106 protein-coding genes and 3 pseudogenes (2 of these 109 running past the window's edge) are annotated in these 115,343 nt (G+C 54.3%); 73 read left to right on the top strand and 36 right to left on the bottom strand.

Features of this window, described 5'->3' with window-relative positions; genetic code table 11:
* The 4 genes in view from EQV24_RS03490 to EQV24_RS03475 are tightly spaced (at most 27 nt apart) and all read left to right on the top strand, a layout consistent with a single transcriptional unit that may run on beyond the window.
* Positions 1-1,199, top strand: partial view of a type I secretion system permease/ATPase gene (locus EQV24_RS03490; protein ID WP_279388620.1) — the 3' portion only. Its footprint begins 526 nt before the window's first position; only the last 1,199 of its 1,725 coding nucleotides appear in the window; the start codon falls outside the window, past its left edge; its stop codon occupies positions 1,197-1,199.
* Positions 1,192-2,505 carry an HlyD family type I secretion periplasmic adaptor subunit gene (locus EQV24_RS03485; RefSeq protein ID WP_013096399.1) on the top strand — a complete coding sequence of 438 codons (1,314 nt, stop codon included), beginning with the start codon at positions 1,192-1,194 and terminating at the stop codon, positions 2,503-2,505. Before EQV24_RS03490 ends, EQV24_RS03485 begins: the two co-directional genes overlap by 8 nt.
* Positions 2,506-2,507: 2 nt before the next feature.
* Complete coding sequence (locus tag EQV24_RS03480; RefSeq protein ID WP_130626191.1) at positions 2,508-3,866, top strand: TolC family outer membrane protein; 1,359 nt, start codon at positions 2,508-2,510, stop codon at positions 3,864-3,866.
* Positions 3,867-3,893: 27 nt separating this feature from the next.
* Positions 3,894-5,627 (top strand): lipase, encoded by a 1,734-nt coding sequence (locus tag EQV24_RS03475; RefSeq protein WP_023622385.1) that lies wholly within the window; start codon positions 3,894-3,896, stop codon positions 5,625-5,627.
* A gap of 56 nt (positions 5,628-5,683) precedes the next feature.
* Here the strand turns inward: EQV24_RS03475 and pspF are convergent, their stop codons facing one another.
* Positions 5,684-6,661 (bottom strand): phage shock protein operon transcriptional activator, encoded by a 978-nt coding sequence (gene pspF, locus EQV24_RS03470; RefSeq protein ID WP_130626190.1) that lies wholly within the window; start codon positions 6,659-6,661, stop codon positions 5,684-5,686.
* Between the two features lie 166 nt (positions 6,662-6,827).
* Here pspF and pspA point away from each other — a divergent pair, with 166 nt between their 5' ends.
* From pspA to EQV24_RS03395, 15 genes are all read left to right on the top strand, one after another.
* Positions 6,828-7,496: a phage shock protein PspA gene (gene pspA / locus EQV24_RS03465; RefSeq protein ID WP_013096403.1), complete on the top strand. Its 669-nt coding sequence runs from the start codon at positions 6,828-6,830 to the stop codon at positions 7,494-7,496.
* A gap of 54 nt (positions 7,497-7,550) precedes the next feature.
* Positions 7,551-7,775 carry an envelope stress response membrane protein PspB gene (gene pspB / locus EQV24_RS03460; RefSeq protein WP_013096404.1) on the top strand — a complete coding sequence of 75 codons (225 nt, stop codon included), beginning with the start codon at positions 7,551-7,553 and terminating at the stop codon, positions 7,773-7,775.
* Positions 7,775-8,134, top strand: coding sequence for an envelope stress response membrane protein PspC (gene pspC, locus EQV24_RS03455; protein ID WP_013096405.1), 360 nt, complete (start codon positions 7,775-7,777; stop codon positions 8,132-8,134). The genes pspB and pspC overlap by 1 nt, the downstream gene beginning before the upstream one ends.
* A 12-nt stretch (positions 8,135-8,146) precedes the next feature.
* Positions 8,147-8,368 carry a phage shock protein PspD gene (gene pspD, locus EQV24_RS03450; RefSeq protein WP_013096406.1) on the top strand — a complete coding sequence of 74 codons (222 nt, stop codon included), beginning with the start codon at positions 8,147-8,149 and terminating at the stop codon, positions 8,366-8,368.
* A 209-nt stretch (positions 8,369-8,577) separates the two neighbouring features.
* A complete protein-coding gene (locus tag EQV24_RS03445; protein WP_130626189.1) occupies positions 8,578-10,263 on the top strand; it encodes an alpha-amylase family glycosyl hydrolase in 1,686 nt (561 codons plus the stop codon).
* A gap of 15 nt (positions 10,264-10,278) precedes the next feature.
* Positions 10,279-11,571, top strand: coding sequence for an ABC transporter substrate-binding protein (locus EQV24_RS03440; RefSeq protein ID WP_057072662.1), 1,293 nt, complete (start codon positions 10,279-10,281; stop codon positions 11,569-11,571).
* A 23-nt stretch (positions 11,572-11,594) separates the two neighbouring features.
* Positions 11,595-12,476, top strand: coding sequence for a sugar ABC transporter permease (locus EQV24_RS03435; protein WP_013096409.1), 882 nt, complete (start codon positions 11,595-11,597; stop codon positions 12,474-12,476).
* On the top strand, positions 12,463-13,305 hold the full coding sequence (locus tag EQV24_RS03430; RefSeq protein ID WP_130626188.1) for a carbohydrate ABC transporter permease: 843 nt from the start codon (positions 12,463-12,465) through the stop codon (positions 13,303-13,305). The genes EQV24_RS03435 and EQV24_RS03430 overlap by 14 nt, the downstream gene beginning before the upstream one ends.
* 28 nt (positions 13,306-13,333) lie before the next feature.
* Complete coding sequence (locus EQV24_RS03425; RefSeq protein WP_130626187.1) at positions 13,334-14,386, top strand: zinc-binding alcohol dehydrogenase; 1,053 nt, start codon at positions 13,334-13,336, stop codon at positions 14,384-14,386.
* An 18-nt stretch (positions 14,387-14,404) separates the two neighbouring features.
* Positions 14,405-15,193, top strand: coding sequence for a sugar phosphate isomerase/epimerase (locus tag EQV24_RS03420; RefSeq protein WP_058660420.1), 789 nt, complete (start codon positions 14,405-14,407; stop codon positions 15,191-15,193).
* Between the two features lie 11 nt (positions 15,194-15,204).
* The gene (locus tag EQV24_RS03415; protein ID WP_095439582.1) at positions 15,205-16,263 is read left to right on the top strand and encodes a Gfo/Idh/MocA family oxidoreductase; all 1,059 of its coding nucleotides are present in this window, start codon (positions 15,205-15,207) and stop codon (positions 16,261-16,263) included.
* Entirely contained in the window at positions 16,257-18,536 is a 2,280-nt protein-coding gene (locus tag EQV24_RS03410; RefSeq protein WP_130626186.1) for a glycoside hydrolase family 65 protein, read from the top strand. The genes EQV24_RS03415 and EQV24_RS03410 overlap by 7 nt, the downstream gene beginning before the upstream one ends.
* The gene (pgmB, locus tag EQV24_RS03405; protein ID WP_038986172.1) at positions 18,526-19,203 is read left to right on the top strand and encodes a beta-phosphoglucomutase; all 678 of its coding nucleotides are present in this window, start codon (positions 18,526-18,528) and stop codon (positions 19,201-19,203) included. Before EQV24_RS03410 ends, pgmB begins: the two co-directional genes overlap by 11 nt.
* Before the next feature lie 2 nt (positions 19,204-19,205).
* On the top strand, positions 19,206-20,288 hold the full coding sequence (locus tag EQV24_RS03400; protein ID WP_038986170.1) for an ABC transporter ATP-binding protein: 1,083 nt from the start codon (positions 19,206-19,208) through the stop codon (positions 20,286-20,288).
* A gap of 66 nt (positions 20,289-20,354) precedes the next feature.
* On the top strand, positions 20,355-21,269 hold the full coding sequence (locus EQV24_RS03395) for an OmpG family monomeric porin (protein ID WP_038986168.1): 915 nt from the start codon (positions 20,355-20,357) through the stop codon (positions 21,267-21,269).
* 34 nt (positions 21,270-21,303) lie between these two features.
* Here the strand turns inward: EQV24_RS03395 and EQV24_RS03390 are convergent, their stop codons facing one another.
* Positions 21,304-22,314: a LacI family DNA-binding transcriptional regulator gene (locus tag EQV24_RS03390; protein ID WP_013096418.1), complete on the bottom strand. Its 1,011-nt coding sequence runs from the start codon at positions 22,312-22,314 to the stop codon at positions 21,304-21,306.
* Positions 22,315-22,465: 151 nt separating this feature from the next.
* Here EQV24_RS03390 and EQV24_RS03385 point away from each other — a divergent pair, with 151 nt between their 5' ends.
* The 3 genes from EQV24_RS03385 (at position 22,466) to tyrR (ending at position 26,567) form a co-directional block, all read left to right on the top strand.
* Positions 22,466-23,863: a YcjX family protein gene (locus EQV24_RS03385; protein WP_130626185.1), complete on the top strand. Its 1,398-nt coding sequence runs from the start codon at positions 22,466-22,468 to the stop codon at positions 23,861-23,863.
* Entirely contained in the window at positions 23,860-24,912 is a 1,053-nt protein-coding gene (locus EQV24_RS03380; RefSeq protein ID WP_020689208.1) for a YcjF family protein, read from the top strand. Before EQV24_RS03385 ends, EQV24_RS03380 begins: the two co-directional genes overlap by 4 nt.
* Before the next feature lie 113 nt (positions 24,913-25,025).
* Complete coding sequence (gene tyrR, locus EQV24_RS03375) at positions 25,026-26,567, top strand: transcriptional regulator TyrR (RefSeq protein WP_013096421.1); 1,542 nt, start codon at positions 25,026-25,028, stop codon at positions 26,565-26,567.
* A 35-nt stretch (positions 26,568-26,602) separates the two neighbouring features.
* Here tyrR and EQV24_RS03370 read toward each other — a convergent pair whose 3' ends face one another.
* Both EQV24_RS03370 and tpx read right to left on the bottom strand, forming a co-directional pair.
* Positions 26,603-27,811: an aldose 1-epimerase family protein gene (locus EQV24_RS03370; protein WP_061771950.1), complete on the bottom strand. Its 1,209-nt coding sequence runs from the start codon at positions 27,809-27,811 to the stop codon at positions 26,603-26,605.
* Positions 27,812-28,130: 319 nt separating this feature from the next.
* Positions 28,131-28,637, bottom strand: a complete 507-nt coding sequence (tpx, locus tag EQV24_RS03365; RefSeq protein WP_013096423.1) for a thiol peroxidase — start codon at positions 28,635-28,637, stop codon at positions 28,131-28,133.
* Positions 28,638-28,744: 107 nt separating this feature from the next.
* On the opposite strand from tpx, the gene ycjG reads away from it, so the two are divergent.
* The gene (gene ycjG / locus EQV24_RS03360; RefSeq protein ID WP_130626184.1) at positions 28,745-29,710 is read left to right on the top strand and encodes an L-Ala-D/L-Glu epimerase; all 966 of its coding nucleotides are present in this window, start codon (positions 28,745-28,747) and stop codon (positions 29,708-29,710) included.
* Here ycjG and mpaA read toward each other — a convergent pair.
* Positions 29,701-30,414, bottom strand: a complete 714-nt coding sequence (mpaA, locus tag EQV24_RS03355) for a murein tripeptide amidase MpaA (RefSeq protein ID WP_100168871.1) — start codon at positions 30,412-30,414, stop codon at positions 29,701-29,703. The two genes, ycjG and mpaA, sit on opposite strands and share 10 nt — an antisense overlap.
* A 182-nt stretch (positions 30,415-30,596) precedes the next feature.
* Here mpaA and EQV24_RS03350 point away from each other — a divergent pair, with 182 nt between their 5' ends.
* The 8 genes from EQV24_RS03350 to EQV24_RS03315 all read left to right on the top strand — a co-directional run bounded on the left by EQV24_RS03350 (position 30,597) and on the right by EQV24_RS03315 (position 39,108).
* A complete protein-coding gene (locus EQV24_RS03350; RefSeq protein WP_130626183.1) occupies positions 30,597-32,213 on the top strand; it encodes a peptide ABC transporter substrate-binding protein in 1,617 nt (538 codons plus the stop codon).
* A 583-nt stretch (positions 32,214-32,796) separates the two neighbouring features.
* Positions 32,797-33,288 (top strand): type VI secretion system contractile sheath small subunit, encoded by a 492-nt coding sequence (gene tssB, locus EQV24_RS03345; RefSeq protein ID WP_130626182.1) that lies wholly within the window; start codon positions 32,797-32,799, stop codon positions 33,286-33,288.
* A 35-nt stretch (positions 33,289-33,323) separates the two neighbouring features.
* Complete coding sequence (gene tssC / locus EQV24_RS03340) at positions 33,324-35,144, top strand: type VI secretion system contractile sheath large subunit (protein ID WP_165876003.1); 1,821 nt, start codon at positions 33,324-33,326, stop codon at positions 35,142-35,144.
* Positions 35,108-36,193, top strand: a complete 1,086-nt coding sequence (gene tssG, locus EQV24_RS03335) for a type VI secretion system baseplate subunit TssG (protein WP_038985117.1) — start codon at positions 35,108-35,110, stop codon at positions 36,191-36,193. The genes tssC and tssG overlap by 37 nt, the downstream gene beginning before the upstream one ends.
* Positions 36,171-36,716 (top strand): type VI secretion system lipoprotein TssJ, encoded by a 546-nt coding sequence (gene tssJ / locus EQV24_RS03330; RefSeq protein ID WP_130626180.1) that lies wholly within the window; start codon positions 36,171-36,173, stop codon positions 36,714-36,716. The genes tssG and tssJ overlap by 23 nt, the downstream gene beginning before the upstream one ends.
* Entirely contained in the window at positions 36,716-37,171 is a 456-nt protein-coding gene (gene tssE, locus EQV24_RS03325) for a type VI secretion system baseplate subunit TssE (protein ID WP_038419559.1), read from the top strand. The genes tssJ and tssE overlap by 1 nt, the downstream gene beginning before the upstream one ends.
* A 23-nt stretch (positions 37,172-37,194) precedes the next feature.
* Positions 37,195-38,511: a VasL domain-containing protein gene (locus EQV24_RS03320; protein ID WP_130626179.1), complete on the top strand. Its 1,317-nt coding sequence runs from the start codon at positions 37,195-37,197 to the stop codon at positions 38,509-38,511.
* 117 nt (positions 38,512-38,628) lie between these two features.
* Positions 38,629-39,108 (top strand): hypothetical protein, encoded by a 480-nt coding sequence (locus EQV24_RS03315; protein ID WP_130626178.1) that lies wholly within the window; start codon positions 38,629-38,631, stop codon positions 39,106-39,108.
* Positions 39,109-39,142: 34 nt separating this feature from the next.
* On the opposite strand, the gene EQV24_RS03310 is transcribed toward EQV24_RS03315, so the two are convergent.
* From EQV24_RS03310 to EQV24_RS03295, 4 genes are all read right to left on the bottom strand, one after another.
* The gene (locus EQV24_RS03310; protein WP_065187070.1) at positions 39,143-39,706 is read right to left on the bottom strand and encodes a DJ-1/PfpI family protein; all 564 of its coding nucleotides are present in this window, start codon (positions 39,704-39,706) and stop codon (positions 39,143-39,145) included.
* 217 nt (positions 39,707-39,923) lie between these two features.
* Positions 39,924-40,064, bottom strand: a complete 141-nt coding sequence (locus EQV24_RS23640; protein ID WP_013096448.1) for an Ecr family regulatory small membrane protein — start codon at positions 40,062-40,064, stop codon at positions 39,924-39,926.
* Positions 40,065-40,138: 74 nt separating this feature from the next.
* Positions 40,139-41,371: a sensor domain-containing diguanylate cyclase gene (locus tag EQV24_RS03300; RefSeq protein ID WP_130626177.1), complete on the bottom strand. Its 1,233-nt coding sequence runs from the start codon at positions 41,369-41,371 to the stop codon at positions 40,139-40,141.
* A gap of 83 nt (positions 41,372-41,454) precedes the next feature.
* Entirely contained in the window at positions 41,455-43,593 is a 2,139-nt protein-coding gene (locus tag EQV24_RS03295) for an EAL domain-containing protein (RefSeq protein ID WP_130626176.1), read from the bottom strand.
* 455 nt (positions 43,594-44,048) lie between these two features.
* On the opposite strand from EQV24_RS03295, the gene EQV24_RS03290 reads away from it, so the two are divergent.
* The 4 genes from EQV24_RS03290 (at position 44,049) to dbpA (ending at position 48,165) form a co-directional block, all read left to right on the top strand.
* Positions 44,049-45,203 carry a methyl-accepting chemotaxis protein gene (locus tag EQV24_RS03290; protein WP_065186957.1) on the top strand — a complete coding sequence of 385 codons (1,155 nt, stop codon included), beginning with the start codon at positions 44,049-44,051 and terminating at the stop codon, positions 45,201-45,203.
* 120 nt (positions 45,204-45,323) lie between these two features.
* Positions 45,324-46,307, top strand: a complete 984-nt coding sequence (gene zntB / locus EQV24_RS03285) for a zinc transporter ZntB (RefSeq protein ID WP_047023108.1) — start codon at positions 45,324-45,326, stop codon at positions 46,305-46,307.
* A gap of 292 nt (positions 46,308-46,599) precedes the next feature.
* Positions 46,600-46,764, top strand: coding sequence for a hypothetical protein (locus EQV24_RS23880; protein ID WP_283841960.1), 165 nt, complete (start codon positions 46,600-46,602; stop codon positions 46,762-46,764).
* 27 nt (positions 46,765-46,791) lie between these two features.
* Positions 46,792-48,165: an ATP-dependent RNA helicase DbpA gene (gene dbpA / locus EQV24_RS03270; protein ID WP_130626175.1), complete on the top strand. Its 1,374-nt coding sequence runs from the start codon at positions 46,792-46,794 to the stop codon at positions 48,163-48,165.
* Positions 48,166-48,211: 46 nt separating this feature from the next.
* On the opposite strand, the gene ttcA is transcribed toward dbpA, so the two are convergent.
* The 3 genes and pseudogenes from ttcA to EQV24_RS03260 all read right to left on the bottom strand — a co-directional run bounded on the left by ttcA (position 48,212) and on the right by EQV24_RS03260 (position 49,743).
* Entirely contained in the window at positions 48,212-49,147 is a 936-nt protein-coding gene (ttcA, locus tag EQV24_RS03265) for a tRNA 2-thiocytidine(32) synthetase TtcA (RefSeq protein ID WP_013096454.1), read from the bottom strand.
* Between the two features lie 99 nt (positions 49,148-49,246).
* A pseudogene (locus EQV24_RS23775) lies at positions 49,247-49,452 on the bottom strand (integrase); the annotation flags it as partial.
* 72 nt (positions 49,453-49,524) lie between these two features.
* Complete coding sequence (locus tag EQV24_RS03260) at positions 49,525-49,743, bottom strand: YgdI/YgdR family lipoprotein (protein WP_032618552.1); 219 nt, start codon at positions 49,741-49,743, stop codon at positions 49,525-49,527.
* 1,330 nt (positions 49,744-51,073) lie between these two features.
* Between EQV24_RS03260 and msbA the strand changes: the two genes are divergently transcribed.
* From msbA to EQV24_RS23770, 6 genes are all read left to right on the top strand, one after another.
* A complete protein-coding gene (gene msbA, locus EQV24_RS03255; protein ID WP_045903053.1) occupies positions 51,074-52,831 on the top strand; it encodes a lipid A ABC transporter ATP-binding protein/permease MsbA in 1,758 nt (585 codons plus the stop codon).
* 87 nt (positions 52,832-52,918) lie between these two features.
* Positions 52,919-53,302, top strand: a complete 384-nt coding sequence (locus EQV24_RS03250; protein WP_095427471.1) for a DUF1294 domain-containing protein — start codon at positions 52,919-52,921, stop codon at positions 53,300-53,302.
* A gap of 101 nt (positions 53,303-53,403) precedes the next feature.
* Positions 53,404-53,853 (top strand): hypothetical protein, encoded by a 450-nt coding sequence (locus tag EQV24_RS03245; protein WP_048972251.1) that lies wholly within the window; start codon positions 53,404-53,406, stop codon positions 53,851-53,853.
* Between the two features lie 39 nt (positions 53,854-53,892).
* The gene (locus EQV24_RS03240; RefSeq protein ID WP_013096459.1) at positions 53,893-54,090 is read left to right on the top strand and encodes a hypothetical protein; all 198 of its coding nucleotides are present in this window, start codon (positions 53,893-53,895) and stop codon (positions 54,088-54,090) included.
* A gap of 3 nt (positions 54,091-54,093) precedes the next feature.
* Positions 54,094-54,519, top strand: a complete 426-nt coding sequence (locus EQV24_RS03235) for a GFA family protein (RefSeq protein WP_045294236.1) — start codon at positions 54,094-54,096, stop codon at positions 54,517-54,519.
* A gap of 65 nt (positions 54,520-54,584) precedes the next feature.
* Complete coding sequence (locus EQV24_RS23770; protein ID WP_223232805.1) at positions 54,585-54,662, top strand: hypothetical protein; 78 nt, start codon at positions 54,585-54,587, stop codon at positions 54,660-54,662.
* Positions 54,663-54,997: 335 nt separating this feature from the next.
* Here the strand turns inward: EQV24_RS23770 and EQV24_RS03230 are convergent, their stop codons facing one another.
* Together EQV24_RS03230 and nifJ are read right to left on the bottom strand one after the other, a co-directional pair.
* Entirely contained in the window at positions 54,998-56,107 is a 1,110-nt protein-coding gene (locus EQV24_RS03230; protein WP_013096462.1) for a porin OmpS2, read from the bottom strand.
* 388 nt (positions 56,108-56,495) lie between these two features.
* Positions 56,496-60,020: a pyruvate:ferredoxin (flavodoxin) oxidoreductase gene (nifJ, locus tag EQV24_RS03225; protein WP_130626174.1), complete on the bottom strand. Its 3,525-nt coding sequence runs from the start codon at positions 60,018-60,020 to the stop codon at positions 56,496-56,498.
* Positions 60,021-60,294: 274 nt separating this feature from the next.
* On the opposite strand from nifJ, the gene EQV24_RS03220 reads away from it, so the two are divergent.
* Positions 60,295-60,561, top strand: a complete 267-nt coding sequence (locus tag EQV24_RS03220) for a DUF333 domain-containing protein (protein WP_013096465.1) — start codon at positions 60,295-60,297, stop codon at positions 60,559-60,561.
* Here the strand turns inward: EQV24_RS03220 and hslJ are convergent, their stop codons facing one another.
* From hslJ to EQV24_RS03200, 4 genes are all read right to left on the bottom strand, one after another.
* A complete protein-coding gene (gene hslJ, locus EQV24_RS03215) occupies positions 60,562-60,999 on the bottom strand; it encodes a heat shock protein HslJ (RefSeq protein ID WP_013096466.1) in 438 nt (145 codons plus the stop codon). It lies immediately after the preceding gene.
* 127 nt (positions 61,000-61,126) lie between these two features.
* Entirely contained in the window at positions 61,127-61,255 is a 129-nt protein-coding gene (locus EQV24_RS03210) for a DUF2474 domain-containing protein (protein ID WP_013096467.1), read from the bottom strand.
* Complete coding sequence (gene cydB / locus EQV24_RS03205) at positions 61,255-62,265, bottom strand: cytochrome d ubiquinol oxidase subunit II (RefSeq protein ID WP_100168161.1); 1,011 nt, start codon at positions 62,263-62,265, stop codon at positions 61,255-61,257. Before cydB ends, EQV24_RS03210 begins: the two co-directional genes overlap by 1 nt.
* The gene (locus tag EQV24_RS03200; RefSeq protein WP_130626173.1) at positions 62,265-63,665 is read right to left on the bottom strand and encodes a cytochrome ubiquinol oxidase subunit I; all 1,401 of its coding nucleotides are present in this window, start codon (positions 63,663-63,665) and stop codon (positions 62,265-62,267) included. Before EQV24_RS03200 ends, cydB begins: the two co-directional genes overlap by 1 nt.
* Positions 63,666-64,057: 392 nt before the next feature.
* Here EQV24_RS03200 and EQV24_RS03195 point away from each other — a divergent pair, with 392 nt between their 5' ends.
* From EQV24_RS03195 to patD, 7 genes are all read left to right on the top strand, one after another.
* A complete protein-coding gene (locus EQV24_RS03195) occupies positions 64,058-64,246 on the top strand; it encodes a hypothetical protein (protein WP_020689184.1) in 189 nt (62 codons plus the stop codon).
* Positions 64,247-64,328: 82 nt separating this feature from the next.
* Positions 64,329-65,738 carry a PLP-dependent aminotransferase family protein gene (locus EQV24_RS03190; RefSeq protein ID WP_020689183.1) on the top strand — a complete coding sequence of 470 codons (1,410 nt, stop codon included), beginning with the start codon at positions 64,329-64,331 and terminating at the stop codon, positions 65,736-65,738.
* Between the two features lie 273 nt (positions 65,739-66,011).
* A complete protein-coding gene (gene ydcS, locus EQV24_RS03185) occupies positions 66,012-67,157 on the top strand; it encodes a putative ABC transporter substrate-binding protein YdcS (RefSeq protein ID WP_130626172.1) in 1,146 nt (381 codons plus the stop codon).
* A 17-nt stretch (positions 67,158-67,174) separates the two neighbouring features.
* The gene (locus tag EQV24_RS03180) at positions 67,175-68,188 is read left to right on the top strand and encodes an ABC transporter ATP-binding protein (protein ID WP_130626171.1); all 1,014 of its coding nucleotides are present in this window, start codon (positions 67,175-67,177) and stop codon (positions 68,186-68,188) included.
* Between the two features lies 1 nt (position 68,189).
* Entirely contained in the window at positions 68,190-69,134 is a 945-nt protein-coding gene (locus tag EQV24_RS03175) for an ABC transporter permease (protein WP_130626170.1), read from the top strand.
* A complete protein-coding gene (locus tag EQV24_RS03170; RefSeq protein ID WP_130626169.1) occupies positions 69,124-69,930 on the top strand; it encodes an ABC transporter permease in 807 nt (268 codons plus the stop codon). The genes EQV24_RS03175 and EQV24_RS03170 overlap by 11 nt, the downstream gene beginning before the upstream one ends.
* Before the next feature lie 24 nt (positions 69,931-69,954).
* The gene (gene patD, locus EQV24_RS03165) at positions 69,955-71,379 is read left to right on the top strand and encodes an aminobutyraldehyde dehydrogenase (RefSeq protein ID WP_062729492.1); all 1,425 of its coding nucleotides are present in this window, start codon (positions 69,955-69,957) and stop codon (positions 71,377-71,379) included.
* Positions 71,380-71,417: 38 nt separating this feature from the next.
* Here the strand turns inward: patD and EQV24_RS03160 are convergent, their stop codons facing one another.
* The 3 genes from EQV24_RS03160 to EQV24_RS03150 are packed head-to-tail and all read right to left on the bottom strand — an operon-like array spanning position 71,418 to position 72,312.
* Entirely contained in the window at positions 71,418-71,600 is a 183-nt protein-coding gene (locus EQV24_RS03160; protein ID WP_023621263.1) for a DUF1869 domain-containing protein, read from the bottom strand.
* A gap of 4 nt (positions 71,601-71,604) precedes the next feature.
* On the bottom strand, positions 71,605-71,958 hold the full coding sequence (locus tag EQV24_RS03155; RefSeq protein WP_130626168.1) for a DUF1971 domain-containing protein: 354 nt from the start codon (positions 71,956-71,958) through the stop codon (positions 71,605-71,607).
* Between the two features lie 27 nt (positions 71,959-71,985).
* Entirely contained in the window at positions 71,986-72,312 is a 327-nt protein-coding gene (locus EQV24_RS03150) for a DUF1971 domain-containing protein (RefSeq protein WP_047023121.1), read from the bottom strand.
* Positions 72,313-72,556: 244 nt separating this feature from the next.
* Here EQV24_RS03150 and EQV24_RS03145 point away from each other — a divergent pair, with 244 nt between their 5' ends.
* Entirely contained in the window at positions 72,557-72,730 is a 174-nt protein-coding gene (locus EQV24_RS03145) for a GhoT/OrtT family toxin (protein ID WP_013096478.1), read from the top strand.
* 86 nt (positions 72,731-72,816) lie between these two features.
* A complete protein-coding gene (locus tag EQV24_RS03140; RefSeq protein ID WP_130626167.1) occupies positions 72,817-73,572 on the top strand; it encodes an alpha/beta hydrolase in 756 nt (251 codons plus the stop codon).
* A gap of 56 nt (positions 73,573-73,628) precedes the next feature.
* Here EQV24_RS03140 and EQV24_RS03135 read toward each other — a convergent pair whose 3' ends face one another.
* The 3 genes from EQV24_RS03135 to EQV24_RS03125 are packed head-to-tail and all read right to left on the bottom strand — an operon-like array spanning position 73,629 to position 80,132.
* Entirely contained in the window at positions 73,629-75,803 is a 2,175-nt protein-coding gene (locus tag EQV24_RS03135; RefSeq protein WP_130626166.1) for a virulence factor SrfC family protein, read from the bottom strand.
* A complete protein-coding gene (locus EQV24_RS03130; RefSeq protein WP_130626165.1) occupies positions 75,800-78,781 on the bottom strand; it encodes a virulence factor SrfB in 2,982 nt (993 codons plus the stop codon). The genes EQV24_RS03135 and EQV24_RS03130 overlap by 4 nt, the downstream gene beginning before the upstream one ends.
* 4 nt (positions 78,782-78,785) lie before the next feature.
* Entirely contained in the window at positions 78,786-80,132 is a 1,347-nt protein-coding gene (locus tag EQV24_RS03125) for an SrfA family protein (RefSeq protein WP_130626164.1), read from the bottom strand.
* Positions 80,133-80,415: 283 nt separating this feature from the next.
* Here EQV24_RS03125 and EQV24_RS03120 point away from each other — a divergent pair, with 283 nt between their 5' ends.
* Together EQV24_RS03120 and EQV24_RS03115 are read left to right on the top strand one after the other, a co-directional pair.
* Positions 80,416-82,014 carry an ABC transporter substrate-binding protein gene (locus EQV24_RS03120; protein ID WP_045294213.1) on the top strand — a complete coding sequence of 533 codons (1,599 nt, stop codon included), beginning with the start codon at positions 80,416-80,418 and terminating at the stop codon, positions 82,012-82,014.
* A gap of 98 nt (positions 82,015-82,112) precedes the next feature.
* Positions 82,113-82,346, top strand: a complete 234-nt coding sequence (locus tag EQV24_RS03115; RefSeq protein WP_058684644.1) for a YdcY family protein — start codon at positions 82,113-82,115, stop codon at positions 82,344-82,346.
* A gap of 3 nt (positions 82,347-82,349) precedes the next feature.
* Here the strand turns inward: EQV24_RS03115 and EQV24_RS03110 are convergent, their stop codons facing one another.
* Both EQV24_RS03110 and EQV24_RS03105 read right to left on the bottom strand, forming a co-directional pair.
* Entirely contained in the window at positions 82,350-82,799 is a 450-nt protein-coding gene (locus tag EQV24_RS03110; protein ID WP_058684645.1) for a DMT family transporter, read from the bottom strand.
* Entirely contained in the window at positions 82,796-83,314 is a 519-nt protein-coding gene (locus tag EQV24_RS03105) for a GNAT family N-acetyltransferase (RefSeq protein WP_130626163.1), read from the bottom strand. The genes EQV24_RS03110 and EQV24_RS03105 overlap by 4 nt, the downstream gene beginning before the upstream one ends.
* A gap of 150 nt (positions 83,315-83,464) precedes the next feature.
* On the opposite strand from EQV24_RS03105, the gene EQV24_RS03100 reads away from it, so the two are divergent.
* From EQV24_RS03100 to EQV24_RS03090, 3 genes and pseudogenes are all read left to right on the top strand, one after another.
* Positions 83,465-84,040, top strand: a complete 576-nt coding sequence (locus EQV24_RS03100; RefSeq protein WP_013096486.1) for a helix-turn-helix domain-containing protein — start codon at positions 83,465-83,467, stop codon at positions 84,038-84,040.
* A 65-nt stretch (positions 84,041-84,105) separates the two neighbouring features.
* On the top strand, positions 84,106-85,146 hold the full coding sequence (locus tag EQV24_RS03095; protein ID WP_130626162.1) for an NADP-dependent oxidoreductase: 1,041 nt from the start codon (positions 84,106-84,108) through the stop codon (positions 85,144-85,146).
* Positions 85,147-85,399: 253 nt separating this feature from the next.
* Positions 85,400-86,058, top strand: a pseudogene (locus tag EQV24_RS03090) (GntR family transcriptional regulator).
* A 138-nt stretch (positions 86,059-86,196) separates the two neighbouring features.
* On the opposite strand, the gene pqqU reads toward EQV24_RS03090, so the two are convergent.
* Positions 86,197-88,311 (bottom strand): TonB-dependent receptor PqqU, encoded by a 2,115-nt coding sequence (gene pqqU, locus EQV24_RS03085; RefSeq protein ID WP_130626161.1) that lies wholly within the window; start codon positions 88,309-88,311, stop codon positions 86,197-86,199.
* A 244-nt stretch (positions 88,312-88,555) separates the two neighbouring features.
* On the opposite strand from pqqU, the gene EQV24_RS03080 reads away from it, so the two are divergent.
* Entirely contained in the window at positions 88,556-89,617 is a 1,062-nt protein-coding gene (locus EQV24_RS03080) for a YncE family protein (RefSeq protein ID WP_020689165.1), read from the top strand.
* 93 nt (positions 89,618-89,710) lie between these two features.
* Here EQV24_RS03080 and ansP read toward each other — a convergent pair whose 3' ends face one another.
* Entirely contained in the window at positions 89,711-91,207 is a 1,497-nt protein-coding gene (ansP, locus tag EQV24_RS03075) for an L-asparagine permease (RefSeq protein WP_020684770.1), read from the bottom strand.
* A 382-nt stretch (positions 91,208-91,589) separates the two neighbouring features.
* Here ansP and EQV24_RS03070 point away from each other — a divergent pair, with 382 nt between their 5' ends.
* The 11 genes and pseudogenes from EQV24_RS03070 to EQV24_RS03015 all read left to right on the top strand — a co-directional run bounded on the left by EQV24_RS03070 (position 91,590) and on the right by EQV24_RS03015 (position 101,859).
* Positions 91,590-92,129 carry an AAA family ATPase gene (locus EQV24_RS03070; protein WP_130626160.1) on the top strand — a complete coding sequence of 180 codons (540 nt, stop codon included), beginning with the start codon at positions 91,590-91,592 and terminating at the stop codon, positions 92,127-92,129.
* Positions 92,130-92,239: 110 nt separating this feature from the next.
* Positions 92,240-93,259 (top strand): LLM class flavin-dependent oxidoreductase, encoded by a 1,020-nt coding sequence (locus EQV24_RS03065; protein WP_130626159.1) that lies wholly within the window; start codon positions 92,240-92,242, stop codon positions 93,257-93,259.
* Positions 93,238-94,359, top strand: a complete 1,122-nt coding sequence (locus EQV24_RS03060) for an amidohydrolase (RefSeq protein ID WP_029883362.1) — start codon at positions 93,238-93,240, stop codon at positions 94,357-94,359. Before EQV24_RS03065 ends, EQV24_RS03060 begins: the two co-directional genes overlap by 22 nt.
* 16 nt (positions 94,360-94,375) lie before the next feature.
* Positions 94,376-96,638 (top strand): annotated as a pseudogene (locus tag EQV24_RS23765) (NtaA/DmoA family FMN-dependent monooxygenase).
* A 9-nt stretch (positions 96,639-96,647) separates the two neighbouring features.
* Positions 96,648-97,157, top strand: coding sequence for a GNAT family N-acetyltransferase (locus EQV24_RS03045; protein ID WP_130626157.1), 510 nt, complete (start codon positions 96,648-96,650; stop codon positions 97,155-97,157).
* A gap of 9 nt (positions 97,158-97,166) precedes the next feature.
* The gene (locus EQV24_RS03040; RefSeq protein WP_095908448.1) at positions 97,167-98,099 is read left to right on the top strand and encodes an amino acid ABC transporter permease; all 933 of its coding nucleotides are present in this window, start codon (positions 97,167-97,169) and stop codon (positions 98,097-98,099) included.
* The gene (locus EQV24_RS03035; protein WP_130626156.1) at positions 98,083-98,856 is read left to right on the top strand and encodes an amino acid ABC transporter ATP-binding protein; all 774 of its coding nucleotides are present in this window, start codon (positions 98,083-98,085) and stop codon (positions 98,854-98,856) included. Before EQV24_RS03040 ends, EQV24_RS03035 begins: the two co-directional genes overlap by 17 nt.
* A gap of 9 nt (positions 98,857-98,865) precedes the next feature.
* A complete protein-coding gene (locus tag EQV24_RS03030; protein WP_130626155.1) occupies positions 98,866-99,753 on the top strand; it encodes an ABC transporter substrate-binding protein in 888 nt (295 codons plus the stop codon).
* Positions 99,754-99,794: 41 nt separating this feature from the next.
* Positions 99,795-100,412 carry a glutathione S-transferase family protein gene (locus EQV24_RS03025; RefSeq protein WP_130626154.1) on the top strand — a complete coding sequence of 206 codons (618 nt, stop codon included), beginning with the start codon at positions 99,795-99,797 and terminating at the stop codon, positions 100,410-100,412.
* 37 nt (positions 100,413-100,449) lie between these two features.
* Positions 100,450-100,680, top strand: coding sequence for a tautomerase PptA (gene pptA / locus EQV24_RS03020; RefSeq protein ID WP_013096502.1), 231 nt, complete (start codon positions 100,450-100,452; stop codon positions 100,678-100,680).
* 177 nt (positions 100,681-100,857) lie between these two features.
* Positions 100,858-101,859 carry a Kdo(2)-lipid IV(A) acyltransferase gene (locus EQV24_RS03015; RefSeq protein ID WP_130626153.1) on the top strand — a complete coding sequence of 334 codons (1,002 nt, stop codon included), beginning with the start codon at positions 100,858-100,860 and terminating at the stop codon, positions 101,857-101,859.
* Positions 101,860-101,896: 37 nt separating this feature from the next.
* Here the strand turns inward: EQV24_RS03015 and EQV24_RS03010 are convergent, their stop codons facing one another.
* Positions 101,897-103,582 (bottom strand): NAD-dependent malic enzyme, encoded by a 1,686-nt coding sequence (locus EQV24_RS03010; protein WP_130626152.1) that lies wholly within the window; start codon positions 103,580-103,582, stop codon positions 101,897-101,899.
* A 377-nt stretch (positions 103,583-103,959) separates the two neighbouring features.
* On the opposite strand from EQV24_RS03010, the gene EQV24_RS03005 reads away from it, so the two are divergent.
* Both EQV24_RS03005 and EQV24_RS03000 read left to right on the top strand, forming a co-directional pair.
* Positions 103,960-105,288, top strand: coding sequence for a 2-hydroxycarboxylate transporter family protein (locus EQV24_RS03005; RefSeq protein ID WP_029883354.1), 1,329 nt, complete (start codon positions 103,960-103,962; stop codon positions 105,286-105,288).
* Between the two features lie 121 nt (positions 105,289-105,409).
* Positions 105,410-106,042 (top strand): DNA-binding protein, encoded by a 633-nt coding sequence (locus EQV24_RS03000; protein WP_013096506.1) that lies wholly within the window; start codon positions 105,410-105,412, stop codon positions 106,040-106,042.
* A gap of 31 nt (positions 106,043-106,073) precedes the next feature.
* Here EQV24_RS03000 and EQV24_RS02995 read toward each other — a convergent pair whose 3' ends face one another.
* Positions 106,074-106,373, bottom strand: coding sequence for a helix-turn-helix domain-containing protein (locus EQV24_RS02995; RefSeq protein WP_013096507.1), 300 nt, complete (start codon positions 106,371-106,373; stop codon positions 106,074-106,076).
* Positions 106,374-106,534: 161 nt separating this feature from the next.
* Between EQV24_RS02995 and fusA the strand changes: the two genes are divergently transcribed.
* Positions 106,535-108,634 (top strand): elongation factor G, encoded by a 2,100-nt coding sequence (gene fusA / locus EQV24_RS02990; protein ID WP_040022647.1) that lies wholly within the window; start codon positions 106,535-106,537, stop codon positions 108,632-108,634.
* A 34-nt stretch (positions 108,635-108,668) separates the two neighbouring features.
* On the opposite strand, the gene EQV24_RS02985 is transcribed toward fusA, so the two are convergent.
* A complete protein-coding gene (locus EQV24_RS02985) occupies positions 108,669-109,241 on the bottom strand; it encodes a flavin reductase family protein (protein WP_028028033.1) in 573 nt (190 codons plus the stop codon).
* A 108-nt stretch (positions 109,242-109,349) separates the two neighbouring features.
* Between EQV24_RS02985 and nhoA the strand changes: the two genes are divergently transcribed.
* A complete protein-coding gene (gene nhoA, locus EQV24_RS02980) occupies positions 109,350-110,186 on the top strand; it encodes an N-hydroxyarylamine O-acetyltransferase (RefSeq protein WP_130626151.1) in 837 nt (278 codons plus the stop codon).
* 115 nt (positions 110,187-110,301) lie between these two features.
* On the opposite strand, the gene EQV24_RS02975 is transcribed toward nhoA, so the two are convergent.
* Positions 110,302-111,006 carry a cysteine hydrolase family protein gene (locus EQV24_RS02975; protein WP_130626409.1) on the bottom strand — a complete coding sequence of 235 codons (705 nt, stop codon included), beginning with the start codon at positions 111,004-111,006 and terminating at the stop codon, positions 110,302-110,304.
* Positions 111,007-111,235: 229 nt separating this feature from the next.
* Between EQV24_RS02975 and EQV24_RS02970 the strand changes: the two genes are divergently transcribed.
* Complete coding sequence (locus EQV24_RS02970; RefSeq protein ID WP_047024882.1) at positions 111,236-111,685, top strand: hypothetical protein; 450 nt, start codon at positions 111,236-111,238, stop codon at positions 111,683-111,685.
* Between the two features lie 87 nt (positions 111,686-111,772).
* On the opposite strand, the gene narI is transcribed toward EQV24_RS02970, so the two are convergent.
* The 4 genes in view from narI to EQV24_RS02950 are tightly spaced (each overlapping or abutting the next) and all read right to left on the bottom strand, a layout consistent with a single transcriptional unit that may run on beyond the window.
* Positions 111,773-112,453 carry a respiratory nitrate reductase subunit gamma gene (gene narI / locus EQV24_RS02965; protein ID WP_013096512.1) on the bottom strand — a complete coding sequence of 227 codons (681 nt, stop codon included), beginning with the start codon at positions 112,451-112,453 and terminating at the stop codon, positions 111,773-111,775.
* Positions 112,450-113,145, bottom strand: a complete 696-nt coding sequence (gene narW, locus EQV24_RS02960) for a nitrate reductase molybdenum cofactor assembly chaperone (protein ID WP_013096513.1) — start codon at positions 113,143-113,145, stop codon at positions 112,450-112,452. The genes narI and narW overlap by 4 nt, the downstream gene beginning before the upstream one ends.
* Positions 113,145-114,689 carry a nitrate reductase subunit beta gene (gene narH / locus EQV24_RS02955; protein WP_130626150.1) on the bottom strand — a complete coding sequence of 515 codons (1,545 nt, stop codon included), beginning with the start codon at positions 114,687-114,689 and terminating at the stop codon, positions 113,145-113,147. The genes narW and narH overlap by 1 nt, the downstream gene beginning before the upstream one ends.
* A protein-coding gene (locus tag EQV24_RS02950) for a nitrate reductase subunit alpha (RefSeq protein ID WP_130626149.1) crosses the window boundary here: on the bottom strand, positions 114,686-115,343 show its 3' end. Its footprint extends 3,083 nt past the window's final position; the window shows 658 of its 3,741 coding nt (coding positions 3,084-3,741); the start codon falls outside the window, past its right edge; its stop codon occupies positions 114,686-114,688. The genes narH and EQV24_RS02950 overlap by 4 nt, the downstream gene beginning before the upstream one ends.

Here is a 115,343-nt window from a genome sequence, read left to right as displayed (position 1 = left end):
CGCGTCAGCTTTTGAATGAAGCGGGGGGGTATGCCTTGATCTCAAATCACCAGGCTAACAGCTCCTTACAATCTGCTGAGACGCTGCATGCCCTGGGGATGACTGATAACGTTAAGGCGCGCTGGTGGCTCGGACATCAACAGTTCCTTTATTGCCAGAGTGCGGCCAGTGAACGCGCTGTATTGATGTCTGCCGTCACCAAAACCGTACGCATGGCGCTTCAGTCCCTGATGTTGGGGCTGGGCTGCTGGCTGGCGATTCTGGGAGACATCTCGCCGGGCATGATGATCGCGGGCTCAATTTTGCTCGGAAGAGCGCTGTCACCGGTGGAACAACTCATCAGCGTGTCGAAAGGCTACCGGTCAGCTCGTCTGGCATGGGAACGCGTGGTTCGTCTGACGGGAGACTTTCCCCCGGCGCAGGAGAGCATACGCCTGCCGGCTGCGCAGGGAGTGCTCACGGTGGAGAATGTCACCGTTTTCCCTCCGGGAAACCCCCGGCAGCCCATACTGCAAAACATCACTCTGCGGGTGAACCCGGGTGAGGTGCTGGGAATTGTGGGAGCCAGTGCATCGGGGAAATCCTGTCTCGCCAGAGTGTTGTGCGGTGTCTGGCCTGCCGGAGAGGGGGATGTCAGGCTGGATGGGGCAGATATTTACCAGTGGCAGAAGCAGACGCCGGGTCCCGGAATCGGCTACTTGCCGCAGGACGTTACGCTTTTCACGGGAACCCTCGCTGAGAATATTGCCCAGTTTGGTGAGATTGATTCAACGCAACTGATCGCCACGGCAAAGCTGGCCGGGATCCACGACATGATTTTGCGTATGCCTGACGGGTATAACACCTTGACTGGCGAGCAGGGTATGGCCCTGTCGGGTGGGCAAAAACAGCGCATTGGCCTGGCCCGGGCGCTGTACGGCAATCCGGCACTGGTGATCCTTGATGAGCCCAACGCTCACCTCGATGAATCGGGTGAGCAGGCTTTGCAGCAGGTTATCCGGCAGCTCCGGCAGCAGAAAAAAAGCGTTGTCATCATTTCTCATCGTCCGGGAATATTGCCGCTGACCAGCCATTTGCTCGTCCTGGAAGGCGGAAAAACCAAGCTTTATGGCCCAACGGCACAACTCTTACAGCAGTCAGTTCGCCCGGTAAATAAGACACACAGCGTCCCTGCTGAACAAGGAAAAGCCCATGCATAATAGCGATGCGCAGAAGACGCCCCTTGTTGACGTCGTTCCGTTTGTCCGCCTTGGCTGGGTAGTGTTGCTGGCAGGTCTGGGATCTTTCTTGCTCTGGGCGGCACTGGCGCCGCTGGATAAAGGTGTTGTTTCCACCGGAACCGTGGTGGTGGACGGCTACCGTAAGGCCGTTCAGGCACCCACAGGCGGTGTGGTGACAAGCATCGCCGTCAGAGAGGGGCAGACGGTACATAAAGGCGATCTGCTGGTGCTGCTCAGCCAGCAATCGACGCTCGCCCAACTCTCCGCTGCGCGCCAGCATTATCTGACGTCGCTCATTGCTGAAAGCCGCCTTCAGTCTGAGCTGGCGGGCATGCAAACGCTGACCTTACCCCCTGAGACAGAAGACGAAGCCCTGCGGGATGCGATCAAGCCCATAGTGGCTCAGCAACGCCAGCTTATGCATGCCCGGCAGGAAGCGCTGAAAAATGCCCAGGAAAACGACGCTCAGGCCATTGCAGGGCTGGCTCGCCAGCGCGATTCGCTTGCCAGAACCTGCGAGACGAAAGCGCAAGGGCTCGCACTGTTAAATCGTCAACTTAAAGACCTGAAACCACTAATGGAAGAGGGCTATTTCCCCCGTAACCGCTATCTCGATATCCAGGTGCAATCGGCGTCTCTGGCGGGCGAGGTGGGTGAAACCCGCAGCAAAATCGTAGAGTTAGGGAATCAGATCGCCCAGCTCAAACGCGGCATGCAGCAGCGGTTGATTGACAACCGGAAAGATATTGAAACGCAAATTGACCAGCTTCGCCTGCAGGTCAGCGAGAGCAAAAAACAGCTGACGCTCTCTGGTGTCGATCTCTCCCTGACCCGCGTCGTCGCACCGCAGGATGGCGTGGTAATGAACCTCGCGCTTGCCAGCGACAGCGCGGTGGTGAGTGCGGGCGAGCAGCTACTGGAAATTGTCCCGCAGGCCTCCCCCCTGATTATCGACTCACAAATTGACGTCGCCCTGATCGATAAAGTCCATAAGGGCATGCCCGTTACCCTGATGTTTACCGCCTTCAACCAGCAAAGCACGCCGAAAATCCCGGCCCGGGTATCGCTGGTGTCAGCGGATCGCCAGACCGATCCCACAACCCAGCAGCCGTACTACAAGATTCAGATCGCCGTTACGCCGGAGGGGATGAAAAAGCTAAAGAGCGAGGAGGTTAAACCGGGTATGCCAGTAGAGGTCTTTATTAAAGCCGGAGAGCGCTCGCTGTTGAGCTATCTGCTGAAACCCATTGTGGATCGTGCATCGCGGTCGTTCATCGAGGAGTAAAGATGCTTACCGCAAAATTCATACCTGTTGTGTATCTGCTCGCGCTGATGACGTCCTTTTCAGCAGGTGCGCTGACACTGACTCAGGGCTGGTTCATGGCGCTGGACAACGATCCGCAATACCGCGCTGCCGTGAAGGATCAGCTTGCCGGAGAAGAGTACATCCCCATCGGTCGCGCCGGGTTACTGCCAAAAGTCAGCGTTAGCTATCAACGCGCACCGCGTAACTGGCAGCGGCAGCAGTACCAGCAGACAAATTTGTTGGGGGAGCGTTCTGAGGTGGTGCAACATCAACAATATGACAGTTATTCGGGATCGGTTACCGTTGTTCAGCCGCTGTTTGATTACGATGCCTATGCGGGGTATCGCATCGGCATTATCAAAAAAATGCAGTCTGATGAACGCTACCGAAGCAGTCTGATTGATCTGCAAAACCGCTTCATTACCGCCTGGCTGGATCTTACCGAGGCGCATCAACGGCTCCAGCTTGCGACTCTGCATCGTCAGGGGCTGGAAGAGCAGAAAAAGCAGGCTCAGCGACAGTTCGAGGCCGGTGAGGGCGCAGTAACGGATGTCACCGAGACCGCCTCTGCGCTCAGCCTGGCGATTGCGGATGAGGTGGAGGCGCGCGATACGCTGGATACGGCTAACGTTGCGTTATCAGCGATCGTGGGCGTGGATCTCTCGCAGACGGCAGCGCTACCGATACTCGGTGAAAAGCCGCTTAAGCTGCCGCTGGCATCAGGAGACTATCGATACTGGGAACAAAAGGCGGCTGCGCATAATCCCGATATTCTTTCTGCCGGACATAACGTGGAAGAAAAACGCTATGAAATTGAACGCAGTCGCGCTGGCGCGCTTCCCCGGGTACAGCTTTACGCGATGCATTCGGAGAACGATTCAAGCAACGACAATACCATTCATCAGAAATATCGTACCGACAGCATAGGCCTGCGCGTCAGCATGGATCTCTTTTCCGGGGGCGGCGTTTCAGCGGCCCTGCGTCAGGCAGCGGCCCGCTATGAGCAGGCAAAATATCTTCATGATGCACAGCGGCTGGCGACCTACAGCGAAATTAAAAAATCCTTAAATAAATGCCTCCATGCGTCAGAGCGCCTTGCTGCCTATGCTTCCGCGGTGGACGCCGCCAGGCGACAGATTGAAGCGACGAAAAAAAGCATTCAGGCTGGTCAGCGCATGAATATCGATTTATTAAATGCAGAACAATCTTTCTATAAAACCAAAGTTGAGCTTACTGCAGAAAAACATGCTGTCATTAAGGCATGGGTCAGTTTGCTCGCGCAGACGGGCGAAATAAACAATGATAACGTTATGTTACTTGATTCGTATTTTGCTCAATGATTGTTGATAATAAACAGAGGGACGACTATGCCTGTATTCGATTATCAGGGCGAGAAAAACACGCAGCTTATTAAGGATGCACTGACCATTGAAAGTATCAATTTTGGTGCAGCCACGTATGCTGATTATACCTATACAGAAGAAAATGGCTGGAAAGTATTAGACGGGACCACGCTTAACTACAGCGGCTGTACTAATCCCTATGGTGCTTTTTATGGCGAAAGTCTTCTTGAAACCAGTGCCGAATGCAACGTTATGGGAAAATATGACGCCAATGGCAAGCTGGTCAATATAGGCATTAGCTTCTGGGGGACGGGCACTTACGCCAGCGCGCCTTCACTTCAGCATACCATCAATACCGCGATGGATACCGTCAGCGACGTATTATCTGCACTGGTCGACGGCTATGCGGATAACTATGTTCTCAACGCGTATAAAAACCTCATGAGTTCGGTGGCCGCGTTTGCCACGGCAAATGGCCTGACCGGTAATGACATCATCATTACCGGACATAGTCTTGGCGGACTGGCTGTTAACAGCATGGCAACCCTGTCCGCACAGGGCCAGTGGGGTGGTTTCTTTGAGGACGCAAGCTACGTCGCATTCGCCTCTCCGACTCAAAACCTGGCCGATGACAAAGTGCTTAATATTGGTTATGAGAACGATCCGGTATTTCGTGTGTTAACGGGCCACAGCTTGACGCTGGACAGTTTATTTAACCACGACACGCCGCTTGAAACCTGCACCAACAACATCGTCTCCTTTAATGATTACTATGCCGGCCTGACCAACGATTGTAAGATCTTTTCGATCGCGAATATGGCGTCCTGGGCCGGGCACTCCGGTCAGGGCTATACGGACGGTGCATTACGAATTATGGATTCTGAAATCTATGATTTCACCCATCAAAATTCCAATATCATTGTTTCTAATCTTTCTGAAGCATACCGTTCCACGACCTGGGTTTCGGATCTCAATAAATCCGTAACGCATGTGGGATCAACATTTATTATTGGTACCGAAACAAATGATTTATTACAAGGCGGGAAGGGTAACGATTATCTCTGCGGTGGTGGGGGAGATGACAGTTTTAAAGATCACAGCGGCTACAACGTTATTTATGGTGGCGCAGGGACTAACACCTACGTAACGGAATGTCATATTGCCGATTTTACGTTTAGCCACGATGCAGAAGGGACGCTGTACTTTAAATATTCCACCGGCGATATTACACGGGCGGAAGATATCCATTACGTTAACGCAGACCACACCTTGTTCAGCCTGTTTGGTATTAACATCAACCAGAACGCGACATGGCAGGTCACGGATTATGGCTTAGAAGGTGACAGTGGCTCAATCGCGTATGCGAAAAGCTATTACGCCGATACAGAGAACAGCTTCACTATCTCGACTGCCAGTAATGACAGCTGGTTCTATTCAGGGGCCAATGACAGTGAGATCAGCGTAAACGGGAACAATAACAATGTGGTTTCCGGGTATGCCGATGACGCCATCCACCTTAACGGCAGCGAAAACACGCTTCTCTTCTATGGTGATTTTGGTCATGACACGGTCTATAACCTCTCCGCCAGCGACAGCCTGATCTTTATGGCTAACCAGAACATTGCCGATAATGACAGCTATCTCAACCATCTGTCGTTTGAAGGTGATAATGCCTTACTCACCTACGGTGACAGCAGCGTCACGCTGGTCGGTGTGAATACCGATATGCTTTCGCAGATGCATATTGCGGTAGCATAACTCTTATCCCCGCGGGAACCTCGCGGGGATAAATCCCAGCAGAATGGTCCTGCCCGTCAGCGCATCTGGTGCTTTTTGAGCAATGCCCTTAACTGGTGGTAGGTCAGCCCCAACAGTTCAGCTGCTCCTTTCTGGTTATATTTTGCCATCCTCAGGCTCTGCTCCAGTAGCTGTTGTTCCTGCTTATGCTGAAACTGGCGCAGATCGAGCGGGAGTGAGGGCCCATCGTTCGAACTCGCCGGGGCGGTAACAGATGGCGCGTTATGCTGAAAAGGATCGAGAATAATGTTGTCCAGTTCCGTTTCGCTGCTGCCGTGACGGTAGACAGAGCGTTCGACGACGTTCTTCAGCTCGCGAATATTCCCCGGCCAGGGGTAGTTAAGCAGCGTCTCCCGGGCATTATCGCTAAAGCCCGGAAAGAGCGGCAGACCCAGCTCACGGCACATCTGAATGGCAAACTGTTCCGCCAGCAGCATAATATCGCTGCGCCGTTCACGCAGCGGTGGAAGCTGGACGACGTCAAAAGCGAGGCGGTCGAGCAGGTCGGCGCGAAATTTATCCTCAGCCACCATTTCCGGCAGGTTGGCATTTGTCGCACAGACCAGACGCACGTTAACCTGTAGCGGCTGGCTGCCGCCGACGCGTTCCAGCTCGCCATATTCAATGACGCGCAACAATTTTTCCTGTACCAGCATTGGCGCGGTGGCCAGTTCGTCGAGGAACAGGGTGCCGCCGTCGGCACGCTCGAAACGGCCAGGATGGCGCTTTTGCGCCCCGGTAAAGGCTCCCGCTTCATGGCCGAACAGCTCGGTATCCAGCAGGTTCTCATTCAGCGCGGCGCAGTTAAGCGAAATAAAAGGACCATCCCAGCGCCCGGACAGATAGTGGAGTCGGTTGGCGATCAGCTCCTTGCCCGTGCCGCGCTCACCGATAATCAGCACCGGTTTGTTGAGAGGGGCGAGGCGTGAAACCTGCTCCAGCACTTCGAGAAAGCTGTTAGCCTCACCGAGTAAATTGTCTTTATATTCAGCCATGATGAAATTAACCACTCCTTAGTGAGATTCACCAGGTGAGCTTAGTTCCACAGTGAGCGAAAATCAATCACATTCAGTGAAATCAATAAGATAAAAAGTTGGCACGGGAATTGTATTATCTGTACAGCAGGGCATCGCCCGATAACAGAAATGTGAGGATTGAATTATGGGTATTTTTTCTCGTTTTGCCGACATCGTGAACGCCAACATCAACTCGCTGCTTGAGAAAGCGGAAGATCCGCAAAAGCTGGTGCGTCTGATGATTCAGGAAATGGAAGATACACTGGTTGAAGTGCGTTCTACCTCCGCCCGTGCGCTGGCTGAGAAAAAGCAGTTAACCCGCCGTATTGAGCAGGCTACCGCCCAGCTTAATGAATGGCAGGAAAAAGCCGAACTGGCGCTGCGTAAAGATAAAGAAGATCTGGCCCGTGCCGCACTGATTGAAAAACAGAAACTGGCGGATATGGTTACCGCGCTGGAACATGAAGTTACGCTGGTGGACGACACGCTCACCCGTATGAAGAAAGAGATTGGCGAGCTTGAGAACAAGCTGAGCGAAACCCGTGCGCGTCAGCAGGCACTTACGCTGCGTCACCAGGCGGCAAACTCTTCCCGCGATGTACGCCGTCAGCTGGACAGCGGTAAGCTTGATGAAGCAATGGCGCGTTTTGAGTCCTTCGAACGTCGTATCGATCAGATGGAAGCGGAAGCGGAAAGCCACAGCATCGGTAAGCAAAAATCGCTCGATCAGCAGTTCGCCGATCTGAAAGCCGACGATGAAATCAGCGAGCAGCTGGCGGCCCTGAAAGCCAAAATGAAGCAAGACAATCAATAATAATTCATGCGGCACCTGAGCGTGCCGCCACGCATCGTACGACAAGGAGTACACATGAGCGCGCTTTTTCTCGCTATTCCCCTGACCATTTTCGTGCTGTTCGTGCTGCCGATTTGGTTATGGCTGCACTACAGCAACCGTTCTTCACGGGACGCCCTTTCCCAGAGCGAGCAACAACGTCTGGTACAGCTGTCCGATCAGGCGAATAAGATGCGTGAACGTATTCAGGCGCTGGAAGCTATCCTGGATGCGGAACACCCGAACTGGAGGGAGCGTTAATGTCAGGACTGAATCTGAATAAAAAGCTGTGGCGGATCCCACAGCAGGGCATGGTTCGCGGCGTCTGTGCGGGGCTTGCCCACTATCTGGATGTACCGGTTAAGCTGGTGCGCGTGGTAACGGTGTTATCGATTTTCTTCGGTCTGGCGTTTATCACTCTGGTGGCGTACATCGTATTGTCGTTTGTGCTCGACCCCATGCCGGAAGGTGAACTGGCTGCAGAAGGCGCACCGAGCAGTAGTGACATTCTGAACCAGGTGGATGCTGAACTGGCCGCAGGTGAAAAGCGGTTGCGCGAAATGGAACGTTACGTCACGTCTGATACCTTTACGCTGAGAAGTCGTTTTCGTCAGCTTTAAGAGAGAACATAGATGAACAAAAACTGGCAACAGGCCGGTCAGAAGGTAAAACCCGGCCTGAAAATCGCAGGTAAACTGGTCCTGCTGACGGCGTTACGTTATGGTCCGGCAGGCGTGGCTGGCTGGGCAATAAAATCTGTTGCCCGTAAGCCGGTAAGACTGTTGCTGGCCGTGGCGCTGGAGCCGCTGCTGCAAAAACTGGCCAAACGTTTTTCCCGTCGATACTTATCCTGATCCCCATGTATACCGCAGTCTTTCTCTTATGAGAGGAGGGCTGCTGGCATTTCTCTTCGTTTTCTCCCTTTTCTGTCTTTCTTTGCGGCAGCTCACATTACTGCGCTGAGTTGCCTTGAGAAGACGTTTTTACCCCCTCAGGTCCGTTGACAGATATTTTTCATGGGAGTAGATTGCGTTTCGTGGGACCGCTACCATGGAAAAATAAAGTGAACGATAAAATTAAAAATTTAATCAATCTTGTTTACGGCGAATCGTTTTCTGAGGCGCACCGTGAAACACTGTCAGGGAAAATATCCAGAGCTGCAGCTGTTATTACCGAAAGGCGTAAAGCCGGTTGGGATGAAAAAGATATCGTCCTGATTACCTATGCCGATCAGTTCTACAATAAAGGGGAGAAAGCGCTGCCTGTTTTTACCCGTTTTTATAACAGATGGCTTTCTCGTTCATTTTCTCATGTGCATCTTTTACCTTTTTACCCGTGGTCCTCTGATGATGGTTTTTCTGTTATCGATTACCATGACGTTGCGCCTGAAACGGGAACATGGCAAGACGTTGCTGAATTAAAGCGGTATGCCAGTTTAATGTTCGATTTTGTTTGCAACCATATGTCAGCGAAAAGCCAATGGTTCGCTCATTATCTTGCGCAAAAACCGGGCTATGAAGATTTCTTTATTTCCGTGGATCCGCAAACTGATTTATCTGCTGTGACACGGCCTCGCGCATTGCCTCTCCTGACACCTTTTACACTTGATGACGGAAGCGTTCGGCATCTGTGGACGACCTTCAGCGATGATCAGATTGACCTCAATTTCGCCTCTCCTGAGGTGTTGATTGCAATGGTGGATGTGCTTCTCCATTACCTGATGGAAGGAGCGCGCTATATCCGCCTTGATGCGGTCGGTTTTATGTGGAAGATCCCTGGAACAAGCTGCATCCATCTTGAACAAACGCACCGTTTGATTCAGCTCTTCCGCGCCATTACGGACGCTGTGGCACCGGGTACGGTGATTATCACTGAGACCAATGTCCCGCATAAAGACAACGTTTCTTACTTTGGTGACGGCAAGAATGAAGCCCAGATGGTGTATCAGTTCTCCTTGCCACCACTGGTTCTGCATGCCGTTCATCGTCAGGATGTACGGGCACTTTGTCAGTGGGCCACATCGCTGGAACTGCCGTCAAAGCAAACCACCTGGTTTAACTTTTTGGCCTCGCACGACGGGATTGGACTTAATCCGTTACGCGGAATTTTACCGGAATCGGAAATTCTGTCGCTGGTGGAAACACTCCAGCAGGAAGGCGCGCTGGTTAACTGGAAAAATAACCCTGACGGTACGCGCAGCCCGTATGAAATCAATGTAACCTATCTGGATGCATTAAGTGCTAAGAAGGATGAAGATACTCTGCGCATCGCCCGTTTTATTCTGGCTCATGCCGTTCTGTTGAGTTTCCCGGGTGTGCCTGCAATCTATATTCAGAGTATTATTGGCTCCCGTAATGATTATGAGGGTGTGGAGCGGTTAGGGTATAATAGAGCAATAAACCGAAAGAAATATCAGTCCGGTGAAATTGATCATAAACTCGACGATATTAATAGCCTTCGTCATAAAGTTTATTCTGGATTGAGTGCGTTAATTTCGTTACGCCGTCATGAAAACGCGTTCCACCCGGACAGTCAGGCGCGCTTTGAAACATCCGGGGAGCATGTTTTGAAAATAGTTCGCATTGCCGATAACGGCGAGCGAATTACAGCACTCTTTAATTTCAGTAATGATATTCAGCACGTCCCTTCAAATAGTCAGACAGGAAAAGATTTAATAACCGGGGACAATATTAACGATACGACGTTGACCCTAAATCCATGGCAGGTTATGTGGATTAAAGAAAACTAAAAAAGGACCTTAACAATGAAAATGCCGAGAATTGTGCTGATTTCAGCACTGGTTTCGTGCGCCCTGTTATCAGGCTGCAAGGACGACACACAATCTTCTGTGACCATCGAGTTTATGCATTCGTCGGTGGAGCAGGAGCGTCAGGCCGTCATCACGAAACTGATTGAGAAATTCGAGAAAGAGAATCCCTCCATTACAGTGAAACAGGTGCCGGTAGAAGAGGATGCATACAACACCAAGGTCATTACCCTCGCGCGGACCGGCGCACTGCCGGAGGTGATTGAGGTCAGCCATGACTATGCAAAAGTGATGGATAAAGAGCAGTTGCTGGACCGTGACGCAATTGGCGAAGCCATTAAAGCCGTCGGTGAAAAGACATTTTATGACGGTATTCTCCGTGTTGTTCGCACGGAAGACGGCACCGCGTGGACAGGGGTGCCAATTAGCGCCTGGCTGTCAGGCGTCTGGTACCACAAAGATGTTCTCGCCGCGGCGGGTATTAAAGAGCCGCATAACTGGCAACAGCTGCTGAAAGCCAGTCAGATGCTCAACGACCCGGCTAAGAAACACTACGGTATCGCGCTTCCAACCGCTGAAAGCGTCATGACCGAGCAGGCCTTCTCCCAGTTTGCCCTTTCAGGTGGGGCAAACGTCTTCGACGCGCAGGGCAACATCCAGATCGATACGCCTGAAATGTTAAACGCGCTGGCGTTTTATAAAGAACTGGCGAAGAACACGATGCCAGGCTCGAACGACGTCATGGAGATCAAAGACGCGTTCATGAACGGTTCCGCGCCAATGGCGGTTTACTCCACCTACATTCTGCCTGCCGTGTTTAAAGAAGCGGATCCTGCCAATCTGGGCTTTGTGGTTCCAACGGAAAAATCGTCTGCGGTTTACGGCATGGTGACGTCGCTGACGATCACGACCGGTCAGACTGAAGAAGAAACCAAAGCCGCTGAGAAATTTGTGACCTGGATGGAGCAGGCTCAAAACGCCTCGGACTGGGTCATGATGTCTCCGGGGGCGGCGTTACCGGTGAACAAACTGGTGGTGGATACCGAGAGCTGGAAAAACAACGAGGTCATCAAAGCCTTTGGTCAACTGCCGTATGAGCTGATCGCACAGTTCCCGAATGTGCAGGTATTTGGGGCCGTGGGCGACAAAAACTTTACCCGCATGGGCGACGTGACAGGTTCCGGCATCATCAGTTCGATGGTGCATAACGTGACGGTAGGTCAGCAAGACCTCAACACCACGTTAAGCAACAGCCAGAAACGCCTGACTGACCTGGTTTCTCAACGATAGGAGCGCTTCTGCGGAAGGAAATTATGAAGACGTTGTTTTCTGGTCGTTCAGATATGCCTTTCGCCATGCTGCTGTTGGCCCCCAGCCTGATTTTGCTGGGGGGCCTTGTGGCCTGGCCAATGATTTCCAACATTGAAATCAGTTTCTTACGCTTGCCGCTCAACCCGCGCATTAGCGCGGTGTTTGTTGGGCTGGATAACTATATCCGTATTCTGAGTGATGCAGCGTTCTGGCACTCCCTGTGGATGACCTTCTGGTATACGGCCCTGGTGGTGATAGGTAGCACGGGGCTCGGGCTGGCTGTCGCCATCTTCTTTAACCGGGAGTTTCGGCTACGCAAAACGGCGCGTTCGCTGGTGATTTTATCTTACGTCACGCCGTCTATTTCACTGGTGTTTGCCTGGAAGTACATGTTCAACAACGGCTACGGCATCGTGAACTACCTTGGGGTAGACCTGCTGCATCTGTATGACCAGGCACCGCTGTGGTTCGACAACCCCGGCAGCAGCTTTGTGCTGGTGGTGCTATTCGCCATCTGGCGCTACTTCCCGTATGCGTTTATCTCGTTTCTCGCGATCTTACAAACGATTGATAAATCGTTATACGAAGCCGCAGAAATGGATGGCGCGAATGGCTGGCAACGTTTTCGCATCGTCACGCTGCCCGCGATTATGCCGGTGCTGGCCACGGTCATCACGCTGCGAACCATCTGGATGTTTTACATGTTTGCGGACGTGTACCTGCTGACTACCAAAGTCGATATTTTGGGCGTCTATCTCTACAAAACGGCGTTTGCCTTTAATGATTTGGGTAAAGCTGCGGCTATCTCAGTGGTGCTGTTTGTGATCATCTTCGCCGTCATTCTGCTGACCAGAAAAAGGGTAAATCTCAATGGCAACAAATAAACGCGTAATGGGTCGTATTGGCTTTTATCTGGGGCTCGCGGCGTTCCTGATCATCACACTGTTTCCGTTTTTCGTGATGCTGATGACCTCCTTTAAAAGCGCCAGAGAGGCGATATCGCTGCATCCGACCATTCTGCCGCAGGAGTGGACGTTACAGCATTACATCGACATCTTTAACCCGCTGATTTTCCCGTTTGTGGATTACTTCCGTAACAGCATGGTGGTGTCACTGACCTCGTCGATCGTTGCCGTGTTTCTCGGCACGCTGGGGGCTTACGCCTTATCCAAACTGCGTTTTAAAGGGCGCACGACGATCAACGCCAGCTTCTACACCGTCTACATGTTTTCAGGGATTCTGCTGGTGGTGCCGCTGTTCAAAATCATCACCGCGCTCGGCATCTATGACACCGAACTGGCGCTGATTATCACCATGGTGACTCAGACGTTACCTACGGCGGTGTTTATGCTGCGCAGCTATTTCGACACTATCCCGGACGAAATAGAAGAAGCCGCGATGATGGATGGCCTTAACCGCCTGCAAATCATCTTTCGCATTACCGTTCCGTTAGCGATTTCGGGTCTGGTGTCGGTCTTTGTCTACTGCTTCATGGTGGCGTGGAACGACTATCTGTTTGCCTCCATTTTCCTGTCCAGCGCCAGCAACTTCACCTTGCCGGTAGGGCTGAACACCCTTTTCAGTACGCCAGATTACATCTGGGGCCGCATGATGGCGGCATCGCTGGTGACGGCACTGCCGGTGGTCATTATGTATGCGCTGTCTGAACGTTTTATTAAAAGTGGTTTGACCGCCGGTGGCGTTAAGGGCTGAGGCGGCCAATTTTAACAAGGAGTGAGTAATGAAGAAGTTAGTTGCGACAGCGCCGCGTGTGGCAGCGCTGGTCGAATATGAAGACCGTCCCGTTGCCGTTCATGAAGTGAAAATTCGCGCCCGCTTTGGCGCACCGAAACACGGCACCGAAGTGGTGGATTTCAGGGCGGCGAGTCCGTTTATCGACGAAGAGTTTAACCCTGACTGGCAACTGTTTACGCCGCGTGAAGAGGGGGCGGCTCGCGGGATCGAGTTTGGTAAATTCCAGCTCGGGAACATGATCGTCGGGGACATCATTGAGTGCGGCGCTGACGTAACGGAATACCGTGTCGGAGACCGCGTTTGCTGTTATGGACCGCTACAGGAAACGGTCATTGTGAATGCCGTCAACAACTACAAACTGCGCAAAATGCCTCAGGGCGCCTCCTGGAAAAATGCGGTCTGCTACGACCCGGCACAATTCGCAATGAGCGGCGTACGTGATGCCAATGTGCGGGTAGGGGATTTTGTCGTCGTCGTTGGGCTTGGCGCGATTGGTCAGATCGCCATCCAGCTGGCAAAGAAAGCCGGTGCGTCAATCGTTATCGGTGTCGATCCTATCGCGCACCGCTGCGACATTGCCCGTCGCCATGGGGCAGACCACTGTCTGAATCCGATTGGCACGGATGTTGGTCTGGAAATCAAAAAACTGACCGGCAAGCAGGGCGCGGATGTGATTATCGAAACCAGCGGCTTTGCTGATGCGCTGCAGTCTGCGCTGCGCGGACTCGCGTACGGCGGCACCATCTCATACGTGGCCTTTGCGAAACCGTTCGCGGAAGGCTTTAACCTGGGGCGCGAAGCGCATTTCAATAATGCGAAAATTGTCTTCTCCCGCGCCTGCAGTGAGCCAAATCCTGATTACCCACGCTGGAACCGTAAGCGTATTGAAGAGACCTGCTGGGAATTGCTGATGAACGGCTATCTCAATTGCGAAGATTTAATCGACCCGGTCGTAACGTTTACCACCAGCGCTGAGAGCTACATGACCTATGTCGATCAGCATCCTGAACTGAGTATCAAAATGGGCGTCACGTTCTGAGCTATGGAGAGCATGAAAATGAAAATCGCAACGCAAAACCAGGCCTTTTTCCCGACAAATATCCTGGAAAAATTTCAATACATCAAGGCCATGGGCTTTGATGGGTATGAGATAGACGGCAAGCTGCTGGTGGAGAACCTTGAAGAGATTAAAGCGGCCATTAAGGCTACAGGGCTGCCGGTTACCACGGCCTGCGGCGGGTACGATGGCTGGATTGGTGACTTCATCGAAGAGCGTCGCCTGAACGGATTAACGCAGATCGAACGCATCCTTGAAGCGTTAGCAGAGGTGGGCGGTAAAGGAATCGTGGTTCCTGCCGCCTGGGGGATGTTTACCTTCCGCCTGCCGCCGATGACGTCGCCGCGTAGCCTTGAAGGAGACCGCAAGGCGGTGAGCGCCTCGCTGCGCCAACTGGACGAGGTGGCGGCGCGCACCGGCACCACCGTTTACCTGGAGCCGCTGAACCGCTATCAGGATCACATGATCAACACCCTCGCGGATGCACGTCGTTACATCGAAGAGAATGGGCTGAAATATGTTCAGATTATCGGCGATTTCTATCATATGAATATTGAAGAAGACTCGCTGACGGAAGCGCTGCACCAGAACCGCGACCTGCTGGGCCATGTGCATATTGCCGATAACCATCGTTATCAGCCGGGAAGCGGCTCTCTTGATTTTGCCGCTCTGTTCGACCAGCTGCGTGCCGATTGTTATCAGGGTTACGTTGTTTACGAGTGCCGCGTTCGCGCTGACGATCCTGCGAAGGCCTATCAGGATTCTCTCACTTATCTGCGTGAATGCTAAGGATGACCAGCGTGATGAGTGCCTTAACACCTTCGCCTCTGCGTGTCGCCATTATTGGTGCCGGGCAGGTCGCGGACAAAGTGCATGCCTCGTATTACTCCACGCGCAGTGATGTTCAGATGGTGGCTGTCATGGACAGCCATCCTGAACAGGCTCAGGCGTTTGCTGAACGCCATGCCATTCCGTCGGCATGGCAGGACGTGAATGAAATGCTGCAGGCGGTCAAACCGGATGTGGTGAGCGTCTGTTCGCCCAACCGTTTTCATTTTGAACATGCGATGGCAGCCCTGGAAGCCGGTTGCCATGTAATGTGCGAAAAACCCCCAGCCATGACGCCACATGAAGCCGACCGGATGCGTGTGGCGGCCCGAACGGCGGGAAAAGTGCTGGCCTATGATTTTCACCACCGCTTTGCACGTGATACGCAACTGCTGCGTGAGGCGGTAATAAACGGGACATTGGGTGAAATCTACTTCACTACGGCGCAGGCATTGCGCCGCTGCGGCGTTCCCGGCTGGGGCGTTTTCACCAATAAAGCACTGCAGGGGGGCGGGCCGCTGATTGATATTGGGATCCATATGCTCGACGCCGCGATGTATGTACTGGGTTTCCCGGCGGTAAAACGCGTGACGGCCCACAGCTTTCAAAAACTGGGAAACCGCAAAAACAGTGGCCAGTTTGGTGAATGGGATCCTGCACAGTTTACCGTTGAAGATGCCCTGTTCGGGACGATTGAATTTTGCAATGGCGGCATTCTGCGTCTGGATACCTCCTTTGCCCTCAATATCCGTGAGCAGTCCATCATGAATGTCGCCTTTTGCGGTGAAAAAGCGGGGGCAACGCTGTTCCCGGCCCACATTTACACCGATGAGGGTGGAGTTTTGCAGACCCTAACCCTGCGCGAAGAGGCAGACGATCAGCGGCATTTACGCAGCATGGATGCGTTTGTCCGTCATGTCATGGGAGAACCGGTAATGATTGCCGATGCCGAACAAGGTCTGGTGATCCAGCAACTGGTCGCCGCACTGTACGAGGCGGCAGAAAAAGGGGAAAGCGTAACGTTATGCTGAACCTGTCTGTATTAAACGATCCGGGTTTTTGCCCTCATAGCCTCAATAAATACGCGTCAATCATGGCCTGCGGCAACGGCTATATGGGCATACGTGCGGCGCATGAGGAAAACTACACGCAGCAGACCCGGGGAATGTATCTTGCCGGGCTTTATCATCGTGCTGGTCGTAATGAGACCAACGAACTGATCAACGTGCCTGACATCATCGGCATGGATATCGAACTGGACGGCATCAATTTCACCTTGCTGTCAGGGGAGATTATTGACTGGCAGCGGGAGCTGGATTTTGCCAATGGCGAACTGCGTCGTCGCGTAGTGTGGCGCTCGCCAGACGGAAAGCGCTACCGTGTGGAAAGCCGCCGTTTTGTCTCACTGGATCAACTGCCGTTGGTGGCAATGCAGCTCTCCGTCACTCCGCTGGATGCCTCATCAGACGTTATGCTGAGCACGGGGATTGATGCGACGCAAACCAACAGCGGCCGTCAGCATCTGGATGAAATCTCGGTCAGAGTCTTTGACCAGCACTACATGCAGGGCGTGTATGAAACGCAGGATCGCGCTGCGGATGTGGTGATATCGGCATGCTGTCGTCTCTCAACCACCAGCGACAGCTGCTTTACCGCGAAAAACCGGCGTATCACGGTTCATCACGCCGTAAAGGTCGCTCAGAGTGACACTGTCACGCTTGAGAAGCTGGTCTGGGTGACGCATCGCAGCGATAAAGCGCTTTCACAGGACACGTTTGCCCGCAATGCTCTGGCTGAGCTCAAAACCTGCGCGACAAGAGGGTATGCCGCGTTACTCGAAAGCGCGGCGTGCGCCTGGAAAAAGATCTGGCATGACTGCCGGGTGGACGTCATGTCGACCGAACATCAGGATCAGCTGGCGCTGGATTACGCGGTCTGGCACCTCACGGCCATGACGCCTGCCCATGATGAACGGAGCAGTATTGCGGCCAAAGGCCTGACCGGGGAGGGCTATAAAGGCCACGTGTTCTGGGACACCGAAATTTTCCTGCTGCCTTTCCATCTCTTTACCCGACCACAGGTTGCCCGCCGTCTGCTGCGCTACCGCTGGCTTAACCTGCCGGGGGCCCGGGAAAAAGCACGCCGGAACGGCTGGCCAGGCGCCTTGTTCCCCTGGGAGAGTGCCGCGAGCGGTCAGGAAGAGACGCCGGAATTCGCAGCGATCAACATCCGCACGGGCGTTCGTCAGAAAGTGGCCTCCGCGCTGGCTGAACATCATATCGTGGCGGATATCGCGTGGGCCGTTGTCGCCTACTGGCAGGCAACGCACGATGACGCCTTTATGCGCAATGAAGGCCTGACGCTGCTCATGGAAACCGCGTTGTTCTGGATGGGACGCGCGAAGGAAGTTGGCGACCGTCTGGAGATCCATGACGTGATTGGGCCGGATGAATACACGGAGCACGTGAATAACAACGCCTACACCAACTATCTGGCGTGGCACAACGTCGCCAGTGCCTGCCGGTTTATGTCAATGTTTGAGCGTGAAGATGCGCGTTTTACGGAAAATGCGCAACGGTTCCTGTCGCGCTTATGGCTGCCCGAGGCTAACGCCGACGGGGTCATACCGCAGGATGACACCTTCATGTCCAAACCAGCGATCGATCTGAGCCGCTATAAAGCCAAAGCGGGCAAGCAGACCATTCTGCTGGATTACTCGCGCGCTGAAGTTAACGAGATGCAGATCCTCAAACAGGCCGACGTGGTAATGCTTAATTACCTGTTGCCGGAACGCTTTACGCCGCAGCAGTGCGCGGCCAACCTGGCATTCTATGAGCCGTGCACAATTCATGACTCGTCTCTGAGCAAAGCCATCCACGGGATTGTGAACGCGCGCTGTGGTGATACAGAAGGGGCTTACGCCTTCTGGCGTGATGGCATTGCCATCGATCTGGGCGACGATCCGCACAGCAGTGATGACGGTATTCATGCTGCCGCGACAGGTGCGATCTGGTCAGGTGTTATTCAGGGATTTGCCGGGCTGCAGATCGTGGACGGGGAGTTACATCTGGCACCCAGGATGCCTGCGCACTGGCAAAGGCTGGCGTTTCCGCTGCGTTGGCAGAATGCGCAGCTGCACTTCATCGTGACGAAAGAGACACTCACGGTGACCAGCTCCGCTCCTGTCACGCTAACGCTCTGGGGTAAAACCCTCCAGCTTTCGGGACGGCAGGTCTTGTCCTGCAAGGATTTTCTTACGTCTGTTACTGGGACCGCTACCACGGAGGGAAGAGATGAACCTTAATGCCGTTGTATTCGATCTGGATGGGGTGATCACCGACACCGCTCATCTGCACTTCCTGGCCTGGCGCGCTGTCGCGAAGGAGGTCGGGATCACCATTGATGAAGCCTTTAATGAAACGCTGAAAGGGATTAGCCGCATGGATTCCCTGCAGCGGATCCTGCGTCACGGTGGCAAAGAAGAGGCGTTCGACGAACAGCAGCGCCTGGCGCTTGCGTGTAAAAAAAACGCGCTCTATGTCCAGTCGCTGGCATCGCTTACGCAAGCGTCACTGCTCCCGGGCATTCGTGAGGTGCTGGCCGACATACGCGCGGCAAACGTCAAAATTGGGCTGGCGTCTGTTTCACTCAACGCTCCCGGCATTTTGCAGGCGCTGGGGATCCACAGGGCGTTTGATTTCTGTGCCGATGCGTCCCGTATTGCCCGCTCCAAACCGGACCCGGAAATCTTCCTTGCTGCCTGCGCGGGTCTTAACGTCCTCCCGGAGGAGGCCATCGGGATTGAGGATGCCGCCTCCGGCGTTGAGGCGATCAACGCCGCAGGGATGTTGTCGGTGGGAATAGGGGCAGGCCTCAACCATGCGGGACTTCAACTTCATTCAACGCGGGAGCTGACCTGGAAATGCCTGACAGATTTCTGGGCTTCCCGGACGGTACTGATAAGGAATTAAGAATGGCACAACTATCGCTAAAACATATCCAGAAAATCTATGACAACCAGGTCCATGTGGTCAAAGATTTCAACCTCGACATTGAGGATAAAGAATTCATCGTTTTCGTCGGGCCATCGGGCTGCGGTAAATCGACGACGCTGCGCATGATTGCCGGGCTGGAGGAGATCAGCGCCGGTGAACTGGTGATTGACGGCGTGCGTATGAATGATGTCCCGGCCAAGTCCCGGGATATTGCGATGGTCTTTCAGAACTATGCGCTGTATCCCCATATGACGGTGTACGACAACATGGCATTTGGGCTGAAGATGCAGAAGATCGCGCCCGCTGTCATTGAAGAGCGTGTTAACTGGGCCGCTCAGATTCTTGGGCTGCGCGATTACCTCAAGCGTAAGCCCGGTGCGTTGTCGGGTGGCCAACGCCAGCGCGTGGCATTAGGCAGGGCGATTGTGCGTGAAGCGGGCGTCTTCCTGATGGATGAACCGCTCTCAAACCTTGACGCTAAACTGCGTGTTCAAATGCGTGCCGAAATCAGCAAGCTGCATCAAAAGCTGAATACCACCATGATTTATGTGACGCACGATCAGACCGAAGCCATGACGATGGCAACCCGCATTGTGATCCTGAAAGATGGATACATTCAGCAGGTGGGCGCGCCGAAGCAGGTCTATAACGAACCGGCAAATATGTTTGTGGCAGGTTTCATTGGTTCGCCAGCAATGAACTTTATTCGGGGGGCGATCAATGAACGCTTCTTCGTGACGGAAACGCTGCGCCTGGAGATCCCCGAAGATATGCTCTCGGTACTTAACGCTCAGGGGTATCAACGTAAAGCCGTGGTCTTTGGCATCAGACCGGAGGATATTTTCACCTCGCAAGCCAGCGGTGAGGCGATTGCCGCCAAAATCAGCGTTGCCGAACTGACCGGTGCTGAATTTATGCTGTATGCCACCGTCGGGGGCCACGAACTGGTCGTCCGGGCAGGGGCTGCCACTGATTATGCTGCAGGGGATAATATCGGCATTCAGTTCGATATGAATAAGTGTCATTTTTTTGACGCGGAAACAGAAGCGGCAATCAGATAATAAAAATGTTCGCCGGAAATATTAATTTCCGGTTTTTTTGTTTGTCCATTATAAAGGAATATTTTAATGAGTACTCTACTAAGAAGTGCTGCGCTTATTCTATGCGCAGGGGTTAGCTACGCACACGCCTCAGAACCGACACCACACTGGAATTTTAATATAGGTGCCATGTATGAAATTGAAAACGTCGAAGGTCAGGGGGATGATAAAGACGGATTATATGAACCCTCCGTGTGGTTTAACGCCACATGGGATGCGTGGACGATTTCCCTTGCCATGTATCAGGAAGGCCCCGTTGATTACAGCAGTATGACCCGCGGGACCTATTTTGATCGTCCCGAATTCGAGCTGCGCTATCGTTTTATTGGAACCGATGATTTTACCCTCGGCCTGACCGGCGGCTTCCGTAATTACGGTTATCATTTCAAAGATGAACACGGCGCGAAAGACGGTAGCGCGAATATGCAGCGCTACAAAATACAACCAGACTGGGATATTAAGTTAAGCGATGACTGGCGTTTCGGCGGCTGGTTTGCCATGTATCAGTTTGCCAACGACCTGGAAAAAACGGGTTATGCCGACAGTCGCGTTGAAACAGAAACGGGCTTTACCTGGACCATTAATGAAACCTTCGCTGCAAAAGTGAATTACTATTTAGAGCGCGGTTTCAATATGGACAGTTCACGTAATAACGGTGAGTTTTCAACGCAGGAGATCCGCGCCTATTTACCCATTTCATTAGGCAATACCACGCTGACGCCGTATACCCGCCTGGGGCTCGACCGCTGGTCAAACTGGGACTGGCAAGACGATCCTGAGCGTGAAGGGCATGATTTCAACCGTCTGGGCCTGCTTTATGCCTACGATTTCAATAACGGTCTTTCAATGACGCTGGAGTATGCCTATGAATGGGAAAACCACGATGAAGGCGAAAGCGATCGATTCCACTATGCGGGCGTGGGCGTGAATTACGCCTTCTGATCGGCTGTTCACCAGGGGCTATCAGCCCCTGGTTTTAGCGAAGAGAATCAGCGAACGAAAAGTGGGTCTCAATCAGCACCTTATGCGGGGCGGGTTTACCGGAGATACGCCTGAAAAGCAGGTCGCAGCTCTCTTCGCCCAGCTTGCGCGTAGGAATATCAAATCCAGCTGGCGCAGGCGTCAGAATCAGGGAGAGCATCGGATCGCTGTAACCCGCCACGGCAACCTGCTCAGGTAGCATCAAATTTAACTCATCCGCAGCGCGATAAAGACTCAGCAATTTCATGCTGTCGGTGGCGAATACCGCATCCGGTGGGGTGGATGAAGACAACAACGTAATGGCCGCTGAAAGTGCGCTCTCATGGGTATAACCGCCATCAATGATCCAGTCCGGGTTAACAGCAATATTCGCCTTTTCCAGGCTGGCTTTATAACCCGCCAGACGATCAATAGACACGTGATAATCGAGTGGCGCATGCAGACAGGCAATTTTTTTCCGCCCGTTTTTAATAAACGTGTCGGTCAGCATCTCGCTGTCACGAAAATTGTCGGTATCGACGGAGTAAATATTCTGAAAGTCGCCTTCAACTTTACCGATTACGACTACCGGCACACCGTACATATCGAGCCGTGAGAAAAAGGATTCATTGGCAGGCGAACTCAGCATAATGACCCCTTTGATCATTTTCTGCTTTATTTTGCTTTCGCATTTTAGCAGGTCATCTTCACTGCTCTTTGACGTTTGCAAAATAACATCAAACCCTTCCTGTTCCGCCTTGGCGGTTATGGCGTGCAATACGTCGGAGAAAAAAGGATTACCGGCAGTGGTTTTTGTTGAGCGGGTGGAAATCACCATAATGGCGTCAAAGCCAGATGAGGTCAGAGCGCGGGCAAGTTTATTTGGTTGATAATTTAGCTCTTCAATCGCCTTCAGCACTTTCTCTCGCGCTTCAGGAGAAATATTGGTTTGTTTATTCAACACTCTGGACACGGTTGATTTAGAAACACCAGCAACGCGCGCAATATCATAGATGGTGGGTGACATACACCTTACTCACTCCGGGACGGCAATGTCGTTCATCTTACTGGAGAAAAAACGGCAATAGCAATAATTATGAATTGATAATCAACGATCTGCCCCCATTTACTGTATTCTGAAGCAAGTCATTCCAGGCTTCCAGCGACGAAGGACGGCGATGAAGCGACTTACAAACGAACTCAACTCTCTGGTGAACCGAGGCGTCGATCGCCATTTGCGTCTGGCGGTCACCGGGCTTAGCCGCAGTGGCAAAACGGCGTTTATCACGGCGATGGTTAACCAGCTGCTGAACCTGCACGCCGGGGCACGCCTGCCGCTGCTCAGTGCGGTGCGGGAAGAGCGTCTGCTGGGCGTTAAGCGCGTTCCCCAGCGCGATTTCGGTATCCCTCGCTTTACCTATGATGAAGGGCTGGCACAGCTTTACGGTGACCCACCCGCGTGGCCGACACCCACGAGAGGGGTGAGTGAAATCCGTCTCGCGCTGCGTTTTCGTTCCAATGAATCATTGATGCGCCACTTCAAGGATACCTCCACGCTCTATCTGGAGATTGTGGATTACCCGGGCGAATGGCTGCTCGATTTACCCATGCTGGCGCAGCATTATCTCAGCTGGTCGCGACAAATGACCGGTTTGTTACAGGGTCACCGCGCGGAGTGGTCGGCAAAATGGCGGCAGTTATGCGCAGGATTAGATCCGCTGGCACCCGCAGATGAGAACCGCCTGGCGGCGATTGCCGAAGCCTGGACGGATTATCTGCATCAGTGCAAACAGGAAGGGCTTCACTTCATCCAGCCAGGACGGTTTGTTTTGCCGGGCGACCTGGCGGGTGCGCCTGCGCTGCAGTTCTTCCCATGGCCCGACGTGGATGGCGTGGGAGAGGCAAAGCTGGCGCAGGCAGACAAGCACACCAACGCCGGGATGCTGCGCGAGCGCTACAACTACTACTGTGAAAAAGTGGTGAAAGGTTTTTATAAAAACCACTTTTTACGTTTCGATCGTCAGATTGTGCTGGTGGACTGCCTGCAACCGCTCAACAGCGGGCCGCAGGCTTTCAACGATATGCGCCTGGCGCTGACGCAACTGATGCAAAGTTTTCACTACGGACAGCGTACGCTGTTTCGCCGCCTCTTTTCCCCGGTGATCGACAAACTGCTGTTTGCGGCCACCAAGGCCGATCACGTAACGGTTGATCAGCATGCCAACATGGTGTCGCTGTTACAGCAACTGGTGCAGGACGCCTGGCAAAATGCGGCGTTCGAAGGGATCAGCATGGATTGTCTTGGGCTGGCTTCCGTACAGGCGACGCAAAGTGGGCTGATTGATCTTAACGGCGAGAAAATCCCGGCCCTGCGGGGGAATCGCCTCAGCGACGGCGAACCGCTGACCGTGTATCCGGGCGAAGTGCCTGCACGCCTTCCGGGGCAGGCATTCTGGCAGAGCCAGGGCTTCCAGTTTGAAGCCTTCCGCCCACAGGTCATGACCGTCGATCAGCCATTACCGCACATTCGTCTGGATGCGGCGCTGGAGTTTTTGATTGGAGATAAATTGCGATGACGGAACCGTTAAAACCCCGCATTGACTTTACCGGGACGCTTGAGCAGGCGCAGCAGGAGGCCTTTAAAACGGCGCAGACGTTCAGCGGCGAGCAGGCAGAACATTTTGCGCCGGCCCTGACTGACGAGCCGTCCGTTGAGGAGGGCCAGGCGGAAGCGGTCGTTGAGGCTGCTTTACGTCCGAAACGTAGCCTGTGGCGTAAGATGGTCACGGCCGGGCTGGCGCTCTTCGGCGTAAGCGTGGTGGGACAAGGCGTGCAATGGGGTATCAACGCCTGGCAAACCCAGGACTGGGTGGCGCTGGGCGGTTGTGCTGCGGGGGCGTTGATCGTGGGGGCAGGCGTAGGGTCGGTTGTCACCGAGTGGCGTCGACTGTGGCGTCTGAGGCAGCGTGCGCATGAACGGGATGAAGCACGCGATCTGCTGCACAGCCACGGTACCGGAAAGGGTCGGGCATTCTGCGAAAAGCTGGCGGCGCAGGCGGGGATTGACCAGTCGCACCCGGCACTGCAGCGCTGGTATGCCGCCATTCACGAAACGCAAAATGACAGGGAGGTGGTGACGCTCTACTCGCATATGGTGCAGCCTGTGCTGGATGCTCAGGCGCGGCGCGAGATTAGCCGCTCTGCGGCGGAATCAACGCTGATGATCGCGGTCAGTCCGCTGGCGCTGGTGGATATGGCGTTCATCGCCTGGCGTAACCTGCGCCTGATAAACCGTATCGCCAGTCTTTACGGTATTGAGCTTGGCTACTACAGCCGGCTGCGGCTATTTAAATTGGTGTTGCTGAACATCGCCTTTGCAGGTGCCAGTGAGCTGGTGCGCGAAGTCGGCATGGACTGGATGTCGCAGGATCTGGCGGCCCGTCTCTCAGCGCGTGCCGCGCAGGGAATTGGGGCAGGGTTGTTAACCGCACGTCTGGGCATTAAAGCGATGGAAGTCTGCCGACCACTGCCGTGGATCGACGGAGATAAACCGCGCCTGGGCGATTTTCGTCGTGAATTGATTGGGCAGCTCAAAGAGACGCTCAATAAAAAACCGGTTCAGTAACCGGTTTGTTTACTTATCGTGCTGGCTGTCAATCTTTCTTGACAGCCATCTTCCGCATCACCGTGTTCTGACATATCATTTTAAGGTTATTGGCTTAAAACGGTGAATTTCCCATGCGTCTTGAAGTCTTCTGTGAAGACCGTCTCGGTCTGACCCGCGAGTTACTCGATCTCCTTGTTTTACGTAGCATTGATTTACGTGGCATTGAGATTGATCCTGTCGGGCGAATTTACCTCAATTTTGCCGAAATTGAATTTAATACTTTTAGCAGCCTGATGGCTGAAATCCGCCGTATCGCTGGCGTTACGGATGTACGCACCATTCCCTGGATGCCGTCTGAGCGTGAGCACCTCGCATTGAGCGCCTTGCTTGAAGCCATGCCAGAGCCTTTCCTGTCACTGGATTTGAAAAGCAAAGTCGAGCGGGTAAACCATGCGAGCTGCCAGCTGTTCGCCCAGAGCCAGGACAAGCTCACTCATCACCATGCCGCGCAGCTGATCCCGGGGTTTAATTTCCAGCGCTGGCTGGACAGCAACCCGCAAAATACGCATAGCGAGCATGTGGTGATCAACGGGCAGAATTTCCTGATGGAGATTACGCCGGTGTACCTGAAAGGAGAGAACGACACTCGCGTACTGACCGGGGCCGTTATCATGCTGCGCTCTACCGTGCGGATGGGCCGTCAGCTGCAAAATCTCTCCAGCCAGGATGTGGGAGCGTTCAGCCAGATCATTGCCGTCAGCCCGAAAATGCGTCATGTGGTCGATCAGGCCCGTAAGCTCGCCAGCCTGACCGCGCCGTTGCTGATTACCGGCGATACCGGGACCGGGAAGGATCTGCTGGCCCACGCCGTGCATCTTGCCAGCCCACGCGCGGCAAAACCGTATCTGGCGCTGAACTGTGCCTCTATTCCTGAGGATGCCGTCGAAAGCGAGCTGTTTGGTCACGCCCCGGAAGGCAAAAAAGGCTTCTTCGAGCAGGCGAATGGCGGTTCCGTGCTGCTGGACGAAATTGGCGAAATGTCGCCGCGCATGCAGGCCAAACTGCTGCGCTTCCTGAACGATGGGACCTTCCGTCGCGTAGGGGAGGATCACGAAGTTCACGTGGATGTGCGCGTGATTTGTGCCACCCAGAAAAACCTCGTTGAGCTGGTACAGAAAGGGATGTTCCGGGAAGATCTCTACTATCGACTGAACGTGTTGACGCTAAACATTCCACCGCTGCGCGATTGTCCACAAGATATCATTCCGCTGACGGAGCTGTTTGTGGCACGCTTCGCCGACGAGCAGGGGGTACCGCGTCCGAAACTGTCAGCCGATCTGGGTACGGTGCTGACGCGCTACGGCTGGCCGGGAAATATTCGTCAGCTGAAAAACGCCGTCTATCGTGCGCTGACGCAGCTGGAAGGGTACGAGTTGCGTCCTCAGGATATCCTGTTGCCGGATTACGATGCCGGAACGGTATCGGTGGGCGAAGAGGCGATGGAAGGCTCGCTGGATGATATTACCAGCCGTTTCGAACGTTCCGTGCTGACACAGCTTTATCGCAGCTACCCAAGCACGCGTAAGCTGGCAAAACGCCTGGGGGTATCCCATACCGCGATTGCGAATAAGCTTCGTGAATATGGACTCAACCACAAGAAGGGTGACGAATAACGATAAAAGCCTCTGTAAAGAGGCTTTTTTTACACTTACTCTTTCGCCAGAGGCGTGGTATCTACCTCGACTTTTGTCTCTCCCTGAATCCCCGCAATTTTCTGTTCAACCTCTTTCACCTGTTCCTTGCTGTGAAGCAGGGTATAGGTCAGGTCGAACTGCGTGCTGGCGCCAGGTTGTAGCTGCTTAACGCGTTTCTGCTCGCGTTCAATGGTGACGGGATAGGCGTAGCTGGTTCCCGGCTCAATACCCGTGACATAGCCCTGTTTGAGCGTATCGGTATTTTTCCATAAGGTCAGGACAGGCAACTGCCGCGTGTCGAACTGAATTGACGCACCTTTGTCTCCCGCTTTATTGACCACTGCCGCCAGGGTTTCATGATTATTATCCGCGAGCGGTTTGATATTGAAGACCATTTCATCAAAGCCCTGAGTGGGGCCAGCGTAGGTTTGCCAGTTATCCAGACCCGCTTTGGCATAGTCATTGAAAGGACCAATGCTGGCGGCCGGCGCAAGGAAGCGGGCACCTTCTTCGAGGATTGGCGTACCAAAGTTGCTGTGATAGATAATCTGATAATCATGAGGATAATCAGCATGGTTAGTCAGAACATCATGCAGGCTGAACTGGTTGCTGCCCGGTACGTAACGCAGTTCGGTCATCGTCTGCAGATCTGCTTTTTTAAACGTGCTCTCTTTGATTAATCCGCGAATGCGAATTTCATGCGGTGCGGCATCAGCAACATCGACTTCCACCTGCGACGCAGGCGTATTTCCCGCCTTGCCGTGCAGGGTATAAATCTGACCGTCAGCCGTGACCGGGTGGCCTGTCCATTCATAGCCGCAACGAACCATCATTTCGTTGAAACCTTCCAGCCAGCCAAGTCCGTTTCGACTTTCCAGATTGATATAGGCCGGATTCACCACCTCTTTGACAGGCGAATCCCACCCCATTCGAGTACCAAAGCCTTCGACATGCAGCAGATTCATCCCACGCGTCGGGCTGAGGGTAATTGTCAGACCATTTTTGCTGCTTATAACGATTACCTTGCTGCCTTCCTGCTTGCCACCATGCAGGACTTTTTGCTCGATGCTGAAAGGCTGTCCCTTAAACTTCAGCTCATCGCTGGAAATTTTCCAGTTTCCTTTCTCCACGCCGCTTTCAGCGCTTGTCAGCACCCAGGTTTTAGCGGCGGCGTGTCCAGATATCAGTACCGCAAGGACCGTAAAAGCCAGTTTAATCTTCATATTTAATCCCTTTTGCTGAAACGATTTTTTATCACGTAAGCAAATCTAATGTTTAGGGGAGAAGGGAAATGTGACGGGCTTCACTGGCGGAGAAATTGCGGTTTTTAAACCTTTATTATGCGTGAGCGATCTCGTTATGGTGAGAATGGAACGTTTTTATTTCATGATATATGTGATTTTAGAACGTTTTTGCTTTAACGATTCAGCTATTGAGGCAATAAAAAACCCCGCATCGGCGAGGTTTGGAACGCAAGGTCTATTCTTAAATAAACCTTTTATTTCATTACATTGCTAAGCTTTATAAAATGCCTGTAAATAATCAGGCTTTCAGTGATTCCAGCGCAGCGGTGTAGTCAGGTTCGGTGGTGATCTCGTTGACCAGTTCGCTGAACACGACGTTATCGTTTTCATCGATTACCAGCACGGCACGCGCCGCCAGGCCTTTCAGTGGGCCTTCAGCAATGCCAACGCCGTATTTTTCCAGGAAATCCGGGCTGCGCAGAGTTGAAAGGGTGATGACGTTGCTCAGACCTTCAGCACCGCAAAAGCGGGACTGCGCGAATGGCAGGTCTGCTGAAACGCACAGCACCACGGTGTTGTCCATTTCAGTGGCCAGCTGGTTGAATTTGCGCACGGATGCGGCACAGACGCCGGTATCAATGCTTGGGAAAATGTTCAGTACTTTGCGTTTGCCAGCAAACTGGCTCAGTGTGACGTCAGACAGATCTTTAGCCACCAGAGTAAAAGCCTGCGCTTTGCTGCCAGCCTGAGGAATGGAACCTGCTACAGCAACCGGGTTGCCCTGGAAATGAACGAGTTGTGACATAGATATCTTCCTGTTTACATATAGTTAACGTCGAGGCTAGTGTATGCCATCAGCGGATAACACGGCAAACCAATTTTTTCGCCTTACCGGGCTGCAAGGAGTCAGTGATGAGAAGCGTTAAGGTCTATGAAGAAGCCTGGCCATTGCATACCCCGTTTGTGATCTCCCGTGGCAGCCGAAGTGAAGCCTGCGTGGTGGTGGTCGAAATAGAAGAAGAAGGGGTTAAAGGGGTTGGTGAATGCACGCCTTATCCTCGCTACGGAGAAAGCCTTGCCTCGGTGATGGCGCAAATTATGACCCTGGTACCTGACCTGCAAACCGGGTTGACGCGTGAGGCGTTACAGCAGCGTTTACCTGCCGGGGCGGCTCGTAATGCAATTGACTGTGCGCTGTGGAGTCTTGAGGCGGCGAAGCAGCAGATATCCTTACCGTCGCTGGCTGGCGTGACGCTTCCGGAGAAAGTGGTGACCGCGCAAACCGTGGTGATTGGCGAGCCGGAGCAGATGGCTGCCAGTGCAAAAGCGCTCTTTGAGGCTGGTGCCACGCTGCTTAAGGTGAAACTCGACGATCGCTTGATCAGTGAACGCATGGTCGCTATTCGCGCGGCGGTGCCGGACGCCACGCTGATTGTCGACGCCAACGAGTCATGGCACCCGGAAGGGCTGGCCGCGCGCTGCCAGCTGCTGGCCGATCTGGGTGTGGCTATGCTGGAGCAACCGCTTCCCGTACAGGATGATGCGGCATTGAAGAACTTTATCCACCCGCTGCCGATCTGCGCCGATGAAAGCTGCCATACTCGCGACAGTCTCGACGGTTTAGCGGGCTGCTATGAGATGGTGAATATCAAACTCGATAAAACCGGTGGGCTGACCGAGGCGCTGGCGCTGGCGTCGCAGGCACAGGCGAAGGGGTTTGCGTTGATGCTGGGATGCATGCTCTGTACTTCCCGGGCGATTAATGCGGCGCTACCGCTGGTGAATCAGGTCCGGTTTGCCGATCTCGATGGCCCGACCTGGCTGGCGGTTGACGTTTCGCCTGCGCTCACCTTCACCAGCGGAGTGCTTCATCTCTGAGGCTGCCAGCGCAGAAGATCTACCATCGGTTTCAGGTATTTTTCGCTGGCTTCGTCGGAAGATATCGGGGGGAATTCAGCGGTGATGCAGTGCAAGTCCAGATCGGCGCACCAGCTACCAAATGACCCCGGTGTTTCATAGCCGACGCTGCTGACCAGAGGCAGAGCAAAGGCATCGGCAAGCCACTGCCCCAGCGCGGAGTGACGGGGATCTTCAATACAAGCCAGCGGATCGTGAAATGAGACAACCCACGCGGGGTGGATCTTGTGGATTAACTGGCAGAGCGCCTGTGTTTCTGGCTCTGAGCCGGGTTTTTCTCCCGTCAGTAACACCACGTCACGCTCTTCAGCCGAGCTGTTCCAGCGGTATACCGTTTCACCGGCACGCCAGTTGGCCGCCGGGAAGTTGCGGTTTAAGTCTATCCCTCTCGCATTCGCCCGCAGCCCAAGCTGACAGCCATCCGGGTTGACGGTCAGGATCACATGATGCCGGCGTAGTGTCGGTGCAAGGGTGCGTAACGCGCAGGAGAGGGTGACGATCGAGGAGTTCTCATCGCCGTGCGTTCCCGCAATAATCAGGCCGCTATGGCGATCGGCATCCGGTGCGGGAAACCAGATTAGCGGTGCACCTAAGAAAGACTGGCCATAATGTTCGGTGCCTGGCGGGAAAGCGCCACGTTCCGTTCTTGGTCGGGTAACTGCCATAGGAAATCCTGATAAAGAAGTGCTTACTGGCAGTGTTGTGCAAAACCCACGTTTAATCAAATAGTTTCATCGAAGGATGAAGATTGCCAGATATCACCTTTCCGGCTTAAGGTATTTGCATTTCGCCGTTTCGAAACAAATAATTACGCATTCGCGTATTACCGATTTCTAAAGGGGATCTCATGAAGCATCCTGTTTCGCTGCTTTTTTCTGCACTGTGCCTTTGCGGGCTATCGTCATTTTGTTACGCTGCTGATGTGCCAAAGGGGACGGTGCTGGCGCAAAAACAGGAACTGGTCAGACACATCAAAGACGAACCCGCGTCACTGGACCCGGCCAAGGCCGTGGGGCTACCCGAGATTCAGGTGATTCGCGATCTGTTTGAAGGCCTGGTTAATCAGAATGAGAAAGGGGAGTTGACGCCGGGCGTGGCGACGCGCTGGCAGAGTAACGATAACCGCATCTGGACATTTACCCTGCGTGATGATGCAAAATGGTCTGACGGCACGCCGGTCACGGCGCAAGATTTTGTCTACAGCTGGCAGCGTCTGGTTGACCCGAAAACCACCTCGCCGTTTGCCTGGTTTGCTGCTCTGGCAGGAATCAACAACGCTCAGGCGATTATCGATGGCAAAGCCGCGCCCGATACGCTGGGGGTAACGGCGGTGGATGCCAGAACGTTACGCGTTCAGCTCGATAAACCGCTGCCGTGGTTTAGCAACCTGACGGCAAACTTCGCGTTCTATCCGGTTCAGAAAGCGAACGTCGAAAGCGGTAAAGAGTGGACGCGTCCGGGCTCCCTGGTGGGCAATGGTGCCTATGTGCTGAAAGATCGTGTGGTGAATGAGAAGCTGGTCGTTGTGCCGAATACCCACTACTGGGATAACGCGAAAACTGTTCTTCAAAAAGTGACGTTTATTCCGATCAACCAGGAGTCTTCCGCCACCAAACGCTACCTGGCAGGTGATATTGATATCACCGAGTCGTTCCCGAAAAACCTTTATCAGAAATTGCTCAAGGATATTCCTGGACAGGTATACACGCCACCGCAGCTGGGAACGTATTACTATGCATTTAACACGCAAAAGGGCCCGACCGCCGATTCCCGCGTGCGTCTGGCGCTGAGTATGACCATCGATCGCCGGATTATGGCGGAGAAAGTGTTAGGTACGGGAGAAAAACCAGCCTGGCATTTCACGCCTGATGTGACGGCAGGTTTCACGCCAGAGACATCACCGTTTGAGCAGATGTCGCAGCAGGAGCTAAACGCGCAGGCCAAAACCTTGCTGCAGGCGGCGGGATATGGCCCTCAGCGTCCACTGAAGCTGACCCTGTTGTATAACACTTCAGAGAATCATCAGAAAATCGCGATTGCGGTGGCTTCGATGTGGAAGAAGAACCTTGGGGTAGACGTCAAACTGCAAAACCAGGAGTGGAAAACCTATATCGATAGCCGAAACACAGGGAATTTTGATGTGATCCGCGCGTCCTGGGTCGGGGACTACAACGAGCCATCGACCTTCCTGTCGCTGTTGACATCAACCCATAGCGGCAATATCTCCCGCTTTAACGACCCGGCTTACGATAAGATTATCAATCAGGCGACGCTGGAAACCACCGCAGAAGCCCGTAATGCGGATTACAACCGGGCGGAGAAGATCCTCACGGAAAAAGCGCCAATTGCGCCGATCTACCAGTACACCAACGGACGTCTGATTAAACCCTGGGTGAAGGGATATCCGATCAATAATCCTGAAGACGTGGCGTACAGCCGTACGATGTATATTGTGAAGCACTGAAAAACGAGAGTCCGCTAATTTATTTTCCCTCCTGATACTGCGCTGGCCCGATATCACGTGCCAGCGCTTTTCTGTTTATTCTAGATCTTGAAGACGGCGCTGCATTGATACTGTGTTTTACAGCACTGGGTATTGCTCTTTTTTTTTAATTAAGAGAAATATTCATATTTTGAATATATTGCATTTCGTTAAAAAAACTGTCCATTATTGGACTTTTTAATGGGTGTCGCGTCTTGCTGAAGCGTGTAAACATTGATGCGGGTCATATTATTAGGTGGTGCTGTAGATATTTTTTCTCGTATTGATTTAAATCAATAACGTTGCTTTGTTTGGATATGGATCTTCATTTTTTCGCAGAAATAGCCACTAATGCTGACTATTTTCGGAGTTGTGGTTGATATTTCTTTATGAAAAGGCATGCTGCAAAACCATATTTTATTTCTATAGAGTAAAATTCTTAAGGAATGTCTTAATTTGGCCTTTGATTCCAGGTGGTTGATCTATTGTAGCGTTTTGTTCTAATATCGATTTATTCAGAAACGTCGTTAACTTCAACAAACATTCCTTAAGGAAAGGAACTGCTATGGCTGATACGTTCCAGAACGAAGTGCCTAAGGCACGCATTAATTTAAAACTTGCATTGCATACCGGAGGGGCGCAGAAGAAAGTTGAGCTACCCCTTAAATTACTCACTGTCGGTGATTTCAGTAACGGTAAAGAGAGCAGACCATTATCTGAAAGAAAGAAAATTAACGTCAACAAAAATAACCTCAACAGTGTACTTTCGGAATTTAACCCGGAGGTCAATATGACGGTTCTGAATACGCTGGCGGGTGAGCGTACGGAAGAGAATGTGACGCTGCGCTTTTCAGATATGAAAGATTTTGAACCCGAACAGGTGGCCCGACAAATTCCTCAGCTTCGTGCCATGCTGGCGATGCGTAATTTATTACGTGACCTCAAGTCCAATCTGCTGGATAACGCCACTTTCAGAAAAGAGCTCGAGAAAATTCTTAAGGACCCGGCGCTGTCTCAGGAATTACGTAACGAAATGAGTGCCCTGGCCCCGAAATAAAAACGGGCGCGTCTTTTAATGGATTAAACGAGAGAATGCTGATGTCTGTTAATACTGAAAATGGCTCCGCGCAGGGGCAGACCACTGTGCTGGAAAAAGAGAGCGTCTACGCCTCCCTGTTCGACAAAATCAACCTGACCCCGGCCACAAGCCTGGGCGATATCAATGCGTTTCTGGACGATGCCGCACTGTCTGATGCTCCGGCAGGTGAGCGCCTGACGGCCGCGATGCAGGTATTTATGGACTGTATCCGCAAATCCGGCCAGCCAGTGGAAAAACTCGATAAAACCCTGATTGACCACCATATCGCGGAGCTGGATTTCCAAATCAGCCGCCAGCTGGATGCGGTGATGCATCATGCAGAATTCCAGAAAGTGGAATCCCTGTGGCGCGGCCTGAAGCAGCTGGTGGACAACACCGACTACCGCCAGAACGTGAAAACGGAAATTCTGGATGTGTCAAAAGAGGATCTGCGCCAGGACTTTGAAGATGCGCCGGAACTTATCCAGAGCGGCCTGTACTGGCACACCTATACCGCTGAATACGACACCCCGGGCGGCGAGCCGATTGGCTCGGTTATTTCAGCGTACGAATTTGACGCAAGTCCGCAGGACGTGGCGCTGTTGCGCAATATCTCGAAAGTCTCTGCCGCCGCGCATATGCCGTTTATCGGTGCCGTCGGGCCGAAATTCTTCCTCAAGGAATCGATGGAAGAGGTGGCCGCGATTAAGGACATCGGTAACTACTTTGACCGTGCCGAATACATCAAATGGAAATCCTTCCGCGACACCGACGATGCCCGTTATATCGGCCTGGTGATGCCGCGCGTGCTGGGGCGTCTGCCTTACGGTCCGGACACGGTGCCGGTGCGCAGTTTCAACTATGTTGAGCAGGTGAAAGGTCCGGACCACGAAAAATACCTGTGGACAAGCGCATCTTTCTCCTTCGCCTCCAACATGGTGAAGAGCTTCATCAATAACGGCTGGTGCGTGCAAATTCGTGGCCCGCAGGCAGGTGGGGCCGTGAAAGACCTGCCGATCCACCTGTACGATCTGGGTACCGGCAACCAGGTGAAGATCCCGTCAGAGGTGATGATCCCGGAAACCCGCGAGTTTGAATTCGCTAACCTGGGCTTTATACCGCTGTCGTACTACAAGAACCGTGATTACGCCTGCTTCTTCTCGGCAAACTCGGCGCAGAAACCGGCGCTGTACGATACCGCCGATGCCACTGCCAACAGCCGCATCAATGCCCGTCTGCCGTATATCTTCCTGCTGTCGCGCATTGCGCATTATCTGAAACTTATTCAGCGCGAAAATATCGGTACGACGAAAGATCGCCGTCTGCTGCCACGGCGTGCGCTGCAGAGCACTGTACTTGATACGGTGATGAAAACGACTTCGGCTAATATTGCCGTGCGCAACCTGTGTGCGCCAACGCTGCCCTGTTATCCACCGGCGCAGGACCGTTTTCACTGGCGCGTGCTAAGTCACCTCGGCAGCGGGTTTCTGTCGATGATGGATAACGCCGATGTGCTGCGCGGGACCCTGGCGCTGTATGAATGGACCGACAGCGAGATGAACCGCCGCCGCCTAGAAGCCATCCTCGACGTGAAACACAGTGAAACCGTGCGCTTTGAGCAGGGCTATCTGGTTCGTGGCGTGCAGATTGAAGTGACGCTGGACAGCCACGGCTTTGCCGGGCGCGGCGACATCTGCCTGTTTGGCGAGATGCTGAGCCGTTTCTTCGCGCTGTACACCGACATTTATCTGTTTAACCGCCTGATTATCATTCTGCAACCGACAGGAGAGCGCCTGGAATGGGAAGAGAAGCACAATCGCCGCATTCCCGGCTGACCCCGCGGCTGGAAGCCGATCTGCACCGCATGAATTTTTATCGTTTCTGTCAGTTGCTGGAGAAACGTCATCCGGGCAGGCCACTGATGGGTTCAACCAGTCATCCCGCAGATGACCCGGTACGCTTTGCACCGCATCCGGGGATGGGGTTCCCGGCCGGTGAACTGAAGTCTGTCGAATATGACGAAGACGATGACAACACGCCTCCGGTTATTCGAGCGACCTTCATGGGGATGTACGGTGTCGATTCTCCCTTGCCGACGGCGTATCTTGATGACATCACTCAGCGCCGTGAAGGACATGACGCGCTGCAGGGTTTTCTGGATATCTTCAGCCACCGCATCCTGACGCAGTTTTACCGCATCTGGCGTAAGTACTCTTACCCGGCCACCTTTGAGCCCGGCGGGACCGACAGCATTTCGCAGTCGCTGCTGGGCCTGGTGGGGCTGGGTATTCCCGGCACCGCGAACCACATTGCCACACCGGTATCCCGTTTTCTGGCTCTGCTGGGTGTACTTCAGCAACCGGGGAAAACCCAGGAGGGGATACAGGCCCTGGTGAGCCTGCTGGCACCGGATACCACCGTGACGGTCAGCCCGTACTGCCTGCGTCCGGTGGAGGTCAGTCAGCCACTGGGTTTTTACGGTGATGACGATTTTCTACTGGATGGCAACACGCCACTTGGAGATGAAGCGATGGATGCCAGCAGCCAGCTGCTGATCGCGCTGTCCACCGATAACGAACAGGAATCACAGGGATGGAAACCGGACGGTCTGCTGTATCAGGACTTCCTGGTGATGCTGCGTGTCTACCTTGGCTGGCGTTTTAAGGCAAAAATCACCCTGACAACCCTGACCCGCCTGCTGGCCGTGCCACCGCTCGGTGAAGGATCTTTCTGGCTCGGCATGAATGGCGTACTGGGGGCGGAGGAGGGAGCGTTTGCAGATGATATCCCGCAAACCTTTACGACGGAACTGGGCTATTACACCGGCCTGCAACCTGCAACACCACAACAAGGAAACCGACGTGTTACGTACAAGTTTGATTAAACCCGCGTGCTGGCTGCCTGCACTGCTGGCGTTCAGCCTCACGGGCTGTGGGATTACGCAGAGTATCACTGATGGCACTAAATCGGCATTTAACGCTGTGTTTTATAAAAAAATTAAGGTACTGCATCTGGATTTCACCGCCCGTGAAGCGTTGAACACCGATTCCCGCGAAAGTAACTCGCTGTCTGAGCCGGTGGTAGTCCGCGTATATCAACTGAAAGACCGCAAGATCTTCGACAAAACGGTCTATCAGCAGCTGCTGAAGGACGGGGAGACCATTCTTAAAGCGGACCTTCTGACCAGCCGTGACGTGGTGGTGAAGCCGGGCGGAGATGTGAGCCTTGATATGCCGATGGAAGAAGAAGCGCATTTTGTCGCGGTGGTCGGGCTGTTCCGCCATCCGGATATGGTTAACAACACCTGGAAACAGGTGCTCAGACGTGAAGATCTCGATCCGGATAAACCGCGCATTCTTGAAGCCGGGAATAACCATCTGACATTACAACCGCGAAAGGATGACTGATGCCACAGGGACATAACACGCCATCGCTGTATGAAATGCTGACTGGTAATTTTTCCGGTGGTCTGAGCCTGCACCAGGTCAGTGAGCAGAACCAGGTGATTTTATCCGTACTTGATAACATGCAGCGCGTGCTCAACTGCCGCGCCGGTACGCTGGCGCACCTGCCGGACTATGGTCTCCCGGATATGACCAAAATTCTGCAGGGGATGCCGGGTACGACCCATGAACTGATGGGGATCTTATCGTCTGTATTACTTAAGTACGAGCCCCGGCTTAAGAGAATCGATGTGGTGTTGCTTGAACAGGCTATTCCCGGCGAACTGCGCTACGCCATCGACGCGGAGCTAAAGGGCATCGGTCTGGTCCGTTACGGTACGGAATTTATGCCGGAGGGCAGGGTGTTAATCCGCCACCTGAAACAGCAGCAGTATCTTGATACCCGCGCCGCACTCTGATTTTTATTCAGGCTGAAACCATCATGACGACACAATTCGAACGCCACCTCAAAACCGGCGGCGACCCGCGTACGCTTGCGGATTACGCCGCCCTGCGTGACGAAATGAACAAACTGACCCACCCGGCGCGACCGGACATCAACTGGCCGCAGGCGGAAAAGCTCTGTCTGTCGCTGTTTGAGCACAACGGGGTGGAACTGCAGACCGCGGCCTGGTATACGCTCGTCCGAACGCATCTGGCCGGTCTGTACGGCATGAACGAAGGACTGGCAATACTGGACGCACTCCTGTCCCGCCAGTGGGGCAATATCTGGCCGCAGCCTGTGCATGCGCGTATGGAAATTCTCAGCGCGCTCAGCAGGCGGTTACAACAGACGATGCGCACCCTCACGCTGACCTATACCGACCTCAGTCAGTTGTACCAGACAGAAGAGCACCTGAACGCACTGGGCGACGTATTGCTGCGTCTTGAACTGAGGCATGCCAGCCAGCTCGATGCTCTGCGTACCCAGGTCCATAACGCGGCGGTACGGCTGGAAAACAGCGAGGACGGGCAGGAGGCGGGCGGTGCTGTTCTCCCGGCCAGCTTTACGACCCCGGCAGAACACGTCAGGTGGGTCTATGTTGCGCAGCCGGAGCCGCTGCCGGACAGGCAGGTGATGACCGCGCCGCCTCCGGTGAAGCCCTGGAAGCCATTTGCCGCCGGAATGGCGACCATGCTGGTGATTGACAGCTCGGTGGCATGGGGAAGGCAGACGATGCATACACCAGACCCGGCTCAAACACAGCTCGATGCCACTCTGGCGCCTTTACCTGACGAATTATCCAAAGCGCAGTTGCAGGCGCTGCGACAAGCGTCACCATCACCCGTGGCAGGGCTTAGCAAGACGCAAAATCGGCTCGCACAGCTTAGGAAACTGAAACCTGACTGGGCATGGCGCTACGGCGATAGCCTGGTGCAGCAGGCGCTGATCCTTTGGCCGCAAGAGGCGAAACCGCTGGCGCAACAGTGGCAGCAGCAGGTTAACGTTGCTGCACTTCCGCAGCCATATCTGACTGGCTGGCATCAGGGAATGACCGAATTACAACAACTGGCGAACCGGCTTAACGCACTTGATGAACAGCGGGGTAAATACATGACGGTCAGCGAGCTGAAATCAGCGGTGTTTATCATGTTGCAGGCATTTAACAGTGCCGTGCCTGCAGAGGAACAACTGCGACAGCTGGCAGATCTTCCTGAAAACCAGCCGTGGCCTGCCGCGCAGCAGAGTCAGACAGAACAGCATCTGCAGCAGTTGATTGCCCGTTATGCCCTGATGAAACAAAAAACGGCGGAATAGCTACAAAGGGTTCCCTCGTTTAAGAAGGCGAGGGAGCATCCGGGAAGATAAAAATGGCTGGTCAGCGCAGGGCGCTGATCCTGGTTTAACCGTGTGGAAATGAACAGAGGCAACAACGTGTCAGCCAGAGAACGTTTCTTTAAAAAAGTGCAACAGAGTAGCAAGAACATAACGTCAGGTAACACCTCAGTTGAGGCTGAAATCGTTGAATTCTGCCAGCGGTTAGAGGGGCTGGCACAGCAAATCAATGAGTGGTTTGCGGGCACCAGCATTGAAGTCACGTTATCACGTCAGTATCTTCACGATCTGAGCACATTAGGTTATAGCCTGAGCAGCGGGATTTGCCGCTATGAGATAGCGACTATCCTTCTGCAGAATGGCGAGCGTAGTGTCAGTATCGTGCCAGAGCAGCTCTTCCGTGCAGGAGAAACGGGTTGTGTAAGAATGCGTGTTGAAGCTCCGGACTTTCGTGAGGTGTTTTATCTGAGCATGGCGCCGGAAGCGGGCTGGTTTATCCGGCGCGAGTTTCAGAGCATTAAAGAACGCGCTCTTTTGACGGAAGAACGCTTTTTTGTTGCGGTCGATCGTCTGGCTTGAAGAGCGTATGTAAAGAGCAGGTTGCCGTGCAGGCCTATTCCAACAACTTCGCAAATTTCGCCAGCCACTGCGGATGCGCAGGCCAGGCCGGCGCGGTGACCAGGTTACCGTCAACGTGAGCCTGATCGATACCGATATCGGCGTACTCGCCGCCGCTGAGTCGCACTTCAGGCGCACAGGCCGGGTAGGCGCTACAGGTTCGTCCTTTTAAGATCCCGGCGGCGGCCAGCAGCTGTGGGCCATGGCACACGGCCGCAATCGGTTTGTGCGCGGCATCAAATGTCTGCACCAGCTTCAGTACGTCATCATTTAACCGCAGGTATTCAGGCGCTCTGCCGCCAGGGATCAGCAGGGCGTCATAGTCCTGCTCGTTAACGGCGGAAAAATCGGCATTGAGGATAAAACGGTGCCCCGGTTTTTCGCTATACGTCTGAGCACCGTCGAAATCATGGATAGCGGTCATGACATAGTCACCCTTCGCTTTATCCGGGCAGACGGCGTCAACCTGATGACCAATCATCTGTAAGGCCTGAAAAGGGACCATGGTTTCGTAATCTTCGGCGTAATCGCCCACCAGCATCAGGATCTTCTTGCTCATCATTTTCTCACTTTTATGGATAACGACGTTTTAGATATAGCCTGGTGTAGCGCAAATGTCGGAAATAAAAAAGCCCGTCAGAGCACGGGCAAAATAAGCAAGTGATTTAGCAATTCGTTACCAACATAATGGAGGATAACGGCGCATATCTTACGCGCCTGTTGAGTTGGCCGATACCTGATAATTTCGGTAGGTGAAACAACGGATTAAACGTGCGTTACAGCGCGTCGAAAGTGGGGTAAATGCTGTTTTCAATATATTCCGCTACTAACCAGATCTCGCCACTGAAGATAAACCAGAATCCGAAAATAATAAGCATTAAAATAATTATGGTGAGGATTATTTCTGTTCTTCCCATTGCAGACGATACCCACCCATAGTCTTTTTCATCAAGATGGGCATTGTAGCGGGGCTTTATCCGATACACCAGTTTCATGCCGCCAGGACTTTATTACGGCCATCATTCTTGGCGCGATAAAGCGCGTCATCTACCCGTTTGAAGAGGTCGTCGATACTCTCATCCTGGTTGTGCCGCGCCACGCCAATGCTGACCGTAAATCGCGGCAGGCCGGGGATCGAGATGCGGGCAACCGCTGCCCGGATCGTTTCGGCGATTTGCATTGCAGTATCAAGAGAGGTACGTGGCAGCAGAATGACAAACTCCTCGCCTCCCCAGCGGAACACGAAATCCTCTTTTCGGCTACAGGCCTCCAGGGTACGTGAAAGTGCGATGAGCACTTCATCCCCCTTCAGATGACCAAAAACGTCGTTGATATTCTTAAAGTGATCGGTATCCACCAGCAGTAAACTGAATTGCTGCTGTAGAGGCAGGTGCGTGAGATTCATTTGCTCAGCGATAATATAGAACTGTCGCCGGTTGAGCAGGCCCGTCATGGCATCCTGTAACGCGGCATGTTCCAGCTCAAGCTCCAGCCTTTTTTGCTCGGTGATGTCATGGATAATGCACAACATCAGTTTATCCCCGTAGATCTCAATTGGTCCGGCATAGGTCTGAACATGGCGGGTTGATCCATCGGCAAGGCGGTGCACAAAGTTGAGTGGCTTATGCCCACCCGGCAGAGCGGCGATTTCGCTCATCACTGGGATCACATCGCGCCCCAGAGTGTTGATCTCCCAGGTATGCTTGCTGCACATCTCCTCGTGCGAGTAGCCATAAAAGTTAAGCGCGGCGAGATTGGCATCAACAATTTGGCCGTCGCGAGCAGGGTCGATCAGCAACATCGGGGCGCTGTTTGTCAGAAAAAAGCGAGCATAGAATCCTTGCTTTTTTCGCTGGTAAGTAGCGGAGCGGCTCGCTTTAAGCCCGGTCGGTGCCGGATGTGAAATCCCTTCAAAAACGATAATGTCGCCGTACGGCGCATGGTTGGCCAGCGAAAGACGACAGCTCAACGCGGTTTCATGCCCGTCGCGCCAGACTGTCCAGATCTCGACAATCTCCTGGTCCGTTTTCAGCTCAGGGATATACATTGACAGGACGTCTTGCGCATTGGCTGAGAAAGCGCCTTTCCGCAGATCATCCACCGTTTTATCCCCCATCACCTGAACCGCGGCCGTATTCGCAAAAATAATATGGCCGGAAACGGGGGAGATCAGCCACACGGGGGTTTTAATGACATTCAGCGCATCAAAATAATTTTGCGACATAAGGAATTCCTGTACATCGGCACAATATGCCTGACGATCACGACGGAATCGACTCGCGTGGACTCCTCTGAACCATACTCCAGTTAACCCTGTGTAGCATGATTTTTTTGTGAAACAAAAGCGGATTCCGAATGAATTTTACCAATTGGTATAATCTGTTTCTGTGAATTAATCTGCAGCAGTAGCCACGGGATCTGTTCGGCAGGCAAAGGTCTGGCGAACAGAAAACCCTGCAAATAATCACACCCGAGCTCTGTTAACACCGCTCGTTGCTCTTCTGTTTCGATCCCTTCGGCAACAACATACATCTCCATGGTCCGGGCAATATTAATAATGGTCTCCACCAGCTTGCGGCTTTTCTCATTTTCCAGCATTGACGTCACAAAGCTTTTGTCGATTTTGAGCTCTTTTGCCGGAAGCACGCTGAGCATAAGCAGATTAGAATAACCGGTGCCAAAATCATCAATAGAGACGGTGATCCCGGCCTGGTTGAATGCACTCAGTAATTCGATACTGCGGTCGAGATTTTTAAGGGCAGTGCTCTCCGTGACCTCAAGGATGAGCCGGGAAGGAGAAAGATTATATTTCTGCAACAGAGACGATACGGTCTGAAAGATATCCGGCTGTTCAAACTGAACAGGGGATAAGTTAAAAGACAACGTCCAGTGGGCAAAACCTTGTTCAGTCCAGAAATGCAGCTGACGGCATGCGGCCTCAATCGCCCAGTTACCCACGGGAATAATTAATCCCGTCTGTTCAAGCGAAGGTAAAAACAGATTCGGCAGCAGAACGCCTTGTTCGGGATGTCGCCAGCGAAGAAGCGCTTCAAAGCCGTGGATAGTTCTCTCTTCAGCGTGCCAGGTGGGTTGATACCACAGCTCAAACTGATCGCGCTCAAGCGCCTGCGTGAGTTCCTGCAAAAAACCGGGGTTAGCCGGGATCGCCGTCGACATCTCTGTCCGGTAGACCGCCCAGTCGTTTTGGCCTTGCTTTTTAACGTACTGCATTGCCGCATCTGCTTTTAGCTTTAACTCATGCAGCGTTTCGCCATCCTGCGGATAACGACTGACGCCTGCGCTGAGCGTTGTACTCAGCGTATGCCCGCATACGGAAAGCGGGCGGCGCACATCGTCGAGCAGCGTTGAGAGGAGGGACTGGAGTTTGTCGTCATCACATTCTGGAACCAGCAGAATAAAAGCATCGCCCCCCAATCTTGCCAGAGTCATCTCACGGGTAAGCCTCGCCGTGATGCGCTGCGCAATGGTGATTAACAACTCATCCCCGACGTTATGTCCCCAGGTGTCATTAACCTGTTTAAAGTGATCAACGTCGAGGAAGATCACGGCAAACTGTTTATTGCTAAGCAACGCGCTGCGCAGGCAATCCTGCATGCGTAGATCCATCTGGTGGCGATTAGCAAGGCCGGTAAGGGCATCAAACCGTGCCTGTAGTTCAAGCTGTCGATTGAGCGCCTGAAGGTTGTCCGTGAGCCGGTTGGTACGCCAGTGGGAATCAATGAGTGAGATAATCAACATCATGCCGAGCAGGCACAGCGTGGTGACCGACACCCCTATCGATAATCCCAGTTCGCTGATACCGCCGGGTAGGGTATGAGCCATATCACTGAACTGAGCGGCCCGCATGCCGGTGTAGTGCATGGCACAGATGGCAGCGCCCAGAACTAAAGCGGCGAGAATGCGATTGATAAAGATCCCTTTTCGCTGATGCCGCAGGTGAAAGGCCAACCAGAGCGCGGCACCGGAGGCCATTACGGCAATCAATACGGATAAACCGATGATGGGGTGATCCCAGATGATGGGGCTGTCCAGCATCAGTGCGGCCAGACCGATATAGTGCATTGATACCACGCCTGCGCTCAGAATTAAGGTAGAGAGAAGCAGTCTGAAGGGCGAAAGGCGAGCGCCCGTCACGGCAATATTCATTGCCAGCATAGACGCCACCACCGCGACGCCCATTGAGGCGAGGGTTAACCAGAGGTTGTAGCTCATGATCATGGGCATTTTCATTGCTAACATACCAATGAAATGCATCGACCAGATCCCGACGCCCAGCGTAAGCCCTCCGGCAAAACGCCAGAACAGAGCGGCCTTTCCGCTGGAAAGCGGGATTTTTCCGGCATTCTCCAGGGCCACAAACGAGGCGATAAAGGCCACAAGATAAGAGATGGCTATTAACACTGGGTCCCACGATACATTGAGCATTATGCAATCCCACGCCAAAGGGGTTACTGATTTCGCCAACCGGGACAGATCTTTATCTGGCTGCGTGCAGGCGAGTTCAAACAATATTAGTTATAGGGTACGTAAACGGCCCGCACTATTAAAACGCAAAACTGTAAGCAATATAAAATATATTCTCAGTTCTAACTTGTTAAGCACAGCTAAACAAGGGCAGTTAATTGCAACAAAGTCTCTAAAATAGGGTGGTGATTAACCCATTTAGCCGCAGGTGATGGTATCGCTTAAGTTCGTGTCAGACCAGTATCACAGTATCCATGGCACAATATTTCCCACAATACGCTTTTTTTATCTCACTTAAGTTAAATTGCAGGTTGCTAACTGCGAAACGACAAAGCACCGCTATTCGTGAGGACAAACGCCAGTACGGATGCTATAAACCTTAATGCCGACCAAAATATTAAGTTGTGGGAATAATCATGCTAAAAAATATTAGTGTCAGAACCTTCATTGTCTATTTCCTTTTGTCTCTTTTTTTGCTAAACGCAGCTGTCGTCTTTCTATTTACCGGCGCATCGTCACTCTTAATAACGCTCAATGTAATAAATGTGATTGCTCTTTTTTTACTCTGGATTTACATGACCCAATATCTTGTGACACCGATCAATACTGTGAAAAAAAGTATTGAAGAAGTCACGGCAGGGAATCTTGGCGTGACAATCCCCGAGTTTGGCAACAACTGCGCAGGGCGTTTAATTCCCGGGATTAACAGCCTTTCGGGCAATATTGCAACACTGGTCCGGGAAATCAGGGCGTCGTCACAAACCGCCATGACCTTATCGGATCAACTCTCCTCACGCAGCGCGCAGCTATCGGTGAAAACGGAGCAGCAATCGGCTTCTCTGGTGCAAACCGCAGCCAGCATGGAGCAGATGGCTGCGAGCACCAAAAACAATGCTGATAACACCCGACTCGCCAGTGAACAGGCCAATCAGGCAACGCTTCAGGCACGTAAGGGGGGCGAGCTGATGGGGCAGGTTGCTCACAATATGCAATCGATCACCGAATGCGCACAGCAAATGACGGAAATCATCTCAATGATCGACGGCATTGCCTTCCAGACCAATATCCTTGCGCTTAACGCGGCCGTTGAGGCGGCAAGGGCGGGAGACCACGGAAAAGGCTTCTCTGTGGTCGCGGAGGAGGTGCGAAATCTGGCACACCGCAGCGCGGAAGCAGCGAAGAACATCAAAACGCTGATTGAAGTCACCAGCAATAACGTTACACAGGGCGTGACGGTAGTGTCAGAAGCGGAAAAAAACATGCGTGAGATTGTGGCCGGCTCCGGCAATGTCAGCCGTCTGATGGATGAAATTTCCAGTTCCACATCCGAGCAGGAGAAGGGAATTTCACAGATTACGCTGGCATTATCAGAGCTGGAAAGGGTTACGCAAAGCAATGTGGCGATGGCGGAGGAACTTAACGGATCCTCCGACGTGCTGCGCAATCAGGTTATCGAACTGCAGTCACGGACACGCAATTTCCGGCTCGACGGGGGATACGCGGCTGATAGTTCGTTAACTACACCGGTTGTTCCGCTGGCGTTCACGCAGCGACAAGGACATTCCGTCTGAAGGGACGCCGCCGTTATCCGTACAATTCCCGAGCGATTTCAGCGCCATGCGGAACATAGTGGTTGCGTAACCTCTGCCGAAAGCTAGACTGACAACGAAAAGCTAAAAGGTGGAGGCGTTGTGGAGAGCATAAAAGGGTCTGAACTGAACGTTCCTGACGCAGTGTTTGCGTGGGTGTTTGACGGTAAAGGCGGTGCCCGGCCGCTGGAAGACAACGACGTGATCGATCACGCGCATCCCTGCTGGTTACACCTGAACTATACCCATCCGGACAGCGCTGACTGGCTGGCATCCACCCCTTTACTGCCAAATAACGTGCGTGATGCGCTGGCAGGGGAAAGCCTGCGGCCACGCGTGAGCCGGATGGGTGACGGTACGTTGATCACGCTTCGCTGTATTAACGGCAGCACGGATGAACGTCCCGATCAGCTGGTGGCGATGCGCGTCTATATGGATGATGGGCTTATTGTTTCCACTCGGCAGCGTAAAGTGCTGGCGCTGGATGACGTGGTAAACGATCTGAAAGAGGGCACCGGGCCGACCGACTGCGGCAGCTGGCTGGTGGATGTCTGCGATGCGCTTACCGATCACGCGAGCGAGTTTATCGAAGAGTTGCACGATAAAATTATCGATCTGGAAGATAACCTGCTCGATCAGCAGATACCGCCACGCGGTTTCCTGGCGTTACTGCGCAAGCAACTGATTGTGATGCGTCGCTACATGACGCCACAACGTGATGTATATGCCCGTCTGGCCAGCGAGCGTCTCAGCTGGATGAATGATGACCAGCGCCGTAGAATGCAGGACATTGCTGACAGGCTGGGGCGCGGGCTGGATGAAATTGATTCCTGTATTGCCAGAACCGCAGTAATGGCCGATGAGATAGCACAGGTGATGCAGGAGTCGCTGGCCAGAAGAACCTACACGATGTCGCTGATGGCAATGGTCTTTTTACCCAGTACCTTTCTGACCGGTCTGTTTGGCGTAAACCTGGGCGGCATTCCCGGCGGTGCTTATCGCTACGGCTTTACCGCGTTTTGCGTCATGTTAGCTGCTTTGATTGGCGGTGTTGCATGGTGGTTGCATCGTAGTAAATGGTTGTAAATTTACGCTTTTTCCACCTTTTGCGCGGATCAAAACGCTCTTTTAATTGAGCAAAGTCAATAAACAGAAACCGTGTAAGGTGCATTATTACTCCCGCAGGTGAATGCAACGTCAAGCGATGGGCGTTGCGCTCCATATTGTCTTACTTCCTTTTTTGAATTACTGCATAGCACAATTGATTCGTACGACGCCGACTTTAATAGTCGGCTTTTTTTTGCCTCCCGTTTCTCAGGGTCTACCCTAAAAGGGTCAATCCAAAAAACTGGAGGGAAAGATGAACCATCTACTCGCGCTGCAACGACTGCATTCACGGCAGTCCGATCCGGTCCCGACCGACCCAACGCCCATGCCCGATCCCATTCCGCGTCCGCAGCCTATGCCCGACCCGCCGCCCGATGAAGAACCGATTAAATTGTCGCATCGAACCCCGAGATCTGCGAGGATACGCGCCATCTGACCGCAAAGATGACCACGAGAGACTATTGTGACCGCTTTTTCTACCCTGAATGTTCTGCCTGCCGCCCAACTCGATAACCTCAACGAGTTGGGATACCTCACGATGACGCCTGTTCAGGCGGCCGCATTACCCGCCATTCTTGAGGGGCGCGATGTTCGCGTACAGGCAAAAACCGGCAGTGGGAAAACGGCAGCGTTCGGTCTTGGACTGTTACAGCATATAGATGCCACCCTGTTCCAGACCCAGTCTCTGGTTCTGTGCCCGACCCGCGAACTGGCCGACCAGGTCGCGGGTGAGTTGCGTCGTCTGGCGCGCTTCCTGCCCAACACCAAGATCTTAACCCTCTGCGGCGGACAGCCGTTCGGAGCGCAGCGTGATTCGCTCCAGCATGCGCCTCATATTATTGTCGCGACACCTGGCCGTCTGCTGGATCATCTGCAAAAAGGTACCGTTTCACTGGATGCCCTGCAAACGCTGGTGATGGATGAAGCGGACCGTATGCTGGACATGGGCTTCAGCGACGCGATCGACGAGGTGATCCGCTTCGTGCCGGAAGATCGTCAGACATTGTTATTCTCTGCGACCTGGCCTGACGCCATCGCTGCGATCAGCGGTCGTGTACAAAAAAATCCGCTGACGATTGAAATCGACAGCGTGGATGCGCTGCCTGCCATAGAGCAGCAGTTCTTTGAAACCTCGCAGCAGGGCAAAATCCCGCTTCTGCAGAAATTGCTGAGCCAGCACCAGCCCGCCTCCTGCGTGGTGTTTTGTAATACCAAAAAAGATTGCCAGGCGGTGTGTGATGCCCTGAATGCCGCCGGGCAATGCGCGTTGTCATTGCATGGCGATCTGGAACAGCGCGATCGTGACCAGACGCTGGTTCGCTTCGCGAACGGCAGCGCCCGTGTGCTGGTTGCAACCGATGTCGCCGCACGCGGGCTGGACATAAAATCGCTGGAGCTGGTTGTTAACTACGAGCTGGCCTGGGATCCAGAAGTACACGTTCACCGCATTGGGCGTACCGCACGTGCCGGAAACAGCGGGCTGGCCATTAGCTTCTGCGCGCCGGAAGAGGCGCAGCGTGCCAATATCTTGTCTGAAATGCTGCAGATAAAGCTTAACTGGGTGAACACTCCGGGGAACGTTCGCGTTGTGCCACTCGAAGCCGAAATGGCGACGCTGTGCATTGATGGCGGCAAAAAAGCCAAGATGCGTCCAGGCGACGTATTAGGCGCGCTGACAGGTGACATGGGACTGGATGGCGCCGATATCGGCAAGATTACCGTTCATCCGGCACACGTATATGTGGCAATCCGCCAGGCGGTTGCGCATAAGGCATGGAAGCAGCTGCAAAACGGGAAAATTAAAGGCAAAACCTGCCGGGTCAGATTGCTGAAATAAGCGGCAGAAAAAACGCGTCTCAGACGGACTCTGAGACGCGACAGGATTATTTCACTTCAAGTACGTTCAGGCGCAGCTCGTCAAACTGATTATCATCCTCTTCCGGCTGCCAGCCTGCAGGCTGCATGGGGATCTCTTCCCGATCAAACGCCAGATCGCCGCCATTCACCACTTCTGAATCATGGTTGATGCCTTTGAAGTCGAACAGCTCAACATCCGCAAGGTGAGAAGGCACCACGTTCTGCATTGCGCTGAACATGGTTTCGATGCGCCCTGGATAACGTTTATCCCAGTCACGCAGCATGTCACCAATGACCTGGCGCTGCAGGTTCGGCTGAGAGCCACACAGGTTGCATGGAATAATCGGGAAAGCTTTCGCCTGGGAGAAGCGTTCAATGTCCTTCTCGCGGCAATAGGCGAGAGGGCGGATGACAATGTGTTTGCCGTCATCGCTCATCAGCTTAGGCGGCATGCCTTTCATCTTCCCGCCGTAGAACATGTTCAGGAACAGCGTTTGCAGGATATCGTCGCGGTGATGACCCAGCGCAATTTTGGTTGCGCCCAGCTCCGTCGCGGTCCGGTACAGAATGCCACGACGCAGACGAGAGCAGAGAGAGCAGGTGGTTTTGCCCTCCGGGATCTTCTCTTTTACGATACCGTAGGTGTTTTCTTCGACGATTTTGTACTCAACGCCCAGCTTATCGAGATATTCCGGCAGGATATGCTCAGGGAAACCCGGCTGTTTCTGGTCAAGGTTTACGGCCACCAGGGAGAATTTCACCGGCGCGCTCTGCTGAAGATTACGCAGGATCTCCAGCATGGTGTAGCTGTCTTTACCCCCTGACAGGCAAACCATGATGCGGTCGCCTTCTTCAATCATATTGAAGTCTGCAATGGCTTCGCCCACATTACGGCGCAGCCGCTTCTGCAGCTTGTTCAGGTTGTACTGTTCTTTCTTTGTATTTGATTGATTGTCTTGCATTTATTGCTACCTTCGGAGCCAGCAGGGGCAAAAGTTTTCAGCGTGCCGGCTAATCGTTAAGCATCAGCACCTGTTCGCCATTCATTTTCCACGCATTCTATGCCGCAACTGTCTGGCTATGAAAGATGGGTTAACGCCGGCAGTCAATGCCAGCGGGCAAAAGTATGTCGCGTATGGTACGGATTCCGGCGGCGAATACCAGCACGTTTTACAGCGATGAAGGATCTTGTGCCGGCTTGCGGTAAAACGTAATCGGCTTTCTGTTCGCCATCAGCGAGACGTGGTCGTTAAAACAGATAACATACGGTGGGTAAGGGCAGGCAAGCTCCGCTCAATAAAATGGCGGAGCCAGTAAAACGGAAGGACAGATCAGGTGGTTACTTTTCTACAATCTCTTTCACATCCGATTGATGGATCTGATGAATGCTGCCATCTGCATCTTTGTATGAAATTAAACCGGTGTCTTTATCTCGCTCTGGTTTTCCATGTGTGGTCATCATATGTCCATCTTTGGTCGATATAACATAATCACTTGAGCACCCTGTTATTGCTAACGCGACACCTAATGCCAAAAATGCAAAAATACCACCCTTCATATTAACCTCTAATTAACTTTATAGTTACAATCGTTTTAATACAGCATTATTTAACAACAGTGAATTGCAACGCTTCGTCAACGAAAGGGAATTTCCATTTTAAGCAAAAAAGAGCAATAAACGGCCACAGCGTACCCGTATATGTGGCGTTTAATCTTGTGCTTCTATTTGAAATCCGTTTTTTATAGATGTAATCCTTTATGACTATTTCACGTTGCTCTTCATTCGCATCAGTATTGATTTAACTTTTATCGCTGCTTATTATCTTGCGTTTTAGCGTATGGGAATGTGAAGCTCGCATGCGACTTTACTGACGTGCTGGCAGCTAGGATTAGACAATCACTGGCGAACGATTCCCTTAAGATGATATCCCACTGGAAGGGTTGAAAGTGTTTAAGTTAAGTACTTTTGGTTTTATGATTTTATTGTGCTCAGGATGTAGTTCTGATGTGGTTATCACTCCTGCGGAAAAACCGGTTTATAAGCCAATGCCTGATATAACGCAATCTGTAACACCGTCTCAGCAACGGGCGATCATGGCTGGTGAACGTCCCGACTGGACAGACAGAGCACCGGTCACCACGACCAGGCGTTATTGATTTCTGCTTATCATCTTCAGGCTGCATAGCGCAGCGATTTCATAAGTAGTAGAGAACAACCCGGGACCTCACGATGGGGTCCTGCATGCTGATACGTAGCTTTAACGTGACCTGCACGAATAGCCACTTAAACTGCACTGTGTTGAGAGTCTATTCATCTTCAGGCTATTAAGCTGTTTTCCCCGTACAAAGCAGGAGGGAAATAGTGATGGCTGTTTTAAAAGTATGTCTTTTAGTTGGGTGCTTCCTGGCGGGTTGTGTCTTGTATCTTCATCTTTTTACGTCAATGAAGGAAGCATGCATAAAAGATACGGCAGGAGAAGTGTTTCACGTGCGTCAGGTTGAAAATGCTACTGATTGTCAGTCTTTTAACTGGAGCATGTATATACAGTGTGGCTATTTTTAGTCGTAAATATAACAAATGATCAACATGCACAAAGCGAAAATTTATATGCGGTAAAAGAAAGTGCAATCAGTAAACATTAAGATTTATCTGCTTCTGTTTTATTCATTTCTTTCTGGTGTGGGATATGTTAATAGATGGTTGGATAACAGGGTGAAATGAAGTTAAAAATAAAATAAGCATAATGAACATGACAGAGCAAAAAAATATTTTTCGCGAGTGGTTAGATATTCGTTGAAGTAACACAACATACCCTTAATACCGTTGTGCAGTGGTTCCTTTAAAACTGTACGTTATGCTCAACGGCTCTCATTATTAAGGCTCCCGTATGCAAACTGACAAAGACCTTTCCACCTGGCTCACGTTTCGCCGTCTTTGGCCTATAATATCGCCTTTTAAGAAAGGACTATTGGTTGCGGCATTAGCATTAATGATAAATGCCGCCTGCGATCCTTTTATGCTGTCTTTGCTAAAGCCGTTAATGGATGATGGCGTGGGCAAAATGGACCGCTCTGTCATGTTATGGATGCCGGTTGTGGTTATCGGATTGATGACGCTACGCGGTATTACCAGTTTTATCTCCAGCTATTGTGTCTCCTGGGTCTCGGGCAAAGTGGTGATGGATGTGCGCCGGAAATTGTTCCGCCATTTGATGGGCATGCCTGTGTCGTTTTTTGACAAACAGTCAACCGGGACGTTGCTGTCGCGTATTACCTATGATTCCGAACAAGTCGCATCTTCGTCATCAGGTACGCTGATAACGGTCATCCGTGAGGGTGCGTCAATCATCGGCTTGTTCGCCATGATGTTCTACTATAGCTGGCAGCTCTCAATCATCCTGATTGTACTGGCACCTGTTATATCCGTGACTATTCGTATGGTGTCCAAACGCTTTCGCACTATCAGTAAAAGCATGCAGAATACGATGGGGCAGGTCACGGCGAGTGCTGAGCAGATGCTTAAAGGCCATAAAGAAGTATTAATTTTCGGCGGTCAGGACGTTGAAACAAAACGCTTTGATAAGGTCAGCAATAAGATGCGTTTGCAGGGAATGAAAATGATGTCCGCATCGTCAATCTCCGATCCTGTTATTCAGCTTATTGCCTCCCTGGCACTCGCGTTTGTTCTTTATGCTGCCAGCTTCCCGAGTGTTATGGCGACCCTGACGGCGGGAACGATTAGCGTCGTTTTCACATCGATGATTGCATTGATGCGGCCTCTTAAATCCCTGACCAATGTGAACGCACAGTTCCAGCGCGGGATGGCCGCTTGCCAGACGCTGTTCACTATTCTTGATTCCGAACAGGAAAAAGATGAAGGTCAGCGCGTACTTGAACGCGCTAAAGCGGACGTTGCATTTCGCAATGTGACGTTTACCTATCCGGGACGTGAGGCCCCAGCGCTACGCAATATCAGCCTGAACATACCTGCCGGTAAGACTGTTGCCCTTGTCGGACGTTCCGGCTCGGGTAAATCAACCATCGCCAGCCTGATGACGCGATTTTATGATATTGATGAAGGTGAAATTCTGCTGGACGGCCACGACCTGCGAGAATATACCCTTCAGTCGCTTCGTAACCAGGTGGCGCTGGTTTCGCAAAATGTCCACCTGTTCAACGACACGGTAGCCAACAACATCGCCTACGGTCGTACGGAGCAGTACACCCGTGAACAGATCGAGAATGCCGCGCGTATGGCAAATGCGATGGACTTTATCAACAAGATGGATAACGGTCTTGATACCATCATCGGTGAAAACGGGGTACTGCTTTCTGGTGGGCAACGGCAACGTATCGCTATTGCACGCGCACTGTTGCGGGACAGTCCAATACTCATCCTTGATGAAGCAACGTCAGCCCTGGATACGGAATCGGAACGCGCTATACAGTCTGCGCTCGAGGAACTGCAAAAGAACCGTACGTCACTGGTGATTGCGCATCGTCTGTCGACTATCGAAAAAGCTGACGAAATCATTGTTGTTGAAGATGGCGTTATCGTTGAACGCGGAAGCCATGCGGAATTGGTGACTCACAATGGGGTGTACGCACAGCTTCACAAAATGCAATTCGGTGCGTCAAACAGTTAAGTCACATTCACGCTTTTTACCCCGCTTGCAAAAGCGGGGTATCCCGTAATGTCACCCAAACCTGATTCATGCGCAAGATACCGTATAATGCCTTCTCTGAATACGCTTACATATCCTGCGAATGGACCTAACACATTGAATAAATTTTATTTTTTCCTGCTACTCTGTACTGCTATCGGCAGTCTCTTTTCCGCCTGGCCCGTCGCCATATGGTTCCTGCTCATTAACGTCCTGACTATGGTTATTTACGGCGCCGATAAAATGGCAGCACGGAAAGGAATGCGCAGGATACCTGAAGTAACCTTACTGGTCTTCGGCGTTGTGGGCGGGTGGCCCGGCGCCATTATGGGCCAACAGATCTTTCGCCATAAAACGCAAAAGCAGCCGTTCAAAACCTGGTTTTTGATGTCTGTGGTCGTGAGCATCTTAGCCACGGTGGCGCTGTATCATTTTGGTTTTGTTGATCGCTAATGAGCATCATTACTGCCAATAGTAGTAGGCCAAATCCTGGTGGGTTGCTGTTTTTTGTCCGTTCTGAATAATACGTGCAACAACACGGACGACAGCATCTCATGAAAATAAAATGTATTATGCTGGCAGCGCTGATGTTTTATTCAGCGCCTGGCTGGTCGACGTTTCAGGAGCGGGAATATAATACCTGGTATATAAAAAATGCCGTTCTTTATGACATGACGCAGACGTCGGAAGGTTTTCCGGTAATGGTCAGCGTATCTCAGCCCGGGAAAAAATCCGCTAATCTGGTGGTTTCATACATCACCGAAGGTCAATGCGGAAAAAATACGCTGCCGCTTAATGTGAATGGTAAAGTGCTGCCCGCCAGATATTACTGTGTTCAGGTTGGGTCGAACAGAATTGAACATTTTTCAGTGGTCGATGCAACCAGCGTCAATGCCCTGGTGACGCATCTGAATTCAGATTTCACCCTTCTCCTGCAAAACGATATCAAGATTTGGGCCGCAAATATCAAATCGCCGAAATACGGTCTGACACCGCGTTTTTAAAATCCTGCTACGCTTGTTTGTGGTATCAGGAGCATGAACATGAAGAACAAAGATGAACAAACCGGGTTAGTTGGGCTGGCGATTGGTGCTGCCGTTATCGGGCTTGTTTCGGCACAGAAACCGATCGATCGTAACAGCATTGTTGATGAACTGCTAAGACTCGGCAGGCAAAAGGGTGACGGCGTGGAGGATGAGGTGTTCGTCAAGGCCGCTGAGCTGGTAAGAAAAGGGGTGTAAACGATGGCAGAAATCCGTCATGCCCGATGCCATTGTGGTGCAGTGGCATTCACCGTTGCGTTAACCGATGGGTTAAATACCGCCCGTCGCTGTAGCTGTTCTTTTTGTCGGATGAGAGGGGCGGTTGTGGTCTCTGCACCGTTAACCGGTATAACCGTCACCAAAGGCGAGGATAAACTTACGGAGTACCGCTTTAACACCGGTACAGCCCGGCATTTCTTCTGCTCGGTCTGCGGGATTTATACCTTCCATCAGCGGCGTTCTAATCCCAATGAATACGGTGTAAATGTCGCCTGTTTTGAAAACGTCTCTCCGTTCGATTTCCCGGAAGTGACGGTGATGGATGGGGTTAACCATCCTGCGGATGGCGAAAGTGGAGTCTTTGGCTATCTCTCTTTTCGCAAACGCGCGCCAACGCAAGCGTCCTAGCCGCCTGGCCACATTGTGCTAACGCTGGCTATAGTGGGAAGTGGGTATCTTAAAGAGGAGACATTATGCTTAGTGTTGAAAAAGACGACCCACGTGAGGCGCCTGAATCAGGGGATAAAAAGCCTCAGCCCGTGAAAAAATAGCATTCACGAAGGGTATCACGGCCACCGGCACTGCTGGTGGCTTTTTGTTTTCAAAGGCTCACTGTTAATGCCTGTCGAGATGATTTAAGAGCGTGCCGAGGTGCCCAACAATATCGCGGAAATCGAAAATTAACGCCATCCACAAACACGCTAAAAGAGCCAGTAGGGCAAGGGATACACGACCAAACAACACAGTTATCCTTAATGATGAGGGGGATATCTGCGCAGTCTAACCCGCAGTCTTTCAACTTATCCTCAACAATCTCGCGATAGCGTGCTGTTGTGCGACTAACCTCAAAAAAAGTGAGCCCGCATGATGCTGCGGGCTCTGATCATCAGAACTGGTAAACCAGGCCTAATGCAACGACATCATCGGTACCGATACCGTTGTTTTTGTAGAAGCTGTCATCTTCATCCAGCAGGTTGATTTTATAATCCACATAGGTGGACATGTTTTTGTTGAAGTAATAGGTTGCGCCTACGTCGGCATATTTAACCAGGTCCTGATCGCCCTGACCGTTGCCCAGGTCTTTACCTTTCGACTGCAGGTAGGAAATTGCCGGACGCAGACCAAAATCGAACTGGTATTGTGCGGTAACTTCGAAGTTCTGGGTTTTATTCGCCACGGCGCTTTCATTGTCGCCGTAAGGGGTCATATTGCGGGTTTCAGAATACATGGCCGCCAGATAGATATTGTTGGCGTCATATTTCAGACCCGCGGTCCAGGCATCCGCTTTATCCCCGCCCGCGGTGGTATTTCTCACCTGATCGTTGGTACGGTCGGAAGAGGTATAGGCCGCCCCCGCTGAAATTCCCATACCGAAATCATAGGTGGTAGAAATACCGAAGCCGTCACCGTTCTCATGACGCGTGTCGCGACCATTATTGGTCCCTTCCTGGTTATTGCTGGCATCTTCGTTATTACCCTGATACTGCAGAGCAAAGTTCAGACCCGGCACCAGGCCATAGAAATCGGTGTTGCGGTAGGTTGCTACGCCATTGGCACGACCGGTCATAAAGTTATCGGCATAGGTGTAAGAGTCGCCGCCGAACTCTGGCAGCATATCGGTCCAGCCTTCCACGTCGTACAGAACGCCATAGTTACGGCCGTAGTCAAAGGAACCGTAGTCACCCACTTTCACACCGGCGAAGGCCAGACGTGTCCAGGACTGGTTGTCAGACCCTTCGGTGTTATTTGCCTGAATGTTGTATTCCCACTGTGCGTAGCCGGTCATCATGTCGTTGATCTGGGTTTCGCCCTTGAAACCCAAACGCATATAGGTCTGATCGCCGTCTTTAGACGTGTCATCAGAGAAGTAGTGCAAACCATCTACTTTTCCGTACAGATCTAATTTATTGCCATCCTTATTATAAATCTCTGCTGCATGCGCAGCGCCAGCCATTAACAGAGCCGGAATCATCAGGGCCAGTACTTTTCTTTGCATTATGGTATTCCTTTGCGGTTGTTTTTATTTAATTACCTGTTGAACTTTCCTTTGCGGAGAGTTGTCACATGCTAAATCACTCCGCTGAAAGAGTAATAAATTATAATTGTTACGAAGTGAGTAAAATCTAAAGGGAATTCTTCTGCGGTAATGTTAATTTGTTTGATGAATGTTTTAGTGAAAAACATAATAAATTAAAATTATTAATCATGCAGTAAATCAGGTAATGTCTGCCCCGTTATATGCCTTTAAGATTATTATCCATAATTTCCATGAATATCATTTATTCATTTAACGTGATGCTCAGGGATTATTTGGTCTGGCCCGGTGTGAATACACCGGGCTTTTTTTATGGCATAAAAATGCCCGGACAAGCCGGGCATGGGGATTATTCGCTGGTGGATTTTTCCGCTTTCCCGGCCATTTGCGCCAGGAAGTCGTACCGTTTTTGCAGATCGGCGGCGGCATCTTTCCACAACTGCTCAGCCACCTCTGGCTGTTGCGCATTGAGGCGACGGAAGCGTTGCTCCTGCAGCAGTGTCTCAGCCAGGGCATCTGACGGAGGGCGTGAATCGAGCGCCAGCGGCAGCTTGCCTTCCTCTGCCCGGCGAGGATCAAAGCGGTACAGCGGCCAGAAGCCCGTGGCGGTCAACTGACGCATCTGGTCGTGGCTGAGCGCCAGATCGTAACCATGCTCTTCGCAAGGGCTGTAGGCGATGATAAGCGATGGGCCCGGATACGCTTCCGCCTCCTGAATCGCTTTCACCGTCTGGTTAAGCTGCGCGCCGAGTGAGATTTGCGCAACGTACACGTGGCCATACATCATCATGCTGACGCCGAGATCTTTACGCGCCTTGCGTTTCCCGTGTTCGCCAAATTTTGTTACCGCTCCTAACGGCGTGGCTTTTGATGCTTGTCCGCCGGTATTGGAATAACACTGGGTATCCAGCACCAGGATGTTCACGTTCTCGGTCAGGCTCAACACATGATCCAGCCCGCCAAAGCCAATGTCATACGCCCAGCCATCGCCGCCAATCAGCCAGATCGATTTTTCAACCAGGGCGTCAGCGTCGGTCACCAGTTGTTCTGCGCCGTCAACGCCCTGAAGGGCATTACGAAGCGCCGTAACCTGTTCGCGACGAACCTCAGGGGTGGCTTCAGCGTGCAGCGCAGCGTGCAGGTCGGCAGGGATGTTATCGGCAAACTGATCCAGCAGGCGCATCACGCGTGCGCGGTGCTGATCCACCGTTAAGCGGAAGCCAAGACCAAATTCGGCGTTATCCTCAAACAGCGAATTCGCCCATGCCGGGCCGCGACCGTTGGCGTCGGTGGTGTATGGGGTGGACGGCAGGTTACCGCCATAAATAGACGAACAGCCGGTTGCGTTGGCGATCAGCATCCGGTCACCGTACAGTTGCGTCAGCAGTTTGATGTACGGTGTTTCCCCGCAGCCGGAGCAGGCGCCAGAGTATTCGAACAGCGGCGTGATCAGCTGTGAGGTACGGATATCAATACGTTCCAGCTTGCTCCGATCGATTTCCGGCAGGTTCAGGAAGAAGTCATAATTCACTTTCTCTTCTTCCACGTGTTCCAGCCGCGACATCATATTGATGGCTTTGATATCCGGGTTCTGTCGGTCTTTGGCCGGGCAGACCTCAACGCAGAGGTTACAGCCGGTGCAATCTTCTGGTGCAACCTGCAGAACGTATTTCTGTCCGCGCATATCGCGGGATTTTACATCCAGCGAATGCAGGCTGGATGGGGCCGATTCCATCGCGTCCGGAGAAACGACTTTGGCCCGGATGGCAGAGTGCGGGCACGCTGCCACACAGTGATTGCACTGGGTACACAGCTCTTCCTTCCAGATTGGGATCTCTTCGGCGATGTTGCGTTTTTCCCAGCGGGTGGTGCCCATCGGCCAGGTGCCATCCGGCGGCAGGGCGGAGACGGGAAGGGCATCGCCCAGCCCCGCCAGCATGGCCGCCGTTACGGTTTTAACAAAATCTGGAGCCGCATCAGAAACCACCGGAGGACGGTTCGGGCTGCTGGCATTCACCGGCTGGAGCGGTACTTCAGACAGCGACTCGCGCGCCAGCGCCAGTGCCTGCCAGTTGCGTTCAACCAATTCCTGGCCTTTACTGCTGTAACTTTTGGCGATCGCGCCCTGCAGTTCCATTAAGGCGCTGTCGCCCGGCAGAATGTTTGTCAGGTGGAAGAACGCCATCTGCATGACGGTGTTAATGCGCGCGGCAAGACCACATTCGCGGGCAATCTTCGCCGCGTTAATGACAAAAAGACGCGCTTTTTTCTGATTAAGCACCGCCTGCACTTCCTGCGGCAGACGCGCCCAGACCTCATCCGCACTGTACGGCGTGTTGAGCAGGAAAATACCGCCAGGTTTGAGACGTTCGGCCATCTGGTATTTATCGATAAACTGCAGCTGGTGACAGCCGACAAAATCAGCCTGCGAAATGAGATACGCCGAGCGGATAGGGTGTTCGCTGACGCGCAGATGGGACACGGTCAGCCCGCCGGCTTTCTTGGAGTCATAGACGAAGTAACCCTGTGCATACCACGGTGTGGAATTGCCGATGATCTTGATGTTGTTCTTGGTTGCCGAAACGCTGCCGTCGCTGCCCAAACCGTAGAACAGCGCCTCAAGTTTCGCGCTGGAGGGCAGGGTGTTTTCCGGTAAGGCCAGTGAGAGATGAGTGACATCGTCATAAATACCGACTGTAAAGCGAGGCTTCGGCTTCGTTTCACTCAGCTCATTAAACACCGCCAGCACGCAATCCGGACCGAACTCTTTGGACGACAAACCATAACGCCCGCCAATGACACGCGGCAGCGCTTCGCGCTCGCCGTTACTGAAGGCTTCCGCCAGCGCGGTCATGACGTCCAGAAACAGCGGTTCTGCGTGTGCGCCAGGCTCTTTAGTACGATCGAGCACGGCCACGCTACGTGCGCTCTCCGGCAGCGCAGAGAGCAGATGTTTCGCTGAGAACGGGCGGAAGAGGCGAACTTTCAGCACCCCAACTTTCTCGCCGCGCGTCAGCAGTTCATCCACGACTTCTTCACAGGTGCCAATGGCTGAACCCATCAGCACAATCACGCGTTCCGCCTGTGGATGGCCATAATATTCAAACGGTTTATATTCCCGTCCGGTGGCGGCAGCGAAATCGTTCATCGCCTGTTCCACATGATCGTACACCGCGTTGTACCACGGGTTCGTCGCCTCGCGGGACTGGAAGTAAGTATCCGGGTTGGCCGATGTCCCGCGGATCACCGGATGTTCCGGGTTGAGTGCGCGGGCGCGATGGGCATCAATGTCCGCCTGCGGCAGAAGCGAGAGAAGGGTGTCATCTGCCAGCGGCACGATTTTGTTGATTTCGTGGGAGGTGCGGAAACCATCAAAGAAGTGAATAAACGGCACGCGGCTTTTCAGCGTCGCGATATGTGAAATTAACGCGAAATCCTGGGCCTCCTGGACGCTGCTGGCGCACAGCATGGCGCAGCCGGTCTGACGCACGGCCATCACGTCGGAATGATCGCCAAAAATGGAGAGCGCGTGGGTAGCAACGGTTCGTGCCGCGACGTGCAGGACAAACGGGGTAAGTTGACCGGCCAGTTTGTACAGCGTCGGGATCATCAGCAGCAATCCCTGCGAGGAGGTGAACGATGTGGAGAGCGCCCCCGTCTGTAGCGCACCATGCACCGCGGCAATCGCACCCGCTTCGGACTGCATTTCGACGACTCTCGGGACATCGCCCCAGACATTTTTTAACCCGTTTCCTGCCCAGGCATCTGCCTGTTCGGCCATTGTAGAGCTTGGCGTAATCGGGTAGATGGCGATAACTTCGCTGGTGCGAAACGCGACTGACGCGACTGCACCATTACCGTCAATAGTTTGCATAGGACGACACCCTTACATTGCGCAAAAAAAGAGGGGTCCGTAAACCTGGTCAGACCCTGAATATTATTCCCTTATTTTAGCAAAGGCCGGATTTTGCGATTTTCGCATTTGTGTCCTCGGTATTCTCACCATCAATGAGTAGATCAAACTTTAGGTGAAAAAATTGCGAGAAATTGTTTCAGCAGCGCATAAATACGCACTTCCGCTCTCGACGGCACGGGATGTGATGCCTATTATGCATAGGTTTCGCATTATTTATGGGGGGAGAGAGAGCATGCGTTCAGCGTTTTGGGTAGGGTGTGCCGCGTTATTGCTGTCGGCCTGTAGTAACGAACCTGTTCAGCAGGCCACGGCGGCACACGTGACGCCGGGAATGAAAGCCGCGATGTCCAGTTCAGGACAAGCCAACTGCGCGATGATTGGTGGCTCACTGTCGGTTGCCCGCCAGCTCGATGGCTCTGCGATCGGGATGTGCGCCTTGCCAAACGGCAAACGCTGCAGTGAACAGTCGCTTGCCGTTGGATCCTGCGGTAGCTACTGATTATTCAGCGCGTTTAAACATCAGCGTTTTGTCGGCTGTCGCCAGCGTTAACTGGTCTTCAGTCAGGTCGACCTGCGCCCCTTTGCGCAGCATGTCGCCGATGGCCTGATCCAGCTCGTTCAATTGTGGTTCGGTACAGAGTTTGCGCGTCATCGCCAGCCCTTTAACCTTAAGTTCCCCTTCGGACAATTTTCCCTGTCCGTTGAAGCGGTTACACATCACGCCGGAAATGCTGATGTTATTAACCAGGCTGATATCGGGCAACGCGCTAAAACTGATCTCAGGTTGCGTTGTCGTGGCCTTCACGGCTTTCCCGTCCACATTTTCCAGCACAAAGCGGTGGTTCTTAAGCTGCTCCGGCTGAACAGACGCTTTACCCGGATTAACGCAGCCGGAGAGGACAAGACTGATAACACTTAACGCAATGAGTTTTTTCATTTTTCTTCTCGAACTATAAATACTGTGAATCATTTACCAGTGTAACGATACGCTGGCGTGCGTTAATGGGGTTTATCTGAAAGTGCGGGAAGAAGACCGGGCAACGCAGCGGTTGCCCGGGACAAGATCAGTGAGATTTAAACCCGGCGGCCGTCATCAGCATGCGGAAGAACATACTGACAGCTGCCAGCGCCAGTACGCTGCCGCCCCAGATAATGGCCAGCCACAGCAATCGTTTCCAGACAGGCTGTTGCATCAGTGATAACCCTCCCCATGCTGTACTTTTCCGCGAAATACGTAATAACTCCAGAAGGTGTAGACCAGAATCACGGGAATGATCAACAACGCACCTACCAGCATAAAGCCCTGACTTTGTGTCGGCGCGGCCGCCTGCCACAGGGTGATCGACGGTGGAATAATATGCGGCCAGATGCTGATCCCAAGCCCGCTAAAGCCGAGAAAAATAAGCCCCAGCGTCAGGATAAACGGCCGATTATGGCTTTGCAGATTATTCAGGCAGCGCCACTGATACAGGCTCAGCAGGACGACCAGAGCCGGAACCGGCAACAGATAAAACAGGTTCGGCAGCGTAAACCAGCGCGCGGCGATGGCCGGGTGCGCCAGCGGGGTCCAGAGACTGATCGCCGCGATAACGGCCAGCAGCACAATTAAGAGCGTTTTAGAAACTTCGCGCATCCGCTGTTGCAGGGCATTTTCACTTTTCATCACCAGCCAGGTGGCGCCCAGCAGCGCATAGGCCACCACCAGACCCGCGCCACAGAACAGGTTAAACGCGGTAAACCAGTCAAAGGGACCGCCGGTATAGGCACGCCCGGTGACGGCAAACCCGTTTATGACGGCACCCACCGTCACGCCCTGGGTAAACGTCGCCAGAAGTGAACCGCCAATAAAGGCTTTATCCCAGAACGGACGGTGCGCTGGCGTTGCTTTAAAACGAAACTCAAACGCCACGCCACGAAAAATAAGACCGATCAGCATTAATGTCAGCGGAATGGTGAGGGCATCGATAATCACCGCGTAGGCCAGCGGAAAGGCACCGAAGAGGGCAGCGCCGCCCAGCACCAGCCAGGTTTCATTCCCGTCCCAGACCGGGGCGACGCTGTTGACCATCACATCGCGATCGTCCGGGTTTTGCGTCATCGGGAACAGAATGCCGATCCCCAGATCAAAACCGTCCATCACGATATACATCAGCGTCGCGAAGACGATGATGACAAACCAGATAATGGAAAGATCGATACCCATTATGGCTGCTCCTTATTGCCAGTGGTAACTGCGGAAAGCGGGCGTGCCGGACGTCCATCGGCCTCGGTGGCGAACGATTCGTGAGGCTGAGGTCCTTTTTTAATCAGGCGCACCATATAGCTGTAACCGACGCCGAAGACCGAGGTGTAAACGACGAAGAAAGCCAGCAAACTGACGCTCATATGCAGATCGCCATGGGCGGATACCGCATCCCGGGTACGTTGAAGCCCATAGACGACCCACGGCTGGCGTCCTACTTCGGTGGTCACCCATCCGGCCAGTATGGCGATCAACCCTGAAGGCCCCATCAGCAGGGCAAACCACAGGAAGGGGCGCGAGGTGTAAACGCGCTTTTTATAGCGCAACCAGATCGCCACCACGCCGAGCAGCAGCATTAGCATGCCTAAGCCCGCCATAATGCGGAACGACCAGAAGACAATGGTGGAATTTGGACGATCTTCCTTCGGGAACTCCTTGAGCGCCGGAACCTGTTTATCCAGACTGTGCGTCAGGATAAGGCTGCCAAGAGCGGGGATCTCCAGGCCAAAAAGGGTGCGCTCCAGTTCCATATCCGGCCAGCCAAACAGCAGTAGCGGGGTAGGTTCCCCCGGTGGGTTTTCCCAGTGCCCCTCAATGGCGGCGATTTTGGCAGGCTGATGCTTTAAGGTGTTCAGCCCATGCATATCACCGACTATTGCCTGGATGGGGGCCACAATCAGGGTCATCCACAGCGCCATAGAAAACATAGCGCGGATGGCAGGCGTATTGTTTCCGCGCAGCAGATGCCATGCCGCCGATGCGCCAACAAACAGGGCGCTACTGAGGAAGGCGGCTATCGACATATGCAGCAGACGATAAGGGAAGGAGGGGTTAAAGACCACGGCAAACCAGTCTACCGGGACGACCTGCCCGTTGACGATCTCATAGCCCTGTGGGGTCTGCATCCAGCTATTGGAGGAGAGGATCCAGAAGGTGGAGATAATTGTCCCCAGCGCTACCATACAGGTGGCGAAGAAGTGCAGCCCAGGTCCGACTTTATTCCAGCCGAACAGCATCACGCCGAGGAATCCGGCCTCAAGGAAAAAGGCGGTCAGCACTTCATAGGTCAGAAGTGGGCCGGTAATGCTGCCCGCAAACTGCGAAAATCCACTCCAGTTAGTGCCAAACTGATACGCCATCACCAGCCCGGAGACCACGCCCATGCCAAAGTTAACGGCAAAAATCCTGGACCAGAAGTGGTACAGCGATCGCCAGACCGGATTTTTTGTTTTCAGCCACAGCCCTTCAAGCACAGCAAGATAGCTTGCCAGGCCGATAGTGATTGCCGGGAAAATAATGTGGAAGGATACGGTAAAGGCAAACTGTATCCGTGCAAGGTGAAAAGCATCTAAACCAAACATGCACAGCCTCAATGTCAAACGGTGTGCTGTTATGGTACAGAGGCGCAGATAAGACTATCAGACGCAGAAACGCGAAATTTAACCATAACAGTTGACAAAAACCTCCCGCTTTTGCCATCTGATATACTTCCTTATAGGGCATAAAAATATTTTTTTAATGAATTTTATGCATTAAACCGCTTGCTTTGTCCTCAGCACCGTGCGTTAATGGTCTTCTGGTTTTGAGTCCAAATAAATATCTGACGTAGTTTTATAAAGCAGTTCTCATCACGTTGTGCCTCTCCGCAGCCTCTCTTGGGTCTTTATCTACATTCCGATTAGTTTTGTTTCAAACCATTATCGCCTGATCGGCTCATGAGTAATTTACGTTTTTACGTTTACAGGAGAATCCTATGACTTCTTATATCCATTTTCGCTGCCCATGCTGTCATGGCTCGCAGTACCGTACTTCAGCCTTTGATGTGTCTGAGAAAAATCCCTTCGGCGCAAAATGCATTTTTTGCAAATCGCCAATGATTACACTCGACCATCTGGCCGCGGCGCGTCTCGCACACAATCATGTGACCGAGTACCGTAAGTAATTCATTTCATAAACCATAACAGTTAGCAAAATCTTCTCTTTTTCTCCTGCTGATATACACTGTCCGCAATAAGGAGAATCTGATGAAAAAATACCAGCGTCTGGCGCAACAAATTATCTCGCAGATTGAGCTTGGCGTATGGTTGCCGGGCGATAAGCTGCCTTCTCTGCGAGAGCAGGTGGCGAGCAGCGGCATGAGTTTTATGACCGTGGGCCACGCGTATCAGATGCTGGAAAGTCAGGGACGCATTGTCGCCAGACCGCAGTCGGGCTATTACGTTGCCTCGCGCCCGACCGCACAACAGCCAGCGCCACCTGCACAGGTCATGCGCGACGAAGCGGTGGACATCAACACCTATATCTTCGACGTTCTGCAGGCCAGCCGCGACCCGTCGGTTGTTCCTTTCGCTTCCGCCTTTCCCGACCCGCGTCTTTTCCCGCTTCAGCAACTCAACCGCTCGCTGGCTAACGTCAGCAAAACCGCGACGGCGATGAGCGTGATTGAAAACCTGCCGCCGGGTAATGTCGATTTGCGCCACGCCATTGCCCGCCGCTATGCACAGCAGGGGATGAATATCTCACCGGAGGAGATCGTGATCACCGCAGGCGCGCTCGAAGCGCTGAACTTGAGTCTCCAGGCGGTGACCGAGCCGGGGGACTGGGTGATTGTCGAAAACCCCTGTTTCTACGGCGCGCTGCAGGCGCTGGAACGCCTGAAGTTGAAGGCCCTGTCGATTGCGACGGACGTGCGCGAGGGAATCGATCTCAATGCGCTTGAACAGGCGCTGAATGACTACCCGGTCAAGGCCTGCTGGATAATGACCAACAGTCAAAATCCGCTTGGCTTTACGCTCAGCCCGGAGAAAAAAGCGCAGCTTGTGGCGCTGCTGACGAGGCACAACGTCACGCTGATTGAAGATGATGTCTACAGCGAGCTCTATTTTGGCCGTGAAAAGCCGCTCCCGGCGAAAGCATGGGATCGTCAGGACATGACGCTGCACTGCTCCTCGTTTTCGAAATGTCTGGTGGCCGGTTTTCGTATCGGCTGGGTAGCGGCGGGTAAACATGCGCGGCGCATTCAGCAGCTTCAGCTGATGAGCACGCTCTCTACCAGCTCCCCGATGCAGCTGGCGCTGGTGGATTACCTGGCGACCAAACGCTACGACGCCCATCTTCGCCGCCTGCGACGCACGCTGGCCGAGCGTAAACAGCAGGCGTGGCAGTCACTTTTGCGCCATATGCCGCCGGGCGTCAAAATCCATCATAACGACAGCGGCTACTTTTTGTGGCTGGAGCTTCCGGCACAGCTGGATGCAGGGCTGTTAAGCGAACAGGCGTTACGCCATCACATCAGTATTGCCCCAGGCAAGATGTTTTCCACCTCAGATGTCTGGACACCTTTTTTCCGTTTTAATACCTCCTGGGCATGGGGAGAGCGGGAAGAGCAGGCCGTTATTCAGTTAGGGAAATTAATCAGCAGCATGTTGAAATAACGATTCCGGTCTCTCGCTAAATAATCATTGCTTATCTTTTTGCCGCCGCGGCGACCATTTTGCCGCGTCGCATCATACGAAATCTGCATACCACCTCTCACGCCTAACCCCTTGTCTATAATCCAGTTAACGGGGAATGCGCCCTCGGTCACACCTTGATGAAATTTCCTTAAGCCGCACGGTGCGGGGCATTTGCGCGGTCTACGTTTAATGAGGGAGATATTTTTACGGCACGGCTGCCGCTAAATTCTCATTGCGACTGGAGTAATGTTTATGAGCAAAAAATTTGCCCGCAGCAGCCTGTGTGCGCTTGGTATGGCCATAATGACCGCGCAAGCCGCCGAGCCACCGAAAGCGATTGGCGACGGAGAGGGTCGGCTGGATATTATTGCCTGGCCGGGTTACATCGAGCGGGGACAAACGGATAAAAATTATGACTGGGTAACCCAGTTTGAAAAAGAGACCGGCTGTGCGGTAAACGTCAAAACCGCCGCCACGTCGGACGAGATGGTGAGCCTGATGGCGAAAGGCGGGTATGACCTGGTCACCGCGTCCGGAGATGCGTCGCTCCGTCTGATTATGGGCAAACGCGTTCAGCCGATTAACCCGGAACTCATCCCCAACTGGAAAACCCTCGACCCGCGCCTCGTTAAAGGTGAATGGTTTAACGTGGGCGGCAACGTCTACGGCACGCCGTATCAGTGGGGGCCAAACCTGCTGATGTACAACACCAAAACCTTCCCGACACCGCCGGACAGTTGGAGCGTGGTGTTTGTAAAACAGGACTTACCGGACGGTAAAACCAACCAGGGCCGCGTGCAGGCCTATGACGGGCCGATTTACATTGCCGATGCGGCGCTGTTTGTGAAGGCCACTCAACCCCAGTTGGGTATTAACGACCCCTACCAGCTGACGGAAGAACAGTACGCAGCGGTTCTGAAAGTGCTACGCGATCAGCACGCCCTGATCCACCGCTACTGGCATGACACCACCGTACAGATGAGTGACTTTAAGAATGAAGGCGTGGTGGCGTCCAGCGCCTGGCCATACCAGGCGAATGCCCTGAAAGCCGAAAACCAGCCGATCGCGACCGTCTTCCCGAAAGAGGGCGTCACGGGCTGGGCAGACACCACTATGCTTCACGCGCAGGCAAAACACCCGTTGTGTGCTTACAAATGGATGAACTGGTCGCTGACGCCAAAAGTGCAGGGCGATCTGGCGGCGTGGTTTGGCTCTCTGCCGGTGGTGGCGCAAGGGTGTAAGGCCAGTACGCTGCTGGGTGAGAAAGGCTGTGAAACCAACGGTTACGACGCCTTTGACAAAATCAAGTTCTGGAAAACCCCGATCGCCGAAGGCGGCAAATATGTGCCTTACAGCCGCTGGACGCAGGATTACATCGCCATCATGGGTGGCCGTTAATCATCCGGGAGCAGAACATGACGTACGCGGTAGAGTTTAATGACGTTTCCCGTCTGTACGGCGACGTACGGGCGGTGGATGGGGTGAGCATTGCCATTCGTGACGGGGAGTTTTTCTCCATGCTGGGGCCGTCGGGCTCCGGCAAAACCACCTGCCTTCGGCTGATCGCCGGTTTTGAACAACTCTCCGGCGGGGCGATCACAATCTTCGGTAAAGAAGCGAGTGAGCTTCCTCCGTGGGAGCGAGACGTCAATACGGTGTTCCAGGACTACGCGCTGTTTCCGCATATGTCGATTCTCGATAACGTCGCTTACGGGCTGATGGTCAAAGGCATCGACAAGAAAAAACGCCATGCACTGGCGCAGGAGGCGCTGGAAAAGGTCGGGCTGAGCTTTGCCATTGCGCGCAAGCCGTCGCAGCTTTCTGGCGGCCAGCGTCAGCGCGTTGCCATTGCGCGTGCGCTGGTCAATGAACCCCGCGTGCTGTTGCTGGATGAACCGCTGGGGGCGCTCGATCTGAAACTGCGTGAACAGATGCAGGTCGAGCTGAAAAAACTTCAACAGGCACTCGGGATCACCTTTATTTTTGTGACCCACGATCAGGGGGAAGCCCTGTCAATGTCCGACCGGGTCGCCGTTTTCAACAACGGACGCATTGAGCAGGTGGATACCCCGCGTGAGCTATACATGCGGCCGCGTACGCCGTTCGTGGCCAGTTTTGTCGGCACCTCGAACGTTTTCGATGCGGCACTGGCGCAGAAAGTGTGCGGCATGCAGGGTGCTTATTCGCTTCGACCGGAACATATCCGACTCAATGAGAGCGGTGAGGTTCAGGTTGAAGGCGTGGTTCAGGCTGTCCAGTATCAGGGTGCGGCAACGCGCCTGGAGCTGAAACTTGCCGGGGGGGCAAAACTGCTGGTGAGCCAGGCCAATCTCAGCGCGGACATACTGCACACCGGCGTTGAGCCGGGGCAGGCGGTGCTGGCGTCATGGTCGCGCGACGCCATGATCCGCCTGCATGAGGAAGGGTGAAATGGCGATGAGCGTCTTACATCCTCCCGCATCGCGCGGTACCCTAAGCCGCATGACCGCGCACTTCTGGCGCAAACCGTCACTCGGGATATTCCTGCTGCTGCTGGCACCGCTGATGTGGTTTGGCATCGTCTATCTGGGATCGCTCCTTACGCTGCTGTGGCAGGGCTTTTATACCTTTGATGATTTCACCATGTCGGTGACGCCGGACCTGACGCTGGCGAACATTCAGGCACTTTTTAACCCGGCAAACTACGACATCATCATCCGTACGCTGGTGATGGCGATTGCGGTCACCCTCGCCAGCGCCATTCTGGCCTTCCCGATGGCCTGGTATATGGCGCGTTACACCAGCGGCAAATGGAAAGCGTTCTTTTATATTGCCGTTATGCTGCCGATGTGGGCGAGCTATATCGTCAAAGCGTACGCGTGGACGCTACTGCTGGCGAAAGATGGCGTGGCGCAGTGGTTTCTCAGCCATCTGGGGCTGGAGCCGATCCTGGTCTCTGTTCTGACGCTCCCGGCGATTGGCGGGAACACGTTATCGACCTCCGGGCTGGGGCGGTTTCTGGTCTTTGTCTACATCTGGCTGCCGTTTATGATCCTGCCCGTGCAGGCGGCGCTGGAACGGCTGCCTGCCTCGTTGTTGCAGGCCTCTGCCGATCTCGGCGCGCGTCCGCGTCAGACCTTTCGTTATGTTGTTCTGCCGCTGGCGATCCCGGGTATCGCGGCGGGCTCGATATTTACCTTCTCTCTGACGCTGGGGGATTTTATCGTGCCACAGCTGGTAGGCCCGCCTGGCTATTTCATTGGCAATATGGTCTATGCCCAGCAGGGGGCCATCGGCAATATGCCCATGGCTGCCGCCTTCACCCTGGTGCCGATTGTGCTTATCTCGCTTTATCTGGCGTTCGTGAAACGTCTGGGAGCATTCGATGCACTCTGAACGCGCACCGTTGTTCCTGAAAGTGGCCGCCTGGGGCGGGGTGATCTTTCTCCACTTCCCCCTGCTGATTATTGCCATCTACGCTTTTAATACTGAGGACGCGGCCTTCAGCTTCCCGCCGCAGGGGCTGACGTTGAAGTGGTTTAGCGTGGCGGCGGGGCGTGGCGACATCATCGATTCCGTGACGTTGTCACTTAAAATCGCGACGTTAGCGACGGCTATTGCCCTGGTACTTGGCACGCTTGCTGCAGCGGCGCTGTGGCGTAGCGCGTTTTTTGGCAAAAACGCCATTTCGCTGTTGCTGCTGTTACCGATAGCGCTGCCGGGCATCATCACCGGTCTGGCGCTGCTGACCGCTTTCAAAACCTTCAATCTGGAGCCTGGTTTTTTTACCATCGTTGTCGGGCACGCCACGTTCTGCGTGGTGGTGGTGTTTAACAATGTGATTGCCCGGTTCCGACGCACCTCCTGGAGCCTGGTTGAAGCATCGATGGATTTAGGGGCCGATGGCTGGCAAACCTTCCGTTACGTGGTCCTGCCCAATCTTGGGTCGGCGCTGCTGGCCGGGGGCATGCTGGCGTTTGCTCTGTCGTTTGACGAAATTATCGTCACAACCTTTACCGCGGGACACGAGCGCACGTTACCGCTGTGGTTGCTTAACCAGCTCGGACGTCCGCGTGACGTGCCGGTCACCAACGTGGTCGCACTGCTGGTTATGCTGGTGACAACCTTCCCCATTCTGGGAGCCTGGTGGCTAACCTGCGACGGCGAGAACAGCGCCGGGAGCGGGAAATAACATTTATTTCAACGGGACAATGCTATGCAAAAACGACTGCTGATTAATGGTGAACTGGTGAGTGGCGAGGGGGAAAAACAGCCAGTCTATAACCCTGCCACCGGAGAGGTTCTGCTGGAGATTGCTGAAGCATCTGCCGCGCAGGTCGACGCGGCCGTGCAGGCAGCCGATCGGGCGTTCGCACAGTGGGGGCAAACCACGCCCAAAACGCGTGCCGAATGCCTGCTGAAACTGGCTGACGTTATTGAAGCGCATGCCGACGAGTTTGCCAGACTCGAATCCCTGAACTGCGGTAAGCCGCTGCACTGCGCGCTGGGCGATGAGATCCCCGCTGTGGTCGATGTGTTTCGGTTCTTTGCTGGCGCGGCCCGCTGCCTGAACGGGCTGGCGGCGGGTGAGTATCTGGACGGGCATACTTCGATGATCCGTCGCGATCCGGTCGGGGTTGTCGCCTCCATCGCCCCCTGGAACTACCCGCTAATGATGGCGGCGTGGAAGCTGGCACCTGCGCTGGCCGCCGGGAACTGCGTGGTCATCAAGCCTTCTGAGATTACGCCGCTGACCGCCTTAAAACTGGCCGAACTGGCGAAGGATATTTTCCCCGCTGGCGTGCTGAATGTGCTGTTCGGGCGCGGAAAAACGGTAGGCGATCCGCTGACCGGGCATGAGAAAGTACGCATGGTGTCACTCACCGGCTCAATTGCAACCGGGGAGCACATCATTGGCCATACCGCCTCATCCATAAAACGTACCCACATGGAGCTGGGCGGCAAGGCACCGGTTATCGTCTTTGATGACGCCGATCTGGATGCGGTCGTCGAGGGCGTGCGGACGTTTGGTTTCTACAATGCCGGGCAGGACTGCACTGCAGCATGCCGAATTTATGCCCAGAAGGGCATTTATGCTGCACTGGTGGAAAAACTGGGCGCAGCGGTGGCCAGCCTGAAGATGGGGGCGCCGGAAGAGGCCTCTACCGAGCTGGGGCCGCTGAGCTCGCAAGCGCATCTGTCGCGCGTCAGTCAGGCTGTGGAGGAGGCCAAAGCGCTCAGCCATATCCGCGTGGTGACGGGCGGCAGTAAAAAAGAGGGGGCGGGTTACTACTTCCAGCCAACCCTGCTGGCCGGGGCAAAACAGGAAGATGCCATTGTACAACGTGAAGTCTTTGGCCCGGTGGTGAGCGTCACCGAATTTGACGACGAAGAACAAGTGCTGGCCTGGGCTAACGATTCACAATATGGCCTGGCCTCGTCCGTCTGGACCCAGGATGTGGGGCGCGCTCACCGGCTGAGTGCGCGTCTGCAATACGGCTGCACCTGGGTGAATACCCATTTTATGCTGGTAAGCGAAATGCCACACGGCGGCATGAAGTTATCCGGTTATGGGAAAGATATGTCGGTATATGGGCTTGAGGATTATACCGTTGTCCGGCATGTGATGATAAAACACTAGGAAGTCATGCCCGGCAGCTTCTATTGCCGGGCGTTTTTTTACCAGCCACAAACGTCATGTTCATTTTCTGTATCGTATGCGCGAACGGTATTAACCAGATCTTTCACTACGTTTGCGGCGACATCGGGAATGAGCAACTCCATTGGGGTTTCTGTTTCATAATCCACCGAGACACCGTTACTGTTGTTGGTAACGGTCACGGTGTAAGTTGATTTGCCCACGCCGTTACTCCTTATGTGTATTGACCACTTTACCGATGCCTGCGCCCTGAAGCGTGACGTTGGGGTCGGCAAAAAAGTCGATATTGAAATACGTATCGTCAGTCAAAAGTTCAATACGGTGCCATTTTTCCGGTGGTGAGATGCCAAACGATCCGGCTTCAATCACCAGCTCCAGATCCGGTTTGGTCGCGTCTGCATCCGGGAAGCCAAAATAGCGCACCGCCCCCTGCATCACCGACAAACGGCCATATACGCTGGCTTTCGTATTATGGTGGGTGAAGAGGGCTTTTGGCGCGGTGTCTTTGTTCCAGAATGGCGTGGAGCGGGTATGAACAAAATTCTCAGGAATGCGTAGCATAATGGTTTCCTCTTAAGTGTCAGTTGCTCAAAGCGATTTCAGCACCTCTGGCTCGACGAAAAATTCGATATTAAACAGCGTGTCGTTGGTCATCACCTCGATGTGATGCCATTTCTCAGGCGGAAAAACACCGAAATGCCCGGCCTCGATAATTAATGTGCTGTCAGGCTCGGGAGTCAACGCATCGGCATAGCCTAAGTAACGCACGGCACCCTGCATCACGCTCAGCCGAGGATAAATGCCCGGACGTGTACCCGTGTCGAGATGACGCTGAAAAATCCCGGCGGGGGCGGTGTCTTTATTCCAGAATGGGGTGGAACGGGTATGAATACAGCGCTGTGGAATGCGTAGCATATTGCCTCCCATGAATGTCTGTCTTTATTAGACTCCTAATCGTGAGAGGGAATTTGTCAAAATGTGCATTTAAAATACATGTTATTAATGAATGTTATTGCCAGACCTCATTGATTGTTATGTAAGATACTCATTTGTTATTAGCCTTAATATTTAAGAGGTTATTGTGTAACGAAAAAACTTGATCTGTATCAACATATGACGCATATTGCGTGCGGTTATTTTTTCGGCTCTGGAATACAGAATGACGTTGTATCAAAAGATGTTGGTTTTTTACGCAATCATGGCTTCTATCTGCGCATTAATCACCTGGTTCCTGTCTAAAGATCGTAAACGCATCCGCCTGCTCAGCGCGTTTCTGGTAGGGTCGACCTGGCCGATGAGCTTCCCCGTTGCGCTGCTGGTCTCGCTTTTCTGAAGCACGCTTCCATTTTTAAACGATGAACATGGCATTCCCGCTACGATAACTGTATAAATAAACAGTGCATCGTAAAAGGAGTGCTTATGAACAGTTTTTACTCGCAACATGCGGGTTGCACCGTCCGCTGGCATGATTTGCCCGGCACCGGCGTTCCCGTCGTCTTCATCCACGGATTGGGCTGCGCCTCGTCCTATGAATATCCCCGCGTCGTTCGTGACCCTCAGTTTGGCGGGGGCAGAACGATTCTCATCGATTTACCCGGCAGCGGTTACAGCGATAAGCCTGAGCACTACAGCTACAAAACTACCGATCAGGCCCGCGTTGTGGCTGAACTGATGGATCATCTCAAGCTCGATGCCTTCTGGCTGTACGGTCACAGCATGGGCGGCAGCATCGCCATTGAAGCGGCGGGGCTGCTGGCATCGCGTGTTAAAGGGCTGATGGTGTCGGAACCCAATTTTCATGCCGGGGGTGGGATGTTCAGCCGCTCGATTGCCGCACAAACGGAACAGCAGTTTCTGGAACAGGGATATCAGGCCATGCTCTGTGCAGAAAAAACGGCGTGGGCCGGGTGCCTCCAAAGTAATGCACCTTATGCTGTCTGGCGCGGCGCATCGAGCCTGGTGGCGGGCGTTGAGCCAGACTGGGAAACGCAATTTCTGTCGCTGCCTTGCCCGGTGACGTTGATTTTCGGCGAGCTCTCTTTACCGGATGACGATGTGGAGCGCCTGAAGCAGAAGGGCGTTGAGGTCAAAATCATCCCTGCTGCGGGGCACTCCATGTCGTGGGAAAACCCGTCGGCACTGGCGCAGACGTTAGCGGAGTGTATGTCGGCGTGATTATCGTTGCGGAATGTTGGCCGGGTAAGCGCAGCGCCACCCGGCAACAAAGGCTGCTACATGATTAAAGCCCGAAGTGCCCGACGTGCGTCAGGCTGAACATCATGAGGGTGCTGATAATCAATGTTCTCTATTGCCCGGCTATAGAGGGCAACCAGCCAGTCGTAAACGTATGCGGTGGCCGCATGGACAGGCTGTTCCCCCAGGCGCGTCAGGCGCGGCGCGGCGCTGCTAACCACGGGCGTAACAAAGATTGCCTGCCCCTTACGGATGCGGCTTGCCGGACGTTCAGCAACAGGCGTCTGGTCGTAACCCAGCCAGCCAACGAAATTACCTATCACCGCATGCAGCTGTGCGGCGCTGCTCTTGTCGGTTTCGACAATACGCTGAAGCTGCTGAGGCAGGTTAAGACGGTAGCTGGCGACCACCAGAACCTCGGCAATTTGCTGTAACACCGCAGGCTCAAGACCCAGGCGTGTGGCCGCTGCGTCATTACGACTCCACTGACGCAAATGGTTCATCCACACTTTATGCGCCAGGCGCGCTTTATCTTTTGTCTGGAACGTGCTGGCACTTTCCTGCGCATTATCGGCAAACAGATCGATGGTATCCGTAAACAGACCGTTGACCTGCTCCTCGCGCGGTTGCTGGACGGCCAGAAGCGTTTCAAAGGCTTTAAGCGGAGGCAGAAGCCCTTCGAGCAATTCGCCGTGGCGGGCAGCGCTGCTTTGCAGGGTACGAACCATGTTCTCGGCCTGAGTTCGTCTTGCTGCAGGCTCCTCAACCAGTGGTGTCAGATAGCTGTGCATTAAAGCTGACAGCTCCTGGCGCAGCGCCGTTTTCAGCGTGTTGAGACGTTTCTGTCGCTGGGCAGGTAACGTGGCCTGTGACAGCCACTCGATGACGCGCTGCATGCTGTGGCTGTCCAGCGCCTGCAGCGTGCCCCAGCGCAGGCCCGGTTTACCCAGCAGATGCTGGACCGCTTCATCGAGATTCTGCCGGGTGGTAAAACGCGCGTCGTGAGGCGTAATCGCCCACACCAGACCCGGCAGGGCTGACTCCTCCGCAGGCTGCGTCTCTTTGACCCAGTTCATCAGTACCTTTGCTTTTTTTGCCGTCTGGTCGTGCTGCGCGGTCGCATTGCAGATCACCAGCACATCTGGCTGCAACTGCTGGCGATAGTGTTCCAGCAGCCACTGACATTTGGCCTGGCTTAGCGGATCGGCGCTGTTGTCTGCAAATACCGGGATATCAATAATATCGACGTTATCCAGCGCGCTGCTCTCGACAGGCAGTACCAGTTCACGCGTCAGGAATGCCAGTACATCGACGGGGAGGCTAATAGCATTAAGCATCTCGCCGTTGTTCAGGGGATGCAGCAGCGTCTCCTGAGCGTCCGGAAGGGTAAAGGTGCCATGGGTCAGGAAGCCTTCGCCAGGCAGACCAAAGTTATCCACCAGCAGGCTGAGCGGGGCGGCAAGTTCGCTGGCGTGGCTGGTCTGGTGCAGAACATGGGCGAGCTTTAACCACTGCTGGGTCAGTTCCTGTTGCTCACCCCACAAAAGCGACCAGACGCTGGACCGGGTGGTGAGATCAAGCGATGGCACCAGTTGCGCAAACTGATGCCACAGCACATCATCAATTTGCTGTCTGGCGGCAGGTACCGTGCTCTGCCAGAAGCGGGCAATGGCGCCCACTTCCTGCGCCGTTATGCCCGGTACACCCTGCGGCTGACGCAGGCCGCGCCACTTCTCAAGGCGCGTCTCGATAACGGCTTTATCCACGGCGCGGATCTGCGGGTGTAAGATGGTGCGGGCAATAAACAGCTGCACCAGCTCGGCCTCGGTGACCAGGCTCAGACGTAGCGGGAAAGCCTCATCGTCCACCGCTGTGCTTTCAGTGGTGAAGCGCAGTGCCATGTTGGTCAGGGTATGTCCCGGGTTGATATGTGAGAAGTAGTCAAACGTGCGTTGCCCGGGGGTGACGTTCAGCCGCCCGTTACCGTTGCCGCACAGGGACAGCAACAGATGCGCTTTGGCGCTTTGGGAGTGGCCATACAGACCAATGCTGCTCCGCCGGGTCAGGGCCTGTTCAATGGCCTGCTCCCGCGCCTGCGCCGCATTGATACGGGCCAGCAGAGCGTCGGCATCGTTATCCAGCACCGGGGCGTGCAGGCGCGTCTCGTTAATCCACCCGATTAAGGCCTGCGTGGTGGTCATCGTTGCACTCATTTCAGGTATACACTCCCGCTGTCGATCCAGTAGTGGCTACCGCTATGACGGCGATCGGCCAGAGTATTCAGTTTGAAGGTTAAGGCGTCTGGTGGGACAGGGGTTCCATCCTGCAGCCAGGCGTCGCTCAGCTCGAAAGATTCCGGGCCTTCGTGCTTGCTGCCTCCGCAGAGCTTAAGCCGCACGTTCAGCACGCCGTCGCCAGCAATCGCTTTGGCCAGTTCCGCCGAGTTGATACTCAGGGTGTACAGCGGCGTCGCCGGCCAGCGTGCGTTCGCCAGCTGGCGGAAGCCAAGCGTGACGTTCCCACGCAGCGGGAAATGCAAGCGGGCGTCGAGTTTTGCGCCAGGTTTATCCAGGTCGATATCCTGATACCAGACGTTCTCCTCACGCAGCGTGTTAACGGTGTTATCCAGCACGCCCAGATAGCGCACGGTGGAGTAGGCGCCAATATCGGCCGCCTTAAAGTTAAAGCGCGGCAGACGCAAATCGAGCGCCAGGCTGCAGAGCATGGCCCCCACGGCGGCGGTCGATTTCGGGTTGCCGATGCGACCCTGCTGGCTGAACGGATACCACTCATGAACCTGGTATTTATCCAGCCATACGATGCGATTGACCGGCACGGGCTGGAGATGGCGGATCAGCGCCTGCACGCCCGGCAGGCACCCCGGACGACCAGTGATCAGCAAAATATCACAGCTGTAATGAGAGATCGCTTCGCACACCGCATGGAGCGGAGAGGCCAGCGTGAACTGACCTGCCAGCATCGCATCCTGCATTTCGCGGAAATTCACATGCAGCGGCACGGCAAACAGGTCGAAGGCTTCAGAGCCAGCAGGCAGAGCGTGGTCGACAGCCTGCTGCAGGTAGTTCATCACGTTGCGGGTCGGCTTCTGCGGCAGCAGATCGCCAAAGGTGGCATGCAAACCGGCCAGCGGATCGTCAATGTCGCTGGATTCCCACGCGGCAAGGATCGCATGACCGATCGGCATAAAGAGCTGAAGTGCGGTCTGCTGGCGCAATACCGCCTGGGTATCAATACGCCCGGAGTCACCGAACAACGACGCCATCAGCAGAGACGCGTCCGCAATGCCGGACTTCTGCAACTGCGTTTGCAGGGCTGGCAACACATAGCGCTGGATAACGTCCAGCAGCGTGTCGTCGCCGGCCACTTTAAACCCTTCGCGGAAGAGAAGCTGTGGCGTGATTTTGACGTTATTCCCGGAGCCGTCATCCAGCTGATAGTGGGTGATCGCCATATCTGTGGTGCCGCCGCCAATGTCGATAGAGGCGACGCGCAGCGCGCGACCCGGCTGGACACCAGGTTCGGGTTCACGATCCGGGCGGGCGAGGGAGGCGAAGAAGGCTTCCGTCTGACCACCAAAACGGGAGATCGCTTCGTTGTAAAGCCAGACCAGTTGCCCGCAGCTCGCTTCATCCCACTCCATCTGGATCTCAGGCACCGGCACCACGCTTTTATCCTGCTGCTTGCGGGTGGCAAAGTCTTCATCCTGCGGATGCCATCCCATCGCTTTCCAGACGATGGCAATCGCTTCAAACATGCGGCGACGGAAGATCTCGCGCTCCTGCTTCGGCATCGCCGAGGGCAGTGTGAGGATCAGCGTGCGCAGCTGGCGCGGAGACGCCGGGAAGCCCAGACGCAAGCGCGTGGCGACGCTGTTGATCTGGCCCAGCGCCTGTGCCAGCAGCTCGCACAGCATATGGGTCATCAGGGTGCTGCGGCTGTACTGCGGGGAGAAAACCGGCAGACGCTCGTCCTGGGGCAGCGTAAACAGCGGTTCGCCGTCATCATTCATCAGGTTCATCAGCGGGAACGCGGTCGCCAGCGGCTCGCGTTGGGTTTTGCTGTTCATCTGGCTGAAACGCCAGTCCTGCACCACCGGCGTCTCATCCCACAGGTAGCGACGCGGGCTGGAGATACCGCTGTTACCTTCAGTCCCCAGACGCTGCATGGCCAGCTTACGCGCCTCATCGCCAACCCGGACAATAGAAGGCCAGACGAAGGCATCCTCGCGACCGCTTTCAACCGAGAAGTGCTGTTTGCCAAAGCGTGCTTCCGAGAACTCCAGGCGGCTGGTAAACAGGGGCTCATTGAGGAACTGCGGCTCGCTTAAAGAGCGCACCTGCAACTCGGCCGTCTGGCGCAGACCGTCGTTGGCGTCGCCGTGATCTTCAATAATCACGCCGCAGGTATGGGTGTTGCCCACGTCGAGGATCAAATCGACCGGAATGGCAGGCGTGCTGAGCGTATGGGTGACAAATTTGACTTCCGGCACAGTGAGCTGTTCACCAAGCATGGTCAGCACATTCAGCCAATGTGCCTGATACTCAAAGCTGCGCATGGCCTGCTGCAGATCGCGTTCTGAACGGTGTTCAACGTCCGAGGCGTACTGCGTGAACGCTTCGCGCAGCCAGCCATCTATCCACGTCTGGTCGAGGAAATTTTCTACTTCGGCATCGCGCCAGGCCAGCGCGAAGCGGGTCCCGTTAAGAATATCGTTTTCCACCGGCGACAGCGCGGAGGTGGCATGCTCCGCAATCTGGCTGTCGAGGGCGAGGGTGACGCGATGGGTGTTGCCTGCGGTGTCCGGCGTCTCCAGCTTGCGGACCTGAACGCGCGCCCAGTTGTCCGGGCCGTCAACAAAAGTACGCGGGGGATTGAAACGCAGGAACGGAACGGGGAGCCAGACGCCATCCAGCACGGCCAGGGACTGATGCAGCGCGATGGTTGTCTCAGGCTTGACCACCTCAGGCGGGCCGCCATCCGTGCCGGGCAGGGTATAACGCCCGTTAACCAGGTCGAAATCAAGGCGCAAAAGCGGGCCGTTCGCGGTTTTACGCACGAAACGCCCGTTGCTGGCGGTGTCCTGCGGGGTCAGGCCGAAATCGAGGAACTGCACACCGCTGTTGGCAATAAGCGTGACGCTCTGTTTATAGTCGCAAAGATTTACAAGCATAGGATCAGGCACCTGCTTTCTTAAACGTCAGTGGAACGACGGTTTTTGCATCATAACGGGCATTGCATTCGGCGACATCGCTGGTGCCTGCTTTACAGGAGACTTCCGGCATCGGGTAGCGGGAACCGTCTGTGCAGCGTGCATTGCCGCGACTCTTAATCATCAGCTCGCCATTGCTGTGCAGGCCGGAGAAAACCTCTACGCGGCACACAACGTTATCGCCATGCACAACACGGGCGAAGCCTTTGTTGTTCTGGATCTGATAGCGCAGTGACGGCGGTTTGCCGGTCACCGGATCTTTTACGTCAAGAATGGCGCGCCAGGTGCCGTTCAGGAAACGCGTCGAGCCCGCTTTGACCTGACCGGCCTCCATGACCATGGCATCTTTCGGGATCGCGGCAATCACCACCGGGGCAGACACCGGAGCGGGATCGGGTTCCTTCGCTTTACTCTCTACCACCTCAGCCTGATGCAGCGGCAGGTTCATCGCCAGTGGTTCAACCGCTTTAATCGGTTTTGGGGCAATCGCCACGGGTTGCGGTGCCGGGGCGGCTGCTGGCGCGGGCTCTGCCGAAGGGGCCAGTTTTGGCCACAGCAGCGGGGCGGCAATGGCGGCAACGATCACAGCGGCAACCGGCAGCGACCATAAGGGCACGCGACGCTTTTTCACGACGGGCGCAGGAGCAGGCTCTTCAACAGGCGGCGCAACGGCGGGTGCGGGCTCAGGCTCATACAGCGCTTCAGGCGTAATGCGCACAACCGTGGCCGGGGCGATCAAAGGTTCGTCAGCGTGTTCAAAGGTGACGGCCGGGGTCGGTTCTGGTTCCGGTTCAGGATCTTCAATCACCACCGGCGCGGGCTCAGGGATCAGCGATTCGCGCAGGCAGTCGAGTACGTCATCGCGTGCATTTTCGTTCAGGTTTACAAATCCCCAGAACGCAATGACCGGTTTACCGTTGACCAGATAAAGGAAATTTTCGCTCGGGAACTGGAAGGCTTTCGACAGCAAGGAGCCAAAAAGCTGTTGTGCGGTTTTAGGCGACTGGAGGCATTTCTTACTCAGCGATTCAACGCTGGCAAGGGTATTTTCCAGATAGCGTAGGGCGCGAAAACGGTCATCTTCATTGGCCGTTTTCCAGCTGGTGACGCTACCTTCCACCGGGGAGTACCAGTCCACGCGGTCACCGCCGTCGTTGACCTGCGGAATGGCCAGACAGTCGACAATGGCCTGCTGTTTGCGCAACCGGAGTGCTTCACGTATTTGCAACGCTGATTCAAAAACGGCTTGTCCGCCGCCGCCAACGGCCTGAAAATCATCCAGATTACCGCTGCGTAAAAGAGTTTTTGCCACGATTTGATCCCATATACTTCTTCACACCGTTACTTTAACGAAACCGGAAAGCAAACAAACGGAGGAAGAGACGCTAAAAGCGCCGATTTCTTGCGGCATAGATCGTGACGGTTGTGCTTGACGGATAATGGAACTTAAGACAAATCACCTTTTTCGGCACTGGCTGTAAAACCAGCGAAAAACGCGGCTTTAGAATAACCTGATAGTGTTTCGTTATTTGCCAGCTTATAGCGGCTGTGCTGTTATTACTGTCCTATATAATAAAACTGTCAGGGTTATAACCATGTCTACAGGGAAAACACTGCTCGCCCTTGCGCTGAGCGCTATTTTACCAGCCGGTGCCGCATGGGCGGCAAACAACGACACCCTTATTTACTGTTCTGAAGCGTCCCCCGAGTCGTTCAACCCGCAAATTGCCAGCTCAGGCCCGTCATTCGTCGCCAGCTCTCAGGTACTCTATAACCGCCTGATCAATTTCGACCCGGTGAAAAACACCCCGGTTCCGTCTCTGGCGGAATCCTGGACGATTTCACCCGACGGCAAGACCTATACCTTTACGCTGCGTAAAGGGGTGAAGTTCAACAGCAACAAATACTTCAAACCGACGCGCGACTTTAATGCCGATGACGTTATTTTCTCGGTCATGCGTCAGAAAGACCCTAAACACCCGTATCACAATGTGTCGCAGGGCAATTACGAATACTTTAACGACGTCGGCCTCGATAAGCTGATCCAGGACGTTAAAAAGGTCGATGATTATCATGTTCAGTTCACCCTCAGTGAACCGAACGCCGCTTTCCTGGCCGACTGGGGCATGGATTTTGCCTCCATTTTGTCTGCCGAATATGCGGATGCAATGCTGAAAAAAGGCACGCCTGAGAATGTCGATACCTGGCCAATCGGAACCGGCCCCTATGTACTCCAGCAGTACAAAGTGGATTCTCTGATCCGCTATGTGGCTAACCCGAACTACTGGGAAGGCCCGGTCCCGACCAAACACCTGATCTTCTCTATCACGCCAAACGTGGAGACTCGTCTGGCGAAACTGCAAACCAATGAGTGCCAGATCATTCCTGCGCCATCTCCGGTGCAGTTTGATGTCATTAAGAACAACAAAGACCTGACGCTGCACTCCGTCGATGCGCTGAACGTGGGGTATCTGGCGTTCAATACCGAGAAAAAGCCGTTTGATAACGTGCTGGTGCGCCAGGCGCTGAACTACGCCACCGACAAAAAGGCCATCGTTAACGCCGTCTTTATGGGCTCCGGTACGGTCGCGAAATCTCCAATTCCGCCAAATATGATGGGCTTTAATAAAGATCTGAAGGATTACAGCTACGACCCGGAAAAAGCGAAAGCCCTGCTGAAGCAGGCCGGACTGGAGAAGGGCGCGGAGGTCACGCTGTGGTCAATGCCGGTACAGCGTCCGTACAACCCGAACTCCCGCCGTATTGCCGAGATGATCCAGAGCGACTGGGCGAAAGTGGGCGTGAAGGCCAAAATCGTCTCTTACGAGTGGGGAGAGTATCTTTCCGGAATGCGCAAAGGCGAGCATGACTCCGCGCTGTTCGGCTGGATGTCGGATAACGGCGATCCGGATAACTTTGCCGATGTGCTGCTGGGCTGCAATAGCATCAAAACCGGCTCCAACGCTGCGCGCTGGTGTAATAAGGATTATGATGCCCTGGTGCAGAAAGCCAAACTGACCAGCAACCCGGACGATCGTGCGAAGCTGTATAGCCAGGCGCAGGAGATTTTCTATCAGCAGGCGCCGTGGATTGCGCTGGCAAACGGCAAAACGTTCTATGCAACCCGCAGCAACGTCACGGGTTACAGCGTGAGCCTGATGGGCAGTGATTTCTCAAAAGCGAAGCTGAACTAAACATTTTTAGCCGGGTGGCGGCTACGCCTTACCCGGCCTACTCATGCCACGTAGGCCCGGTAAGCGCAGCGCCACCGGGCCAATGAAAAGGAGTGACAATGTCACATTTAAACGAAGTTATCGCCCGTGTAGATGCCGCGCTTGACGAAAGCGTCATTGCGCATATGAACGAACTGCTGATTGAACTGAGCGATGATGCTGAGCTGAGCCGCGATGAACGCTATACCCAGCAGCAGCGCCTGCGTACCGCGATTTCGCACCACGGTAAGCAACATAAAGAAGAGATGGAGGCGCGCCAGGAGCAGCTCACCAAAGGCGGCGTTATTCTGTAATGTTCAAAACTGGCGTCTGGCCACCAGCCACGCGCCCACCACCAGCATCACTGCACCGCACACCGGGCCGATCAGCGCCCGCAGCGGGATGCCATGGCTTTTCAGCACGTCCATTATCAGCCCGCCGATGAGCTGGCTTGCCACCAGCACGGCGATGGTTGTCGCCGCGCCAACATTCTGGTAACCGCTGATGCTGGCAAAAACAAAAAATGAACCCAGCAACCCGGGGATCAACGTCCACCAGCGTACCGTGGATGCCAGCTCGCTAAACCCCGCGACCCCTTGTTTAAACAGCAGAATGCTAACAAACAACACAATGCCGACCAGCGAGTTCAGCAGCATCGCAATGAGTATGGTGGAAGAGGACTGGGTGATGCGTACCATCAGGGTATTTTGCACCACCAGGCCAATGCCCGCCGCCAACAGAAAAGCCAGCGTCAGTGATTGGTTCATTTAATCGCATCCGGATCGCTGCGCTCATCAAGCCGCAGCTGCATAAAGGTTAAGTCCAGCCAGCGGCCAAATTTGGTGCCCACCTGCGGCATCTGGCCCGTTGTAACAAAGCCAAGCGTCTGATGAAGATGGATAGAGGCGTGGTTCTGCGCTTCAATCCCCGCCACCATCACATGCTTGCCGATGTCACGGGCTTCAATAATCAACGCCTTCATCAGCATACGGCCAATGCCTTTGCCCTGGTGATCCGGGTGGACGTAAACCGAGTGCTCTACCGTATGACGAAAACCGTCAAAGGCGCGCCAGTCACCGAAGGAGGCGTAGCCGGTGATGATGCCATTCTCTTCGCTTACCAGAACCGGATAACCTGCGAGGGTGCGGGCCTCAAACCATGCGATACGGTTATCAGTATCGACCGTGGTATCGTTCCAGATCGCGGCGGTGTGCAGCACCGCGTGGTTGTAAATTTCACCAATAGCGGCGCAGTCTTCTTTGCAGGCATGACGAACGATCATGATGGAACCCCTGAATGTGTTGTTTACTATGTTATTACGTTATTGCTACGATATTACACAATAACCCGGACAGATGGCTACGGTATAAGCCCGATTTTTTTGTTATTAAAACCTCATTGAAATACCGTTCATACACTATAGTATGACGTCATGAACACCATAACAGACACGATGAATCAACGGATTAGCGCAAGAATTCGCCTTGAACGCGAATCACGCGGATGGTCGCTGAGCGAACTCGCCGATCGGGCAGGCGTCTCGCGCGCCATGATCCACAAAATTGAGCGCGGCGACAGCAGCCCGACGGCAACGCTGCTTGCGCGCTTATCCGGCGCGTTCGGTATCAGCATGTCAACGCTGATAGCAAGAGCGGAGATGCAGGAGGGTAAACTGCTGCGCCTTGCTAACCAGCCCGTCTGGCGCGATCCGCAAACCCATTATCTGCGCCGCCACGTTTCACCGCGCACCGATCTGCCCATCGATCTTGTCCAGGTTGAACTGCCCGCCGGGAGCGATGTGCCGATGCCCGCATCGTCCTATGCGCTGGCCCGCCAGCTGATCTGGCTGCAGTCCGGGGAGCTGGTCTTTCAGGAAGGCGACACCCGCCACGAAATGCAGGCCGGGGATTGTCTGGAGCTCGGGCCGCCCAATGACTGTCGGTTCATTAACGAAACCAATGAACCCTGCGTCTATCTGGTGGTTCGTCTTAACCAGTCTGGCTCGTAATGTTAAGGCGCTCAGGCGAATCATGAGCCAGGATCAATGGACATCTGTACCATAAGGAGTCTCTGATGAATCAATCTGTTTCGCAAAACCGTCGCTGGGTACTGGCTTCGCGTCCACACGGCGCGCCGGTCGCGGATAACTTTCGTCTCGAAGAGCAGCCGGTTCCGGTACCGGCGGCAGGAGAAGTTCTGCTGCGTACGATCTGGCTTTCGCTTGACCCGTACATGCGCGGCCGCATGAGCGATGCGCCTTCCTATTCGCCGCCGGTTGAAATTGGTGCGGTGATGGTCGGCGGAACGGTCAGCCGCGTTGAGCAGTCCAGTCATCCGGATTTTAAAGCAGGGGAATGGGTGCTGGGATACAGCGGCTGGCAGGAGTACGACCTCTCTGACGGCAGTGGCCTGGTCAAACTGGGCGAAAATCCCTCCCATCCTTCCTGGGCGCTTGGCGTTCTGGGAATGCCGGGCTTTACCGCCTACATGGGGCTGCTGGATATCGGGCAACCCAAAGCGGGTGAGACTCTGATGGTTGCCGCGGCAACGGGGCCCGTAGGTGCGACGGTTGGGCAAATCGGTAAAATCAAAGGCTGCCGGGTCATCGGTGTGGCCGGAGGCGCAGAGAAATGCCGCCATGCCGTTGAGGTGCTGGGCTTTGACCAGTGTCTGGATCATCATGCCGATGATTTTGCCACGCAGCTTCAGAACGCCTGCCCGAACGGTATTGATATCTATTATGAAAACGTTGGCGGTAAGGTCTTTGACGCCGTGCTCCCGCTGCTCAATACCTCCGCGCGGGTGCCGGTATGTGGTCTGGTGAGCGGCTACAATGCCACCGGTCTGCCTGAGGGGCCGGATCGTTTGCCGCTGTTAATGGGCACCATCCTGAAAAAACGCATTCGTATGCAGGGTTTTATCATCGGCCAGGATTACGGACACCGCATCAAAGAGTTCCAGGAAGAGATGGGGCGCTGGGTGCAGGAGGGTAAAATCCACTATCGTGAACAGGTGACCGACGGGCTGGAAAACGCACCGGATGCGCTGATTGGCCTTCTGGAAGGCAAAAACTTTGGCAAAGTCGTGATTCGCGTCGCGGCAGACAATAAATAAACAAGATTATGGCGGGGTAACCCGCCATATTTATTTGTGAAGATACGATATATTGTCTTTAATTAAACCTACACAGCTTTCGTGCCTTCCTTGCGGATGAGCCAAAGAGCGATAAAAAACCGTGTTTGTACTTTTTGATGTTTATACGCATTTCCCACCACCAGGCATGACGATACAGGATATATCGGACCAACGTCGTTTATTTAAACTGACGTTAATAAATAGCATTAAGTTTTAGCTACAGGAATTGAACATGCTTGATTTGGATCATTTAGAGAAAGCGCAAAGAATCAGTCTTACCATGCAAGTTGAAATCAGTTTGAAAGGGGCATTAATTACAGGCTCGTTGAAACCTGGCGCTCGACTGATTACCAAAGAGATTGCCGATAAATTAGGAACCAGTATCACACCGGTTCGTGAGGCACTTTTGCGACTGGTCTCCTCAGGGGCGCTGCAGGCCACACCGGCGCAGGCGTTTCTGGTGCCGGAGGTCACGCTGGAACGCTATAACGAGATCACCGCTATCAGGAAACAACTGGAACCAATGGCGGTAGCGGCCGCCTGTCAGCATATGACGCCAGCTAAGCTTGAGACGTTGCGCAAAATGTCGGACGCCTTTCATGAGGCGATGCGCAACGGCAATGTTCAGCAGGCGCTGCACGCGAATCGCGTGTTTCGCTTCACCCTTTATCAGTATGCGGAGATGCCAACGCTCAGCGCATTAATTGAGCAACTGTGGATACGCGTATTAACTATCTGCATCAGGAGCTCAACGACATCAAAGCGTCGGCGTATCACAACGAGGAGTTACTTGCGGCACTGGAAAGAGGGGATGTTGAAGCCAGCCAGAAAGCGGTGGATAAACTGATTGATGAAGCTAATTCACTTTTACAGCGTCAATATTTTAGCTGAGGAATTATTTAGCAGCCAATCTATATTCCCGTCTTAAAATATTCGCTCCATGAATAAATCCTGATGGCTCTATGCCATCAGGAACGATATTTAAGATTACGAAAGAGAAAAACAGGCAATAAAATGCCTGTTTTAGTCCTACTCGAAACGATAAGCAACCGACAGGCCAACGCCGTAGTTACGACCCGGAGCAGGTTCGTAATAACGTCCGTTGGATTCGTTGACAATCACCGAGCCGGCATACGTTTTGTCGAACAGGTTATCAACGCGACCAAAGAGATCCAGGCCCCAGTTGCCATAGTTGAACTTATACCCGGTATTCAGACCGACCACCGTGTAGGACGGAGCCTTTGCCGTGTTTTCGTCGTCGGCCATGATATCGCTCATGTAACGCACGTCGGTACCCGCATACCAGCCTTCCTCAGGCTGCCAGCCAAACGAGGCAAAGCCCATATTGCGGGCAATGCCCGGCATCCGGTTGCCGTTACAGTTGTCATCACCGCAGACGTTGGTGCGGTAGGTGGCGTCCAGATATGTCCATGCCATTTTCAGCTTCCAGTTTTCAGCAAACTGCTGATCGAGGGAAACTTCCACCCCCTGACGACGGGTTTTACCGGCGTTTTTGTAGCTGGTACGTCCGCCAGAGCTGGCATCCACCACAATTTCATCGTCGGTGTCGGTGCGGAACAGGGCCGCGGTCAGCAGGCCATTGCCGATGCGGGTTTTGCTACCCACTTCATAGGTATTGTTGGTGGACGGTTTCAGGCCAATGTTCAGGCCGCCCTGGTTATCCGCGCGGTAGGAGAGTTCATTGATGGTGGGGGTTTCAAATCCACGACCTGCCGCAGCGTAAAGGTTCCACGCGTCCGTCACGGCATACTTCACCGCCCCGGCCGGGAGCCACTTGTGATAGCTCGCGTCGCCGCTGTCGTCGCCGTTGCCTGGCGTAACGTAATGATCGTTGGAATCAAACCAGACGGAGCTGTAACGCACCCCGGCATCCACAGAGAGTTTCTGGGTTAACTGCCAGCGGGTTTGCAGGTAGGGATCAACGTTCCACATCAGGTTACGTTCGTTGCGGCGCTTGTCGCCTTTTACGCCGTACTCCGGTACGCCGTTGTTCATCACGAAGTTCTCATACCCGCGACGATCTTCGCTCATGTTTTCGTAGTTCAGGCCGGTGGTAAAGGTCACCGGCACCAGCAGTTCGCCGCGGTGTGTCCAGCGTGTATCGATGCCCTGATAGTGACGCTGCATATCAATCACGCCGCCAGAGTGGGAGGGGCGCAGCTGTGGCTGATAAGGGATCGACTGGTACTGGGTCATTTCACGCTCGCCGGCGTACATCATGACGCTGAGATCGTCCTGCGCGCTGAGCTGGCGGTCATAGCGCAGCCCGGCCTGGGTCTGCTTGATGGTTTTGCGCGTGTTGTACTGATCGCCACGTGGAGACTGGCGCGGGTTATCCTGCCACTCCTGGTAATTCAGTCCACCCGGATCGTTGGCTTTCATGTCCACGCTGTTAAAGATCAGCGTCAGCTTGCTGGCATCGTCAATCCGCACGCCCAGTTTGGCGTTGGCGAGATTCTTCCGCGCACCGCTGTGATCGCGGTAGCCTTTGGTGGTGAAGCGGGTGGTGGATACGGTGTAATCCACATCGCCCGCGTGTGTGCCGTCGCCCATCGCGCCGGTGGCTTTCATCCCGTAGCGCCAGGTACCGTAACTGCCGTAATAGCTGCTGGCCTCAATGGTCGGCGGCTGTTGACCGGTCTGGGTGTTGATGTTGATCACGCCGCCGGAGGCGTTGCCATACAGGGCAGAGAAGGGGCCGCGCAGCACTTCCACGCTCTCAACGCTGGAGAGATCGATGTTAGAGGTCTGGCCCTGGCCGTCTGGCATGGTCGCCGGGATCCCGTCCACGTACATTCGAATACCGCGCACCCCGAAGGTGGAGCGGGCGCCAAACCCACGCATCGACAGCTGCAGATCCTGGGCGTAGTTCTGGCGGTTCTGAATTTGCAGGCCCGGGACGCTACCAAGCGATTCCGAGAGGTTAATGCGTGGCGCGGCGTGACGCATATCATCGCCGTTCACGACGCTGACCGCCGCCGGGGTATCAAGCTCCGATACCGTTTGTGGGGTGGCGCTGACGATCAGGGTCTGTTCATCCGCGCCCATTGCGGTGAGGGGCGAAAAGATAACAGGAGCCAGCAGCAGTGGAAGCGTAGCCCTATGGGCAAAAATGATTTTCATGAAATAAACCGGTTAAGGATAAGAAACGTACCAAATGGAACATGTGCATATATGTTAAAACTTTTGTAAATGCTTTGAAAACTATAACCGCACATTGCGTTAAGGAAAGGCGAAACGGAAAAGAAAAACTCCACATTTTGCTGATTAATGATTACTATTCTCATTAACAAAACGGCAATGCCATGACGTTGCCGACCGGAAGTGATGTCAGCAGTACACCCCCTCTTGTGAAAAAGGAATTGTTATGTCTTTACGTCATCTGTGCTCGCCGCGTCTGCGTCGTTCTCTGTTGTGTAGCGCTTTACTGCTTGCCGGTACTTTCCAGGTGCATGCTGGCGAAGAGATGTTGCGCAAAGCGGTAGGCAAAGGCGCGTATGAAATGGCCGTGAGCCAGCAGGAGAATGCGCTATGGGTTGCGACATCACAAAGCCGTAAAATGGATAAAGGCGGAATTGTGTATCGCCTCGATCCGGTCACACTGGACGTGACGCAAGTTATTCATAACGATCTTAAACCGTTTGGCGCCACCCTGGATTCGGCCTCCCAGACGCTGTGGTTGGGCAACACCATCAATGGCGCCGTAACCGCCATTGATGCCAAAACGGGCGAGGTGAAAGGGCGCCTGGTTCTGGACGACCGCAAACGCAGTGACACGGTCAAACCGCTGCAGCCACGTCAGCTGGTGGCGGATGATGCCACCCACACCGTGTACATCACCGGGGTCGGTAAAGAGAGCGTGATCTGGGTGGTGGATGGCACAACGCTGAAGCTGAAGGATACCATCGCCAATACCGGTACTTACGGCACCGGCCTGGCGCTGGATGCGCAGGCGAAACGACTCTATACCACCAACGCCGATGGCGAACTGGTGACAATTGATACCGCCAGCAACAAAATCATCAGCCGCAAAAAGGTGCAGGATGATGGCAAAGAGCACTTCTACCTGAACCTGAGTCTGGATACGGCCGGGCAGCGTGCCTTCCTGACCGATTCAAAACAGCCGGAAGTGCTGGTGGTGAGCCTGAAAGATGGCAGCGTGATTGAGAAGATTGCGACGCCAGAGTCGCTGGCGGTGCTCTTTAACCCGACGCGCAACGAAGCGTACGTGACGCATCGTGAAGCCGGAAAGGTGAGCGTGATTGATACCAAAACCTACAAAGTGACGAAAACCTTCGACACGCCGGTCTATCCAAACAGCCTGGCGCTCTCTGCCGATGGCAAAACGCTGTACGTGACGGTGAAACAGAAATCCACCCGTCAGCAGGAAGCGACCCAGCCTGACGATGTGGTACGTATCGCGCTCTAATGTGGGCATTGCCCGGAGGCGCTGCGCTTACCGGGCCTACAAAACCCTGAAATGTAGGCCGGGTAAGGCGAAGCCGCCACCCGGCTTTTTTTATTAACGCGAGGTCTCTTCCACCAGCGGGCCGTCGTGTTTTTCATCGTCATGATGAACCGGCGCGGTGCTGTGGATTTCATGCACGCGCTTACGCACGCCAAACCAGCCGGCAATCAGCAGAACGGCCAGCAGCGGAATGGTGGCGATGGTATAGGTGCCGTTCGGGTAGTCGAACGCCATCAGTACCAGCACGCTGAACAGGAACAGCAGGGTGAGCCATGAGGTCACCGGAGCACCCGGCATCTTGAAGCTCACGTCAGCCGCTTTGCCCTCTTTAATGGCTTTGCGCAGACGCATCTGGCAGACCACGATAAAGGCCCAGGAGGCGATAATCCCCAGCGCGGCCACGTTCAGCACGATCTCGAACACGCGGGACGGCACCAGGTAGTTCAGGAACACGCCAAACACGTAGACCACCAGCGTCGCCAGGATACCGGCATATGGCACCTGCTGCTTGCTCATCTTCGACATAAACTTCGGCGCAGAGCCGCCCATCGACATGGAGCGCAGAATACGGCCGGTAGAATAGAGGCCAGAGTTGAGGCTGGAGAGCGCCGCGGTCAGCACCACGATGTTCATGATACTGCCCACGTATGGTACGCCGAGCTTAGAGAAGAAGGTCACAAACGGGCTCTGACCCGCCTGGTAGGCGTTCCATGGCAGCAGCAGAACCAGCAGCACCACAGAACCCACATAGAACAGACCGATACGCCAGATCACGCTATTAATGGCTTTTGGCACCATGGTCTGCGGGTCTTTACATTCGCCTGCCGCCGTACCCACCAGTTCGATAGAGGCAAAGGCGAACACCACGCCCTGCACCAGAACCAGCGCCGGCAGCAGACCGTGCGGGAAGAAGCCGCCGTTATCGGTTATCAGATGGAAGCCGGTTGCATTGCCGTCAAGCGGCTTACCGCTGCCAAGGAAGACGGTACCGACGACCAGGAAAATCACAATCGCCAGCACTTTTACCAGTGCAAACCAGAACTCCATCTCGGCGAACCACTTCACTCCGATCATGTTCATGGTGCCGACAATCGCCAGGGCGCCAAGCGCAAAGACCCACTGCGGGATATCGCCAAACGCGCCCCAGTAGTGCATATACAGCGCAACGGCAGTGATATCGACGATACCGGTCATCGCCCAGTTAACGAAGTACATCCAGCCAGCGACATAGGCGGCTTTTTCACCGAGAAATTCGCGGGCGTAAGAGACAAAGCTGCCGCTGGAAGGGCGATGCAGTACCAGTTCGCCCAGCGCGCGAAGAATGAAGAAGGAGAAGATCCCGCACACCAGATAGACGAGGGCGAGAGCCGGGCCAGCCATCTGCAGACGTGCACCAGCACCTAAAAACAGACCTGTACCGATAGCGCCGCCGATGGCGATCATTTGAACCTGACGGTTGCCCATCGCTTTGTGGTAGCCCTCTTCATGGGAGTTTAACCAGCGACGTTTAGCAGCATGATGATCGGCTGCGCTTTTATTGCTTGTTTTCATTGAGTTACCTGTTTGCCTGTCTGAACCATTATCGTGATAGTCCTGCCTGGCAGAGAGCATACAAACGATTGCTTCTGCGCAAACACATGTCGCCTTCCCAGTCATTCTGCGTATGGATAAGGCGAAACATGGCGAGGCATCCTACCTGCAATTGATAAGCGACGCAAAATATAACCGTGCCGAAAGTGATGCACGTCGAAGGAAATCGTGTGGTCAGAGCAGACGGGGATCACAACGCGCTGAATCGTGGTGAGTTTTTAGACAAAAGATTCGCGGATTGATGATTTAAACATCAGTGGCGCTTATCAGTTGCTCAGTGGAACTAGCGGAAGGTAAACGCTATGATCGGTTTGGTTTTTATTCTGCCAGAACGAGGCTAACGGTGAAAATTAATGTAATCGGCACCAGCGGAAGTGGAAAAACCACGCTGGCAAGACGGATCGCTGATGAGCTGGCTATTCCTTATATTGAGATGGACAGGCTTTACTGGCGCCCGAACTGGCAGGGCACAGCAGATGATGCGTTTCTGGAAAAACTGGAGCATGCATTAAGCGCTTCTCAAAACTGGGTGCTCGATGGCAACTATAACCGCACGCGCCCCGTTAAATGGCGCAATGTGGATCTGGTCGTCTGGGTGGACTATGGATTTGTCCGTACGCTGTATCAGGCCGTTATCCGGGCGATCAAGCGGGCCTGGAATCAACACGAACTCTGGCCGGGAACGGGCAATAAAGAGAGTTTCCGGCGCGCCTTCCTCAGCAGAGAGTCCATTATCATCTGGACGATTAAAACCTGGCGCAACAACCGCAGGCGTTATCAGGTCGATATGCAAAACCCGGACTACGCACACATACGCTTTATCCGTATTACCCGCCGCGCTCAGGCGGAAACGCTTATCGCCTCACTTAAGTCTTATTCTTAACAGGGTTTTATATATCTGATTTCCGGCAAACCAAATGTAAATTAATTGTTTCTCAGCGGTGAAATACGCCTTTATTAATAACGACATGTTAAGTCAAACGAGAACGCAACATGTCCTGGCGAATCAGCATTCTGGATAAAAGCCCCATCGCTGAAAATGAAACAGCCGCCGATGCGCTGGCGCGAACCCTGGCGCTGGCGCAACAGGCGGAAACTCTCGGTTATCACCGTTTCTGGATTGCCGAACACCACAACACCCCACAGTTGGCCAGCCCCTCGCCGGAGTTATTGATTGCCTGGATCCTCGGGCAGACAACGCGTATCCGCGTGGGATCGGGCGGCGTCATGCTGCAACACTACAGCCCGTATAAAGTTGCAGAAAACTTCAATCTCCTGGCTGCCCTGGCTCCCGGACGCGTGGATCTGGGCGTTGGAAAAGCGCCTGGCGGTCTGCCGCTCTCCACCCGCGCGTTGCAACTCGGTCTGAATCAGCAGGAAAAGGGCAGCTTTGCCGAACAGCTGGCGCAGCTCGATAGCTGGATCCGTCCTGAAAATCAGTCGGCGGAGGAGGCGGTGCGCGCCACGCCGTTGCCGCCGGTTCCGGCGCAAGGATTCCTGCTGGGAGCGAGTGTCGAAAGTGCTCTGCTGGCCGCAAAGCTCAACTGGCATTTTGTCTTTGCCGCTCACCTGAATGGTGATCCCGACCTGCTGCGCGAGGTCATCACCACCTGGCGTGAACACAGCGCCCGGGAGGTGATTGTGGCGGTTCAGGTCATTGTGGCGGACTCTCAGGCCAAGGCGCACTCGCTGGCACAAAAGGTTGAAGTCTGGGGCGTGGAGCTGGCAAACGGCCAGCGCGTTACGGTGGCCAGCGAAGAGCAAGCCTATGCGTTTGCGCGTCAGGCAGGCAGCGAGCCGCTGCGTATAGCGCGTCGCGCGCAGTCGCTGGTGGCCGGGACTGCTGAGTCGGTACTGGCACAACTGGACGCCCTGCATCACCAGTGGGGTATTGACGAATTCATTATCGACACACCGGTTGTGGACGGCGCCGCGCGCGTGCAGTCCCTGCGTCTGCTGGCGCAGGCGCGACTTAACAGGGAGGTTAACGTATGCGTTTTGGCGAACAACTGATTGCCTGGCGTCGTGAGCTACACCAGCACCCGGAGCTGTCGGGCCAGGAGGTGGAAACAACCGCCCGTTTGCACCAGTGGCTGACCCATGCCGGTATTACACCGCTACCTTATGACTTGCCTACCGGGCTGGTGGCGGAGATCGGCAACGGCAACAAACTGATTGCCCTGCGGGCGGACATTGATGCCTTACCGATCGAAGAGCGCAGCGGGGTGGCGTTTAGCTCGCAGCGTGCAGGAGTGATGCACGCCTGCGGTCACGACATCCACACCAGCGTGATCCTCGGGGCGGCATTAAAACTAAAAGAACGTGAAGCGTTGCTCAACGGTCGCGTGCGGATCCTGTTCCAGCCTGCCGAAGAGAATTTTGGCGGTGCGAAGAGCATGGTGCGGGCCGGGGCGTTACGTGACGTCAGCGCCATCTTCGGTATGCACAACGAGCCGGGGTTGCCGGTGGGTGAGTTTGCCACCCGCGGCGGGCCGTTCTATGCCAACGTCGATCGGTTTGTGATCCGCATTACCGGCAAAGGTGCTCATGCCGCACGGCCTCATGAAGGCAACGACGCGATTGTGCTGGCAAGCCAGCTTGTTACCGCGTTGCAGAGCGTCGCCAGTCGCAACGTGAATACGCTGGACTCCGTTGTGCTGAGCGTAACGCGCATTGCGGGCGGCAATACCTGGAACGTCCTGCCGGAAAGCGTTGAGCTGGAAGGGACGCTGCGCACGCATCGCACGGAAGTTCAACAGAACGTCAAAGCGCGTGTCGGTGAAATCGCCGCCGGATTCGCCAGCGCCTTCAGTGCTCAGATTGATATCACCTGGTATGCCGGACCGACTGCGCTGGTCAATGACGAGCATTGGGCGGCGTTTGCCACCTCGGTCGCCCGGGAAGCGGGGTATGAAACGCAGCATGCCGAGTTGCATATGGGCGGAGAGGATTTTGCAGTCTATCTGCAGCAGATCCCCGGCGCGTTTGTCAGCATTGGCAGCAATAGCCCGTATGGTTTACATCACCCGGCCTTTAATCCGGACGAAGCATTAATTGAGCCGGCTGCCCGTTATTTTGCACAGCTTGCGGAAAAAGCCCTGCAACACGTTTAATTCAGAAGAGGTGAATATGTCTGCAACCCGACAATTGCGGCTGGGGACCATTTTGCACGGTGCTTCCGGGAATATGTCCGCCTGGCGCCATCCTGCGGCGGTCGCCGATGCCAGTATTAATTTTGATTTCGTCAAAGCGACGGCGTTAAAAGCAGAGGAGGGCAAGCTCGACTTTTTATTCGTAGCCGATGGCCTCTACATAAATGAGAAGTCGATCCCGCATTTTTTAAATCGCTTTGAGCCGTTAACGGTGCTCTCCGCGCTGGCGAGCATTACCTCGCGTCTGGGGCTGGTGGGCACGTTATCCACCTCCTACAGCGAACCTTTTACCGTGGCGCGCCAGTTTGCCAGCCTGGATCATCTCAGCAACGGCCGTGCGGGCTGGAACGTCGTGACCTCGCCGCTGGAAGGGTCGGCCAGGAACTTCTCGCGTGAAAAACACCCCGAGCACGCGCTGCGCTACCGCATTGCGGATGAGTATCTTGACGTAGTGAAAGGGCTGTGGGACTCGTGGGAAGGCGATGCCTTTGTGCGCAACAAAGAGAGTGGTCAGTTTTTTGACCCCGCCAAACTGCATACCCTGGATCACCGTGGTGATTTCTTCCAGGTCGCCGGGCCGCTCAATATTGGTCGCACGCCGCAGGGACGTCCGATAGTGTTCCAGGCTGGCGCATCGGACGACGGTAAAAAGCTGGCTGCGAAGCATGCCGATGCGATCTTCACCCACCATGAAACTCTCGAAGAAGCACAAGCGTTCTACCGTGATGTGAAGCAGCAGCTGGAAAATAACGGTCGTCGTGCCTCTGATTTGCACATCTTCCAGGGCGTGAGCGTGATTGTCGGAAAAGATGCCGAAGATGTGGAAAACCAGTACCAGACCACCGCGGCGCTGGTGTCGGTTAAGGATGCGCTCAATTATCTCGGACGCTATTTCGAACATCACGATTTCAGCCAGTATCCGCTCGACGAGCCGTTCCCGGACCTCGGCGATCTGGGAAAAAACAGCTTCCGCAGCACCACGGATGAGATAAAGCGTAATGCCCGCGAACGTCAGCTGACGCTGCGTCAGGTCGCGCTGGAAGCGGCCTCACCACGCCCCCGTTTTTCCGGTACGCCGGAGCAGGTGGCGGACGGCCTGCAGGCGTGGTTCGACGGCTATGCAGCCGACGGCTTCATCATCCAGGGCGGGACGCCAGATACCTTCCCGCTCTTTGTTGACCAGGTGGTGCCGGTGCTACAGGCCCGCGGCCTGTTTCGCACTGACTACCCCGGGACCACGCTGCGCGACAGCCTGGGCCTGGACGAACCCAAAAATCAGTTCACACAACAATAAAAGAGAACCCGCTATGCAGAAACCATCGCTTATTCTGGCGCTCGCGCTGGCCTTTACCCCTGCCGTCTGGGCAGAGAATGTGAACATTAACGGCACCGGCGTGAGTATTGAGGCCAACAAAACGCCGATCAATACCGCCAAAAACGACGATGCCATCGCGCAGTTGCCGAAAGATTATCGCTTTGCCGTGCCGGGGAAATTTACCGTCGCGGTGGCGGGCCTCAATCAACCGCCGCTGACGGTTTTCTCGGATGACAACAAAACGCTTCTGGGAAGCGAAGTTGACGTGGCCCGTCTGGTGGCGGATAGCCTGGGGCTGGAGCTGAACGTGGTGCCAACCTCCTGGGAGGACTGGCCGCTGGGGGTGGCCTCCGGGAAATACGATGCGGCGATCAGCAACATCACCGTGACTAAAGCGCGTAAAGAGAAGTTTGATTTCGCCACCTACCGTAAGGATTCGCTCGGTTTCTATGTGAAATCAACCAGTCCAATCACATCCCTGCAGAAGGCGGAGGACATTGCCGGGCTGCGCATTATTGTGGGCTCAGGCACTAACCAGGAGGCCATCCTGCTGGCATGGAACGCCGAAAACCTTAAGAAGGGACTGAAACCGTTTACCCCGGTCTACACCAAAGATGACGCGGCACAAACGCTGGCGCTCCAGTCCGGGCGTGCGGATGCGTATTTTGGCCCAAACGTGATTGGCGCGTGGAAAGCGGCGCTGACCGGTAAAACCAAACTGGTGGGAAGCGTCGACGGCGGCTGGCCGAAGGCGGCGCATATCGCGGTGACGCTGAAAAAAGGCAGCGGCTTGGTGGAACCGGTGCAGACCGCGCTTAATGGCGTGATCAAAAACGGCGATTACGACAAAGTGCTGAACCGCTGGGGAGAAGGGGTGGAACGCATCCCGCAGTCGGAAGTCAACCCGGCCGGTCTGGGTGATTAAGGAGGCGTTATGAGTGAACAATTTCGTGACGTTTCGCCGGAAGATGCCGATCTTCAGCCCATCATCAATGGGCTGTTCGGTGAATACGCTGCCCGCTACGGTGACTATTTTTCGAAAGATGCTGAGGTCGAGCTCACCGAGTGGTATCTGGCGCCGCAGTGGCTGTTTATCGTCCTGGAGCGTGACGGGAAGATTATTGCCACCGGGGCGTACAAACCCTTCGACGAACGCACCGCAGAAATCAAACGCATCTGGACGGACAAAAGCCTGCGTCAGCAGGGGCTTGCGGGGCGCGTGGTGCAGGAGCTGGAGCGCCGGGCGGTGCTGGCAGGCTACAGCCAGATCTACCTGACCACCGGTTTTCGCCAGCCGGAAGCGGTACGGCTCTATCTTAGCCAGGGTTACCAGCCGCAGTTCGATCTTAACCGCGATCCGGAAGAGTACAGCCAGCCCCCGTTTGATGGTCGGTTGCGTTTCACCAAAACGCTGGTTCGTGAAGCGTTAAGTAAAACCGCATGAGGTACGATGATGAGCAACGTTGAAACCATAAAAGTGGTCCCGGCGCGTTATCCGCTGCGGGCCGTCGGTGCCGTAGTGGCGCTGTTTGTCCTGGCGGTCGTTGTCCAGTCCGTCGCCTTTAACCCGCGCTGGGAGTGGTCTGTGTTTGCCCGCTGGTTCTTCGACCCGGTGATCTTTGAAGGCGTCGGCCAGACATTACTGCTGACGCTGATCGGCACCGCGCTGAGCGTGATTTTGGGCGGTATGCTGGCGCTGGCGAGACTCTCGTCATCCTGGCTGCTGAGCAGCCTGGCCTGGGGCTATATCTGGCTGTTTCGCTCGCTGCCCCTGATTGTAGTGCTGATCATCCTTTATAACTTTTCCTATCTCTACGACACGCTCTCGCTCGGGGTGCCGTTCACCGGCATGACCTGGGGCAGCTTTGAAACCATCAATGTGCTGGGGCAATTCTCTACCGCCGTTGTCGGGCTAACGCTGGTGCAGAGCGCCTATACCGCGGAGATCATTCGCGGGGGCTTCCTCGGCGTGGATCATGGTCAGTATGAAGCGGCCGCTGCGCTGGGGCTACCGGCCTGGCGTCGTACGGTGCGGATCATTCTGCCGCAGGCACTGCGCACCATACTGCCGTCCGGGTTTAACGAAATCATCAGTCTCGCGAAGGGGACGGCGATGGTTTACGTGCTGGCCATGCCGGAGCTGTTCTACACCATCCAGATGATTTACAACCGCACGCAGGAGGTGATCCCGCTGCTGATGGTGGGGGCTGCCTGGTACCTGGTGATTACCACCGTGTTGTCCGCTATCCAGTATGGTGTTGAGCGGGGACTGGCCCGCAGCGAACGTCGCTCGGCGGTGAATCAGAACCGTACCCTCAGCCGTACCCGTTCCCGTTCCGTCACCACCACGCCCGCACAGGAGCCCGTCCATGCAAGCCTCTCATGAAGGACATATTTCCATTACCGGCGTCAGTAAATTCTTTGGTCGCCATAAAGCGCTCGATAACGTGTCGCTTGAGATCTCACCGGGATCCGTCACGGTGATCCTCGGACCGTCCGGCTCCGGTAAATCGACCCTGCTGCGTACCATCAACCACCTTGAGCGCGTCGACGAAGGGTTTATTCAGATTGACGGGGATTACATCGGCTATCGCCGTCGGGGTGACAAACTCTACGAGTTAAAAGAGAAAGAGATCCTCAAACAGCGCGTCAATGTGGGTTATGTGTTCCAGAACTTTAATCTCTTCCCGCATCTCACGGTGCTGGAAAACCTGATTGAAGCGCCTGTCGCCCATAAAAAACTGAGCAAAAAAGAGGCCGTTGAGCAGGCGTATAGCCTGCTGGATGTGGTGGGGCTGCGTGATAAAGCGGATGCCTGGTCGCGCCATCTTTCTGGCGGGCAGCAGCAGCGCATCGCCATTGCCCGCGCGCTGGCGCTGCGTCCGCGCGTCATACTGTTTGATGAACCCACCTCGGCGCTAGACCCGGAGCTGGTGGGCGAAGTGCTGGATGTCATCAAGAAACTTGCCCGTTCCGGCACCACGCTGGTGGTGGTCACCCATGAGATCGGTTTCGCCAGAGAAGTAGCGGATCAGGTGGTGTTTATGGTCGACGGTAAAATTGTGGAGCAGGGCAGCAGCGATGAGGTGCTGAACCGGCCATCGCACGCGCGAACGCGTCAGTTCCTTTCACGAGTCCTGTAAGGAGTACCCATGAAATATGGACTTCTGGCAGGGCTGGCCTTTACCGCCGTCAGCCATGCCAGTATTGATTTAAAAGCCAACGAGCAGCCGCTGCCGGTGACGGTGGATCAGCAGGCGGTGGCGAAGATCCCCGCTCATTACAAATTTGTCGAGCCGGGAACGCTCACGGTGGCCATTTCTGCGCTTAACTCACCGCCGCTGGCCCTGCTTGCCAGCGACAACCGTACGCGTATCGGCAGCGATCCGGATATCGCCCGGCTGCTGGCAGGCAGCCTGGGGTTAAAACTGAAGCTCGTTCCCACCGCTTGGGAAGACTGGCCGCTGGGGATCACCTCCGGGCGCTATGACGTGGCGCTGGTGAACATTGCGGTGACCGAACAGCGCAAAGAGAAGTTTGATTTTGCGACCTATCGCGTCGATTCGCTGGCGTTTACGGTGAAATCCACCAGTCCGGTGCGGTCGATTAACGGTCCTGAAGATCTTGCGGGTAAAAAGGTTATTGTCGGATCCGGCACCAATCAGGAGCGCATCCTCTTAGGCTGGAACGAGGAGAATAAAAAGGCCGGGCGTGAGCCCGCGCTGCCGGTGTACCTGACGGATGATGCCTCGGGCAATCTTTATATTCAGTCCGGGCGGGCGGATGTGTTCTTTGGACCACAGTCGGTCGCGGCGTATAAAGCCGCGCTGACCGGTAAAACGCGCGTTGTCGGGCTGGGCCCGAAAAAAGCGTATGTTGCCACGACCACCAAAAAAGGCAATCAACTGGTCTACGCCCTGCAGGCCGCGCTGGACGGCGCGATCACGCGCGGGGAGTATCAGAAGGTGCTGGCGCGCTGGGGAGAGCAGGGCGAAGCGGTGACACACTCGGAGGTTAACCCGCCTGGGATCACGTATTAATTGTGCTCTACACTTAGGATTTTCACTCCTGAGAGGGCAACATGATCAAACTTTATGGTGCACCCGGCTGGGGCTCGGCAATCAGCGAAGTGATGCTGACTCTGGCAGACATCCCTTACGAGTTTATTGATGTGGACGGGTTTGATGCGCCCGGTCCGCAGCGCGAATTGCTGCAAAGACTCAATCCATTGTGTCAGGTGCCGACACTGGCGCTGGAAAATGGCGCGATCATGACCGAAACAGCCGCCATCGCCCTGATGGTGCTCGACAGGTGTCCCGATCTGGCGCCGCCCGTCGGACAGGCAGAACGTCAGCAATTTCAGCGCTTGCTTATCTGGTTTGTCGCGAACGTCTATCCGACCTTTACCTATGCCGATTATCCCGAACGCTGGGTGCCTGACGCACCGGAACAGTTGAAGAAAAATTGTATCGAATACCGCAAATCCCTCTATTTGTGGTTCGATAGCCAGCTCAAAGCGGCCCCGTTTGCGCTGGGTGAACAGCTTACGCTACTCGACGTCTATATTGCGGTCGCACGTACCTGGGGGCCACGGCATGCGTGGTTTGCCGAGAATACGCCAAAGATAACGGCCATTGCAGACGCCGTGTGTCAGCTTCCTGAACTGCACAAGGTGTTAAAGGCAAACGGCATTATCTGATAACGTGTAAACCTGATTCATAACAGGAAGCCTGCACATGCCACATGTAGATATCAAATGTTTTCCCCGGGATTTAAACGACGAACAAAAAAACGCGCTGGCGGCTGATATTGCCGAGGTGATAATTCGTCATTTCAACAGTAAAGACAGTTCAGTGTCGGTGGCGTTAAACCAGGTTAATCCTGAAGACTGGAAAGCGCAGGTCTGGGACAGCGAAATTGGCCCGAAGCTGGATTCGTTGATTAAAAAGCCCGGCTATTCGATGTAATTTTATTTGCCGGGCAGCGGCCTCGTTGACCCGGCATTTAAGTTTCTCCCGACATTTCGCAAAAATCGATAATACGATCCTGTGACGTTTCCGTTACACTTTCCCTCTCTAAAACTTTCACGAAATCATCTGGTAAGCACAGCAGTTGCGTTAAATTCAGTACAGGATAATTTTCTCATGACAAAATTACCTCAGTTCTCACTCGCCTTTTTTCATCCTCGTTACTGGCTCAGCTGGACAGGCATTGCAGCGCTCTGGTGCATTGTGCAGCTCCCGTATCCCCTTTTATTAAGAATCGGACACGGGCTTGGTCGTCTGGCCATGCGTTTGCTTCCCCGTCGTGTGGACATCGCTCGCCGCAACCTTGAGCTCTGTTTTCCCGACATGAAAAAGGATGAGCGCGAAAAGCTACTGCAGCGTAATTTTGAATCGGTTGGCATGGGCGTCATCGAAACCGGGATCGCCTGGTTCTGGCCTGACTGGCGTGTGCGTAAATGTTTCAGCGTCAGCGGATATGAACATATGGAAGAGGCCCGGGAGCGCGGAAATGGCGTGGTGCTCATCGGTATGCATTTTCTCACGCTTGAGCTGGGGGCGAGGATCTTTGGCATGCTCAACCCGGGTGTCGGTGTTTATCGCCCTAACAATAATGCGCTGCTGGACTGGCTGCAGACGCGTGGTCGTCTGCGCTCAAATAAAACCATGCTGGATCGCTATGACCTGAAGGGCATGATCCGCGCCCTGAAGCAGAATGAAATTCTCTGGTACGCCCCGGATCACGACTACGGCAAAACCAACAGCGTGTTTGTACCGTTCTTTGCGGTTCCTGATGCCGCGACAACCGCCGGAAGTTATATGCTGGTGAAGAGTGCCAGACCGGCGGTGATCCCGTTCGTTCCACGCAGAAAGGCAGACGGCAGCGGTTATGAACTGATTATTCTTGAAGATATCGGCGAAACGCTGCAGGGTGGCGATAAAGCGTCGGTAGCCACGCAAATGAACAGGGCGATTGAGCGCGCGGTGCTGATGGCGCCGGAGCAATATATGTGGTTGCACCGACGCTTCAAAACCCGTCCTGAAGGCCAGCCGGACAGATATGCGCGCAAAAAAAGCGTGGTCACTTCCAACAGAACTGTATCTACAGGCGACATGCCTGAACAGTCAGGCATTCAGCACTAAAGTATGCCCTCACCGTAACATGAGGGCAGGCCGACGGCTACAGCGCAGCCCTGCGGTACGGCGCATAATCTGCTTGCCACCAGGTCTCTTCAATCCGCGCCAGCAACATCTCATCCTCCATGGCTGGCGCAACACCTTGCTCAATGGCCGCTCGGGCGACGGCAAACGCGATATGGCGTGACACCGTTTCTATATGATCCACCGGCGGCAATAACCCGCCTTTTTCGGTTGTCACCAGCGGCGACTGCGCGGCCAGGCTGCAGCTTGCCGCCATCAGCATCTCCTCGGTGACCCGGCGTGCATGGCAGGCCAGAATACCCAGCCCCAGCCCGGGGAATACATAGGCGTTATTACACTGGGCAATATCGTACTGCTCGCCCTGCCAGAACACCGGCGCAAACGGGCTGCCGGTGGCGACGAGCGCGGCGCCCTGTGTCCAGGCAATGAGGTCCTGCGGTTGCGCCTCCGCGCGGGATGTGGGGTTAGAAAGCGGCATAATCACCGGACGCGGGCAGTGGCGATGCATCTCTTTCACAATCTCTTCGCTGAAGAGGCCCGGCTGGCCTGAGACCCCAATCATTACCGTCGGATGCGCGTTTTTAACCACGTCCAGCAGCGAAATATTGTTCGACTCAACCTGCCAGTCGCGGATCGCCTCGCGCGCCGTGAGCAGGTTTTTCTGGAAGTCGAGGAGGTTGGTCATATCATCAGTCAGCAGGCCAAAGCGATCGACCATAAAGACCCGACTGCGGGCTTCGGCTTCGGTTAGCCCGTCATCCATCATCAGCGCCACGATTTTTTCGGCAATGCCGCAACCGGCGGATCCGCTCCCCAGGAAGACCACGCGCTGATCGCGAACACGGGTCCCGGCAGCATGGGCGGCAGCAATCAGCGTGCCCGCGGTCACGGCGGCGGTACCCTGGATATCGTCGTTGAAACAGCACAGCTGGTCGCGGTAGCGCTGCAGCAGTCTGGTGGCGTTTTTCTGCGCGAAATCCTCAAACTGCAGCAATACATTGGGCCAGCGCTGCTTCACGGTACTGATAAACATGTCCATAAACTCGGCGTACTGATCGTCGCTGATGCGTGGGTGACGCCAGCCCATATACATGGGATCGTCCAGATGCTGCTGATTATTGGTACCGACATCGAGCATAATCGGCAGGGTAGACGCCGGGTGGATCCCACCACAGGCGGTATATAACGAGAGTTTTCCAATGGGTATTCCCATCCCACCAATTCCCTGATCGCCAAGCCCCAGAATACGCTCTCCGTCGGTCACGACGATGACGCGAATATCATTGCGTGAGAAGCTTTGCAGCATTTCATCAATACGGTGACGATTGGGCCAGGAAATAAACAGCCCACGCGCGCGGCGATAAATAGTCGAGAAGTGTTCGCACGCTTCTCCTACCGTGGGGGTATAGATAATGGGTAACGTCTCTTTCAGGTGCGAACGCAGCAGGTTGTAAAACAGCGTCTCATTAGTATCCTGGATATTACGCAGATAAACGTGGCGGGAAATATCGCTTTTAAAATGACAGAATTGTACCCAGGCGCGTTCGGTTTGTTCCTCGATGGTTTCAACGTTGTGTGGCAACAAACCGTGCAGATTAAAGTTATCACGTTCTTCTTTAATAAATGCGAGCCCTTTATTTAATAACGGGTTTTCCAGTAATACGGCGCCGCTATAAGGGGTATACAGTACTTCTTTGCGAGACATGAATGACTCCTGAATTTCAATAATCGGATAAGGTTCAGTTGCAGGCGCAGGTTTATTTATGTCTTTGGTTTCGCGCTAATCTAGCGGTTAAGGATCATAGGCGTAGTGATAACGGTCACAGTCTTTCTGGTTTAATTAATTTCAAAACACCGACGCGGCGATTAAAAACTTTAGTTACGAAAAGATGAATTAAGTTATTTAAAAACAAATCCTCGTGCTGTTCACATTTTCGGCGAAATCGCCATGCTAATTTCTCGATGAACCATTTTTATAAATGGCAATTTGAATACGATTAAATATTAAAGCTTTATTAAGTACAGGCCAATTACGATTTATTCCTGTTTATTGATATCCGAACCTACTAATCCGGTGATTATATGAAAGATAATTCTGTAACCACGTCTCCAGTCGCTTCACGTTTTGCTTTTGGGTTGAGCAATGCTGAAGTTGGCGCGGTCCCGTTGATGCTGTTTGTCGGGATCGCGGCCATTGTGGCCACCTCCGCGTGGGCGGGGCTGCTGCCGAAAAACATGATCGGTGGACTCGCGGTGATCATGACGCTCGGTTTCGCCTTTGCCAAAATTGGCCGACAAATCCCGCTGCTGAAAGATATTGGTGGCCCGGCAATATTGTGCCTGATGCTGCCCTCGGTGCTGGTCTATTTTGGCGTATTCGAGAAACACACCCTGGATACGGTTCACCTGTTGATGAAAGAGGCCAATTTGCTCTATTTCGTCATCGCCTGTCTGGTGGTGGGGAGTATTTTGGGGATGAACCGCGTGCTGTTGATCCAGGGGATGATCCGCATGTTCGTTCCACTGGTGGTGGGTACCCTGATGGCCGTGCTGACCGGCTTACTCGTTGGTTCGCTGTTTGGCTATACGCCGTATCACACCTTCTTCTTCATCATCGTACCGATTATCGGCGGAGGGATTGGCGAGGGGATTTTACCGTTGTCGCTGGCCTATTCGGCGATACTGGGTCAGACACCTGACGTCTACGTGGCGCAACTGGCACCCGCCGCCGTAGTGGGGAATATTTTTGCCATTATTTGTGCGGGTACGCTGGCGCGCCTCGGGGCAAAACGTCCCTCGCTTTCAGGCAATGGCATGTTAACCCGCAGCAAAGATGACACAAGCCTGTTTGCCAGCGCGCAGAGCGTACAGCAGACGGATTTCCATCTGATGGGGGGCGGGCTGCTGATGGTGTGTGCGTTTTTTATCGTTGGCGGACTGTTTGAGAAGCTGGTGCATATTCCCGGCCCGGTATTGATGATCCTCATCGCCGTGCTGTGCAAATACTTCAAGGTGATCCCGGCCTCCATGGAGCAGGGCGCGCACAGCTGCTATAAATTTGTCTCCGCTGCGCTGGTCTGGCCGTTGATGATTGGTCTCGGCATGCTGTACGTGCCGCTCGAGAGCGTGGTGTCGGTCTTTTCGGTGGGATATGTGGTGGTGTGCGGTTCGATCGTCATCGCAATGGCGCTGAGCGGCTATTTTATTGCGTCGCGCCTGAATATGTACCCGGTGGAAGCGGCGATTGTCACCTGCTGTCATAGCGGGCTGGGCGGGACAGGAGATGTGGCAATTCTTTCCGCTTCTAACCGCATGTCGCTGATGCCGTTTGCCCAGATTGCGACCCGCATTGGCGGTGCGTCGACGGTGATTTTCGCCACGCTTCTGATGGGCTGGTTAATGGCGCACTGATCCCGGATGTCAGAAGACTGAATCGCAACGACATTTTCAGCACGCCGCTGCGGTTCAGTTCTTTATAAATATCACTGCGCTGGATAGAATTACCGCATTCACAGCGACGGGAAACCGCACGATGACCGGAAGAGTTGATTACCAGATTGAAAAATTTCTCTTTACCGAAGCCGCCGAACCAGAGCGTCTGACGCGTCAGTGGGCGGAGGTACTGGAAGAGTGTCGGGAGCAACAGGCCGGTGCAGAAGAACGTCTGCGTCTGGCGCTGCTGAATGTGGATTACGTCACCAGCTTTGAGCTTCCTTTCCGGTTACTCCTCACCCGCGCCCCACAGTTAATTGACGGCCTCAGAAAAGAGCTTCAACTCAGCCAAAAAAATGTGCTTTTTAACGGCAAGCGCTTCGGCTGTGTTTATAGCCTGAAAATGAATCTGGACGGGATCCCCGATGAATTTAACTACCACCTGAAAACGCGTATCCAGCGCAGTGATAGCGAAGGGGGGAGCGAAGTGCCGTACCGGCAAATCGCCCAGCAGGTGAAAGCGCCCCGTGAGCGATTAAAGTTAGCGCTGGAAAACGGGCTCGCGGTCACCGCACTCGACGGGCTTTTCTGGTTCGGCATTCAGCGCATCGCGGCCGATGTGCAACGGTTGCGCAAAACGGGGATGAGAATAACCACCTCCGGGACCGAGGTCTTTGATACGCTGACCAGGACCCGACGGCAGATCCCGGTCTATCGTCAGGAAAAAGCGTAGCGTTGCCACGGATATCAACGTAACCGCAGCGCTACTCAGCCCGCAGCAATATCGCCATCAGCCCAGGAAAACGGGCATCCAGATCGTCTCTTCGCAGTGAAATCATATTCTCTCGCCCCTGCGGGCGCTGCCAGATTACACCGCTGTCGCGCAGTACGCGCCAGTGGTGGGTCATGGTGGATTTCACCACATCGTCCGGGCGCAGCGCGTTGCAGCTCAGTTCACTGCCATCGGCCAGCCTGCGGATAATCGATAGCCGGAGCGGGTTGCCGAGAGCAAACAGCACATTTTCCAGCAGTATTTGTTCAGGTTCGGGGTGGTTTGGGATCATCGTTTTCCTGCGTCAACGTTCAGATTGAGCTATATCAACAATAGGTCAACCGTGAAAAAATAGTTCGATAATACTCGTACAATAGGACTATTATAGCAAACGAACACACAGGCGACCATCCCGGTCGTCACAACGCAGTCTTACAGACTTAAGGAAATATTATGCCCCGACCCATCCCTCTCGAACGTTATCGCAACATCGGTATTTCCGCGCATATCGATGCCGGTAAAACGACAACCACCGAACGCATCCTGTTTTACACCGGGATGAGCCACAAGCTGGGTGAAGTACACGATGGCGCGGCAACAACCGACTGGATGGCGCAGGAGCAAGAGCGCGGGATCACCATTACCTCCGCGGCCGTCAGCTGCTTCTGGCCGGGTATGGACAGAGGGTTTGAACCGCACCGGATCAATATCATCGACACCCCGGGGCACGTGGATTTCACCATTGAGGTGGAACGTTCCATGCGCGTGCTGGACGGTGCCGTCATGGTGTACGACTCCGTGGGCGGCGTGCAGCCACAGTCAGAGACCGTCTGGCGTCAGGCGAATAAATATCATGTGCCGCGCCTGGCGTTCGTCAACAAAATGGACCGTCCGGGTGCCGATTTCTTCCGCGTCGTACGGATGATGCAGGAACGCCTGAAGGCGAATCCGGTGCCTATTGTGATCCCTGTGGGAGCGGAAGAGCATTTCACCGGCGTGGTGGATCTCATCAAGATGCGTACCATTGTGTGGGATGATGCCACACAAGGCATGGTGTTTAACTATGCGCCGGTACCGGACGAATTGCTGAGCACCGCGCAGGAGTGGCGGGAAAAAATGGTCTCTGCGGCAGCAGAAGCCAGCGACGCGCTGATGGATAAATACCTGGAGACGGGCGACCTTGATGAGGCCGAGATCATCAAAGGGCTGCGTATTCGGACCATCTCCGGTGAAATCCAGCCGATGCTGTGCGGCAGCGCCTTTAAAAACAAAGGGGTACAGCGCATGCTCGATGCGGTGATTGAGCTGATGCCATCCCCTCTGGATGTACCGGCCATCGACGGTGTGGACGAAAAAGGGCAGCATGCGGAGCGTCATCCAAGTGATGAAGAGCCGTTTTCTGCGCTGGCGTTCAAACTGATGAGCGATCCGTACGTCGGGCAGTTGACCTTTATTCGCGTTTACTCTGGCGTGTTGAGAAAAGGCGACGCGGTGTATAACCCGGTGAAGGGCAAGAAAGAGCGTATCGGACGCATCGTGCTGATGCATGCCAACGATCGTCACGAGGTGGATGAGCTGCGCGCCGGTGATATTGCGGCCTGTGTGGGTCTGAAGGATGTGACCACCGGGGACACGCTCACCGATCCGAATGCGGTCATCACGCTTGAGCGAATGGAGTTCCCGGACCCGGTGATCTCCCTTGCCATCGAGCCAAAAACCAAGGGCGATCAAGAGAAGATGGGCATTGCCCTGCAACGCCTGGCGGCGGAAGATCCGTCGTTCCGTCTGCATACCGATGAAGAGTCCGGCCAGACGATTATTTCCGGTATGGGTGAGTTACATCTTGAGATTATCGTCGATCGCATGAAGCGTGAGTTTGGCGTCGAGGCGAACATCGGCCGTCCGCAGGTGACCTACCGCGAGACGCTGCGCAAAGCGGTGAAAGATATCGAAGGCAAATTTGTCCGGCAGTCCGGCGGTAAAGGGCAGTACGGGCATGTGGTCCTGAGCCTTGAGCCGTTAGAGCCTGGAAGTGGCTTCAAGTTTGAAGATGCCACGAAGGGTGGCGTGGTGCCGCGTGAGTATATTCCCTCTGTGGAAAAAGGGCTGCGCGAAGCCATGAACAGTGGTGTGCTGGCGGGGTATCCGGTTGTCGATGTAAAAGCGACCCTGACCTTTGGGTCGTATCACGACGTCGACTCCTCGGAAATGGCGTTCCGCATGGCGGCGATCCTCGGGTTTAAAGAGGGCGCTCGCAGAGCGGATCCAGTGATCCTTGAGCCGGTGATGCATGTCGAGGTGGAAACGCCGGAAGAGTACGCCGGTAATATCATGGGCGATCTCTCATCCCGTCGTGGCATGGTGCAGGGCATGGAAGAGCAGTACGGCAGCCAGATTATCCGCGCTGACGTGCCGCTGGCAGAGATGTTTGGATACGCCACCACGCTGCGCTCGATGTCGCAAGGCCGCGCGACCTACACGATGGAGTTCCACCATTTTGCGGAAGCACCGCGCAATGTGGCGGATGAGATTATTGCCCGGCGTGCGAAGTAATACGTTCACCCTCTCCCCGATGGGGGAGGGTTTATCAATCCAGCGCCTTCACCATTTTCCCACTCGCCACAAACGTCCCGGCTCCCAGATGGTGCAGGGTATTCAGCTTATCCCCGTCAAACAGCCAGCGTCCGGCGACAAACGCGCGTTCATCGGCGGCGGCTGAAACCACTTCCCCGAATAGCGTATCGTACTTTTCTGCCGCGGATGTAACGGGTAATAACCGGCACTCCATCCACGCCAGACATTTCTCTTCAATGACGGGCAGGCCGAGTGCCGGACCGTTCACCACCGGGATGCCGTAGCAGTTGAATTTGTCTTCGTCGCGCCCGCTAACGCTACCCACCGCGTAGGTCCAGTTGGCGGCGGACACGCCGGGAATGACGATGCCAAATTGCCCGCTGCGTTCAATTAGTTCACGCGACCAGGTGCTTTTATCCACCACAATGGCGATACGCGGTGGTTCAAACTCAACCGGCATCGACCACGCGGCAGCCATAACGTTACGCCTGTCCAGGGTTTCATCCCGACTGGTGATAAGCACGGTGGGACCATGGTTTAAAAGACGGCTGGCATGACGTAATTCAACAGGACGAAAGTGGTTCATAGGGTCTCCTCATTAATAACGATGAGTATGGCGAAAAAGCACGGAAATCAAAGTGGACACGTAAAATTAGTTTATAAACAGAACATCACTGTTAAAGGAAACTGATGCATGTCCCCATTTCTGACTGCCTATTTCGCCCGCATCGGCTGGAAACAACCGGCTACTGTTGATATCGACACCTTGCGCGCGCTGCATTTACATCACAACTGTGCGATCCCGTTTGAGAATATCGATGTCGTTCTGCCGCGCGAAATACAGCTCGACGATCAAAGCCTTGTCGACAAACTTGTTAAGGCGCGTCGCGGGGGGTATTGCTTTGAACAAAATGGCTTGTTTGAGCGCGTGTTGCGCGAAGTTGGGTTTACGGTGCGCAGCGTGCTGGGACGTGTGGTATTAGCGAATCCACCACAAATGCCGCCGCGCACGCATCGCCTGTTGCTCGTCGAACTTAACGGCGAGCGCTGGATTGCCGACGTTGGGTTTGGCGGCCAGACGCTGACGGCACCGATTCGTCTGCTTGCCAACCAAGAGCAGGAGACGCCGCACGGGCTGTATCGTCTGCTGAGCGAGGGGAACGACTGGGTACTACAATTCCGTCACCATGAGCACTGGCAGTCGATGTACCACTTTGACCTGACGACACAATATTTCAGTGATTACGTCATGGGGAATTTCTGGTCGGCGCACTGGCCGCAGTCCCATTTCCGCCATCATCTGCTGATGTGCCGCCATCGGCCTGACGGCGGCAAACTGACGCTGACCAACTTCAACTTTACTCACTGGCAAAAGGGCCATGTAGAGGAGCAGATCCATCTTCCCGATGCTGCGGCGCTGTATCAGTTGATGCAGGAGCGCTTCGGGCTGGGCGTTGACGATCCGAAGCACGGTTTTTCCCTGGCGGAGCTGACGGCGGTGATGGCGGGTTTCGAAACTCACGGAAAATAGCCTTCTCGCTATCGGCCGCGAAACTCGCGCCGATAGCGAGAAGGCGAGGTGTTATTAAGCCTCCGTGCGCCAGCCAGTATAGAGACCTGGCTGGCAACGGGGATCAAGTCCGGTCTTATTCTGTGACTGGCAGCGCCATAACGTCTTTGGTCGTCATAATCTCGGCAAACACATCGGCAACACCGGCTAATGCCGCACGTTGCAGCGCTTTGTGGTCCACCACGCCACCCTGACCATCATCCAGATCGCGTGTTGCTGTCGCATCTTCAGGGATAATCACGTTATAGCCCAGCGGAACAGCGTCACGTGCGGTAGAGGAAATGCACATGTGTGTCATCAGGCCAATGACTATCACCTTTTTGATCCCTTTTTTATTTAATTGCGCATCCAGATCGGTGCCAACAAAAGAGCTCGGGGTCGCTTTGGTGATAATGGCATCGCGTGCAGAAGGCTGTAGGTCTTGATGGAACTTGGCATAAACAGACCCTTCGGCAAACAGCGGGCTATCCTTTGGCGCTATATGGCGCACGAAGTACACCGGCATCCCCTTTTGATGGGCATAGCTAACCAGCTTTTGACTGTTCTTCAGTACCTTATCTCCATCAGGGATCACCATCTGACCACGAAAATCTTTACCTGCGTAATATTCGTTTTGGATATCCACCACGATTAACGCCGTTTGTGAGGCGGATAAAGACGAAGTCGCCGTTGCGCCTGTCATTGCACGAATGGTTTTGCTATTCGCGCCGGTCGTTTCCTGCGCGCTAGCATAAGTGGAAAAAGTGCTCATCAGCAATGCTGTACGAAAAAATGGTTTCATCACGCGAACCCCTTCTGTGTTGTGTTCGGGAGCCATTATTCCGCACAGTTGCTCACAGTATGAGTCACCTGGAGAACCAATAACGATACTTTTGGGCCATTATGAGACGACATTTCGTGGTGGAATTTTCTTCTGCAAAGCGGCATGCTTCAGCCTTCATCGCCCGGTGGCGGCTACGCCTTACCGGGCCTACAGCCCACGCGGCGGCATCATTCGAAGGCATGTTGATATGGAAATCGTTTTACGAAATAAATTCAGTTCATTGGGTATGTTGCTGGGAGGAATTGCACTCATTCTCTCAATCGTCCAGTTTTCATTCGGCCCGTTTTCTCCAAAGCCGCCAGCGCTTGAAGTTATGGTTGCTGAGAAGGTTTCGGCTGTAAAACAAGGGATAATTGCGGGGCTAAAGGGGGAGCGTCCTGCTGCCCGAACAGAAAAAACAACGGTCGATATCGACCGCATTCTTCTTAATGCCGGGATTATTCTCGCTGTTGTGGCTCTGGGGCTTTCGTTCATCGGAGGGATGTGCAAGGAGAGCCGTTGGGGGATCTCCGGGGCACTTCTTTTCTCAGGGCTAACGCTAACGTTCCATGCTGTGCTACTTGCATTCGGATTGATCGTCGCGGTGCTGTTGCTGTTATTTATTCTCTCTCTGATAACCGGAGGGTCAGTAAGTTGACATTAAAGCCCGGTGGCGGCTACGCCTTACCGGGCCGACAGGTGCTTGAACGTAGGTCGGGTAAGGCGAAGCCGCCACCCGACAAAATCAACGGCGCGACCTCACCACCTGATACCGACGGGTAAAGTACTCAAACGGTGCGCTCCACACGTGCACCAAGCGGGTGAACGGGAAGATAAGGAAAATCGTCATCCCCAGCACCAGATGAACGCGGAAGATCGGCGCCACGCCGCTCAGCATTTCTGACGAACCTCCCTTAAACGTCACAATTCCCTGCGCCCAGCCGACCAGCTTCATCATCTCGCTTCCGTCAGGATACTGTGCGGAGAAGGGGATGGTGGTCAGCCCCAGAATGCACTGTATCAGCAGGATACTCATGATGATGATATCCGGCGTGGTGGAAGTGGCGCGCACCCGCTGGTTGAACAGGCGGCGAATCAGCAGCATGGACCCGCCAATCAGCGTCAGCACGCCGCAAATCCCCCCAGCAATCATGGCTAACTGCTGCTTAACCGCGACGGGTAAAAACCAGGCATACATCCAGTGCGGAGTTAGCATGCCGAACAGGTGTCCGAAGAAAATCCCCAGGATCCCAATGTGAAACAAGTTAGAGGCCCAGTTCATACCGCGTTTGCTGAGCATCTGGCTCGATGAGGCGCGCCAGGTGTATTGCCCGTAGTCGTAGCGCAACCAGCTGCCGAGGAAAAACACGGTGGCGCAGATGTAGGGGTAAATGTCATAGAAAAAGACGTTCAGGTAATGTGTCATTTTGGGCCTCCGGCGCTGACGTCTACGTACTGCGGCGCGACGTCCTGGCTAAAGCGTCGTTGATAGTGCTGCATCGGCGAGCTGTCGCACGATGTGGCGTTGTCTTCGATAAACTTGACCTGTTCCTCTTCCCAGACGGCGTCCAGCGCCTGGCGGGTGTCATCGCGTTTTTCCGTGGCCACCTGTTTCGCCACGCTGTCGCTGGAAAGCCGCGTTCCGGCCAACACCAGCAGGGCATCGAACAGCTGATAATGGGCCACGCCGCGCTGCTTCAGACGCCCGCCAATCAGCGCCAGGATAGGCGCGACGTTCTGCAATCCTTCGCGCGCCTCGTCGTCCGTAACGATACTGAGGTACTCCAGATAGAGCGGCAGATAGTCCGGCAGTTCGCGGCAGTCGAGCTGTAGCCCGGCTTTCTCATACTGGCCCATCAGGTCGACCATTGCCTGACCCCGATCGCGGGATTCAGCGTGAACATGCTCGAACAGCAGCAGCGAGGTCGCGCGGCCACGCTCAAATACCTCGCACCACTCGGCCTGTTTATCCAGCAGCGGGGCGCTCAGGTGCTGACGGGCAAATGACAGCAGCATGGGTGCGTCCTGCTCAATGAGCGAAAGCGCTTCCTCGCGATTTTCCCACAGAGTCTCATCGGGATACTCAATCAGCAGCGCGATGATTTTGAGGATCTGCATTACTCTCCCTCCCCATGTTCGCGCACCTCGGTGATGTTGATGGCATCAATCCGGCTGCTGTTGAAGAGGTTAAATTTGGTGTCAGAGCCGTGGCAGCCGTCGCCAAAGGTGAAGCCGCAGCCGTTACGTTCCGGGAAGGCATCGCGCGCCATTTCACGGTGGCTGGTGGGGATCACGAAACGATCCTCATAGTTGGCGATGGCCAGATAGCGGTACATCTCTTCAACCTGTTCCACGGTAAGGCCTACCTCCTCAATCGCACGGGTGTCCGTGACGCCTTCTACCGTCTGGGAGCGCTTGTAGTGTCGCATCGCCATCATGCGTTTAAGGGCGCGCAGCACCGGGTCGGTATCCCCCGCGCTGAGCATGTTCGCCAGGTACTGCACGGGAATGCGCAGGCTCTCCACGGCAGGCAGGACGCCGTCGCTCTGCGGCAGACCGCCTGCGTCAGCGTAGGACTGGATCGGTGACAGCGGCGGCACATACCAGACCATCGGCAGGGTGCGGTATTCCGGGTGCAGCGGCAGGGCCAGCTTCCAGTCCATCGCCATTTTGTAGACCGGGGAGCGCTGGGCCGCATCAATCACGTTCTGCGGAATGCCCTGTTTCAGCGCTTCTTCAATCACCGCCGGGTCGTTCGGGTTGAGGAACACGTCGCACTGGCGTTCGTAGAGATCGGTTTCATGCTCGGTACTGGCGGCCTCTTCAATACGGTCCGCGTCATACAGCAGCACGCCGAGATAGCGGATGCGCCCAACGCAGGTTTCCGAGCAGACGGTCGGCTGGCCGGATTCAATGCGCGGGTAGCAGAAGATGCATTTTTCTGACTTGCCGCTCTTCCAGTTGAAGTAGATCTTTTTGTACGGACAACCGCTGATGCACAGACGCCAGCCGCGGCATTTGTCCTGATCAATCAGCACAATGCCGTCCTCTTCGCGCTTGTAAATGGCGCCGCTCGGGCAGGTGGCGACGCAGCTTGGGTTCAGGCAGTGCTCGCACAGGCGCGGCAGGTACATCATGAAGGTGTTTTCAAACTGGCCGTACATCTCTTTCTGGATCTTCTGGAAGTTACGGTCGCGGGCGCGTTTTTCGAATTCGCCGCCCAGCAGCTCCTCCCAGTTGGGTCCCCAGACGATCTTGTCCATCCGCTTGCCGTCAATCAGCGAGCGCGGGCGAGCGGTAGGGAGGTGATCCCCCTCCGGCGCGCGGTGCAGATCCTGATAATCGAAGGTGAAAGGCTCATAATAATCGTCAATCTGCGGCAGGACGGGGTTAGAAAATATTTTCGACAGCACCCCCATTTTGCCGCCGAGACGCGGCGTCAGCTTACCGTGAATACCGCGGATCCAGCCGCCTTGCCACTCTTCCTGATCTTCCCAGTTTTTCGGGTAGCCGATCCCCGGTTTGGTTTCGACGTTGTTAAACCATGCATACTCCATCCCTTCACGCCCGGTCCAGACGTTTTTACAGGTGACCGAGCAGGTGTGGCAGCCAATGCATTTATCGAGATTCAGTACCATGCCAACCTGTGAACGTATTTTCATTTTTTCGTCTCCTGTACCTGATCCCGACCTTCGCCATCCAGCCAGTTAATGTTTTTCATTTTGCGGATCATGATGAACTCGTCGCGGTTGGAGCCAACGGTGCCGTAATAGTTGAAGCTGTAAGCCAACTGCGCGTAACCGCCAATCATGTGCGTCGGTTTCGGGCAGACGCGGGTCACCGAGTTATGAATACCGCCGCGCCGTCCGGTCACCTCGGAACCCGGAATGTTAAGAATGCGCTCCTGGGCGTGGTACATCATGGTCATACCCGGTGGCACGCGCTGGCTGACCACCGCGCGGGCGGTGAGTGCGCCGTTGGCGTTGAAGGCTTCAATCCAGTCGTTGTCCTCAATGCCCAGCTCACGCGCGTCGGTTTCACTGATCCAGACAATCGGCCCGCCGCGCGACAGGGTCTGCATCAGCAGGTTTTCACTGTAGGTAGAGTGGATGCCCCATTTCTGGTGCGGCGTCAGGAAGTTGAGCGCTTTTTCCGGGAAGCCGTTCGGCGGGATCTCGCGCATATGGCTGACGCTGCGGGTATCAATCGGCGGACGGTAAGCCACCAGACTTTCGCCGAAGGCACGCATCCACGGGTGATCCTGATACAGCTGCTGACGGCCGGAGAGGGTGCGCCACGGGATCAGCTCGTGAACG

Source organism: Enterobacter sp. A8, assembly GCF_004296595.1.
In the GTDB taxonomy this organism is placed as follows: domain Bacteria; phylum Pseudomonadota; class Gammaproteobacteria; order Enterobacterales; family Enterobacteriaceae; genus Enterobacter; species Enterobacter cloacae.
Note: the sequence above shows the minus strand (reverse complement) of the source record. Positions and strands in the feature narration are given on the sequence as shown.

Coding starts and splice junctions, on each gene's coding strand:
- ycjG (WP_130626184.1), top strand. CDS start 28,745: ATGAGAAGCGTTAAGGTCTATGAAGAAGCCTGGCCATTGCATACCCCG.
- cydB (WP_100168161.1), bottom strand. CDS start 62,265: ATGGGTATCGATCTTTCCATTATCTGGTTTGTCATCATCGTCTTCGCG.
- EQV24_RS03440 (WP_057072662.1), top strand. CDS start 10,279: ATGAAAATGCCGAGAATTGTGCTGATTTCAGCACTGGTTTCGTGCGCC.
- EQV24_RS03435 (WP_013096409.1), top strand. CDS start 11,595: ATGAAGACGTTGTTTTCTGGTCGTTCAGATATGCCTTTCGCCATGCTG.
- EQV24_RS03480 (WP_130626191.1), top strand. CDS start 2,508: ATGCTTACCGCAAAATTCATACCTGTTGTGTATCTGCTCGCGCTGATG.
- EQV24_RS03150 (WP_047023121.1), bottom strand. CDS start 72,312: ATGCTACGCATTCCACAGCGCTGTATTCATACCCGTTCCACCCCATTC.
- EQV24_RS03260 (WP_032618552.1), bottom strand. CDS start 49,743: ATGAAGGGTGGTATTTTTGCATTTTTGGCATTAGGTGTCGCGTTAGCA.
- EQV24_RS03320 (WP_130626179.1), top strand. CDS start 37,195: ATGACGACACAATTCGAACGCCACCTCAAAACCGGCGGCGACCCGCGT.
- EQV24_RS03010 (WP_130626152.1), bottom strand. CDS start 103,582: ATGTCTCGCAAAGAAGTACTGTATACCCCTTATAGCGGCGCCGTATTA.
- mpaA (WP_100168871.1), bottom strand. CDS start 30,414: ATGGCAGTTACCCGACCAAGAACGGAACGTGGCGCTTTCCCGCCAGGC.
- EQV24_RS03030 (WP_130626155.1), top strand. CDS start 98,866: ATGAAATATGGACTTCTGGCAGGGCTGGCCTTTACCGCCGTCAGCCAT.
- EQV24_RS03035 (WP_130626156.1), top strand. CDS start 98,083: ATGCAAGCCTCTCATGAAGGACATATTTCCATTACCGGCGTCAGTAAA.
- narH (WP_130626150.1), bottom strand. CDS start 114,689: ATGAAAATACGTTCACAGGTTGGCATGGTACTGAATCTCGATAAATGC.
- pptA (WP_013096502.1), top strand. CDS start 100,450: ATGCCACATGTAGATATCAAATGTTTTCCCCGGGATTTAAACGACGAA.
- narW (WP_013096513.1), bottom strand. CDS start 113,145: ATGCAGATCCTCAAAATCATCGCGCTGCTGATTGAGTATCCCGATGAG.
- EQV24_RS03115 (WP_058684644.1), top strand. CDS start 82,113: ATGTCACATTTAAACGAAGTTATCGCCCGTGTAGATGCCGCGCTTGAC.
- pqqU (WP_130626161.1), bottom strand. CDS start 88,311: ATGAAAATCATTTTTGCCCATAGGGCTACGCTTCCACTGCTGCTGGCT.
- EQV24_RS03025 (WP_130626154.1), top strand. CDS start 99,795: ATGATCAAACTTTATGGTGCACCCGGCTGGGGCTCGGCAATCAGCGAA.
- EQV24_RS03105 (WP_130626163.1), bottom strand. CDS start 83,314: ATGATCGTTCGTCATGCCTGCAAAGAAGACTGCGCCGCTATTGGTGAA.
- EQV24_RS03015 (WP_130626153.1), top strand. CDS start 100,858: ATGACAAAATTACCTCAGTTCTCACTCGCCTTTTTTCATCCTCGTTAC.
- EQV24_RS03310 (WP_065187070.1), bottom strand. CDS start 39,706: ATGAGCAAGAAGATCCTGATGCTGGTGGGCGATTACGCCGAAGATTAC.
- EQV24_RS03095 (WP_130626162.1), top strand. CDS start 84,106: ATGAATCAATCTGTTTCGCAAAACCGTCGCTGGGTACTGGCTTCGCGT.
- fusA (WP_040022647.1), top strand. CDS start 106,535: ATGCCCCGACCCATCCCTCTCGAACGTTATCGCAACATCGGTATTTCC.
- pspF (WP_130626190.1), bottom strand. CDS start 6,661: ATGGCTGAATATAAAGACAATTTACTCGGTGAGGCTAACAGCTTTCTC.
- pspA (WP_013096403.1), top strand. CDS start 6,828: ATGGGTATTTTTTCTCGTTTTGCCGACATCGTGAACGCCAACATCAAC.
- tssC (WP_165876003.1), top strand. CDS start 33,324: ATGCTGATGTCTGTTAATACTGAAAATGGCTCCGCGCAGGGGCAGACC.
- tpx (WP_013096423.1), bottom strand. CDS start 28,637: ATGTCACAACTCGTTCATTTCCAGGGCAACCCGGTTGCTGTAGCAGGT.
- EQV24_RS03430 (WP_130626188.1), top strand. CDS start 12,463: ATGGCAACAAATAAACGCGTAATGGGTCGTATTGGCTTTTATCTGGGG.
- ansP (WP_020684770.1), bottom strand. CDS start 91,207: ATGAAAACAAGCAATAAAAGCGCAGCCGATCATCATGCTGCTAAACGT.
- ttcA (WP_013096454.1), bottom strand. CDS start 49,147: ATGCAAGACAATCAATCAAATACAAAGAAAGAACAGTACAACCTGAAC.
- EQV24_RS03410 (WP_130626186.1), top strand. CDS start 16,257: ATGCTGAACCTGTCTGTATTAAACGATCCGGGTTTTTGCCCTCATAGC.
- EQV24_RS03370 (WP_061771950.1), bottom strand. CDS start 27,811: ATGAAGATTAAACTGGCTTTTACGGTCCTTGCGGTACTGATATCTGGA.
- EQV24_RS03385 (WP_130626185.1), top strand. CDS start 22,466: ATGAAGCGACTTACAAACGAACTCAACTCTCTGGTGAACCGAGGCGTC.
- EQV24_RS03110 (WP_058684645.1), bottom strand. CDS start 82,799: ATGAACCAATCACTGACGCTGGCTTTTCTGTTGGCGGCGGGCATTGGC.
- EQV24_RS03230 (WP_013096462.1), bottom strand. CDS start 56,107: ATGCAAAGAAAAGTACTGGCCCTGATGATTCCGGCTCTGTTAATGGCT.
- hslJ (WP_013096466.1), bottom strand. CDS start 60,999: ATGAAAAAACTCATTGCGTTAAGTGTTATCAGTCTTGTCCTCTCCGGC.
- EQV24_RS03220 (WP_013096465.1), top strand. CDS start 60,295: ATGCGTTCAGCGTTTTGGGTAGGGTGTGCCGCGTTATTGCTGTCGGCC.
- EQV24_RS03040 (WP_095908448.1), top strand. CDS start 97,167: ATGAGCAACGTTGAAACCATAAAAGTGGTCCCGGCGCGTTATCCGCTG.
- EQV24_RS03135 (WP_130626166.1), bottom strand. CDS start 75,803: ATGAGTGCAACGATGACCACCACGCAGGCCTTAATCGGGTGGATTAAC.
- tyrR (WP_013096421.1), top strand. CDS start 25,026: ATGCGTCTTGAAGTCTTCTGTGAAGACCGTCTCGGTCTGACCCGCGAG.
- EQV24_RS03140 (WP_130626167.1), top strand. CDS start 72,817: ATGAACAGTTTTTACTCGCAACATGCGGGTTGCACCGTCCGCTGGCAT.
- EQV24_RS03395 (WP_038986168.1), top strand. CDS start 20,355: ATGAGTACTCTACTAAGAAGTGCTGCGCTTATTCTATGCGCAGGGGTT.
- EQV24_RS03000 (WP_013096506.1), top strand. CDS start 105,410: ATGACCGGAAGAGTTGATTACCAGATTGAAAAATTTCTCTTTACCGAA.
- EQV24_RS23640 (WP_013096448.1), bottom strand. CDS start 40,064: ATGGGAAGAACAGAAATAATCCTCACCATAATTATTTTAATGCTTATT.
- EQV24_RS03065 (WP_130626159.1), top strand. CDS start 92,240: ATGTCCTGGCGAATCAGCATTCTGGATAAAAGCCCCATCGCTGAAAAT.
- ydcS (WP_130626172.1), top strand. CDS start 66,012: ATGAGCAAAAAATTTGCCCGCAGCAGCCTGTGTGCGCTTGGTATGGCC.
- EQV24_RS03130 (WP_130626165.1), bottom strand. CDS start 78,781: ATGCTTGTAAATCTTTGCGACTATAAACAGAGCGTCACGCTTATTGCC.
- tssB (WP_130626182.1), top strand. CDS start 32,797: ATGGCTGATACGTTCCAGAACGAAGTGCCTAAGGCACGCATTAATTTA.
- narI (WP_013096512.1), bottom strand. CDS start 112,453: ATGACACATTACCTGAACGTCTTTTTCTATGACATTTACCCCTACATC.
- EQV24_RS03290 (WP_065186957.1), top strand. CDS start 44,049: ATGCTAAAAAATATTAGTGTCAGAACCTTCATTGTCTATTTCCTTTTG.
- pgmB (WP_038986172.1), top strand. CDS start 18,526: ATGAACCTTAATGCCGTTGTATTCGATCTGGATGGGGTGATCACCGAC.
- EQV24_RS02995 (WP_013096507.1), bottom strand. CDS start 106,373: ATGATCCCAAACCACCCCGAACCTGAACAAATACTGCTGGAAAATGTG.
- EQV24_RS03485 (WP_013096399.1), top strand. CDS start 1,192: ATGCATAATAGCGATGCGCAGAAGACGCCCCTTGTTGACGTCGTTCCG.
- EQV24_RS03155 (WP_130626168.1), bottom strand. CDS start 71,958: ATGCTACGCATTCCTGAGAATTTTGTTCATACCCGCTCCACGCCATTC.
- EQV24_RS03400 (WP_038986170.1), top strand. CDS start 19,206: ATGGCACAACTATCGCTAAAACATATCCAGAAAATCTATGACAACCAG.
- EQV24_RS03250 (WP_095427471.1), top strand. CDS start 52,919: ATGCCTTCTCTGAATACGCTTACATATCCTGCGAATGGACCTAACACA.
- EQV24_RS03005 (WP_029883354.1), top strand. CDS start 103,960: ATGAAAGATAATTCTGTAACCACGTCTCCAGTCGCTTCACGTTTTGCT.
- EQV24_RS03350 (WP_130626183.1), top strand. CDS start 30,597: ATGAAGCATCCTGTTTCGCTGCTTTTTTCTGCACTGTGCCTTTGCGGG.
- EQV24_RS03045 (WP_130626157.1), top strand. CDS start 96,648: ATGAGTGAACAATTTCGTGACGTTTCGCCGGAAGATGCCGATCTTCAG.
- EQV24_RS03235 (WP_045294236.1), top strand. CDS start 54,094: ATGGCAGAAATCCGTCATGCCCGATGCCATTGTGGTGCAGTGGCATTC.
- EQV24_RS03170 (WP_130626169.1), top strand. CDS start 69,124: ATGCACTCTGAACGCGCACCGTTGTTCCTGAAAGTGGCCGCCTGGGGC.
- pspB (WP_013096404.1), top strand. CDS start 7,551: ATGAGCGCGCTTTTTCTCGCTATTCCCCTGACCATTTTCGTGCTGTTC.
- nifJ (WP_130626174.1), bottom strand. CDS start 60,020: ATGCAAACTATTGACGGTAATGGTGCAGTCGCGTCAGTCGCGTTTCGC.
- EQV24_RS03475 (WP_023622385.1), top strand. CDS start 3,894: ATGCCTGTATTCGATTATCAGGGCGAGAAAAACACGCAGCTTATTAAG.
- EQV24_RS03300 (WP_130626177.1), bottom strand. CDS start 41,371: ATGTCGCAAAATTATTTTGATGCGCTGAATGTCATTAAAACCCCCGTG.
- EQV24_RS03145 (WP_013096478.1), top strand. CDS start 72,557: ATGACGTTGTATCAAAAGATGTTGGTTTTTTACGCAATCATGGCTTCT.
- msbA (WP_045903053.1), top strand. CDS start 51,074: ATGCAAACTGACAAAGACCTTTCCACCTGGCTCACGTTTCGCCGTCTT.
- EQV24_RS02975 (WP_130626409.1), bottom strand. CDS start 111,006: ATGAAACCATTTTTTCGTACAGCATTGCTGATGAGCACTTTTTCCACT.
- EQV24_RS03425 (WP_130626187.1), top strand. CDS start 13,334: ATGAAGAAGTTAGTTGCGACAGCGCCGCGTGTGGCAGCGCTGGTCGAA.
- EQV24_RS03245 (WP_048972251.1), top strand. CDS start 53,404: ATGAAAATAAAATGTATTATGCTGGCAGCGCTGATGTTTTATTCAGCG.
- EQV24_RS02970 (WP_047024882.1), top strand. CDS start 111,236: ATGGAAATCGTTTTACGAAATAAATTCAGTTCATTGGGTATGTTGCTG.
- tssE (WP_038419559.1), top strand. CDS start 36,716: ATGCCACAGGGACATAACACGCCATCGCTGTATGAAATGCTGACTGGT.
- EQV24_RS23770 (WP_223232805.1), top strand. CDS start 54,585: ATGCTTAGTGTTGAAAAAGACGACCCACGTGAGGCGCCTGAATCAGGG.
- EQV24_RS03175 (WP_130626170.1), top strand. CDS start 68,190: ATGGCGATGAGCGTCTTACATCCTCCCGCATCGCGCGGTACCCTAAGC.
- pspC (WP_013096405.1), top strand. CDS start 7,775: ATGTCAGGACTGAATCTGAATAAAAAGCTGTGGCGGATCCCACAGCAG.
- EQV24_RS03210 (WP_013096467.1), bottom strand. CDS start 61,255: ATGCAACAGCCTGTCTGGAAACGATTGCTGTGGCTGGCCATTATCTGG.
- EQV24_RS03060 (WP_029883362.1), top strand. CDS start 93,238: ATGCGTTTTGGCGAACAACTGATTGCCTGGCGTCGTGAGCTACACCAG.
- EQV24_RS03380 (WP_020689208.1), top strand. CDS start 23,860: ATGACGGAACCGTTAAAACCCCGCATTGACTTTACCGGGACGCTTGAG.
- EQV24_RS03240 (WP_013096459.1), top strand. CDS start 53,893: ATGAAGAACAAAGATGAACAAACCGGGTTAGTTGGGCTGGCGATTGGT.
- EQV24_RS03295 (WP_130626176.1), bottom strand. CDS start 43,593: ATGCTCAATGTATCGTGGGACCCAGTGTTAATAGCCATCTCTTATCTT.
- nhoA (WP_130626151.1), top strand. CDS start 109,350: ATGTCCCCATTTCTGACTGCCTATTTCGCCCGCATCGGCTGGAAACAA.
- EQV24_RS03120 (WP_045294213.1), top strand. CDS start 80,416: ATGTCTACAGGGAAAACACTGCTCGCCCTTGCGCTGAGCGCTATTTTA.
- EQV24_RS03180 (WP_130626171.1), top strand. CDS start 67,175: ATGACGTACGCGGTAGAGTTTAATGACGTTTCCCGTCTGTACGGCGAC.
- EQV24_RS03080 (WP_020689165.1), top strand. CDS start 88,556: ATGTCTTTACGTCATCTGTGCTCGCCGCGTCTGCGTCGTTCTCTGTTG.
- tssG (WP_038985117.1), top strand. CDS start 35,108: ATGGGAAGAGAAGCACAATCGCCGCATTCCCGGCTGACCCCGCGGCTG.
- EQV24_RS03390 (WP_013096418.1), bottom strand. CDS start 22,314: ATGTCACCCACCATCTATGATATTGCGCGCGTTGCTGGTGTTTCTAAA.
- EQV24_RS03195 (WP_020689184.1), top strand. CDS start 64,058: ATGACTTCTTATATCCATTTTCGCTGCCCATGCTGTCATGGCTCGCAG.
- EQV24_RS03200 (WP_130626173.1), bottom strand. CDS start 63,665: ATGTTTGGTTTAGATGCTTTTCACCTTGCACGGATACAGTTTGCCTTT.
- EQV24_RS02985 (WP_028028033.1), bottom strand. CDS start 109,241: ATGAACCACTTTCGTCCTGTTGAATTACGTCATGCCAGCCGTCTTTTA.
- EQV24_RS03190 (WP_020689183.1), top strand. CDS start 64,329: ATGAAAAAATACCAGCGTCTGGCGCAACAAATTATCTCGCAGATTGAG.
- pspD (WP_013096406.1), top strand. CDS start 8,147: ATGAACAAAAACTGGCAACAGGCCGGTCAGAAGGTAAAACCCGGCCTG.
- EQV24_RS03420 (WP_058660420.1), top strand. CDS start 14,405: ATGAAAATCGCAACGCAAAACCAGGCCTTTTTCCCGACAAATATCCTG.
- patD (WP_062729492.1), top strand. CDS start 69,955: ATGCAAAAACGACTGCTGATTAATGGTGAACTGGTGAGTGGCGAGGGG.
- EQV24_RS03100 (WP_013096486.1), top strand. CDS start 83,465: ATGAACACCATAACAGACACGATGAATCAACGGATTAGCGCAAGAATT.